The sequence below is a fragment of the Actinosynnema pretiosum genome (assembly GCF_024171695.1).
In the GTDB taxonomy this organism is placed as follows: Bacteria; Actinomycetota; Actinomycetes; order Mycobacteriales; family Pseudonocardiaceae; genus Actinosynnema; species Actinosynnema pretiosum.
Map to the genome: position 1 here is coordinate 57,672 of NZ_JAMTCF010000017.1, position 115,343 is coordinate 173,014.

89 protein-coding genes, 1 pseudogene and 1 riboswitch (2 of these 91 cut by a window edge) are annotated in these 115,343 nt (G+C 73.7%); of the genes and pseudogenes, 55 read left to right on the plus strand and 35 right to left on the minus strand.

Annotated elements, in window-relative coordinates; genetic code table 11:
• The 12 genes from hutH to LV78_RS29970 all read left to right on the plus strand — a co-directional run.
• Positions 1-695, plus strand: partial view of a histidine ammonia-lyase gene (hutH, locus tag LV78_RS29915; protein WP_253849236.1) — the 3' portion only. Its footprint begins 817 nt before the window's first position; 695 of the gene's 1,512 nt are visible here — the last part of the coding sequence; its start codon lies off the left edge, out of view; its stop codon occupies positions 693-695.
• The gene (gene hutU, locus LV78_RS29920) at positions 689-2,335 is read left to right on the plus strand and encodes a urocanate hydratase (RefSeq protein ID WP_253849238.1); all 1,647 of its coding nucleotides are present in this window, start codon (positions 689-691) and stop codon (positions 2,333-2,335) included. Before hutH ends, hutU begins: the two co-directional genes overlap by 7 nt.
• A complete protein-coding gene (locus LV78_RS29925) occupies positions 2,332-3,507 on the plus strand; it encodes an allantoate amidohydrolase (protein ID WP_253849241.1) in 1,176 nt (391 codons plus the stop codon). Before hutU ends, LV78_RS29925 begins: the two co-directional genes overlap by 4 nt.
• A gap of 176 nt (positions 3,508-3,683) precedes the next feature.
• Positions 3,684-4,955 carry a formimidoylglutamate deiminase gene (locus LV78_RS29930; protein ID WP_253849483.1) on the plus strand — a complete coding sequence of 424 codons (1,272 nt, stop codon included), beginning with the start codon at positions 3,684-3,686 and terminating at the stop codon, positions 4,953-4,955.
• Positions 4,956-5,001: 46 nt separating this feature from the next.
• The gene (hutI, locus tag LV78_RS29935) at positions 5,002-6,147 is read left to right on the plus strand and encodes an imidazolonepropionase (protein ID WP_253849484.1); all 1,146 of its coding nucleotides are present in this window, start codon (positions 5,002-5,004) and stop codon (positions 6,145-6,147) included.
• Positions 6,148-6,336: 189 nt separating this feature from the next.
• On the plus strand, positions 6,337-6,618 hold the full coding sequence (locus tag LV78_RS29940) for a hypothetical protein (RefSeq protein WP_253849243.1): 282 nt from the start codon (positions 6,337-6,339) through the stop codon (positions 6,616-6,618).
• Positions 6,615-7,208, plus strand: coding sequence for a DUF6879 family protein (locus tag LV78_RS29945; RefSeq protein WP_253849244.1), 594 nt, complete (start codon positions 6,615-6,617; stop codon positions 7,206-7,208). The genes LV78_RS29940 and LV78_RS29945 overlap by 4 nt, the downstream gene beginning before the upstream one ends.
• The gene (locus LV78_RS29950) at positions 7,205-9,571 is read left to right on the plus strand and encodes an ATP-binding protein (RefSeq protein ID WP_253849246.1); all 2,367 of its coding nucleotides are present in this window, start codon (positions 7,205-7,207) and stop codon (positions 9,569-9,571) included. Before LV78_RS29945 ends, LV78_RS29950 begins: the two co-directional genes overlap by 4 nt.
• Before the next feature lie 219 nt (positions 9,572-9,790).
• Positions 9,791-10,534, plus strand: a complete 744-nt coding sequence (locus LV78_RS29955; protein WP_253849248.1) for a hypothetical protein — start codon at positions 9,791-9,793, stop codon at positions 10,532-10,534.
• Positions 10,527-11,567, plus strand: coding sequence for an ImmA/IrrE family metallo-endopeptidase (locus LV78_RS29960; protein WP_253849250.1), 1,041 nt, complete (start codon positions 10,527-10,529; stop codon positions 11,565-11,567). The genes LV78_RS29955 and LV78_RS29960 overlap by 8 nt, the downstream gene beginning before the upstream one ends.
• 44 nt (positions 11,568-11,611) lie before the next feature.
• Positions 11,612-12,604, plus strand: a complete 993-nt coding sequence (locus tag LV78_RS29965; RefSeq protein WP_253849253.1) for an aldo/keto reductase — start codon at positions 11,612-11,614, stop codon at positions 12,602-12,604.
• A 207-nt stretch (positions 12,605-12,811) separates the two neighbouring features.
• The gene (locus LV78_RS29970) at positions 12,812-13,417 is read left to right on the plus strand and encodes a DUF4232 domain-containing protein (RefSeq protein ID WP_253849254.1); all 606 of its coding nucleotides are present in this window, start codon (positions 12,812-12,814) and stop codon (positions 13,415-13,417) included.
• A 101-nt stretch (positions 13,418-13,518) separates the two neighbouring features.
• Here the strand turns inward: LV78_RS29970 and LV78_RS29975 are convergent, their stop codons facing one another.
• The 8 genes from LV78_RS29975 to ald form a co-directional block, all read right to left on the minus strand.
• Entirely contained in the window at positions 13,519-13,701 is a 183-nt protein-coding gene (locus LV78_RS29975) for a DUF6104 family protein (protein ID WP_253849257.1), read from the minus strand.
• 6 nt (positions 13,702-13,707) lie between these two features.
• Positions 13,708-17,382 carry a multifunctional oxoglutarate decarboxylase/oxoglutarate dehydrogenase thiamine pyrophosphate-binding subunit/dihydrolipoyllysine-residue succinyltransferase subunit gene (locus LV78_RS29980; protein WP_253849485.1) on the minus strand — a complete coding sequence of 1,225 codons (3,675 nt, stop codon included), beginning with the start codon at positions 17,380-17,382 and terminating at the stop codon, positions 13,708-13,710.
• Positions 17,383-18,586: 1,204 nt separating this feature from the next.
• Positions 18,587-22,891, minus strand: a complete 4,305-nt coding sequence (locus LV78_RS29985) for an ABC transporter transmembrane domain-containing protein (RefSeq protein ID WP_372495007.1) — start codon at positions 22,889-22,891, stop codon at positions 18,587-18,589.
• A gap of 122 nt (positions 22,892-23,013) precedes the next feature.
• Entirely contained in the window at positions 23,014-23,889 is an 876-nt protein-coding gene (locus LV78_RS29990) for an ABC-2 transporter permease (RefSeq protein ID WP_253849262.1), read from the minus strand.
• Positions 23,889-25,262, minus strand: a complete 1,374-nt coding sequence (locus LV78_RS29995; RefSeq protein WP_253849264.1) for an ABC transporter ATP-binding protein — start codon at positions 25,260-25,262, stop codon at positions 23,889-23,891. Before LV78_RS29995 ends, LV78_RS29990 begins: the two co-directional genes overlap by 1 nt.
• A gap of 52 nt (positions 25,263-25,314) precedes the next feature.
• Complete coding sequence (locus tag LV78_RS30000) at positions 25,315-25,746, minus strand: hypothetical protein (protein ID WP_253849266.1); 432 nt, start codon at positions 25,744-25,746, stop codon at positions 25,315-25,317.
• On the minus strand, positions 25,743-26,147 hold the full coding sequence (locus LV78_RS30005) for a hypothetical protein (RefSeq protein WP_253849267.1): 405 nt from the start codon (positions 26,145-26,147) through the stop codon (positions 25,743-25,745). Before LV78_RS30005 ends, LV78_RS30000 begins: the two co-directional genes overlap by 4 nt.
• A gap of 351 nt (positions 26,148-26,498) precedes the next feature.
• Positions 26,499-27,605, minus strand: a complete 1,107-nt coding sequence (gene ald / locus LV78_RS30010; RefSeq protein ID WP_253849270.1) for an alanine dehydrogenase — start codon at positions 27,603-27,605, stop codon at positions 26,499-26,501.
• Between the two features lie 187 nt (positions 27,606-27,792).
• A riboswitch (glycine riboswitch) is annotated at positions 27,793-27,885 on the plus strand.
• A gap of 131 nt (positions 27,886-28,016) precedes the next feature.
• On the opposite strand from ald, the gene gcvH reads away from it, so the two are divergent.
• Both gcvH and LV78_RS30020 read left to right on the plus strand, forming a co-directional pair.
• Entirely contained in the window at positions 28,017-28,400 is a 384-nt protein-coding gene (gcvH, locus tag LV78_RS30015) for a glycine cleavage system protein GcvH (protein WP_015804935.1), read from the plus strand.
• A 3-nt stretch (positions 28,401-28,403) separates the two neighbouring features.
• Positions 28,404-29,771 (plus strand): L-serine ammonia-lyase, encoded by a 1,368-nt coding sequence (locus tag LV78_RS30020; RefSeq protein WP_253849272.1) that lies wholly within the window; start codon positions 28,404-28,406, stop codon positions 29,769-29,771.
• A gap of 503 nt (positions 29,772-30,274) precedes the next feature.
• Here the strand turns inward: LV78_RS30020 and LV78_RS30025 are convergent.
• The gene (locus LV78_RS30025) at positions 30,275-31,495 is read right to left on the minus strand and encodes a helix-turn-helix domain-containing protein (RefSeq protein WP_504923067.1); all 1,221 of its coding nucleotides are present in this window, start codon (positions 31,493-31,495) and stop codon (positions 30,275-30,277) included.
• A gap of 124 nt (positions 31,496-31,619) precedes the next feature.
• On the opposite strand from LV78_RS30025, the gene LV78_RS30035 reads away from it, so the two are divergent.
• Positions 31,620-31,853, plus strand: coding sequence for a hypothetical protein (locus LV78_RS30035; RefSeq protein ID WP_015805041.1), 234 nt, complete (start codon positions 31,620-31,622; stop codon positions 31,851-31,853).
• Positions 31,854-31,966: 113 nt separating this feature from the next.
• Here LV78_RS30035 and LV78_RS30040 read toward each other — a convergent pair whose 3' ends face one another.
• Positions 31,967-32,350 carry a GntR family transcriptional regulator gene (locus LV78_RS30040; RefSeq protein ID WP_253849274.1) on the minus strand — a complete coding sequence of 128 codons (384 nt, stop codon included), beginning with the start codon at positions 32,348-32,350 and terminating at the stop codon, positions 31,967-31,969.
• Positions 32,351-32,499: 149 nt separating this feature from the next.
• Between LV78_RS30040 and LV78_RS30045 the strand changes: the two genes are divergently transcribed.
• The 6 genes from LV78_RS30045 to LV78_RS30070 all read left to right on the plus strand — a co-directional run bounded on the left by LV78_RS30045 (position 32,500) and on the right by LV78_RS30070 (position 38,144).
• A complete protein-coding gene (locus tag LV78_RS30045) occupies positions 32,500-32,931 on the plus strand; it encodes a hypothetical protein (protein WP_253849276.1) in 432 nt (143 codons plus the stop codon).
• Positions 32,932-32,943: 12 nt separating this feature from the next.
• A complete protein-coding gene (locus LV78_RS30050; RefSeq protein WP_015805044.1) occupies positions 32,944-33,249 on the plus strand; it encodes an AMED_5909 family protein in 306 nt (101 codons plus the stop codon).
• Between the two features lie 297 nt (positions 33,250-33,546).
• Positions 33,547-35,022 carry an FtsK/SpoIIIE domain-containing protein gene (locus LV78_RS30055; RefSeq protein WP_253849278.1) on the plus strand — a complete coding sequence of 492 codons (1,476 nt, stop codon included), beginning with the start codon at positions 33,547-33,549 and terminating at the stop codon, positions 35,020-35,022.
• Positions 35,019-36,686, plus strand: a complete 1,668-nt coding sequence (locus LV78_RS30060) for a replication initiator (RefSeq protein WP_253849279.1) — start codon at positions 35,019-35,021, stop codon at positions 36,684-36,686. The genes LV78_RS30055 and LV78_RS30060 overlap by 4 nt, the downstream gene beginning before the upstream one ends.
• 23 nt (positions 36,687-36,709) lie before the next feature.
• Positions 36,710-36,898, plus strand: a complete 189-nt coding sequence (locus LV78_RS30065) for a helix-turn-helix domain-containing protein (RefSeq protein WP_253849281.1) — start codon at positions 36,710-36,712, stop codon at positions 36,896-36,898.
• A gap of 10 nt (positions 36,899-36,908) precedes the next feature.
• On the plus strand, positions 36,909-38,144 hold the full coding sequence (locus LV78_RS30070; RefSeq protein ID WP_253849283.1) for a tyrosine-type recombinase/integrase: 1,236 nt from the start codon (positions 36,909-36,911) through the stop codon (positions 38,142-38,144).
• 218 nt (positions 38,145-38,362) lie between these two features.
• On the opposite strand, the gene LV78_RS30075 is transcribed toward LV78_RS30070, so the two are convergent.
• The 3 genes from LV78_RS30075 to LV78_RS30085 form a co-directional block, all read right to left on the minus strand.
• A complete protein-coding gene (locus tag LV78_RS30075) occupies positions 38,363-38,854 on the minus strand; it encodes a glutathione peroxidase (protein WP_015804933.1) in 492 nt (163 codons plus the stop codon).
• Positions 38,855-39,067: 213 nt separating this feature from the next.
• Positions 39,068-39,487, minus strand: a complete 420-nt coding sequence (locus LV78_RS30080) for a subtilase-type protease inhibitor (protein ID WP_253849285.1) — start codon at positions 39,485-39,487, stop codon at positions 39,068-39,070.
• Positions 39,488-40,524: 1,037 nt separating this feature from the next.
• Positions 40,525-41,523, minus strand: a complete 999-nt coding sequence (locus LV78_RS30085) for a Gfo/Idh/MocA family oxidoreductase (RefSeq protein ID WP_253849287.1) — start codon at positions 41,521-41,523, stop codon at positions 40,525-40,527.
• Positions 41,524-41,635: 112 nt separating this feature from the next.
• On the opposite strand from LV78_RS30085, the gene LV78_RS30090 reads away from it, so the two are divergent.
• Both LV78_RS30090 and metX read left to right on the plus strand, forming a co-directional pair.
• Positions 41,636-42,925 (plus strand): bifunctional o-acetylhomoserine/o-acetylserine sulfhydrylase, encoded by a 1,290-nt coding sequence (locus tag LV78_RS30090; RefSeq protein WP_253849289.1) that lies wholly within the window; start codon positions 41,636-41,638, stop codon positions 42,923-42,925.
• Positions 42,922-43,953, plus strand: a complete 1,032-nt coding sequence (gene metX, locus LV78_RS30095) for a homoserine O-acetyltransferase MetX (protein WP_253849291.1) — start codon at positions 42,922-42,924, stop codon at positions 43,951-43,953. Before LV78_RS30090 ends, metX begins: the two co-directional genes overlap by 4 nt.
• Here metX and LV78_RS30100 read toward each other — a convergent pair.
• Together LV78_RS30100 and LV78_RS30105 are read right to left on the minus strand one after the other, a co-directional pair.
• Positions 43,937-45,571: a cellulose binding domain-containing protein gene (locus tag LV78_RS30100; protein WP_253849293.1), complete on the minus strand. Its 1,635-nt coding sequence runs from the start codon at positions 45,569-45,571 to the stop codon at positions 43,937-43,939. The two genes, metX and LV78_RS30100, sit on opposite strands and share 17 nt — an antisense overlap.
• Positions 45,572-45,743: 172 nt before the next feature.
• Positions 45,744-46,244, minus strand: coding sequence for a hypothetical protein (locus LV78_RS30105; RefSeq protein WP_253849295.1), 501 nt, complete (start codon positions 46,242-46,244; stop codon positions 45,744-45,746).
• A 157-nt stretch (positions 46,245-46,401) separates the two neighbouring features.
• On the opposite strand from LV78_RS30105, the gene LV78_RS30110 reads away from it, so the two are divergent.
• From LV78_RS30110 to LV78_RS42090, 4 genes and pseudogenes are all read left to right on the plus strand, one after another.
• Positions 46,402-47,550, plus strand: a complete 1,149-nt coding sequence (locus LV78_RS30110; protein ID WP_253849297.1) for a sensor histidine kinase — start codon at positions 46,402-46,404, stop codon at positions 47,548-47,550.
• Positions 47,551-47,636: 86 nt separating this feature from the next.
• Complete coding sequence (locus LV78_RS30115) at positions 47,637-48,284, plus strand: response regulator (protein ID WP_253849487.1); 648 nt, start codon at positions 47,637-47,639, stop codon at positions 48,282-48,284.
• Positions 48,285-48,336: 52 nt separating this feature from the next.
• The gene (locus tag LV78_RS30120; RefSeq protein WP_253849299.1) at positions 48,337-49,041 is read left to right on the plus strand and encodes an alpha/beta hydrolase; all 705 of its coding nucleotides are present in this window, start codon (positions 48,337-48,339) and stop codon (positions 49,039-49,041) included.
• Between the two features lie 653 nt (positions 49,042-49,694).
• Positions 49,695-50,459, plus strand: a pseudogene (locus tag LV78_RS42090) (acyltransferase family protein); the annotation flags it as partial.
• A 48-nt stretch (positions 50,460-50,507) separates the two neighbouring features.
• Here LV78_RS42090 and LV78_RS30125 read toward each other — a convergent pair.
• Positions 50,508-52,682: a phospholipase A2 gene (locus LV78_RS30125; protein ID WP_253849301.1), complete on the minus strand. Its 2,175-nt coding sequence runs from the start codon at positions 52,680-52,682 to the stop codon at positions 50,508-50,510.
• Positions 52,683-53,117: 435 nt separating this feature from the next.
• Positions 53,118-53,717, minus strand: a complete 600-nt coding sequence (locus tag LV78_RS30130) for an SACE_7040 family transcriptional regulator (protein WP_253849303.1) — start codon at positions 53,715-53,717, stop codon at positions 53,118-53,120.
• 355 nt (positions 53,718-54,072) lie between these two features.
• On the opposite strand from LV78_RS30130, the gene LV78_RS30135 reads away from it, so the two are divergent.
• Genes LV78_RS30135 through LV78_RS30150 form a run of 4 tightly spaced genes read left to right on the plus strand, consistent with a single transcriptional unit; the run spans position 54,073 to position 59,081 of the window.
• Positions 54,073-55,674, plus strand: a complete 1,602-nt coding sequence (locus tag LV78_RS30135) for a carboxyl transferase domain-containing protein (RefSeq protein WP_253849305.1) — start codon at positions 54,073-54,075, stop codon at positions 55,672-55,674.
• Positions 55,674-57,605, plus strand: coding sequence for an acetyl/propionyl/methylcrotonyl-CoA carboxylase subunit alpha (locus tag LV78_RS30140; RefSeq protein ID WP_253849307.1), 1,932 nt, complete (start codon positions 55,674-55,676; stop codon positions 57,603-57,605). Before LV78_RS30135 ends, LV78_RS30140 begins: the two co-directional genes overlap by 1 nt.
• A 5-nt stretch (positions 57,606-57,610) precedes the next feature.
• Entirely contained in the window at positions 57,611-58,762 is a 1,152-nt protein-coding gene (locus tag LV78_RS30145; protein WP_253849310.1) for an acyl-CoA dehydrogenase family protein, read from the plus strand.
• A 10-nt stretch (positions 58,763-58,772) separates the two neighbouring features.
• Positions 58,773-59,081: a hypothetical protein gene (locus tag LV78_RS30150; RefSeq protein WP_253849312.1), complete on the plus strand. Its 309-nt coding sequence runs from the start codon at positions 58,773-58,775 to the stop codon at positions 59,079-59,081.
• A gap of 48 nt (positions 59,082-59,129) precedes the next feature.
• On the opposite strand, the gene LV78_RS30155 is transcribed toward LV78_RS30150, so the two are convergent.
• From LV78_RS30155 to LV78_RS30170, 4 genes are all read right to left on the minus strand, one after another.
• Positions 59,130-59,891: a crotonase/enoyl-CoA hydratase family protein gene (locus LV78_RS30155; protein WP_041837145.1), complete on the minus strand. Its 762-nt coding sequence runs from the start codon at positions 59,889-59,891 to the stop codon at positions 59,130-59,132.
• Positions 59,888-61,477 (minus strand): acyl-CoA dehydrogenase family protein, encoded by a 1,590-nt coding sequence (locus LV78_RS30160; RefSeq protein ID WP_253849315.1) that lies wholly within the window; start codon positions 61,475-61,477, stop codon positions 59,888-59,890. Before LV78_RS30160 ends, LV78_RS30155 begins: the two co-directional genes overlap by 4 nt.
• 221 nt (positions 61,478-61,698) lie before the next feature.
• Complete coding sequence (locus tag LV78_RS30165) at positions 61,699-62,550, minus strand: S1C family serine protease (RefSeq protein WP_253849317.1); 852 nt, start codon at positions 62,548-62,550, stop codon at positions 61,699-61,701.
• 111 nt (positions 62,551-62,661) lie between these two features.
• Positions 62,662-64,869 (minus strand): putative bifunctional diguanylate cyclase/phosphodiesterase, encoded by a 2,208-nt coding sequence (locus LV78_RS30170; protein ID WP_253849319.1) that lies wholly within the window; start codon positions 64,867-64,869, stop codon positions 62,662-62,664.
• Positions 64,870-65,427: 558 nt separating this feature from the next.
• On the opposite strand from LV78_RS30170, the gene LV78_RS30175 reads away from it, so the two are divergent.
• Positions 65,428-67,287, plus strand: a complete 1,860-nt coding sequence (locus tag LV78_RS30175; protein WP_253849321.1) for an FAD/NAD(P)-binding protein — start codon at positions 65,428-65,430, stop codon at positions 67,285-67,287.
• Positions 67,288-67,654: 367 nt separating this feature from the next.
• Here the strand turns inward: LV78_RS30175 and LV78_RS30180 are convergent, their stop codons facing one another.
• Positions 67,655-70,396, minus strand: a complete 2,742-nt coding sequence (locus LV78_RS30180; protein WP_253849323.1) for an AfsR/SARP family transcriptional regulator — start codon at positions 70,394-70,396, stop codon at positions 67,655-67,657.
• 153 nt (positions 70,397-70,549) lie between these two features.
• Here LV78_RS30180 and LV78_RS30185 point away from each other — a divergent pair, with 153 nt between their 5' ends.
• The 4 genes from LV78_RS30185 to LV78_RS30200 all read left to right on the plus strand — a co-directional run bounded on the left by LV78_RS30185 (position 70,550) and on the right by LV78_RS30200 (position 74,298).
• Complete coding sequence (locus LV78_RS30185; protein WP_253849325.1) at positions 70,550-70,999, plus strand: hypothetical protein; 450 nt, start codon at positions 70,550-70,552, stop codon at positions 70,997-70,999.
• 13 nt (positions 71,000-71,012) lie between these two features.
• Complete coding sequence (locus tag LV78_RS41135; protein WP_301307607.1) at positions 71,013-72,767, plus strand: PPE domain-containing protein; 1,755 nt, start codon at positions 71,013-71,015, stop codon at positions 72,765-72,767.
• Positions 72,764-73,534: an ESX secretion-associated protein EspG gene (locus tag LV78_RS30195; protein WP_253849327.1), complete on the plus strand. Its 771-nt coding sequence runs from the start codon at positions 72,764-72,766 to the stop codon at positions 73,532-73,534. The genes LV78_RS41135 and LV78_RS30195 overlap by 4 nt, the downstream gene beginning before the upstream one ends.
• 287 nt (positions 73,535-73,821) lie before the next feature.
• On the plus strand, positions 73,822-74,298 hold the full coding sequence (locus tag LV78_RS30200; RefSeq protein WP_253849329.1) for a flavin reductase family protein: 477 nt from the start codon (positions 73,822-73,824) through the stop codon (positions 74,296-74,298).
• Positions 74,299-74,318: 20 nt separating this feature from the next.
• On the opposite strand, the gene LV78_RS30205 is transcribed toward LV78_RS30200, so the two are convergent.
• A complete protein-coding gene (locus LV78_RS30205; protein WP_253849330.1) occupies positions 74,319-75,056 on the minus strand; it encodes an NADPH-dependent F420 reductase in 738 nt (245 codons plus the stop codon).
• Between the two features lie 121 nt (positions 75,057-75,177).
• Here LV78_RS30205 and LV78_RS30210 point away from each other — a divergent pair, with 121 nt between their 5' ends.
• A complete protein-coding gene (locus LV78_RS30210; protein ID WP_253849332.1) occupies positions 75,178-76,017 on the plus strand; it encodes a LysR family transcriptional regulator in 840 nt (279 codons plus the stop codon).
• A 57-nt stretch (positions 76,018-76,074) separates the two neighbouring features.
• On the opposite strand, the gene LV78_RS30215 is transcribed toward LV78_RS30210, so the two are convergent.
• The 7 genes from LV78_RS30215 to LV78_RS30245 form a co-directional block, all read right to left on the minus strand.
• Positions 76,075-77,730, minus strand: a complete 1,656-nt coding sequence (locus LV78_RS30215) for an FAD-binding dehydrogenase (RefSeq protein WP_253849334.1) — start codon at positions 77,728-77,730, stop codon at positions 76,075-76,077.
• Positions 77,731-77,915: 185 nt separating this feature from the next.
• A complete protein-coding gene (locus LV78_RS30220; RefSeq protein WP_253849337.1) occupies positions 77,916-81,155 on the minus strand; it encodes a S8 family serine peptidase in 3,240 nt (1,079 codons plus the stop codon).
• Between the two features lie 720 nt (positions 81,156-81,875).
• Positions 81,876-82,442: a hypothetical protein gene (locus tag LV78_RS30225; RefSeq protein WP_253849339.1), complete on the minus strand. Its 567-nt coding sequence runs from the start codon at positions 82,440-82,442 to the stop codon at positions 81,876-81,878.
• Complete coding sequence (locus LV78_RS30230) at positions 82,439-83,626, minus strand: mechanosensitive ion channel family protein (RefSeq protein ID WP_253849341.1); 1,188 nt, start codon at positions 83,624-83,626, stop codon at positions 82,439-82,441. The genes LV78_RS30225 and LV78_RS30230 overlap by 4 nt, the downstream gene beginning before the upstream one ends.
• A 143-nt stretch (positions 83,627-83,769) precedes the next feature.
• Positions 83,770-85,494 (minus strand): DUF4153 domain-containing protein, encoded by a 1,725-nt coding sequence (locus LV78_RS30235; protein ID WP_253849344.1) that lies wholly within the window; start codon positions 85,492-85,494, stop codon positions 83,770-83,772.
• Positions 85,495-85,555: 61 nt separating this feature from the next.
• On the minus strand, positions 85,556-86,587 hold the full coding sequence (locus tag LV78_RS30240; protein ID WP_253849346.1) for a HAMP domain-containing sensor histidine kinase: 1,032 nt from the start codon (positions 86,585-86,587) through the stop codon (positions 85,556-85,558).
• Positions 86,584-87,258 carry a response regulator transcription factor gene (locus tag LV78_RS30245; protein WP_253849348.1) on the minus strand — a complete coding sequence of 225 codons (675 nt, stop codon included), beginning with the start codon at positions 87,256-87,258 and terminating at the stop codon, positions 86,584-86,586. The genes LV78_RS30240 and LV78_RS30245 overlap by 4 nt, the downstream gene beginning before the upstream one ends.
• Before the next feature lie 154 nt (positions 87,259-87,412).
• Here LV78_RS30245 and recD2 point away from each other — a divergent pair, with 154 nt between their 5' ends.
• Positions 87,413-89,590 (plus strand): SF1B family DNA helicase RecD2, encoded by a 2,178-nt coding sequence (gene recD2, locus LV78_RS30250; protein ID WP_253849351.1) that lies wholly within the window; start codon positions 87,413-87,415, stop codon positions 89,588-89,590.
• A gap of 160 nt (positions 89,591-89,750) precedes the next feature.
• Here recD2 and LV78_RS30255 read toward each other — a convergent pair whose 3' ends face one another.
• The gene (locus LV78_RS30255; RefSeq protein WP_253849353.1) at positions 89,751-91,361 is read right to left on the minus strand and encodes a glycosyl hydrolase family 18 protein; all 1,611 of its coding nucleotides are present in this window, start codon (positions 91,359-91,361) and stop codon (positions 89,751-89,753) included.
• Positions 91,362-91,636: 275 nt separating this feature from the next.
• Here LV78_RS30255 and LV78_RS30260 point away from each other — a divergent pair, with 275 nt between their 5' ends.
• The 3 genes from LV78_RS30260 to LV78_RS30270 all read left to right on the plus strand — a co-directional run bounded on the left by LV78_RS30260 (position 91,637) and on the right by LV78_RS30270 (position 94,799).
• Positions 91,637-92,779, plus strand: a complete 1,143-nt coding sequence (locus tag LV78_RS30260) for a serine hydrolase domain-containing protein (protein WP_253849355.1) — start codon at positions 91,637-91,639, stop codon at positions 92,777-92,779.
• A 204-nt stretch (positions 92,780-92,983) separates the two neighbouring features.
• Entirely contained in the window at positions 92,984-94,036 is a 1,053-nt protein-coding gene (locus LV78_RS30265) for an ROK family transcriptional regulator (RefSeq protein WP_253849357.1), read from the plus strand.
• Between the two features lie 43 nt (positions 94,037-94,079).
• A complete protein-coding gene (locus tag LV78_RS30270) occupies positions 94,080-94,799 on the plus strand; it encodes a PP2C family protein-serine/threonine phosphatase (RefSeq protein WP_015804892.1) in 720 nt (239 codons plus the stop codon).
• Positions 94,800-94,805: 6 nt separating this feature from the next.
• On the opposite strand, the gene LV78_RS30275 is transcribed toward LV78_RS30270, so the two are convergent.
• Together LV78_RS30275 and LV78_RS30280 are read right to left on the minus strand one after the other, a co-directional pair.
• Complete coding sequence (locus LV78_RS30275) at positions 94,806-95,783, minus strand: ArsR/SmtB family transcription factor (RefSeq protein ID WP_253849359.1); 978 nt, start codon at positions 95,781-95,783, stop codon at positions 94,806-94,808.
• A 326-nt stretch (positions 95,784-96,109) separates the two neighbouring features.
• Entirely contained in the window at positions 96,110-96,679 is a 570-nt protein-coding gene (locus LV78_RS30280) for a TetR/AcrR family transcriptional regulator (RefSeq protein ID WP_253849361.1), read from the minus strand.
• Positions 96,680-96,781: 102 nt separating this feature from the next.
• On the opposite strand from LV78_RS30280, the gene LV78_RS30285 reads away from it, so the two are divergent.
• Together LV78_RS30285 and LV78_RS41820 are read left to right on the plus strand one after the other, a co-directional pair.
• On the plus strand, positions 96,782-97,744 hold the full coding sequence (locus tag LV78_RS30285) for an NAD(P)-dependent alcohol dehydrogenase (protein WP_253849363.1): 963 nt from the start codon (positions 96,782-96,784) through the stop codon (positions 97,742-97,744).
• Positions 97,745-97,794: 50 nt separating this feature from the next.
• Positions 97,795-99,072 (plus strand): isocitrate lyase/PEP mutase family protein, encoded by a 1,278-nt coding sequence (locus LV78_RS41820; RefSeq protein WP_308208775.1) that lies wholly within the window; start codon positions 97,795-97,797, stop codon positions 99,070-99,072.
• Here LV78_RS41820 and LV78_RS30295 read toward each other — a convergent pair.
• A complete protein-coding gene (locus LV78_RS30295) occupies positions 99,060-99,812 on the minus strand; it encodes a Rossmann-fold NAD(P)-binding domain-containing protein (RefSeq protein ID WP_253849365.1) in 753 nt (250 codons plus the stop codon). The genes LV78_RS41820 and LV78_RS30295 overlap by 13 nt on opposite strands.
• Positions 99,813-99,865: 53 nt before the next feature.
• Between LV78_RS30295 and LV78_RS30300 the strand changes: the two genes are divergently transcribed.
• The 10 genes from LV78_RS30300 to LV78_RS30345 all read left to right on the plus strand — a co-directional run bounded on the left by LV78_RS30300 (position 99,866) and on the right by LV78_RS30345 (position 111,786).
• A complete protein-coding gene (locus LV78_RS30300; protein ID WP_253849367.1) occupies positions 99,866-100,570 on the plus strand; it encodes a helix-turn-helix domain-containing protein in 705 nt (234 codons plus the stop codon).
• 139 nt (positions 100,571-100,709) lie between these two features.
• Positions 100,710-101,132, plus strand: coding sequence for a YciI family protein (locus LV78_RS30305; protein WP_253849369.1), 423 nt, complete (start codon positions 100,710-100,712; stop codon positions 101,130-101,132).
• 65 nt (positions 101,133-101,197) lie between these two features.
• Positions 101,198-102,421 (plus strand): RNA polymerase sigma factor, encoded by a 1,224-nt coding sequence (locus tag LV78_RS30310; RefSeq protein ID WP_253849371.1) that lies wholly within the window; start codon positions 101,198-101,200, stop codon positions 102,419-102,421.
• Between the two features lie 162 nt (positions 102,422-102,583).
• The gene (locus LV78_RS30315) at positions 102,584-103,369 is read left to right on the plus strand and encodes a putative protein N(5)-glutamine methyltransferase (protein WP_253849373.1); all 786 of its coding nucleotides are present in this window, start codon (positions 102,584-102,586) and stop codon (positions 103,367-103,369) included.
• Between the two features lie 299 nt (positions 103,370-103,668).
• Positions 103,669-104,727 (plus strand): FAD-dependent oxidoreductase, encoded by a 1,059-nt coding sequence (locus LV78_RS30320; protein WP_253849375.1) that lies wholly within the window; start codon positions 103,669-103,671, stop codon positions 104,725-104,727.
• An 86-nt stretch (positions 104,728-104,813) separates the two neighbouring features.
• Positions 104,814-105,884: an LLM class flavin-dependent oxidoreductase gene (locus LV78_RS30325; protein ID WP_253849377.1), complete on the plus strand. Its 1,071-nt coding sequence runs from the start codon at positions 104,814-104,816 to the stop codon at positions 105,882-105,884.
• Complete coding sequence (locus tag LV78_RS30330; protein ID WP_253849379.1) at positions 105,884-107,170, plus strand: NtaA/DmoA family FMN-dependent monooxygenase; 1,287 nt, start codon at positions 105,884-105,886, stop codon at positions 107,168-107,170. The genes LV78_RS30325 and LV78_RS30330 overlap by 1 nt, the downstream gene beginning before the upstream one ends.
• Positions 107,171-107,230: 60 nt before the next feature.
• The gene (locus tag LV78_RS30335; RefSeq protein ID WP_253849381.1) at positions 107,231-108,076 is read left to right on the plus strand and encodes a hypothetical protein; all 846 of its coding nucleotides are present in this window, start codon (positions 107,231-107,233) and stop codon (positions 108,074-108,076) included.
• Between the two features lie 181 nt (positions 108,077-108,257).
• Positions 108,258-109,241, plus strand: a complete 984-nt coding sequence (locus LV78_RS30340; RefSeq protein ID WP_253849383.1) for an AAA family ATPase — start codon at positions 108,258-108,260, stop codon at positions 109,239-109,241.
• A gap of 13 nt (positions 109,242-109,254) precedes the next feature.
• A complete protein-coding gene (locus LV78_RS30345; protein ID WP_253849385.1) occupies positions 109,255-111,786 on the plus strand; it encodes a S8 family peptidase in 2,532 nt (843 codons plus the stop codon).
• Between the two features lie 16 nt (positions 111,787-111,802).
• On the opposite strand, the gene LV78_RS30350 is transcribed toward LV78_RS30345, so the two are convergent.
• On the minus strand, positions 111,803-113,020 hold the full coding sequence (locus tag LV78_RS30350) for an ROK family transcriptional regulator (RefSeq protein ID WP_253849387.1): 1,218 nt from the start codon (positions 113,018-113,020) through the stop codon (positions 111,803-111,805).
• A gap of 178 nt (positions 113,021-113,198) precedes the next feature.
• Between LV78_RS30350 and LV78_RS30355 the strand changes: the two genes are divergently transcribed.
• Together LV78_RS30355 and LV78_RS30360 are read left to right on the plus strand one after the other, a co-directional pair.
• Positions 113,199-114,881, plus strand: a complete 1,683-nt coding sequence (locus LV78_RS30355) for an ABC transporter substrate-binding protein (RefSeq protein ID WP_253849389.1) — start codon at positions 113,199-113,201, stop codon at positions 114,879-114,881.
• A 4-nt stretch (positions 114,882-114,885) separates the two neighbouring features.
• Positions 114,886-115,343 carry the beginning of an ABC transporter permease gene (locus LV78_RS30360; RefSeq protein WP_253849390.1) on the plus strand. 532 nt of this gene lie beyond the right edge of the window, so only the first 458 of its 990 coding nucleotides appear in the window; the start codon lies at positions 114,886-114,888; its stop codon lies off the right edge, out of view.

Consider the following 115,343-nt stretch of genomic DNA (forward strand, 5'->3'; position numbering starts at 1 on the left):
GCCCGGACTGCAACCGGGTCCAGGACGCCTACTCGCTGCGCTGCTCCCCGCAGGTGCACGGCGCCGCCCGCGACACCGTCGCGCACGCCGAGACCGTCGCCGACCGCGAGCTGGCCTCCGCCGTGGACAACCCGGTGGTGCTCGCGGACGGCCGGGTCGAGTCCAACGGCAACTTCCACGGCGCGCCGATCGCCTACGTGCTGGACTTCCTGGCCATCCCGGTCGCCGACGTCGCCTCCATCGCCGAGCGCCGCACCGACCGGATGCTCGACGTGAACCGCTCGCACGGCCTGCCGCCGTTCCTGGCCGACGACCCCGGCGTCGACTCCGGGCACATGATCGCCCAGTACACGCAGGCCGCGATCGTGTCCGAGCTCAAGCGGCTGGCCGTGCCCGCCTCGGTGGACTCGATCCCCAGCTCCGCCATGCAGGAGGACCACGTGTCCATGGGCTGGTCGGCCGCGCGCAAGCTGCGCAAGGCCGTGGACGGCCTGCGGACCGTGCTCGCCATCGAGTACCTGACCGCCGCGCGGGCGCTCGACCTGCGCGCCCCGCTCAAGCCCGCCCCCGCCACGGCCGCCGCCGTCGCGAGGCTGCGCGAGGTCGTGCCCGGTCCCGGCCCGGACCGGCACCTCGCGCCCGAGATCGCCGCAGCCGAGAACATCATCAGGAACGGAGCGCCCCAGTCGTGGTGACCGCAGCCAGAGGGACCGACCTGACCGCGCGCAGCTGGCCGACCGAGGCCGCGCTGCGCATGTTCCACAACAACCTCGACCCGGACGTGGCCGAGCGCCCCGAGGACCTGGTGGTCTACGGCGGCACCGGCAAGGCCGCCCGCGACTGGCCGAGCTTCCACGCCATCAGCCGCGAGCTGGAGCAGCTGGCCGACGACGAGACGCTGCTGGTGCAGTCCGGCCGACCGGTGGGCGTGCTGCGCACCCACGAGTGGGCGCCGCGCGTGCTCATCGCCAACTCGAACCTGGTGCCCGACTGGGCCGACTGGCCCGAGTTCCGCCGCCTGGAGGCGGCCGGGCTGACCATGTACGGGCAGATGACCGCCGGTTCGTGGATCTACATCGGCACCCAGGGCATCCTGCAGGGCACCTACGAGACGTTCGCCGCCGTCGCGGCCAAGCGGTTCGGCGGCACCCTGCGCGGCACGCTCACCGTCACGGCGGGCCTCGGCGGCATGGGCGGCGCGCAGCCGCTCGCGGTCACCATGAACGAGGGCGTCGCGCTGTGCGTGGAGGTCGACCCGGCGCGGGCGCGCAGGCGCGTGGAGACCCGCTACCTGGACGAGGTCGCCGACGACCTGGACGACGCCGTCGCCCGCGCGCTCGCCGCGAAGGCCGAGGGGCGCGCGCTGTCCGTGGGGGTGGTCGGCAACGCCGCCGAGGTGCTGCCGGAGCTGCTGCGCCGGGGCGTCGCGGTGGACGTGGTCACCGACCAGACCTCCGCGCACGACCCGCTGATGTACCTGCCGGTCGGGGTCGGCGTGGACGAGTGGCACGAGTACGCCGCCGCCAAGCCGGAGGAGTTCACCGACCGGGCCCGCGCGTCGATGGCCGCGCACGTGGAGGCCATGCTCGGGTTCCAGGCGGCGGGCGCCGAGGTGTTCGACTACGGCAACTCGATCCGGGGCGAGGCGAAGCTCGGCGGCTGCGAGCGGGCGTTCGACTTCCCCGGCTTCGTGCCCGCCTACATCCGGCCGCTGTTCTGCGAGGGCAAGGGCCCGTTCCGCTGGGCCGCGCTGTCCGGCGACCCGGCCGACATCGCCAAGACCGACGCCGCGATCCTGGAGCTGTTCCCGGAGAACGAGCAGCTCGCCCGGTGGATCAAGCTCGCCGGTGAGCGGGTGGAGTTCCAGGGGCTCCCCGCCCGGATCTGCTGGCTCGGCTACGGCGAGCGGCACCGCGCCGGGCTGAGGTTCAACGAGATGGTGGCGTCCGGCGAGCTGTCCGCGCCGATCGTCATCGGCCGCGACCACCTGGACTGCGGGTCGGTGGCCTCGCCGTACCGGGAGACCGAGGCGATGGCCGACGGCTCCGACGCGATCGCCGACTGGCCGCTGCTGAACGCGCTGGTCAACACCGCCTCCGGGGCCACCTGGGTGTCGATCCACCACGGCGGCGGCGTCGGGATCGGGCGGTCGATCCACGCCGGGCAGGTCACCGTCGCGGACGGCACCGAGCTGGCCGCCGCGAAGATCGAGCGGGTGCTCACCAACGACCCCGGCATGGGCGTGCTGCGGCACGTGGACGCCGGGTACGACCGGGCGTCCGAGGTCGCGCGCGAGCGCGGGGTGCGGGTGCCGATGGCCGGGGGCGCGGAGTGACCTCGCTGGCCGACCTCGCCGACGTCGGCCGGGACGCCCGGCGCGGCGGGTACTCGCGGCACGGGTTCGACCGGGTCGAGCTGGAGCTGCGCGAGTGGTTCACCGCCGAGGCGACCGCGCGCGGGCTGGACGTGCGCGCGGACCGCAACGGGAACCTGTGGGCGTGGTGGGGGCGGCCCGGTCCCGGCGCGGTGGTCACCGGCAGCCACCTGGACTCGGTGCCCGGCGGCGGGGCGTTCGACGGGCCGCTCGGCGTGGTGTCCGCGCTCCAGGCCGTCGACCTGCTGCGGTCGCGGGGCTTCCGGCCCGCGCGACCGCTGGCGGTGGCGGTGTTCGTGGAGGAGGAGGGCGGCCGGTTCGGCGTCGCGTGCCTGGGCACCCGGCTGATGACCGGCGCGATCAGCCCCGAGCGGGCCGCCGCGCTCGTCGACGCGGACGGGGTCAGCTTCGGCGACGCCGCCCGCGCGGCCGGGTTCGAGCCCTCGGCGATGGGGCGGGACGACGCGGCGCTCGCGTCCATCGGGGCGTTCGTGGAGCTGCACGTCGAGCAGGGGCGCGGGCTGACCGTGCCGGTCGGGGTCGCCAGCTCGATCCTGGCGCACGGGCGGTGGCGGTTCACCTTCACCGGCGAGGGCAACCACGCCGGGGCGACCCTGGTGGAGGACCGGCGCGACCCGGTGCTGCCCGCGTCGGCGACCGTGCTGGCCGCCCGTGCGGCGGCGCGCGGGGGAGCGCGGGCGACGGTGGGGCGGATCGTGCCGAACCCCGGTGGCACCAACGTGATCGCGTCCTCGGTGGACCTGTGGCTGGACGCGCGGGCCTCGGACGACGTGACCACGCGGGCCGTGGTCGCCGAGATCGTGGAGGCGGCCGAGCGGGCGGCGGCGGACGAGGGGTGCGCGGTGCGGGTCACCGAGGAGTCCTACGGGGACACCGTGCACTTCGACGCCGGGCTGCGCGACGACCTGTCGGCGGTGCTCGGCGGGGTCCCCGCGCTGCCGACCGGCGCCGGGCACGACGCGGGGGTCCTGGCCGGGCACGTGCCGACGGCGATGCTGTTCGTCCGCAACCCGACCGGGGTGAGCCACGCGCCGGAGGAGTTCGCGGAGGACGCGGACTGCGCGGCCGGGGTGGTGGCGCTGGCGGCGGCGCTGGAGCACCTGGCCGGGTGAGGTCGTGGGGCCTCGGTCCGCCGGAGGGGCGCGGACCGGGGTTCCCCGGCTGTGGATCTTGGCTGGCCGCGTCGTCGCGGCCATGCTGGGGGCGGGCTCCGCGGTGGTGCGGGCCGGGCGAAAGCCGAACCGGGTGAGCGGCAGGAGGCCGATGTGCGGTGGTTGGTGATCTCGCGGTGAAGAGCTTCTGGTGCGAGCGGGCCGTCCTGCCCGGCGGGGTCGCGGCGCGGGTGCTGCTGCGGGTGTCCGACGGGATCATCCGGGAGGTCCGCGAGGTCGACACCATCCCGCTGGGGTCCCAGCGGTTGCACGGGGTGGTGCTGCCGGGGTTCGCCAACGCGCACTCGCACGCGTTCCACCGGGGGCTGCGCGGGCGCACGCACGGCGGTGGCGGCACGTTCTGGACCTGGCGCGAGCGGATGTACGAGCTGGCCGGTGAGCTGACGCCGCGCTCCTACCGGCGGCTCGCCACGGCCGTGTACGCCGAGATGGTGGTCGCCGGGTACACCGCCGTGGCCGAGTTCCACTACCTGCACGCGGGCGGCAACGAGATGGCCGAGGCGCTGCGGGCGGCGGCTCGGGCGGCGGGCATCCGGTTGACCCTGCTGGACACCGCCTACCTGGCCGGGGGGATCGGGAAGCCGGTCGCCGGGGTGCAGGAGCGGTTCAGCGACGGCAGCGCGGCGGCGTGGGCGCGGCGGTCCGGCGAGCTGGCGCCCGACGACAACACGGTCGTCGGGACGGCGATCCACTCGGTGCGCGCGGTGCCGCGCGAGGAGCTGGCCGCCGTCGCGGGCGCGTTCCCGGACCGGCCGCTGCACGTGCACCTGTCGGAGCAGCCCGACGAGAACCGGGAGTGCCTGGAGGCGTACGGCCTCACCCCGACCGCGCTGCTGGCCGAGGCGGGCGCGCTGGGCGAGCGCACCACCGCCGTGCACGCCACCCACCTGACCGATGAGGACATCGCGCTGCTCGGCGGCAGCGGGACCGGGGTGTGCCTGTGCCCGACCACCGAGGCCGACCTGGCGGACGGCATCGGGCCCGCGCGGGAGCTGGCCGACGCCGGGGTGCGGCTGTCGCTGGGCAGCGACCAGAACGCGGTGGTGGACCCGCTGCTGGAGGCGCGCGGGCTGGAGCACGGGGAGCGGCTGCGGTCCGGGCGGCGGGGGCGGTTCTCGCCCGCCGAGCTGGTGGCGGCGCTGACCGGGCACCACGCGCTCGGCAGGCCGGAGGCGGGGCGGATCGAGGTGGGGGCGCCCGCCGACCTGGTGGCGCTGCGGGCGGACTCGCCGCGCACGGCCGGGGCGGAGCCGGAGCAGCTGGTGCTGGCGGCGACGGCGGCGGACGTGGCGGCGGTCGTGGTCGGCGGGCGGGTCGTGGCGCGCGACGGCGTGCACGAGGAGCTGGGTGACGTGGGCGGGTTGTACCGGGAGGTGCTGCGGCGGTGAGGGCGTTGTCGACGGCGTGCGGGGGGCTGCGGTGAGCGGGACGGCGGTGAGCACGCTGGTCACCGGGATCGGCGAGCTGACCACGAACGACCCCGAGCTGGGGCGGCTGCGCGACGCGGCGCTGGTGCTCGACGGCGACCGGGTGGCCTGGGTCGGTCCCGCGTCCGGGGCGCCGGACGCGGACGAGCGGGTGGACGTGTGCGGCCGGGCGGTGCTGCCGGGGTGGGTGGACAGCCACACGCACCTGGTGTTCGCCGGGGACCGGACCGAGGAGTTCGAGTCCAGGATGGCCGGGCGGCCCTACGCGGCCGGTGGCATCGCGACCACGGTCGCCGCCACGCGGGCCGCGTCGGACGCCGAGCTGGAGGAGGGGCTGCGGCGGCACGTGGCCGAGGCGGTCGCCCAGGGCACGACGTGCCTGGAGACCAAGACCGGGTACGGGCTGACCGTCGAGGAGGAGCTGCGGGCCGCCCGGCTGGCCGCGCGGTGGGTGGACGAGGTGACGTTCCTCGGGGCGCACCTGGTGCCGCCGGGGGCCGACGCGGGCGAGTACCTGGAGCTGGTCGCCGGGGAGATGCTGGACGCGGTGGCGCCGCACGTGCGGTGGGCGGACGTGTTCTGCGAGGAGGGCGCGTTCGACGAGGCCGGGTCGCGGCGCGTCCTGGAGGCCGCCCGGTCGCGCGGCCTCGGCCTGCGGGTGCACGGCAACCAGCTCGGCGAGGGACCGGGGGTGCGCCTGGCGGTCGAGCTGGGGGCGGCGAGCGTGGACCACTGCACGCACCTGTCAGGGGCGGACGTGGAGGCGCTGGCCGGGTCGGGCACGGTGGCGACCCTGCTGCCCGCGTGCGACCTGTCCACCAGGCAGCCGCTGCCGCCCGCGCGGGCGCTGCTGGACGCGGGCGCGGAGGTGGCGCTGGCGAGCAACTGCAACCCCGGCACGTCGTACACCACGTCGATGGCGTTCGCGGTGACGACGGCGGTGCTCCAGATGCGGCTGACCGTGGAGGAGGCGGTGAGCGCCGCGACGGCGGGGGGCGCGCGGGCGCTGCGGCGGACGGACGTGGGGCACCTGGGGGTGGGCGCGCGGGCGGACGCGCACGTGCTGAACGCCCCGTCGATCACCCACCTGGCTTACCGGCCGGGGGTGCCGCTCACGTGGGCGGTGTGGCGGCGGGGGGTTCGGGAGCGGTGAAGGAGTGATTCCTGGATATTCCGTTATCACTCCATAAGGTGAATATTCTTTACTGAAATTGCACCCTTTCTGACCTGCTCGGACCAATTGTTCCGAGGTCGCCGAACGTGCCCGCCGAAGTGCGGTGTACACCCCTGCTATTCCTCTATAGCTTCACGATGTACCGCACCGTGCTGCTCAGGGGGAACGATGGCATTGGACTGGAACCCGGATCCTGCGGCGACCTTCAGCCGCAGGCTCGTCAGGACGCTGGCCCAGCTCGGTGGTGGTGGCGACGCCGTCCCGTGCAACGAGACCCGCGCCTGCCCCGACATGTGGGAGCTCGACAACGGCGACCTCGCCGTCATCGGCCGCGACTGCACCGAGGCGTACGAGGGCCGGCTGCCGGAGGGGGTCGGCGTCGGCGACGGGGAGCGGCTGGTCGTCGTGCCGGGGGCCGTCGCGCGCACGTTCAAGGCGGTGCTGTCGTGAGCGCCTACACCGGGGTCCCGCTCACGCTCGACGAGTACTTCGACGGCTTCGACCGCCACCACGGCGTGGAGGGCGTCGGCGAGCTGTGGAAGATCGAGCGCACCCAGGTCTTCCAGGAGGAGGGCAACGCCAGCTGCGCCGCCTTCCTCGCCGGTGACCGCGCCCGCTCGCTCGCCCTGATCGCCGAGCGCCTGCCCGACCTGGAGCGGCAGCACCGGGTCGCCGCCGTCCACGGCATGGTCGTCGGCCGGGTCAGGGTGGTCGAGGAGCCGCTGGACCCGTACGTGCTGTGGGAGCTGACCTCGCAGGTCCAGCGCGCCGCCCTCGGCGAGCAGATCACGGTGGTCGACGCGGCCGACCTCGCGGAGCTGGAGGCGGACGGACCGCTGCCCGACCTGGTCGGCTTCGACGACGCGGTCGTCTACTTCATCCACTACACCCCGGACGGCGTCCCCACCGGGGCCACCGCCGCCACCGACCACCAGGTGGCCCACTGGCGGCAGGTGTACCGGTCGCTGCACGACGCCGCCGAGCCGGTCGCCGACTACCACGCCCGCCGCGTCGCGCCGGAACTCCCAGAGGCGCCGTGACCGACGAAGCGGGCGACTTCGCGCGCAACGAGTTCGGCGGCTTCGCCGACGACGTCGTGCAGGCGGGCGCGGTCAACGGGGGCGTGCACTTCCACGGTGCGCGCCCCCGCGCCGCCTGGCCGCCGCCCCGCCAGCTCCCGGCTGACGTGCGCGGCTACGTGAACCGCAACGAGGAGCTCCAGCGCCTCAACGGCTTCCTGAACGACCACCTCGGCGCGGGTGGTCCCGGCGTCAGCCTGTGCGTGGTCACCGGCACCGCCGGGGTCGGCAAGACCTCGCTCGCCGTGCACTGGGCGCACCGGGTGTCCGCCGCCTTCCCGGACGGTCAGCTGTACATCAACCTGCGCGGCTACGACCCCGGCCCGCCGGTCACCCCCGCGCACGCGCTCGACCACTTCCTGCGCTCGGCGCGCGACCCCGGCGAGCCGGTGCCCGCCGACCTGGAGGGCAGGGCCGCCGCCTACCGCTCGATGCTGGCGGGCCGCCGCGTGCTCGTGCTGCTGGACAACGCCTCCGACGTCGCCCAGGTCCGCCCGCTGCTGCCGGGCACGGCGGGCTGCCTGGTCGTGATCACCAGCAGGAACCGGCTCGCCGGTCTGGTCGCCCGCGACGGCGCGCACCGGCTGGTGCTGGACGTGCTCAGCGAGTCGCAGGCCGTGGAGCTGCTGCACGGCGTCACCGACAACTACCGCCCGCCCGACGACCCGGCCCAGCTGGTCGAGCTGGCCGGGCTGTGCGCGCGACTGCCGCTGGCCCTGCGCATCGCGGGGGAGCGCGCCGGGCGCCGCCCCCACTTGCCGCTGCGCCAGCTCATCGAGGAACTGCGCGACGAGTCCTCGCTGTGGGACGCCCTCACCTCCGACGCCGACGAGGACGGCGTGCGCACCGTGTTCGCCTGGTCCTACCGGGCGCTCACCCCGGACGCGGGCAGGCTGTTCCGCCGCCTCGGCCTGCACACCGGGGCCGAGTTCGGGGCGGGCGCGGCGGCGGCGCTGGTGGGCGCGGACGTCCGCGCCACCCGCAGGCTGCTGGACGACCTCGTCGGCGCGCACCTGGTCGAGCAGATCGGGCCCGACCGGTACCAGTTCCACGACCTGCTCCGGGCCTACGCCACCGACCAGGCCAGGGTGGACGAGACCCCGGAGAGCGCCAGGGCCGCGCTGCGCGATCTGCTGCTGTGGTACCTGCGCGCCGCCGCGGCGGCCTGCGCCCTGATCTCCTCGCACGCGTCCACCGCCGCGCTGCCGCAGTTCCCCGAGGGACCGGGCGCCGAGCCGCCCGCGTTCGCCGACCAGGGCGACGCGCTGCGCTGGTTGGAGGTCGAGCACGCCAACCTCGTCGTCGCCGTCCGGCACGCCGACCAGGGCGGGATGCCCGACCTGGCCTGGCTGCTGCACGTCGTGCTCCGCCCGTTCCACGCCAGGAGCAACCGGTTCGACGAGTGGCTGGAGACCGGCGACATCGCCCTGCGCGCCGTGCGCGGCCTCGGCGATCGGGCCGGTGAGGCCGAGGTGCTGGAGAGCCTGGGCAAGGCCAACGTCCAGCGCGGGTGGGCCGTCGAGGGGGCCGAGCGGCACCGCGAGTCGCTCGCCATCCGGCGCGAGCTGGGCGACCGGCGGGGCCAGATGGTGTCCGCCAACGCCCTCGGGCTGGCCCTGCTGCGCGAGCACCGGCTGTCCGAGGCGCTGGCCGCGTTCGAGCAGGCCCGCGCCACCGCGATCGAGCTGGACGACGTGCGCTGGATCGGCCTGACCACCACCAACGCCGCCGAGGCCCGCTGCGACCTGGGCGACTTCGAGGCCGGGCGGGACCTGCTGACCCAGGCCGCCGAGGTGTTCCGCGAGCTGGGCGACCGGATCTGGGAGGCCGAGGCCCGGCACGGGCGCAGCCGCGCGCACCGGGAGCTGGGCGACCTGGAGGCCGCGCAGCGGGACGTCCGCGCGGCGCTGGCCGTGGCGCGGGACGACGACCACCCGGTCGCCGAGGCGTTCTGGCTCATCGAGTCCGGGCGGGTGGAGGTGGCCGCCGGGCGGCCGGAGCGGGCGCTGGTGGAGTACCAGCGGTCGGCGGCCATGCACCGCAAGGTCGGCGACCGGGAGCGGGAGGCGGTCGCGCTCGACGCCACCGGGGAGGCGTACGCGCGGCTCGGGCGGGTCGAGGACGCCGAGCGGTTCCACCGGGGCGCGGTGGTGGTGCTGCGGGAGCTGGGGAACCGGTGGCAGCTCGCGGTGGCGCTGGTGAACCTGGCCGCCGTCGTGGACGACCCGGCCGAGGCGCTGGCGGAGGCCGGGGCGCTCGCGGCCGGGTTCCCCGACCCGGAGGCCCGCGCGCTGCGGGAGCGGGCGGCGCGGCTGGCCCGGTGAGCCGGCCGGTGGAACTGGTCCGGTGCGGCGGCCTCCCGTCGAGCCCGGTCCCGCTGTGGCCGACGACGCGGTGCGACGGCCCCCGGAGCGGGTACCGGAACCTTCGGGGGCCGGGGAGCGCTAGCCCGTTCGTGCGACGCGCGCGGGCCGGGGAGCGTCCCCGGACGTGGGTGATCCGTGTGGGAAAGTGAAGTCCCACCGGTTGACGGGAGGACCGCGGTGAAGGACTTCGAGCCGTCCGAGTGGGCGCTCGCTCAGTTCGGCGACCAGGCGAAGGCCGTGATCACCAGCGTGGTGGTCGGGCTGCACCGGGCGCAGCAGGCGGCCTGGCGGGTGCAGGCGGCGGCCACCGCCGAGGGCATCCGCAACAAGCGCGCGTACGGCAGCATGTGGGACTCCCGGTACAACCTGGTCGTCCAGCAGTTCGACCTCGCCCACCTGCCCGGCTACCGGCCGTTCCACCCGCGCGGCGCCCCCTACAAGCTCGCGCTCGTCAACGACCGGGTGCTCATCCCGTTCCGGCACTCGACCTCGCTGGCCAAGTCGATCCACCGGGCCAAGATCCGCGCCGACGTGCCGCTGCGGGTGTCCAGGGGGCTGGGCGTCGAGGCGTCGCCGACGCTGTTCGACCTGCCCGAGCCGGAGGCCGAGCCGTCGCTGCAGGACGCCGCGATCGCCGCGCACCAGGCCAACCTGACCGTGGTCTACGTCGGGTTCGTGGCCAACGCGGACGCCGACCGGGTGCTGGAGGCCTGGTGGGGCGAGGCGATCGCGCTGGAGGACAACGGGCGGATCATGTGGTCGCCGGAGAAGCTGCCGGTGGACGCGGTCGAGCCGGGGGACTACGAGCAGGACGAGGCGCCCGGCGCGCTCCCCGGCACGGGCGGTCCGGACCCCGCCGCCGACGGGGGCAAGCCGCCGGTGCTCCGGCTGGTCAGGGGCGCCGGTCCGGCAGGTGCCTGAGCTCGTCCCGACCCGCCTGACCCAGGCCCGCCACCTCGCGGGCCTGACCAGGCGCGGCCTCGCCGACCGGGTCGGGGTCACGCCGACGGCGGTCGGCCAGTACGAGCAGGGCGCCCACCGCCCGCGCCCCGAGCTGCTCGCCGCGCTGGCCGCCGCGCTCGACGTGCCGCCCCGGTTCCTGACTGGCGCCCGCCCGCACACCCGCCTGGACCCGGCGTCCGCGCACTTCCGCAGCCTCCGCGCCACCCGGTCCTACCAGCGCGCGAAGGCCGTGGCGCACACCGAGCAGACCTGGGAGCTCGCATCCGCGCTGGAGCGTCGCGCCCCGCTGCCCGCCGTCGACCTGCCCGCGCTGCCCGGCGACCCGGTCACCTCGGCCAGGGCGCTGCGCGCGGCGTGGCGGCTGGGCACCGGGCCGATCCGGGACCTGGTGCGGCGCATGGAGGAGCGCGGCGTGCTGGTGCAGTGCCCGCCCCGCGACGCGGACCTGGAGACCGTGGACGCGTTCTCCACCGCCGCGCTGCCCCGCCCGGTCGTGGTGCTCACCCCGAACCGCGCCGACGACGTCCACCGCCACCGCTTCAGCGCCGCCCACGAGCTGGGCCACCTGGTGCTGCACGGCGACCGCGCCCCCGGTGGCGCGGCGGGCGAGCGGGAGGCCGACGTGTTCGCCGCCGAGTTCCTCGCGCCCGCCGACCGCATCCGCCCCGAGCTGCCGCGCCGGGGCGACCCGCGCGCGCTCGCCGAGCTGCGCCGCACGTGGGGCGTGTCGGCGACGTGCCTGCTGCGCCGCTGCCACGAGCTGGGCCTGCTGTCCGACTCGGCGGCGGGCCGGGCCCACCTGCGGCTGCGGACGTGCCCGGAGTTCGAGCCGAGCCCGCTGGCCGGGCACCCCGGCGAGCAGCCGTCCGCGCTGCGCCGCGCGTTCGAGGCGGGCTGCGGCCCCGGTGGTCCCGCGCGGGCCGTCGCCGCCCTGGCGGCCGAGCTGGCCTGGCGACCGGCGCGCGTGCGGGAGCTGCTGGCCCTGCCGTGACCCCCGGCGCGGACCAAGATCCACCGGGTGCGATGTTGTGCCGCATGGACTACACCCACCTGGGGCGCTCCGGCCTCTCGGTGTCCCGGCTCTGCCTGGGCACCATGAACTTCGGCCCGGTCACGTCCGAAGCGGACAGCCACGCCATCATGGACCGCGCCCTGGAGCGCGGGATCAACCTCTTCGACACGGCCGACGTCTACGGCTGGAAGACCGGCGAGGGCGTCACCGAGCAGATCATCGGCCGGTGGTTCGCGCAGGGCGGCGGCAGGCGGGACAAGACCGTCATCGCCACCAAGGCGCACAACAGCATGGGCGACTGGCCGAACGAGACCTACCTGTCCGCGCTGCACATCCGCAAGGCGTGCGACGCTTCGCTGCGGCGGTTGAACACGGACTACATCGACCTGTACCAGATGCACCACGTGGACCGGTCGACGCCGTGGGAGGAGATCTGGGAGGCGTTCAGCGTCCTGCGGCAGCAGGGCAAGGTCGTGTACTTCGGGTCGTCCAACTTCGCCGGGTGGCACATCGCGCAGGCGCAGGAGGCGGCGCGCTCGCGCGGGTTCCTGGGGCTGGTCAGCGAGCAGTCGGTGTACAACCTGGCGAACCGGTTCGCGGAGCTGGAGGTGCTGCCCTCGGCGCGGCACTACGGCCTCGGCGTGATCCCGTGGTCGCCGCTGGCGGGCGGGGTGCTCGGCGGGGTGCTGCGCAAGCGCCGCGAGGGCACGGCGAACCGGGGCGTGGACGACTACGCGAAGGGCGACCTGGCGAAGCTGGAGAAGTCGGTCGAGGCGTACGAGGCGCTGTGCGACGAGCTGGGCGAGCACCCGGCGCACGTGGGCCTGGCGTGGCTGCTGCACCAGGAGGGCGTGACGGCGCCCCTCGTCGGGCCGCGCACGGTCGAGCAGCTGGAGGGGTCGCTGCGGGCGGTGGAGATCGAGCTGGGCGCGGAGGTGCTGGCGAGGCTGGACGAGCTGTTCCCGGCGCCGGGCCCGAACGGCAGCAAGCCCGCGCCGGAGGCGTACGCCTGGTGAGGGCGGCGTGGTGGGCCGTCGTCGGGCGGTCCACCACGGTGCGCCACCGCTGGCCGGGGCGGGGCGCTGTTCCGGCCGCGAGAGCGCTGCCCACGGCCGTGTCAGGTAATCGCCCGCGCCTTGGATGGACGGGCACCCGGCGTTTGCCACCCACCGGGTGAACGGGTACCCGGTGGCCGCAACCGATGTCGACGAGGGGAACGCGGAATGCGCCGCACCACCCGCACCACCGCCATGGTCAGCCTGCTCGCCGCCTGCGCCGCCGTCACGGCGTGCGCGTCGTCCACCAGCGGCAGCGCGTCGCCCGGCAGCGGATCGGGTGGGGACCCGATCTCCACCGAGCCCGCCGCGTCGTCGAGCCAGGTGAGCCAGACGCCGACCGGGCAGGCGCCGACCGGGCAGGCGGGTGACGGGCAGGCCGCCGCGGCGGAGTGCGCCAGCCTCACCCCGTCCGCCGGGCAGCCGCAGGGCGACACGCAGAAGAAGCTCCCGCTGGTCATGACCAACACCGGCGACACCGCCTGCACCCTGTCCGGCTTCCCCGGCGTGCAGCTCGTCGGCGCGGACGGCCACACCTGGGACCTCACCCGGTCCAGCGACACCACGCCCGAGGTCACCCTCCAGCCCGGCGGCACGGCCACCAGCTACCTGTCGTTCCTGCCCGCCAGCGCCGACCCGTGGGACGTGAAGACCGTCCGGGTGACCCCGCCGAACACGACGGCCACCGCCGACCTGCCGTGGACCTTCGGCCCCGTCACCCTCCAGGACGGCGCCACCCGCCCCGGCACCTACATCGGGCCCGTCAACGGCTGACCAACCCGCGCGAGGGCCCCGCAGGGCCCGTGAACGCCAGGAGGGGCACCCGCCACGAAGGCGGGTGCCCCTCCCGTCAAGCAGTCACAGCACCGGGAACGCTAGTCCTCCGGGTCGTCCTCGTCGTCGCGCGCCAGGTACGTCGCCAGCCGCTCGACCGCCGTCTCGAACTCCGGGTTCGCGTCCACGAACCCGCGCAGCTTGTCCGCCAGCCAGGCGAGGGAGACCTCTTCCTCGCCCCGCCTGGTCTCCAGCTCCTCGATGCCCCGGTCGGTGAAGTACACGGCGGCCTACTCGAAGGCCTTCGTGATGATCTCGCGCTGCTCGACCTCGTGCACCTTCGACGACCCGGCCGACGGGGCGGCCATGCGGCGGCGGGACACGCGGGTCAGGCGGTAGCGCTCCGGCAGCAGCTCCGGCAGGTGCAGGCCGTAGAACGTCCACGCGCCCTGGTTCGCGGGCTCCTCCTGGACCCAGCGCACGTCGGTCGCGTTCGGGTAGGCCTCCAGCGCCTCGTTCAGCTTCCGCTTCGGCACCGGGTACAGCTGCTCGACGCGCACGATCGCGGTGTCCTTCGCGCCCCGCTTCTCGCGCTCGGCCACCAGCTCGTAGTAGATCTTGCCGCTGCACAGCAGGACCTTGGTGACGGCCGAGTTGTCCTCGATCGCCACGTCGTCGATGACCGACTTGAAGCGCTCCTCGACGAAGTCCTCCACCGGGCTGACGGCGGCCTTCAGGCGCAGCATCGACTTGGGGGTGAACACCACCAGCGGCCGGTTCACGCCGTCGAGGGCGTGCCTGCGCAGCAGGTGGAAGTAGTTCGCGGGCGTGGACGGCACCGCGATCGTCATCGAGCCCTCCGCGCACAGCTGGAGGAACCGCTCGATGCGCCCCGACGTGTGGTCGGGACCCTGGCCCTCGTGGCCGTGCGGCAGCAGCAGCACGACGTCCGAGACCTGGCCCCACTTCGCCTCACCGGACGAGATGAACTCGTCGATGATCGGCTGCGCGCCGTTGACGAAGTCGCCGAACTGCGCCTCCCACAGCACCAGCGCGTCCGGGTTCGCCACCGAGTAGCCGTACTCGAAGCCGAGCGCCGCGAACTCCGACAGCACCGAGTCGTACACCATGAACTTGCCCTGGTCGTCGGCCAGGTTCTGGATCGGGGTGTACTCCTGACCGGTCTTGCGGTCGATCAGGGTGGCGTGCCGCTGGGTGAACGTGCCGCGCCGCGAGTCCTGCCCGGCGAGGCGGACCGTGCGGCCCTCGTGCACCAGCGAGCCGAACGCCAGCAGCTCCGCGTACGCCCAGTCGATGCCGCCCTCGCGGGCCATCTTGGCGCGCCGCTCCAGCACCGGCTTGACGCGCGGGTGCGGGGTGAAGCCCTCCGGCAGCTCCACGTGCGCGTCCGCGATGCGCTCCAGCACCTCGCGCGGCACCCCGGTCGGCAGCTTCGCCGGGACCTGCTGCTCCTCCTCCACCGAGGGGGACGCCTTGATCGGGTGCTTCTCCAGCTCGCGCACCTCGTTGAAGACGTGCTCCAGCTGCGAGGAGAAGTCCTGGAGGGCCTTCTCGGCCTCCTCCACGGAGATGTCGCCGCGACCGATCAGCGCCTCGGTGTAGGTCTTGCGCACCGAGCGCTTGGTGTCGATCACGTCGTACATCGCGGGCTGCGTCATCGACGGGTCGTCGCCCTCGTTGTGCCCGCGACGGCGGTAGCACACCATGTCGATGACGACGTCCTTGTTGAACGCCTGGCGGTAGTCGACCGCCAGCTTCGCCACCCAGTAGCAGGCCTCGGGGTCGTCGCCGTTCACGTGGAACACCGGCGCGCCGATCATCTTCGCGACGTCCGTCGAGTACTTCGACGAGCGCGAGTTCTCCGGCGCGGTGGTGAAGCCGACCTGGTTGTTGACGATCACGTGGACCGTGCCGCCGGTGCGGTAGCCGCGCACGAGCGCCAGGTTCAGCGTCTCGGCGACCACGCCCTGACCGGCGAACGCCGCGTCGCCGTGCATGGCGACGGGCAGCACCGGGAAGCTCTCGCCGCCCATGTCCAGGATGTCCTGCTTGGCGCGGACGATGCCCTCCAGCACCGGGTCCACGGCCTCCAGGTGCGACGGGTTCGCGGTCAGCGACACCTTCGTCTCGCCGTCGCCGAACATCCGGAAGTACTTGCCCTCGGCGCCCAGGTGGTACTTGACGTCGCCGGAGCCGTGCGCCTGGCCGGGGTCGAGGTTGCCCTCGAACTCGCGGAAGATCTGCGAGATCGGCTTGCCCACGATGTTGGCCAGGACGTTCAGGCGACCGCGGTGCGGCATCCCGATGACGACCTCGTCCAGCTCGTGCTCGGCGGCCTTGTCCAGCACCGCGTCGAGCAGCGGGATGACGGTCTCGCCGCCCTCCAGCGAGAAGCGCTTCTGGCCGACGTACTTGGTCTGCAGGAAGGTCTCGAACGCCTCGGCGGCGTTGAGCTTCGACAGGATGTACTTCTGCACGGTGGCCGGGGGCTTCTCGTGCGGGACCTCGACGCGCTCCTGGATCCAGAGGCGCTCCTCCGGGTCGAGGATGTGCATGTACTCCACGCCGACGGTGCGGCAGTAGGAGTTGCGCAGCACGCCCAGGATGTCGCGCAGGCGCATCCGCTCCTTGCCCGCGAACCCGCCGACCGGGAACTCCCGGTCCAGGTCCCACAGGGTCAGGCCGTGCGACAGGACGTCGAGGTCCTGGTGCTTGCGCTGGCGGTAGTTCAGCGGGTCCGTGTCGGCCATCAGGTGGCCGCGCGTGCGGTACGCGTCGATCAGCTCGATGACGCGGGCGGTCTTGTCGACCGCGCCCTCGGGGATGTCGGCGACCCAGCGGATCGGCTCGTACGGCAGGCGCAGCGACGTGAAGACGTCGTCGTAGAAGCCGTCCTCGCCCAGCAGGAGCTGGTGGACGCGCTTGAGGAACTCGCCCGACTCCGCGCCCTGGATGATGCGGTGGTCGTACGTGGAGGTCAGCGTGATGATCTTGCTGACGCCCATGTCGGTCAGGGCCTGCTCGCTGGTGCCCTGGAAGTGCGCGGGGTACTCCATCGCGCCGACGCCGACGATCGTGCCCTGGCCCGCCGTCAGGCGCGGAACCGAGTGGTTCGTGCCGATCGTGCCGGGGTTGGTCAGCGAGATCGTGGTGCCGGAGAAGTCCTCGGCGGTCAGCGCGCCGCCTCGGGCCTTGCGGATCAGGTCCTCGTAGGCCTGCCAGAACTGCGTGAACGTCATGTTCTCGCAGCCCTTGACCGAGGCGACGACCAGCGTGCGGTTGCCGTCCTTGCCGGGCAGGTCGATCGCGAGGCCGAAGTTCACGTGCTCCGGCGTGACCACGTGCGGCTTGTTGTTGATCTCGGCGTAGTGCCGGTTCATGTTCGGGAACGCCTGGAGCGCCCTGACCACCGCGTAGCCGATCAGGTGCGTGAAGGAGACCTTCCCGCCCCGCGTGCGCTTGAGGTGGTTGTTGATCACGATCCGGTTGTCGGCCAGCAGCTTCGCCGGGACGGCGCGCACGCTGGTCGCCGTCGGAACCGTCAGCGACAGCTCCATGTTCTTGGCGATCGCCGCCGCCGCGCCGCGCAGCTGCTTCTGCTCGGGCCCCTTCGCCTGCTGCACCGGCGCGGCCTTGGCGGCCTGCGCGGGAGCGGGCTTGGTCGCCGGGGCGGCAGCGGGCTTGGCGGGCGCCGCGGCCTTCGGCTTCGGGGCGCTCGACGGCGCGGGTGCGGTGGGCGTCGTGGCGGCGGGCGCGGTGCTCGCGGCCTGCTTGGCCGCCGCGGGCGCGCCCGACGACGCGGCCTTCCCGGTGTCAGCCTGGGTGGCCGCCGTGGGGGCGGCGGTCGTGGTGGACCCGTTGCGCTGCGTCGACTTGTAGTCGGCGAAGAAGTCGTGCCACGCGGGGTCTACCGACGACGGATCGGCGAGGAACTGCTCGTACATCTCCTCGACCAACCACTCGTTGGGGCCGAACTGTGAAGCAGGACTGCTGGACACGGCTGGCGCTCGCCTCTATCCATCTCGCTCTTGGTGGTGACTCACTCATGGGTCAGGCTAGTCCCCCGTCTGGTGCAGTTCCCACACAGGAGGGGACGTGCAAGGAGTGCTCGGTCACAGGATCGATCAGGATCGTCTCCGCGTTGCGGCTCTTGAGCAACCCTTGACGTGACTCGTCGGGCTTTTTTGGGGCTCGGGTCCCCAGTGGTGCGCTGAGCTGCGGTGTTGCGCTGGGCGCATCGTGCGGTCGGGGTCGGTTCGGGGCAGGTCGGGGGCGGTCGCCCGACTCCCAGTAGAGCGCAGGCGGCGCGTCGCGTGGGGCGGGAAACCGACCAACCTCAACCGGCCGGGTGGACTAGTTGATCCGTGTGGGTGCCCGTTTTGGGGCGGGGTGAAGCGCGCGGGAGCCGATCGGTTCGGGTGGGTGGTGGGGTTCCTGCTTTCGGGGGGATGGGACTTGGTCCTGGTGACGGAACGTGTTGGGGCACTTGGCGAAGTGCCCCGCTGATCGGCCGTCCCCTGGGTGGTGAGGTGGTGGTGGGCGGTGGAGGGCTTCGGGCGTCCGGAGTCGTGTGGGTAGGGGTTCGGGAGGCCCCGGTGATCGTGCGGACGGTGGGGCGCGGTTGCTGCGGGGGAGGGGTTCGCGCTGCTCGAAGCGCACGTCACAGCGCTGCGCCCGGCCGAAGCGCACGTCACAGCGACACGCCCGGAGGTTCGGGGGTGTGAGGTGGGCGTGTGCGCCGCGGCGGGTGGAATCGGGGGGAGGGTGTTTGTTGACTGTCTACAAAACGTGCGTTCGGGGAAGACGGGCGTGCCGGGGCGGGAGCGCTCCGGCACACCCCGTCGCGGGGGTGGGTGACGTGGCGTCACGGGTGGGCGGGGTGGGGGAGGTCGGGAGGGGCGACCGTAACGGTGTCCTGCAACGGGGGTGGGGACGGCGGGCCGGGAGCCGGTAGGCGGGCCGGAGCGGCGGGCCGCGTCGGTGGGCCGGGGTGGCGGCCTGAGATGGCCTGCCGGGCGTTTCGGCCCCGGCAAGCGCGCCCACGCACACCCACCCATGCGCGCTGGTCCACGTCCACGTCCACGAACGCTGGCGCCCGCGCCCTATCTGCGTTCGTGCGGTGAACCGCGCTCGTCGTCCGGTTGGCGGTCAGGCCCCGTGGGCATCACCCGCTCTGGCGGTCGCACCCTCGCCGACCGCATCCCGCGCAGCCCCGTCCTGGCCCTCGCCATCCGCGTCTTCGCGACCCGCGCCCTCACCGCTCATGCCCTCCGGCGCGCCGTGCGCCCACAGGCGCGCGTACTGCCCGCCCAGCGCCAGCAGCTCCGCGTGCGTCCCCTCCTCGGCCACCCGCCCGCCCGACAGGACCACGATGCGGTCCGCCCGCGCCGCCGTCGCGAGGCGGTGGGCCACCACGAACGTCGTCCGGCTGCCCGACAGGTGGTCGCTCGCCGCCAGCACCGCCGACTCGGTCGCCGGGTCCAGCGCGGCCGTCGCCTCGTCCAGCAGCAGCACGTCCGGGCGCACCAGCTCGGCCCGCGCCAGCGCCACCAGCTGCCGCTGCCCGGCCGACAACCCCTGCCCGCGCTCGCCCACCTGCTGCCTGAACCCGTCGGGCAGGGCCGCGACCACCGGCAGCGCCCCCACCGCCCGCACCGCGCCCTCGACCTCGGCGGGCGTCGCGGTCGGCCTGCCGTACGCGACGTTCTCCGCCACGTCCCCGCCGAACAGGTGCGCCTCCTGCGGCACCACGCCGAGCCGCCGTCGGAACGCGCCCAGGTCGTACTCGCGCACGTCCATGCCGTCCACCAGCACCTGCCCGCCGGTCACGTCGTAGAACCGCGCCACCAGCTTCACCAGCGTCGACTTGCCCGCCCCGGTCTCCCCGACCAGCGCCACCGTCTCGCCCGCCCGCACCCGCAGCGACACCCCGTCCAGCGCGGGCTCCTCCGCCCCCGCGTACCGGAACACCACGTCCCGCAGCTCCACCTCGCCGCGCAACCGCTCCACCGGAGCCGGGTCGGCGGCGGGCGGCACGGTGGTCGGGGTGCGCAGCAGGTCGCCGATCCGCGTCAGGCCGACCCGCGCCTGCTGGTAGCCGTCGAACACCCCGGACAGCTGGAACAGCGGCGAGAAGAACAGCCCCAGGTACAGCACGAACGCCAGCAGCACGCCCGGCGACAGGCTCCCGTCCGCCACCCGGTGCGCGCCCACCACCAGCACCGCCGCCTGCGCCACCCCGGACAGCAGCGCCAGGAACGGGAAGTACGTGGCGATGTACCGCTGCGCCCTGATCCTGGCCCGCCGGTACGCGTCGCTGCGCGCGGCGAACGCCTCCGCCGACCGCTCCTCCCGCGTGTACGCCTGCGCGACCCGCAGCCCCGACACGTTCTCCTGCAGGTCCGCGTTCACCGCGCTGACCCGCTCCCGCGCCTCCGCGTACGCCCGCGACGACACCCGCTGGAACAGCACCGTCGCCACCGCCAGCACCGGCAGCACGGACAGCGCCACCAGCGCCAACCCCGGATCGGTCACCACCAGCGCCACCGCGATGCCGCCCACGGTCAGCACGCTGATCACGAACGTGGTCAACCCGGTCTGCAGGAAGCTCGACAGCGCGTCCACGTCGGTGGTCATCCTGGTCATGATCCGACCGGCCATCTCGCGCTCGTAGTAGTCGAGCCCGAGCCGCTGCAGGTGCGCGTAGCTGCGCACCCGCAGCAGGTACAGCAGCCGCTCGCCGACCCGGGCGGTCAGCACCGTGCCGATCCGCGTCGAGAACCAGCCCACCGCGACCAGCAGCAGCCCGACCAGCGACACCACCCACAGCGCCCCCTGCTCACCGCCGCCGACACCTCGGTCGACGCCGATCCGCACCAGGTTCGGCAGCGCGATCGCGAGCGCGGTGTCCACCAGCAGCAGCGCGCCGACGGCCACCATCGACCAGCGCACCGGGCGCAGCAGCCTGAGCAGCCGGAACCCCGGATCGGGCGCGCTCGGGTCCTCGCCCGGCAACCGGGGCTCCTCGGTGGCGGGCGGCAACGACCGCACCCGCTCCACCAGCTCCGGGGTCGGCGGCGCGCCACCGGCCAGCGCCGACGGGCCGGGCCCGCGCCTGCCACCGGACGGCGCGGCGACGGACCGGTTCTCCGCGCGCAGCACCAGCTCGTCGTCGGCCACCTCGGGCCACAGCGCGGGCGTCACCCCGGACGCCCCGACCACCTCGGCCGGGGCGGAAGGCGGAGTGGACGGCGGAGTGGACGGCGCTGCGGACAGCGGAGCAGGTGACGCGCCGGATGGCGTGGTGGACGACGAGGTGGGCGCGGACGCCCGCTCCGAGACCGGAGCGGTGGCCGCTTCCGCAGACCGCTCGCCCTCGCCGACCGGCTGCTCGCCCTCGCTGACCGGCCGCATGGCCGCGCCGGGCCGCTCGCCCTCGCCGATCGGCCGCGCGGGCGCGCCGGACCGCTCGACGGCGCGACCGGCCGCGTCCTGGGACCGGCTCGCGGCGGCTCCGCTGTGCTCGGCCGGGTCCGCGCCCGGCCAGGGCGCGCTCACCCCGCCGTTCCGCCCCGCCGCGCTCAAAGCCCGGTCGGCCCCGCCCGCGCCGTTCACGCCGTTCCGGCCCGCCATTGAACCGGCTGCCCCTGGAGCGGCGGTTCCAGCACCGGCCTCCGCCGATCCGACTCCCGCCGACCCAGCCGCCACCCCCGCAACCCGCTCGATCGCCTCACCCGGCCCCGCCAGCAGCTCCCGGTACAGCTCGCAGCGCCCCCACAGCTCCGCGTGCGTCCCCACGTCCACCACGCGCCCCGCGTCCAGCACCGCGATCCGGTCCGCCAGCGCCAGCGACGACCTCCGGTGCGCCACCAGCAGCGTCGTCCGCGTCGCCGTCACCGACGCCAGCGTCCGGTGGATCGCCGCCTCGGTCGCCGTGTCCACCGCCGACGTCGCGTCGTCCAGCACCAGCACCCTCGGGTCCGACAGCAGCGCCCGCGCCAGCGCCACCCGCTGCCGCTGCCCGCCCGACAGCGTCAGCCCGCGCTCCCCGACCACCGCCCCGTACCCGCCGGGCAGCGCCGAGATGAACCCGTGCGCCTCCGCCGCCCGCGCCGCCGCCTCGACCTCCGCGTCGGTGGCGTCCGGCCGCCCGTACGCGATGTTCGCCCGCACCGTGTCCGAGAACAGGAACGCCTCCTCGAACACCACCCCCACGGTCGTCCGCAGCGACCCCAGCCGCAGCCCGCGCACGTCGACCCCGCCGACCGACACCGATCCCTCGTGCACGTCGTAGAACCGGGGCAGCAGCAGCGACACCGTCGACTTGCCCGACCCGGCCGTGCCGACCAGCGCCAGCGTCTCGCCCGGCGCGACCTCCAGCGACACCCCGGACAGCACCGGCTCGCTGCGCGCGTACCCGAACACCACCCCGTCCAGCCGCACCCCGACCGGCCCGTCCGGCACGTCCACCGCGTCCGGCGCGTCCACCACGGCGGGCTGCGAGTCGACCAGCTCGTACACCCGCTCCACGCCCGCCCGCGCCAGCTGCGCGGTCACCATCAGGCTCGCCAGCAGCCGCGTCGGCCCGATCAGCGCGGCCACGTAGCTCGCGAACGCCAGGAACGTCCCCAGCGACACCTCGCCGCGCAGCGCCAGCCACCCGCCCGCCGCCAGCACCGCCACCTGGCCCGCGTACGGCAGCGCGTTCAGCGTCGCCGTCGGCCGCGCCGTCAGCCGCGCCGCCCGCATCCGCTCCGCGAACAGCACCCGCGCCCGCCGCTCCAGCGCCGCGACCTCCCGCGACTCCTGCCCGAAGCCCTTGACCACGCGCACCCCGGTCACGGTCTCCTCGACCTGCTGCGCCACGTCCGCCGCCCGCTGCTGCGCCGACCAGGTCGCCGGGAACAGGGTCAGCCTGGTCCGCGCGGCCACCACCCCCACGGCGGGCACGATCACCAGCGCGATCAGGGTCAGCGCGGGCGAGAGCCAGCACATCGCCACCAGCGAGGCCAGCGCGAACGCGACCGTGCCGAACGCCAGCGGCGTCATCGACAGCAGGCTCTGCACCAGCTGCAGGTCGGTGATCGACCGCGACACCACCTGCCCGGTCCGCAGCACGTCCTGCTTCTGCCCGTCCAGCCGCTGCACCGACGAGAACACCGCCTGCCGCAGGTCGTGCTGCACGTCCACGGCCAGCCGCCCGCCCAGGTACCGCCGGACGAACGCCGTGCCGAACGTCAGCAGCTCCACCCCGACCAGCACCGAGGCCAGCAGCGCGAGCCGGTCGGTCCGCCCGGCCACCGCGTCGTCCACCGCGACCTTCAGCAGCAGCGGCCCGGCCGCCTGCAGACCCACGCCGACCACGGCGGCCAGCACCGACCACACCACGAGGGAGCGGTGCTGCCAGCACGCCGAGGCGAGTCTGCGGATCCAACCGGGGGAGTTCGTCACGATCTCCACACTAGGTCGGGGCCCCGACAGATCGGCGGGCCGCTTCCCGCCACCGGAAGGCGACAGGGCCGCCTCCCGGAGGGAGACGGCCCTGAGCTGCGCGAACGCGGTGAAGCTTTACCCGATCAGGTGATGTCCTTCTTCTGCGTCACGGCCCAGCCGCCCGCGAAGAACAGCGCCGTCCAGCCGAGGAACACCAGCGTGCTGAGCCACCAGTCCAGCGCGCCCGCCGCGCCCGCGGCGCCCATCAGGACCTCCTTGAGGCCGTCCGGGACCACGCCCACGTTGCCCATGAACACGTCGGCCGCCACACCGCCGGTGATGCCGTTGGCGGCGCCGTTCGGCAGGAAGGCGATCACGCCCGACAGGTCCTGGACCTGGAGCACCAGCTGCAGGGCGTTCTCGATCACCAGCATGTAGAGCACCAGCACCACGGTCGTGCCGACGGTGCTGTTCAGCAGCGCGCCGACGCCGACGCCGAACATGGTCATCAGCATCGTGGACAGCACGCCGACCGCGCACAGCGCGAACCAGCCACCGGCCTCGGGAAGCTGACCGGAGTCGGCGGTCAGCGAGATGCCGATGCTGACCGTGGTCACGATGATCAGGCCGTAGATCGCGCCCCAGGCCAGGTAGACGACCAGCTTCGCGGTCATCGCCGACACCCGGTTCGGGGCGGTGAGGAACGTGGTGGTGATCGTCTTGCGGTTGAACTCGCCCGCCACCGCGAGCCCGCCGAAGATCATCGGGAAGATCGTGGCGATGTTGATGCTGCGGGTGATGCCGAACACCGACAGCTTCCACTCGTCGGCGGACACGCCCAGCAGCCCGCCGAGCAGCACGTCGCCGTCCTCGGACGTGAGCGCCTCGCCGATGCTCTGGAGCAGCGCCCCGGTGCCCAGCGACCAGCCCAGCGCCAGCAGCACCGTCGGGATCATCAGGCCCCACCACAGGCCCGTGGTGGTGGTCTTGCGGAACTCCGCGCTGATCAAACCGCCCATCACGCACCGCCCCCGAGACCGCTCTGACCCTGCTGACCCTGCTGGTTGCCGCCGGGCGGCGGCGCGTACGGCGAGTCAGGGGGTGGCGGCGCCTGCTGGTCCGGCGCGGCCGGGAACTGGCCCGACGTCGGCTGCTGGTAGGCCTGCTGCTGGTACGCCTGCTGCTGCGGGTCGTACCCCGGCTGCGGCTGCTGCTGGTAGGCCTGCTGCTGCGGGTCGTAGCCCGGCTGGCCCTGGTAGCCCTGCGGCGGCTGCTGCGGGTACCCCTGCGGGGCCTGCTGCTGGTACGCCTGCTGCGGGTCGTAGCCCGGCTGGCCCTGGTAGCCCTGCTGGGGCTGCTGCGGGTAGCCCGGCTGGGCCGGGTAGCCGGGGGGCGGGGTGTGGTAGCCGGTCTGCTGCGGCTGCTGCTGCTGGTAGGCCTGGGCGAAGCCGGGCGGCGGAGCCTGGTAGCCCGGCATCGGCGCGCCCGTGTACTGGCCGCTGGTCAGCTGGAAGAACAGCCGTTCCAGGTCGACCTTCTCCTCCTGGATGCCGTACACCGACACGCCCGCCTTCAGCGCGACGTCCGCGATGTGCTTCGGCTCGGCCCCGCTGACCGCGATCCGGCCGTCCGGGGTCTGCTCGATCGCCGACAGCCCGTCCGCCTGCAGCGCCGCGACCAGCTGCGCCGGGTCGGACGGCTGCACCAGCACGCGGTTCTGCTGCGAGCCGCGCAGCTGGTCCAGCGACCCGTAGTACATGGTCTGGCCCCGGCTGACGATCACCACCTGGTCGACCGTCTGCTCGACCTCGGCCAGCAGGTGGCTGGAGATCAGCACCGTGCGACCGCTGCGCGCGTACGACTGGAGGAACTGGCGCAGCCAGGCGATGCCCTCGGGGTCGAGGCCGTTCGCGGGCTCGTCCAGCACCAGGATCTGCGGGTCGCCGAGCAGCGCGGTGGCCAGGGCCAGCCGCTGCTTCATGCCCAGCGAGAAGCCGCCCGCCTTGCGGTCGGCCGCCGCGCCCAGCCCGACGAGCTGGAGCACCTGGTCGGCCCGCTGGTCGGGCACGCCCATCGCCGCCGCGTACACGCGCAGGTGGTTGCGCGCCGTCCGCGACGGGTGGACGCCCTGCGCCTCCAGCACCGCGCCCACCACGCGGCCGGGGTTCCCCAGCTCGGTGAAGGGCCGCCCGTTGATCAGCGCGGTGCCCGCCGTGGGCGACACCAGGCCGAGCAACATGCGCAAGGTCGTAGTCTTTCCGGCCCCGTTGGGGCCGAGGAAGCCGGTCACCGAACCCGGTTCCACCGTGAAGCTCAAGTTCTGCACCGCCGCGACCGGACCGAACTGCTTGGTCAAGCCCTGCACCACGATGCGGCCACTGCCGTCGTGCACGCCGTCCCTCCCCGAAATGTGCTGCTCGGGGGCCCATCCTGCCCTAGACGGGTCAGTCGGGGAGGGCGTGTCGCGGTTTCGACACCACCGCGGGGATCTCCTGGGTGACCTCCTCGGCGCGTTCGGGGGCGGGTTCGGGGGTGCTCCCCGGTTCCGTGAACGCGGTCTGGCGGGTGAACGGGTTGCGCAGCGGCTTGCGCCGCTCGCGGTGCTGGACGCCGTCCCCGATCAGGTGCTGGTGGGCCATCGTCCAGACCTGGCACGGCCACTTCTTGTGCCGCAGCACGCCGGGGCACGCGCGGCAGCGGCCGTCCGGATCGGGCTGGTGAACGGTGAGCAGCAGCCTCCAGCCGTCGGCGAGGCGGTGGATCTCGGCGCGGGCGAGCGGCACCAGCGAGTCCGCCTCGCCGCGCTCGGCGGCCTCGTCCAGCAGGGCCAGTCGGCGCAGGACGGCGGCGCGCAGCGACTCGTCCACGGCGCTCACGCCCCCTTCGTGGTCGGGATCGTTCGCCCGAGCGGGTGGACTTCCCGGAACGGGGGAGAGGGGGGTGGTCCACCGGGCGCAGTGGCGGAGATCACGGTCGGCGCGGAGCGCGCGCCCGGCGCGTCGGCGCGGTGGGGCGGCGGCGTGTCGAGCGCGGGGCCGGTCGCCGCGCCCAGGACTGGGCGGGGACGCGGGAGGGGGCGCGGGCGCCGCCTGCTGGGGCGCGCGTCGAGTCCCGCGCCGGTCTCGGCTCCGGTCGAGGGGCCGGTCATCGCGCTGATCGCCGGGCTGATCACCGGGCCCGCCCCGGCGCCGATCACCGCGCCCGGCGCTGCGCCGGAGGTGGTGCCGGTGGGGGTGCCGGGGGTGGTGCGCGCGGTCCGGCCGCGGGGTCGTGTCACGGGTGCTCCGATCCGGGTCGGCGGTGCTGGGTGCCGGGGACCGGGGCGCGTGTCCACGCGACGCCGCACGACCCCGTCCTGACCATCGGTCGCGGGCGCGCGAGTGCTTACCCGTGAACACCGGATTCACTCGTTTGCTTGAGCATTCCGGCATACCTCGTGCGGATCGACCCGCGTGTCACTTCGGTGGGGTGCTGGGCAGCGGGGGCCGTTGCCGGCTAAGATGGTGGCGCGGCCCGCTCCCAGTGACCCCCAGGCTGGTTGAGCGGGTCGCCTCTTCTTGGCTCCACGCGAAGGGGCGCCCACCGGATGCCGGTGGGCGCCCCTTCGCCGTTCCGCCCGCCTGGCCGGTCAGACCGGGTGGGGCGCGTGCTCCAGGTCGTGCGCGAGCGCCACCGGGCCGTTGGTCAGCGCGCCCCGGTGGGTGTTCAGGCCCAGCGCCAGCGCGTGGTCCGCGCGCAGCGCCTCCCGCCAGCCCCGGTCGGCGAGCGCCGCCGCGTACGGCAGGGTCACGTTGGTCAGCGCGTACGTCGAGGTGCGCGGCACCGCGCCCGGCATGTTCGCGACGCAGTAGAACACCGCGTCGTGCACCGGGTAGGTCGGGTCGGCGTGCGTGGTCGGCCGCGAGTCGGCGAAGCAGCCGCCCTGGTCGATCGCGATGTCCACCAGCACCGACCCCGGCCGCATCCGCGCCACCAGCTCGTTGTCCACCAGCTTCGGCGCCCGCGCGCCGGGCACCAGCACCGCGCCGATCACCAGGTCCGCCTCCAGCACGGCCTGCTCCACCGAGTACCGGGTCGACGCCACCGTGCGCAGCCGGTTCCCGAAGCGCGCGTCGATCTGCCGCAGCCGGTCCACGCTGGTGTCCAGCACCTCCACGTCCGCGCCCATGCCGACCGCGATCGTCGCCGCGCTCAGCCCGGCCACGCCACCGCCGATCACCACCACCCGAGCCGGGTGCACGCCGGGCACCCCGCCGGGCAGCACCCCGCGCCCGCCGGACGGCCTCATCAGCGCGAACGCCCCCACCTGCGGCGCCAGCCTGCCCGCCACCTCGGACATGGGGGCCAGCAGCGGCAGCGCGCCGCCCGCCGTCTGCACCGTCTCGTAGGCGATCGCGGTCGTGCCCGAGGCCAGCAGCGCCTCGGTCAGCGGCCGGTCCGCCGCCAGGTGCAGGTAGGTGAACAGCACCTGGTCCTCCCGCAGCCGGGGGTACTCCTCGGCCACCGGTTCCTTCACCTTCAGCACCAGCTCGCCCTCGGCCCACACGTCGTCGGCCGAGGCGAGCACCTTGGCGCCCGCCGACAGGTACTCGTCGTCCGGGATCGCGGACCCCAGGCCCGCGCCCGCCTCGACGAACACCTCGTGGCCGCGCGCGGACAGCTCGTGGGCGCCAGCCGGGGTGAGGGCGACGCGGTACTCGTGGTTCTTGACCTCGCGGGGGACTGCGATGCGCACGGTGGCCTCCTTCGCTGCGGTGATTGCCTAAAGGTCGGGTACCCGCCGCGGGGTGTCATCGTGCTCGCGGCACGAACACGGCCCCTGGCGGTTGTGCTCGCGGACCAATCGTTGACACCCCTCCGGGTGGCCACCTAGCGTTCGGGCCTCAACTGAACATCGGCCGCGGCGTCCCTGGCGGGGCGCCGGATCACCGGCGGGAGAGTCCTCGGGAACGACCGGGGCGCCGAAGGAGCAAGTACCCCGCACACTCTCAGGCAACGGGAACCGCCGGGGTGAGGCCGCTCTGGAAAGCGCACCCCGAAGGGGGAAGCGCACCCACGGTGCAAGCCGCTCGCGCGGCGAAGCTCTCAGGTACCAGGACAGAGTGGGGGATCAACCCACCACCGGTCCCACGACAGGAGCGCCGCCGTGCCCGCATTCCCCGAGAACCTGCTGTACACCGCCGACCACGAGTGGGTCGACTGGACGCCCGGCACCCAGGAGCCGGTGTCGGTCGGCATCACCTCGTACGCCGCCGAGTCGCTCGGCGACATCGTGTTCGTGCAGCTGCCCGAGGTGGGCGAGCGCGTCACGTCCGGGCAGGTGTGCGGCGAGCTGGAGTCGACCAAGTCGGTCAGCGACCTGTACGCGCCGGTCAGCGGCGAGGTCGTGGAGGTCAACACCGGCGCGGTGGAGGACCCCGCGCTGGTCAACGGCGACCCGTACGGCGGCGGGTGGCTGTTCAAGGTCCGGGTCGAGAGCGCCGAGGGGCTGCTCACGGCCGCGAAGTACGCCGAGCTGACCGGGGACTGACCGGTGGCGATCAGCGTCTTCGACCTGTTCTCCGTCGGCATCGGGCCCTCCAGCTCCCACACGGTGGGCCCGATGCGGGCGGCGGCCACGTTCGCGGAGCGGGTGCGCGGGGTGTCCGGGGAGGTGCACCGGGTGCGGGTCGAGCTGTTCGGCTCGCTCGGCGCCACCGGGCACGGGCACGGCAGCCCCAAGGCCGTGCTGCTCGGGCTGGAGGGCAACAAGCCGGAGGAGGTCGACCCGGTCGTCGCGGAGGCGCGGGTGGCCGAGATCAGGGCGGCGGGCGCGCTGCGGCTCGGCGGTGGCGCGGAGATCGCGTTCCGCGAGCCCGACGACCTGGTGATGCACCGCCGCAAGTCGCTGCCGCTGCACCCGAACGGGATGGTGTTCGAGGCGTTCGACGCGGCCGGGGCGAGCCTGGACCGGGCCGAGTACTACTCGGTCGGGGGCGGGTTCGTGGTCGACGAGCACGCGTCGGGCGCGGACCGCATCAAGCCCGACACGACCCCGCTGGCCCACCCGTTCCGCACCGGCGACGAGCTGCTCGACCTGACCGCGTCCACCGGGCTGCGGATCAGCGAGGTGATGCTGGCGAACGAGCTGGCGTGGCGCAGCGAGGACGAGGTGCGGCGGGGGCTGCTGCACATCTGGCAGGTGATGCAGGACTGCGTCGAGCGCGGCTGCACCGAGCAGGGCGTGCTGCCGGGCGGGTTGAAGGTGCGGCGGCGGGCGGCGGAGATGAGGCGGTCGCTGCGCGACGAGCACTACGCCACGGACCCGCTGCGGGTGATGGACTGGGTGACCCTGTTCGCGCTGGCGGTGAACGAGGAGAACGCGGCGGGCGGTCGCGTGGTGACCGCGCCGACGAACGGGGCGGCCGGGATCGTGCCCGCGGTGCTGCACTACTACGCCCGGTTCGTGCCGGGGGCGTCGGACGACGGCGTGGTGCGGTTCCTGCTGACGGCGGGGGCGGTGGGGGTGCTGTTCAAGGAGAACGCGTCGATCTCCGGGGCCGAGGTGGGGTGCCAGGGCGAGGTCGGGTCGGCGTGCTCGATGGCGGCGGCCGGGTTGGCGGAGGTGCTCGGGGGGACCGCGACGCAGGTGGAGAACGCCGCGGAGATCGCGATGGAGCACAACCTCGGGTTGACGTGCGACCCGATCGGGGGGTTGGTGCAGATCCCGTGCATCGAGCGGAACGCGCTGGCGTCGATCAAGGCGATCACGGCGGCTCGGATGGCGCTGCGGGGGGACGGGTCGCACTTCGTGTCGTTGGACAAGGTCATCAAGACCATGCGGGACACGGGGAAGGACATGAAGGTGAAGTACAAGGAGACGGCGCGGGGTGGGCTCGCGGTGAACGTCATCGAGTGCTGATAAACGGGGGCTGACCAGCGGATACGGTTGCCATCGTTGCTCGGTGGTTCTCGTGCCTGCCTGACACCTCACGGCCTGGAGACGGCCTGGGACCCGGTTCTTTGCCCAGCAATAGGCCCCCACCCCGGAACCCACGGGATGGGGGCCTATTGCTGTGCCGGTGGGGGCATCTCGTTGGCAAGGCGGCGGAGCCGTCGCGGCAGCGATCGCCATGACCAGCGCTGCCCGGTCTTGAACCACCGCGATCGGCCCGAGCCTGGGCGCTGGGAGCGTGTGTGGGTCTGCGCGTCCCCTGCTGCGTGCCGCCGCACCCGGCCCCCTGCGTCGACCTCGCGCCCGGCCGTCGGGCGGAGCGAAGCGGGAGCCCGGCGGGCCGGAGTGCGTGGGGCGGCGCAACGGAGGGTCGGACCAGCCAGCGCGCCGCCGTAGGCGGCGCGCCTTGATCCCATACAGCGCAATTCTTCAACGCACCACGCCACCACGGCGCGGACGCGCACCAGGGGTTAACGGCTGGGCAACGTCGCCCTGAACGCGGCCAACTCGTCTTCCAGTGGACGCGCCCCAGGATCGCCCGCCATCACGTGGTGCAGGCGTTCGGTCAGCTCATCGGCCAGCATGGACAGGTGGGTCACGGACTTGCGCTCTGCGGAGAACGCCTGCCGTGCCCACAACGCGGCGCCCTCCACGTCACCCGACTCCAGCGCGGCGACCGCCAACGTCAACCGGGCCTCACTGGCACGCATCGGGCTCCGCTCGCTGCCATCCGGCTTCCTGGACAGCCTCAGCACCTCGTGCGCGTGCTCGGACGCCCTGCCGTGCTCACCGACCAGGCGGTAGCAGTCCATCGCGTAGAAGTCCCACTTCGCCGGGTCGATCACAAAGTGGTTCTCCGGACGGCTCGGGTTCTCGTGCTCGCCTAGCAACCGGTGACCCTCGTCAAGGATCCTCGACACCTCGGCTTTGTTGCCCATCCGCGCCTGGGCCTTGGCGGCCTGGGCGGCCAGCTGCACCACCACCGACGAGTTCGGCGCGGCCTTGCTCCCGGCCTCGGTGTACTCCGACACCGACCGGTAGCGGTCCTGGGTGAGCGCGAACCAGGCACTCATCTCGAACGACCACGCCACGATCTCGCCGTGACCCGACTCCCTCCCCAACTGGGAAGCCGCGATCCGGGCGCTCTCCGCATGGCGCGGCAACCCGAGGTCGTAGTCAACGCACCCGATCAGCAGGGTGAGCCACCCCGCGATCACCATGAGGTCGCGGTGCTCGCGGAGCGTGCTGGGGCCGCTCAACAGCCTGCCGACGTACTCCAGCTGCGCTTGGGCGTCACGGCGCAGGTCTTCCGCGTTCCGCCACGCGTACTCGCAGCACAGCTCCTCGGTGATGGCCGTGAGCTGGTCGATCGTCTCTCCGCCGACATCCGTCCTGTGGATCTGACGCATGATGTCGCTGATTGCCCAAGGGGTCTTGTCCGTCGCGTTCACCGGCGCTCCACTACCGTTCGACGTGGACATCAGGTGAGCTGCGACCAGCGCACCGTCTGCCCGTACGAGCTGGTCAAGGCGGGCAATGGTGCTCTCGTCAGGCGTGAACCTGTTCCCCTCCGCGCGGCTGACCTGGCTCTGGCTCCACGCGGCTGCTCTCGCTAGGTCGGCCTGGCTGAACCCCGCTGCCAGGCGGAGCCTGCGCAACGCTTCACCGAAGGTCTCCACCTGCACTCCCACCCATGCTTATGCGCATGTCATGCGCACATCGTGCATCCCGTCGTCCAACTCCACCCTAACGCCGATAGTCCTGGTGACGGGTCGTTTGACCTGGCACGTCACGGCTCAGGATGAGGAGGCGGGGATGGATGTGGTGGTGCACCCCAGGTTCGGGGACGGCGCGCGGGTCGACAAGGACGGCGCTGGACGCCCGCGACTCGTTTTAGACCTCGGCACCGGCGAAGTGATCTTCGAGCTCAACGGAGAGCCGGGATGCGTCGAGCTGGCCGCGCTGTTCGCCGACCGCGTCGCCGATCAAGCGCTGCTGTTCGCCGCTCGCTGCCGTGACCTGCTCGACCAGAGCCAGACGACGCACTGAGGACTTCGGGGAGGCTGCTGTGGAGGTGGACGGCATAGGTGGTGCCGCTGAAGGCACGTGGGAGGACGTCCGGGTGCGGATGGATCGCCTGGGCGCCAAGGTCGATGGGCTGACTAGTCGGCTGTCCGACGTGGAAGCTCGTCTGCGCGATCAAGGCGTTCCTCCACAGCGGCGAGGCGGTCCGCGATCTGGTCCACGGCGCGCTCAAGGCGGTGCAGGGTCGTGAGGACGTCGGCGGCTGCCGGGGGCGCTTCCTCGGCGGACGGGGTGCGGAGCACGAACACGCCCTTGCCCTGCCGGGAGATCACCAGCCCCTCGGTGGTGAGCACCTTGATGGCCTCGCGCACGGTCATCACCGCGATCCCCGCGCGCTTGGCCAGCTCGCCCATCGTGGGGAGCTGGTCCCCCGGCTTGTAGTCCCCGGCCGCGATCGCGCGGCGCAGGTCGTCGGCCAGCCGCAGGTAGGCGGGGCGGCTGTCTGCGGCCTCGGTGCTCATGAGGGCAACTCTATCGACAGATACAGGTGATATGTAGATCACCTGATCGGGCTAACGTTCTCAGGAGACTCATACAGGTCATACAGCTAATATGGATGTGTAGCCCCCAGGTTCGGGGCAGAGGTCAACTAGCGGATGAGGTATCCAAGATGGCTATTGCACCTGGTCACAGGTTTCCGATCACCTTCGACGAGCTGTTCCCGCAGGGCTTCTTCGTGCTGAAGGTCGAGCGGGCCAAGGAGTTCGCGGAGGGCAAGGCACCGCGTGACGCGGTCGACAAGCTCTCCGGCCTGCCGGTCTGGACCGTGCAGGGGACCGACCCCTCAGCGCGCGGCAAGAACACCGGCATGGTCGTGAAGATCGCTTCGGAGTACCAGCCGGTACCGCCCGAGGTGCTGCCCGGAACGCCGTTCCGTCCGGCCGTGTTCGTCGGGCTGAAGGTCTCGCCCTATGTCCGTGACGGCTGGGTCAACTACACGGTCTGGGCTGACGAGATGGTCTCGCCGCAGGACGCCGCGAGGTCGCGCAGGTCCCCGAGCAAGTCGGACTCGACGGCGGGCGCGCCGCCTGCTGCCGCCTAGGGGATGGTGATCATGAGTGGTGCACGTGGACCCGAGCGGGCGCGCAGGGACGACTGGGAAGCCGTGACGCTGGCGACCACCTTGAAGCAGGTCCAGCAAGCCCTGTGGCGGGTCACCCCGGTTCCGGACGCGAGCGAGAAGGCACTTCGCGCGTTCTACACCCGCGCTGCGGCTGAGTACCGGCGCGTGGCGCGAACCGATCCCGACCACCGGCACGAGGCGCTAGCCCACGCGCAGGTGGAGACGAACCACCTCGAACGGCTGACGGAAAAGCCGGTCAGCGGTCGTGACCTGCTCGCCCAGGACGAGGGGGAGTAACAGCCGGACCGACCGGTGCTGTGCACGCGCGTGGGGCTCGTCCCCGTCGTGCTGATGGCGCGCGCCCTGATCACAACTGAACACGTTCTCCGCCGGTGGTGTGGGTCGCGGGGAGGCAGACCAAGTCTTGGCGGGCCAGGCTGCTTCCCTGCGACTCACATGACCGGTTTCTCCTGCACTTGTTGCCGCACAAGGGATTCCAGTCATGCAGAGGGTATCCGTCCGTGGGGGCACCGCGTCAAGCGAACGCGCTGCCCTGTTCGTGTGCAAGTCCCCGCTGAGCGGGGGTGGGTTCTGATGGCGCGCTGGGTCGACCCCGCTCCGTTCGAGGGCGTCCGGCCTCGGGTGCCGTGGTGGATGTTGGTGCCGGGCAAGCTCAAGGTGATCGCCTTCGTGGCCGCCCTCGGGTGGCTCGTGCCGGTCGTCCTCGTGCGCCTGGCGCTCGTGGTGCTGCGCTACCCGGTGGCCGTGCTGGTGCCGGTCGCGGTGGTCTGGTGCTCGTCGTCCTACGGGCTGCCGCCGCTGGTCCTGGGCGTGCTCGCACTGGCTGCGGCCCTGGTCATCTGGTTCGGCCTCGACCGGGCCTCGTTCCTGCGGCTGGTGTGGTTCCGGCTGGTCACCGAGTGGCGGCGGGCCACCGTCTACGCCCCGCGCTGGCGCACCACCATGCGGCTGGCTGAGCTGGCCAAGGAGAGCCGGGGGCGCGAGTACCTGCCCCGGCTGCGGCGGGTGCGCTCGGAGGGCTGGCGGGACCGGGTGCGGGTCCGGATGGTCCCCGCGCAGTCCTCCGACGCCTGGGAGCTGCGCCGTGACGGCCTGGCGCACTCGTTCAACTCCCGGTCGTGCCGGGTCCGGGTGCTCAAGCCGCGCACGATCGAACTCGACTTCGTGCACTCCGACCCGCTCGCCCGGCCGGTTCCGGTCCCGGCGCTGGCTCAGGACGCTGACGCGGTGGACCTCAAGCGGGTCGTGGTCGGCCGCACCGAGACCGGTCGTCCGTGGCGGATTCGCTTGCAGGGCAACCAGATCCTCGGCGTCGGTGTGCCCGGCGCGGGTAAGGGATCGCTCCTCTGGTCGTTGGTGTGGAACCTCGCCCCGGCAGTGCGCGGCGGCCTGGTGCGCCTGTACGGCATCGACCCCAAGGGCGGGATGGAACTGGGGCAGTGCCCCGACGCCTTCACCCGCCTGGTGTTCGACAACGGCCGCGAGGCTGTCGAGCTGCTGGAGGAACTGGCGGCGGAGGTCAAGGAGCGCGCCGCTCGGTACCGGGGCGTCCGGCGGCTGTGGGCCCGGTCCAGCGATGAGCCGTTCACGGTCCTGGTGGTCGACGAGCTGGCGGACCTGATCGCCTACCAGGCTGACAAGGGCCTGCGGGAACGGGCGCTGCGCGCCTTGCAGACCGTCACCTCTCAGGGCCGCGCCCCTGGTTACGCCGTCGTCGGCCTGGTGCAGGACCCGCGCAAGGAGGTCGTGGCCTTCCGGCACCTGTTCGGCACACGGGTTGCGCTGCGCCTGGACGAGGCGGTCCAGGTGGACATGGTCCTAGGCGATGGTGCCCGGCAACGCGGTGCGGCTGCCCATGAGATCAGCGAGAGCACGCCGGGCGTGGCCTGGGTGAAGACGGACGGCAAGGGACAGCCGGAGCGCGCCCGCGCCTTCCACGTCACCGACGCCGACCTTGTCGAGCTGGCGCTCTACCTGACCGCCACCGATGCCACCGTGCACAACTTCCCCGCCCGTCCCGGCGACACGACCGGAGGTGCTGCGGCATGAGCGAGTCCACCAACCCCGTCGTCCCGGCCGTGCCCCTCGACGTGGCGGGCATGACCTCGGCCGAACGCGCCCGGATGCCGCTGTTCCTGGACGTGGTCAAGGCGGCGGCCGAACAGCACGGCGTGTGCACCCGTCCCATCCTGCGCGAGGTGGTCGACCTCGACTCCGGGGAAGTGCGCATCGTCGGCGTCCGCTGCAACTCCACGCAGGCGTCCAAGTGCGCGGCCTGCGCCGACCGCAACCGCCGCTCCCGCATGGCCCAGTGCCGCGAGGGCTGGCACCTCGACGCTGAGCCTGTGGCGGAGCGCCACGCCCCGAACGACGATCAGGTGGGACTGGTGACCTACCGGGCCGACCTCACCGCCGAGTACCGGCGGGCTGCCGCCGAGGGCGACCACGACCAGGTTGAGGACCTGCGCGAGGGCATCCGGGAAGCCGATGCCGACCTGCGCGCGGAGGGCGTCCGCGGGAACCTTCCCAGCGTCGAACGCGACCCCCGACCGGCGCCCGCGCGTTCCACCCGGCGACGCCAGGACACGCCGAACCTGCCCCGCCGGAAGGTCTCCAAGCACACCGTGGGGCGGGAGTTCGCGGGCAAGTACCGGCCCTCGACCTTCATCACCCTGACCCTGGACACCTACGGCCCGGTCACCTCCGAAGGTGCCCCGGCCGACCCCGGCGCGTACGACTACCGGCGGGCCGCTCGGGACGCGGTCCACTTCGCCTCCCTGGTCGACCGCTGGTGGCAGAACCTCCGGCGGGTCGTCGGGTTCGACGCCCAGTACTTCGGCACGGTCGAACCGCAGCGCCGCATCACCCCGCACGCGCACTTCGCCGTGCGCGGCTCGATCCCGCACAAGGTCGTCCGCCAGGTGACCGCCGCGACTTACCTCCAGGTCTGGTGGCCCGACCACGATCAGGTGCGGTACGCGGGCGACCGGCTCCCGGTCTGGGACACCCGCCAGGCGGGTTTCGTGGACCCCGAAACCGAGCGCCTGCTGACCCCGTGGGCCGACGCGGTGGCCGATCTGGATGAACCGGCCCACGTTGCCCGGTTCGGCCCGCAGGTGCACTCCAAGGGCATCCTCGGCGGCACCGAGGAATCCGGGCGGCACATCGGCTACCTGACCAAGTACCTCACCAAGTCGATCACCGAAGTGGTGGACGCGGACACCACGCCGCGCCTGGCCGACCACGCCGACCGCCTGGCGGCCGAACTCGCCCTCACCCCGTGCTCGGAGCGCTGCGCGGTCTGGCTGCTCTACGGGGTCCAGCCCAAGGGCGTCTCCTCCCGCACCACCCCCGGCCACTGCAAGGGCAAGGCCCACCGCCGCGACACCCTCGGCCTGCCCGGTCGCCGGGTGCTGGTCTCGCGCCGCTGGTCCGGCAAGACCCTGTCCGAGCACAAGGCGGACCGGGCCGCGTTCGTCCGGGAAGCCTTGGCCGCCGCTGGCATCGCCAAGCCCGACGACACCACCGCCCGGCTCCAGTGGGGGCCGGTCCAGCCGGGGGACCCGCACGCCCCGTCACGGGCCGAACTGCTCATGCACATGATCGCCCAGCGGTTGGCTTGGCAAGCCGAGTACCAGCGGGCGCAAGCGGTCCTCACGCACCTGCCACCTCCACGGCCCGGTGTTTCAGCAACTTCGCCGGTAGCGGCCTGAACAGGGGGAATGGCATGAGTGCGATGCGTGAGATAGATCCGCTGTGGACGGTGGAGGACGTCGCCGCGTACCTCCGGGTGCCGGTGAAGACGCTCTACCAGTGGAAGTGGCGCGGTGAGGGGCCGCCCGTCCGGAAGATCGGGAAGCACCTGCGGTACGTGCCTGATCAGGTGCGCGCGTGGGTTGACGGCCCGTCCGGTCGAGCGGCTTAGGGGGGCGGCCGTGGGACACGTCGAAGATCGCTGGTGGAAGACCGTTACCGACCCGGAGACGGGCAAGGACAAGCGGGTCAAGACGGCCCTGTACGGACGGGGGTTGCGGTACCGGGTCCGCTACCACGATCTGGAGGAGAGGGAACGGGGCAAGAGCTTCCCGGACCGCGCCAAGAAGGCGGCGGAGGACTTCCTTCTCAAGGTCGAGTCGACCAAGCAGAGCGGCGACTACCGTGACCCGGAGGCCGGTCGCGTCACGCTGAGGGCCTACGGCGACGAGTGGTTTCGCGGCATGGCCTTCTCCGGCGGGACGCGGAACTCCGTGCGGAGTCGGCTGGACAGCTTGATCTATCCCAAGCTGGGCGAAGTCCAGTTGGGGGCGCTGCTGCCCCGGCACATCCGCGACTGGTTGGGGTGGCTGACCTCGAAGAAGATCGCCAACAGCACGCGCGCCGTGTGCTTCGTCCACCTCTCCGCGATCCTGGACGCTGCGGTGGACGACAAGCGGATCACCTCGAACCCGTGCCGGGTCAAGAGCGTTCCCCGGCCGCAACCGGACAAGCGGAAGATCGTCCCGTGGACGCCGGAGAAGGTCGCAGCGGTGGAGGTCGAGCTGCCGGAGCGCTACCGGCTCACGGTCGCCCTGGCGGCTGGTTGCGGGCTCAGGCAGGGGGAGGTGTTCGGGCTCTCCGACGCGGACATCGACCGTGGGGCGAACTCGCTCAACATCGTTCGGCAAGTGACGGTGGTCGACAACCGGCTCGTGTTCGCGCCTCCGAAAGGTGGGAAAGAGCGCTCGTTGCCGCTGGCGGGGTCAGTGCTGCGGGAGATCGACGCGCACGCGGAGAAGTTTCAGCCGGTCGTGGTCACGCTGCCGTGGAAGGAACCGGACGGCCCGCCTGAGACTGCCCGTCTGATCTTGAGCACGGAGACGGGCGGGGCGCTGTACCGGTCCGACTTCAACCGGCTGCACTGGCGGCCTGCCCTCGACCGGGCGGGAATGGGGCGGACCAAGCGTCAGGACGGGATGCACGCGCTGCGGCACTTCTTCGCCTCGGTCCTGCTCGACGGTGGGGAGTCGATCAAAGCGCTTGCGGAGTGGCTGGGACACGCCGATCCCGCCTTCACGATGCGCGTCTACACGCACCTGCTTCCCTCCAGCAATGACCGGACCCGGCGGGCGGTGGACAGGGCCATGCGGGCGGTGAGGGGTGAGACAGGCCCTGACGGCCTGGACACGGCCTAGAACCGGGGAGAGCTGGCTTGAGGCTGGTCAGCGGGATGTCTCCCTGAAGGTGAAGTACAAGGAGACGGCTCGGGGCGGGTTGGCCGTGAACGTCATCGAGTGCTGAGCGGCTGTCCCGAAGCTGTCCCGAAGTGACGTGGCCCGCGCACCGATCCGGTGCGCGGGCCACGTCGTCGTTCAGCTCCCGACGTCAGGTGCCAGGCGTCAGGCGTTCGGCGTCAGGCGTTCGGCAGAGCCGCCTCGACCGCGCGCACGACCGCCTCGTCCTCCGGTTCGGTCCGGGGGCGGAAGCGGGCCAGGACCTCGCCGTCGGGGGACAGCAGGAACTTCTCGAAGTTCCACTGCACGTCGCCCGCCGCGCCGTCCGCGTCCGCGCTCTCCACCAGGGCCTCGTACACCGGGTGCCGGTTCGCGCCGTTGACCTCGACCTTCTCGAACATCGGGAACGTCACGCCGTACGTCGCCGAGCAGAACGTGGCGATCTCCTCCGCCGTGCCCGGCTCCTGGCCGCCGAACTGGTTGCACGGGAAGCCCACCACGGAGAAGCCCTGCGGGGCGTACTTCGCGTGCAGCCGCTCCAGCGCCGAGTACTGCGGGGTCAGCCCGCACTTGGAGGCGACGTTGACCACCAGCAGCGCCTTGCCCCGCAGCGAACCGAGGCTGCTCGGCTCGCCCGTCAGGGTGTTCACCGCGATGTCGTGGATGCTCATGGCGCACAGGCTACGGGTGCGTGATCGGGGCGTTCGGGTGACGCGGCGGGCTCGGGGTTTCCCTTGCGTTTCACGGATGTGAAGGACTGTTGACAAGGCAAACCCGCGCTCCCTACGGTCAGAGGCGCGGGCCCGGCCCGCCACAGACCCCCGGCGGGGGCCACGACTTCGGCGGCGGTGTCGTGGGTCCCGCCGGGCCTTTTCGTCTCAGGCTCAGTCCTTGTCGAACGAGAAGACGGACTTGGTCACCGAGCCCATCACGCACGGGTTCGAGTACTCGCCGGAGAACGAGCGCGTCTGACCGCGCCACACGCCCAGCACGGACACCTTGATCGGGTTGTACTCCATCGTGCAGACCTGGTTCGAGTCGCGCATCCGACCGACGTGGCCGTTCACCTCGGCCAGGGCCAGGCACGCCTGCCAGGCTCTCTGGTGCGTGCCGCTGGGCGGGTCGCAGCGCAGGAGCGCCTGGTCGTGGGTCCCGCCGGAGTCGACCTTGGTGAGGACCAGGACGGTGGGTTGGTAGAGGGGGAGGATGCCTGGGCCCTGGGCGGGGGCGGCTGCGGCCTGGGCCGGGAGGGCGAGCACGGGCGCCAGGGCGGCGGCGGCCACCAGGAGTGGAATAGGTGTCATGGGATTCACATTGCGCGGTGATGCTCCGGCACTCCAGCCTGCTCACCGCATCGTGTGACCCGGGTGGGTTGATTGGTTGAGGTTGGCGCGTCAATAGCTGTCTTGTGGGGGGTATTGTTTGAGTACGGCCTGGTGAGCTGTGGTGTTCGTGGTTGACGTGCGGTCGGGGTGGATGACGGGTGCGGACGCTGCGGCCCAGCTCGGGGTGACCCCGGAGCGGGTGCGCGAGATCGCCGTTGCCGGACGCCTGGAGGGCTTGCGGTTGGGGCCGCGCAGCACGTTGGTCAGCGCGGAATCCGTGGCGCGCAGGGTGGCCGGGGCGCTTGGGGCCGGTCGGCCGCTGTCGGCTCGGGGGGACTGGAGCGTGCTGCTGCTCGCTTCCGGGATCACCCCGCCGTGGACCGTGCCCAGTCGGTACCGGAGGTTTGCGCGGCGACAGCTCCGGGAGTGGTCGAAGCTCGTGGCACGGCGGAGTCGGTTGGGATTCGCCCAACCCCAACGCGGTGCTGCGCGTTGTGCTGCCGTTGCCCTGGGGGGAGTTGTTCGTGGACGGTGTGGTGCCGAAGGCTGTTGCGGCGGCGGATCTGCTCGACCTCGGGGATGAGCGGTCGCGCTGGGCGGCTGGGCTTGGTTCAGAAGGGGCGCGGCGTGCAAGGGGGAAGAGCTGAAGGCGAGAGCTGAAGAGACAAGGGCGAAGAGCTGAAGAGCTCGCCTCGCCGGCGGGGCAGGCCTCCAAAAACGAGGGGGACGGGCTCTGCCGGCCGGTGACCGTTGGTCTTGTGGTGCGGTTTACGGCGAAGGACTGCGGTGGTTGGGGTCCCTCGTCTCCGTTTGGCCTCCTTTCAGGCAAGCACAGGCGTCAAGACGCCGTTTGACCAGGCAGTCTGCCGCGCAGTGCGGCGGCGTCTTGACACCTGTGCTCGGGCTTCGCCAGGCCAAACGGAGACGAGGGACGCGGGAACGGGGAGCTGCGGGCTCGCTGCGCTCGCCCCGCAGCCCGCGAGTGCGTGGCCGTCCTGTGAGTGGTCTGCCGGTGTTCAGAGAGTTACCACCCGGCCCGTCCGCGCCGACTCGAACGCCGCCTCCACGACCGCCAACCCCGCGATCGCGTCCTCCACCGGCACCGGGGCCTCGCCCCTCGCCACGGCCGCGTAGAACTCCTGGTACGCCCCCGGCTCCAGGTCCACCGGCTCGCCGCCCAAGGTCGCCGTGCCCGTGTCGTGGCCCCAGCCCGGACCGCCCGGCAGCTCGCCCGCCCGCAGGGCCGCCTCCTGCGGGTCCATGCCGTGCTTCACGAACGACGAGCGCGACCCCAGCACCCGGAACCTCGGGCCCTGGTCGTTCGCCAGTGCCGACGTCCACAGGTGGGACACCTCGCCGCCCTCGTGGGTCAGGGCCAGGAAAGCGTCGTCGTGGGCGCCGGCCTCCGGGCGCAGGGCGCGCACCTCCGCGTACACCGCCCTCGGCCTGCCGAAGAGGGCCAGCGCCTGGTCCACCAGGTGCGTGCCCAGGTCGTACACGATGCTCCCCAGCGCCTCCGGGTCCGCCGTCTCCTTCCAGCCCGGCTTCACCTCCGGCCTCCAGCGCTCGAACCTCGACTCGAAGCGGTGGACCTGGCCCAGGGAGCCGTTGCGCACCAAGGACGTCACCGTTCGGAAGTCGCCGTCCCAGCGGCGGTTGTGGAACGGGGCCAGCAGCAGGCCCCGTGACGTCGCCAGGTCGGCCAGGGACCTGGCCTCCGCCGCCGTCGCCGCGAAGGGCTTGTCCACCACCACGTTCAGGCCGTGCTCCAGGGCCGTCCTGGCGTGCGGCGCGTGCAACCGGTTCGGGGTGGTCACCACCACCAGGTCGAAGTCCGCCGCCCGCGACCACAGCTCGTCCGCCGAACCCAGCACCTCCACGCCGGGGTACCGCGATGCCACCTCACCCGTTCGGGAGGTGACGACGGCTGACAGGGTCAGATCATCGGCGGTAGACAGGAACGGTGCGTGGAAAGCGGTTCCGCCTAGGCCGAAACCGAGCAGTGCGGTGCGCATTCCGCCGAGCGTAGAACACCCCGCGGCTCCCACCTGGTGGACGGGCCTGCGTCGTGGTCCCGGCCGCCCTACGTTCGCTGGAAAACCGTCGCCAGCAGGGAGAACGAGCGCTATGGCCTGGTCCTTCGAGACCCAGCAGGTGCACGCGGGCGCCTCGCCCGACCCGACCACAGGGGCCCGCGCCACGCCGATCTACCAGACCACCTCGTTCGCCTTCCGCGACAGCGCCCACGGCGCCGCCCTGTTCAGCCTCGCCGAACCCGGCAACATCTACACCCGCATCAACAACCCCACCCAGGACGTCCTCGAGCAGCGCGTCGCCGCCCTGGAGGGCGGGATCGCCGCCGTCGCGTTCGCGTCCGGGCAGGCCGCCGAGACGGCCACGATCCTCAACCTCGCGCGCTCGGGCGACCACCTCGTCTCCAGCGCCTCCCTCTACGGCGGCACCTACAACCTGCTCCACCACACCCTGCCCAAGCTCGGCATCACCACCACCTTCGTCGACGACCCCGACGACCTCGACGCCTGGCGCGCCGCGATCCGGCCGAACACCAAGCTGCTCTTCGCCGAGACCCTCGCCAACCCGCGCAGCAACGTCCTCGACATCACCGCCGTCGCCGACGTCGCGCACGCCGCGGGCGTCCCGCTGGTCGTCGACAACACCGTTCCCACGCCCTACCTGCTGCGCCCCCTGGAGCACGGCGCGGACATCGTGCTGCACTCCGCCACCAAGTTCCTCGGCGGCCACGGCACCGCCGTCGCGGGCGTCGTCGTGGACGGCGGCAGGTTCGACTTCGGCGACGCCGCCAGGTTCCCCGACTTCAGCGAACCCGACCCCAGCTACCACGGCCTGCGGTACTGGCCCGCGCTCGGGCACGGCGCCTTCGCCGCCAAGCTGCGCGTGCAGGGCCTGCGCGACACCGGGGCCGCCATCGCGCCGCTCACCAGCTTCCTGGTCCTGCAGGGCATCGAGACGCTCTCGCTGCGCATGGAGCGGCACGTGGCCAACGCGCAGGCCATCGCCGAGTGGCTCGACGGGCGCGACGAGGTCGAGCGGGTGCACTACGCGGGGCTGCCCTCCAGCCCGTGGCACGCGCTCGCCCGGCGGTACCTCCCGGCGGGCGCGGGCGCGATCGTCTCGTTCGAGCTGGCGGGCGGGGTCGACGCGGGGCGGGCGTTCGTGGACGGGCTGGAGCTGTTCAGCCAGCTCGCCAACATCGGCGACGTGCGCAGCCTGGTCATCCACCCGGCGTCCACCACGCACAGCCAGCTCACCGCCGAGCAGCAGGTCACCAGCGGCGTCACGCCGGGGCTGGTGCGGCTGTCGGTGGGCGTCGAGGCGGTCTCGGACCTGCAGGCCGACCTGGAGGCCGGGTTCCGGGCGGCGAAGTCCGCGCGGTGACGGGGTGGCGCGACGGCGATCCGGCCGGGAACCGGCGGTGGTACCGGGGTGTGCTGCCGGGACTGCGGTTCCGGCTCGCCTACGAGACCTGGGGCGCGCTGGACGAGGACCGGTCCAACGCGGTGCTCGTGCTGCACGCCCTCACCGGTGACAGCCACGTCGCCGGACCCGAGGGCCCCGGCCACCCGACCTCGGGCTGGTGGGACGCCCTGGTGGGTCCTGGCCGGGCGCTGGACACCGACCGGTGGTTCGTCGTCGCGCCCAACGCGCTGGGCGGCTGCCAGGGCAGCACCGGGCCGTGGGACACCGCGCCGGACGGCAGGCCGTGGGGCGACCGGTTCCCCGCCATCGGCATCCGGGACCAGGTGGCCGCCGAGCTGGGGCTGGCCGACGCGCTCGGCATCGCCTCGTGGGCGGCGGTCGTCGGCGGGTCCATGGGCGGGATGCGGGCGCTGGAGTGGGCGGTGACCGCGCCGGACATGGTGCGGTCGCTGCTGGTGCTCGCCGCGCCCGCCGCGTCCGCCGCCGACCAGATCGCGCTCGCCTCGGCGCAGCTGCACGCCCTGCGGCTGCACCCGGAGGAGGGGATGGCGGTGGCCAGGCGGATCGCCCACCACGGGTACCGCACCGCCGCCGAGCTCAACGCCCGGTTCGGGCGGGGCGTGCAGGGGGACGGGCGGTTCGCCGTCGAGTCCTACCTGGACCACCAGGCGGACAAGCTGGCCAGGAGGTTCGACCCCGGCAGCTACCGGGTGCTGACCGAGGCGATGAACGGCCACGACGTGGGCCGGGGGCGGGGCGGGGTGCGCGCGGCGCTGAGCGCGGTGACCGCGCGCACCCTCGTCGCCGGGATCGACACCGACCGGCTCTACCCGCTGGAGCAGCAGCGCGAGCTGGCCGAGGCGATCCCCGCAGCGGGCGACCTGCGCGTCGTGGCCTCGCCGTACGGCCACGACGGGTTCCTCGTGGAGGAGGAGCAGGTCGCCGCGCTGCTGGGGGAACTGCTGCGGGTCAGAAGCCCGCGGTGATGCGGGTGAACTCCAGGTCGGCCTGCGAGATGCCCGAGCAGCTGGCCGACACCTGGCCGTCGCAGCCGCCTCGGTCCCGGTTGACCGCCCAGAACGCGAGGCGGCCGAGGCCGTTGTTCTTCGACCAGTCGCGGATCTTGGTCCAGTCCGCGGCGGTGGTCAGCTCCTTCTGGTCGGACAGGCCGTTCATGCCCGAGATGCCGATGTGCTCGTAGGCGTCGGCGTCGCTGTACCCGAAGGTCGACTTCACCTTGTTCTTCAGCCCGGTGGCCGCGCTGATGGTGTCGGTCGCGATGTTGGAGCTGCCGAAGTCGAACGGCATGATCGTGAAGACGTCGATCTTGGCGTCCAGCGCGCCCGCCCGCTCGATGAGGCGGTTGCCCCAGAAGTTCGGGCCGGTGGTGCCGGTGCCGAACGTGACGATGGTCTGCACGTTCGGGTTCTTCTGCTTGACGATCTTCAGCGCGGACAGCACGCGGTCCTGCACGACCTCGTTCTCGAACTCGTCGGAGTTCTCGATGTCGATGTCGATCGCCTTGAGCTGGTAGGCGTCGATGACCTTCTGGTACGCGCCCGCCAGCGCCTCGGGGGTCGAGCAGTTCGGGCCGAGCTTGTTGCCGCTCCAGCCGCCGAACGACGGCACGATGTCACCGCCAGCCGCGCGGATCGCCTTGATCGTGGTCTCGTCCACGCCGCCGGTCAGCGGCCGGGTGCCGTCCCAGGACGGGTTGCAGCCGCCCGAGGACAGGATGAACGCCATCGTGAACCACTTGACGCCGGTCTGCTGCATCACGGTGGTCGCGGACTGCGGGTTGCCCCAGCCCAGGAACAGGTACGGGGCACCGCGCCCGCCCGCCGGGGACGGCTGCGGGTCCGGGCTCGGCTCGGGGTCCGGCGTCGGCTCGGGCGAGGGCTCCGGGGTGGTGCCCGCCTTCTTCGCCGTCTTCGCGGTCAGCGCCGCGCTCTTGGCCGAGGCGTTGCCCGCCGCGTCCCGCGCCACGACGCTGAACTGGTACGAGGTGTCGGCGGTCAGGCCGGACACGGTCGCGGTGGGGCTCGCGACGGTGGTGGCCTTGTCGCCGCCCTTGTAGACGTCGTACGCGACCACGCCGACGTCGTCGGTCGACGCGTTCCAGGCCAGCGTGACCGAGTCCGCCGTGGTGGCGGTGGCCTTCAGGCCGCCGGGGACGCTCGGCGCGGCCTTGTCACCGGGGTTGCCGGTGCCGGTGCCCGCGCAGGGGTTGCCGTTGATCGTGCAGTTCGTCGGGGCGCCGCCGCCCGCGCCGATGAAGCCGAACGCCACCGAGGAGCCCGCGCCGACCGCCGCGTTCCAGTCCCGGTTGGTCGCCGTGTAGCGGTCGCCGTTCCGGGTGACCTGCGCGTCCCAGAAGGAGCCGACCGTGGTGCCCGAGGGCAGGTCGAACTCGATCTTCCAGTTGTTCGAGGCCGACGACCCGCTGTTGGCGACGGTGAACTTCGCCTCGAAGCCGCTGCCCCAGTCCTGGGTCTTGGCGAAGGTCGCCGTCAGGTTGGTCGCCGCGCTCGCGGACGGGATCAGCGCGTAGGAACCCGCCGCGAGAGCCGCGACGGCGAGCAGCACGCCCGTTCTGGTTTTCATGTTCCGCTTTTCTCCTCGGCGCGTTTATGAGCAGGGAATCACGCCCGCGGAGAAGAATGGACCTCGATAGCGCGCGCCGTCAAGGAAATGCGCATTTTTAAATTGACTTTAAATCTTCCTTTTGTGTTCCACATCATTCTCGCGCCGGGCGGGGCGGCGTTTCGGGCGCCGCTCACTCCTCCAGCGAGGTCGCGATCCAGTCCGACACTGGGAGGTCGCGGGTCTGGCACTCCAGCGCCAGCTTCACCGTCCAGCGCAGCGCCTGGAGCACCACCGTGGCCAGCTCCTGCGGCGCGCCGTTCGCCAGCGCGATCTCGATCTGCTCGGCGGCGGCCTCCTGGTCGCCGTGCACCTCGGCGAGCAGCGCGCGGATCGCCGTGCGCACCGGCGGGTCCGCGTCGTCGATCGGCACCTCCTGGCCCGCCTCGTCGAACACCTGCATCTTCACCGGCGTCGCCCCGCCCGAGCCCAGCGCCGACACCATTCCGCTGCACTCGGAGAACAGCAGCAGCACCAGCTCCCTGATGTCCTCGTCGCCCTCGGGCGACCCGCTCAGGTAGCCGGTGACGAGGTCGACCGCCACAGCGTCCTCGCCCACCTTTGTGGCGGCCAGGGCCTCCCCGGCCACGGCGTGCAGGCGCGCCCAGCGATCCGGATCTTGCTGCGGGTGCATTCGGCCAGCTTCCGTCGGGGTCCGCGGTCAGGAGTAATGCCTACCCCGTGCGCTTCGGGTGTCGCAACGCCTTGCCCGAGGAGCGGGCGGGTGATACCCCGGTACGACGCTCTCCGGAGCGATGTGCCGGGCCCGTCGGGGCACCTAGCATCGCCGGGTGATCCGCTCCGCGTTCCGCGCCCTGCTCCAGGTGCTCCTCCTGCCGGACCGGACGCGGGTCCCGGTCGGGCGGCTGCGCGGCCCGCTGCGGGCGCTGCTGCTGATCGGCGCCTTCGCGCTGGCCACCGTGAGCAGCTCGGACTACACCACCCACCAGGAACCGGACGGCTGGTGGGTGGTCCTGTTCGCGGCCGCGGTGATCCCGATCGCCCTGCTCTGCTTCTCCTCGCCGCTGGCCGCCTGGCGGGCCTCGCTGGTCGGGATCGTCGCGGTCCGGCTGGTCACCGGATCGGGGCCGGAGATCCTCGGCGTCGGCGAGTGGCTGTGGTTCCCGCTGCCGATGATCGCCGTCGGGCTGGTCTTCGCCCGGCCGGTGGTGCTCGCGGTGGCCTTCGTCACGGCGCTGGTGCTGGCCGCGCTGGCGCTCTCGGTCAACGACGACTTCGGCGGCCACTACCCGGCCACGGTGCTGGTCCTGCTGCTGCTCCTGCTCGCCGCCTACGCCGTCGGCGGGCGCGGGCGGGCCGAGCGGCGCTTCCACGCGGAGCGGGACGAGAAGGCCGCGCTGGTCGAGCGGGCCCGCATCGCGCGGGAGATGCACGACGTGGTCGCCCACCACATGTCCCTGGTGGTGGTGCGCTGCGAGACCGCGCCCTACCGGCTGCCGGGGCTGCCCGAGGCGGCGGCCGGGGAGTTCGCCGAGCTGGGCGAGGTGGCCCGCGCCGCCATCACCGACATGCAGCGGCTGCTCGGCGTGCTGCGCGCCGAGGGGCAGCACGCCGACCTGGCCCCGCAGCCGGGGCTCGCCGACATCGCCGACCTGGTCCCCGGCGCGCGGGTGGTGGGCGCGCGGGTGCCGGAGGCGGTCGGGCTGACGGCGTACCGGGTGGTGCAGGAGGCGCTGACCAACGCCCGGCGGCACGCGCCGGGGTGCGAGGTGGACGTGCGGGTGGCGCTGCGGCGCGGCGCGCTCGTGGTGCGGGTGCGCAACACCGGGGGTGGGGCGTCGCTGGGCGGGGGGAGCGGGTTGGGGCTGGTGGGGATGCGGGAGCGGGTCGCGGTGCACGGGGGGACGGTGGACGCGGGGCCGTCGGGCGACGGGGGGTTCGAGGTGCTGGCGCGGATTCCGGTGGGGGAGGGGCGGTGAGCGGCGGGCCGGTGGGCGGCGGGCAGGCGGGCGGTGCGGTGGGGGACGGCGCGGGGGAGCGTGGCGCGGTGGTGAGCGGGGTGGCGGTGATCCGGGTGCTGGTGGTCGACGACCAGGAGATGGTGCGGGAGGGGTTCTCGGCGCTGCTCGACGCCCAGCCCGACATCACCGTCGTCGGCGCGGCCGGGGACGGGGCCGAGGGGGTGGCCAAGGTGCGCGCGCTGCGGCCGGACGTGGTGCTGATGGACGTGCGGATGCCCGGCGTGGACGGCATCGAGGCCACCGGGATGCTCGTCGACGACCCGGCCCGCGTGCTCGTGCTGACCACCTTCGACCTGGACGACTACGTGTACGAGGCGCTGCGCGCCGGGGCCAGCGGGTTCCTGCTCAAGCACGCGCCCGCCCGCGAGCTGCTGGACGCGGTGCGGGTGGTCGCGCGCGGCGACGCGCTGCTCGCGCCGTCCATCACCAAGCGGCTGATCGAGGACTTCGTGCGGGCCAGGCCCGCGCGGGCGGTGCGGCCACCGGCGCTGACGGCGCTGACCGACCGGGAGACCGAGGTGCTGCTGATGGTCGCGCGCGGGCTGTCCAACGCCGAGATCGCGCGCGGGCTGAACGTGGCCGAGCAGACCGTCAAGACGCACGTGAGCCGGGTGCTGATGAAGCTCGGGCTGCGCGACCGCGCCCAGGCGGTGATCGCGGCCTACGAGTCGGGGCTGGTGGTACCGGGGTAGCCCGACTCCGGGGTGACGATCCGGGGCCCGTCACCTCCCTAGCTTCGCCGCCATGGGGAAGTCGATCGCGGCGCTGGCCGCGTTGCTGGTGCTGGTCGCGCCGGGTGGCGGGGGTCGCCCGGTGCACCGGGTGGAGGTGCTCGGGGACCTGGCGTCCGCCGCGCACGTGGCGGTGGTGGTGCCCGGTTCGGACGTGGACGAGCGCCGCTTCGAGGGCACGGTGGGCGCGATGGCCCGCGCCGTGCGGGCCGAGGCGGACCGGCCGGACCTGGCGGTCGTGGCCTGGCTCGGGTACGAGACGCCGTCAGGGGTGGGCGTGGACGCCGCGTCGGGCAGGCTGGCTCGCACCGGGGCCCGCGCGCTGGCCGACTACGCCATCACCCTGCCCGGCCGGGTCCACCTGCTGTGCCACAGCTACGGCACCGTCGTGTGCGGCCTCGCCGCGCGGGAGCTGGCCGAGCGGGGCGTCCCGGTCGCCGACGTGGCGCTCACCGGCAGCCCCGGCGTGCGGGCGGGTGCGGCGGCGGAGCTGGGCGCGGGCACGCGGGTGTGGGCGGCCAGGGCGGACGGCGACTGGATCGGCCGGGTGCCGAACGCGCGGCTGCTCGACCTCGGCCACGGCCCCGACCCCGCCGACCCGGCCTTCGGCGCGCGGCCGTTCCCGACCGGCGGCGTCACCGGGCACGACGGGTACTACGCGCCGGGGACCGGGTCCCTGCGCGCCCTCGCCCGCATCGCGGTGGGGGAGCGGCCGTGAGCGCGACCCCGCGCCGCGCGGCGGGGCGGAACGACCGACCGCCGCGCGCCGAGTCCGCGCCCCGGCCCGGCTCGTGCGGCTGCTCCGCCCGGCCCGGCGCCGAGCGGCGGTGCGGGACTGGGGACTGCCGCACCGCGACCCCGTCCCCCGGCCCGGCCGGCGCGAACCAGCGCACCGGCTCCGTGCTGCCGCCCTCGGGTGGGCAGGCGGTCCCGCGTCCTGGCACGGCCGGTTCGGCTCCGCCTCCTGGCCGCGTGCTGCCGCCCTCGACCGGGCAAGTGCCGTCGTTCCTCGACCCGGCCGGTGCGGGTCCACGTCCCGGCTCCGTGCTGCCGCCCTCGACCGGGCAGGGACCCCCGTCCCCCGGTCGGGCTGGCGCGATCCCGCGTCCCGGCCCAGCGTTGCCGCCCCCGAGTGGGCAGGCACCCCCGTGCCCAGGCCTGGCCGGTGCTGCCCCGCGTCCCGGCCCCGCGCTGCCGCCCCCGATCGGGCAGGCGCCCCCGTCCACCGGCCCGGCCGGTGCGGGTCCGCGTCCCGCCCCCGTGCCGCAGCCCCCGCCCACCGACCAGGCAGGTGGTCCCGTGACCCGCGACCCGTTCGTCGACGCAGTCCGCGCCATCGCGATCACCGGCGTGGTGCTCGGCCACTGGCTGGTGACCGCGCTGGTGCTCACCGAGCACGGCGTGGTGCTGGACAGCCCGCTGCGCTGGATGCCCGAGCTCGCCCCGGTGACCTGGGTGCTCCAGACCCTGGGGCTGTTCTTCTTCGCTGGCGGGTTCGCCGCCGCCCGCTCGCGGGTGCCCTGGTGGGCTCGGGCGCGTCGGGTGCTGCCGTCGGTCGGCGCGCTGCTCGGGGTGTGGGCGCTGGTCCTGCTGGGGCTGTCGCTGCGCGGGCTGCCGCAGGAGACCGTGCTGGTCGTCGGGTGGCTGGTGGTGGGGCCGCTGTGGTTCCTCGGCGTGCACCTGGCGCTGCTGGCCTGCACGCCGCTGCTGCGCCGCCTCGGCGCGCCGGGGCTCCTCGTCACCGTGCTGCTCTCCGCGCTCGACCTCGGCTGGATCAACGTGCTGCTGGTGTGGAGCGCGCCGTGGCAGCTCGGGCTGCTGCTGCGCGGCGGCCCCACCACGAAGCCCGACCCGCGCGCCTGGCGGCTTCGGGGAGCTGCCCTGCTGGTCGGCGGCGCGACCGCGTTCGCCCTGCTGGTCCGGTTCGGCGGCTACCCGGCCAGCGCGGTCGGGGTCACCGGCGGCGAGTCGTCCAACCTCTTCCCGCCCTCACCGGCCGCGCTGGCGCTGGCCTTCGCGCAGATCGGCCTCGTGCTGCTGGTCCGCCCGAGGTTCCCGGCCAGGTGGATCAACGACCGGGCGCTGCCGATCTACCTCGCCCACCAGAGCGCGCTGCTCGCCATCGCCCTGGTGGGCGCGGTGCTCGGACCCGTCCCCGGCCTGCTGACCGAGCCCGGCTCACCGTCATGGGTGGTGCAGCGCCTCGCGTGGCTGCCAGTGCTCTGGTGCGCGCTGCTGGTCCTGCTTCGCGGCGCAGGCCAGCAGCGCCACCACGATCGTCGCGCCGTGCAGCGCGAGCACCGAGCTGGTCGGCTCCAGCGCCAGCATCGGCGGGACGCAGGCCAGGGCGGTCAGCAGCCACGGGCGGCGGTCGTGGCAGGCGCCGGAGCGGGCCACGTGCACCAGGTACCAGCCCAGGAGCAGGTGGATGAGGTTCTGCAGCGCGTCGACCTGGAGCCCGCCGAGGCTGCCCGCCTGCCCGGCGAAGCCGGTCACCACGAACCCGACCACGCCCAGCGCGCCGTAGCCGACGCCGAGGGTGACCGCGAGCCTGGTGCGGTGCGTCTCCCTGGTCCGGCACAGCGGGAGGGCCTGGTGGCGCTCGAAGCGGTGGAACGCCCGCAGCAGCGGCAGCAGGAGCAGCACGAGCAGCGCGGGCCAGCGGGGACCGCCGGAGGTGAGCAGCCAGGTGACCGCGCTGCTCGGGGAGTCCAGCAGGCCCAGTGAGCCGACGACGGCGGCCAGCGCGGTCAGGTAGCCCAGGTACAGGGTCATGGGGGTGGTGCGCGCGAAGTGCACCACCCGCCACGGCGTGCCGCCCGCCAGCCACGCGGTCGCCCGCTCGCGCAGCAGCATCACCAGGCACAGCTGGCCCAGCGCCAGCACCAGCAGGAGCACGGTGGGCGAGCCGGAGCCCTCGTCGCCGGGCAGCGCGACCGCCGTGCCCGCGTAGCCGCCCAGCACCAGCAGCGCGCCCAGCGCGGGCACGGACACCAGGGCCAGGCCCGCGTAGGCGGCCCGGCGGACCCTGGCCAGCGAGCCGTCCGCGTAGCAGAAGCCGAGCTGCTGGAGCAGCAGCGCGCCCAGCACCAGGTTGGCGTAGCCGCCGGTGCGCCACTCGTGGGCGACCCGGACCGCGTCCACCGCCGTCATCAGGGCGACCAGCGCGAACGGGGTGAGCAGGCGGGCCCTGCGGTGCAGCGCGGCCATGAGCGGGGTGGCGGCGACCGCGACCAGGTAGACGCCGACGAACCACAGCGGCTGGGCGATCAGCCTGCCGAACAGCTCGACGCCGTCCTCGGGCACGTCCAGCAGTTGCAGCGGCAGCGGCAGGACCAGCCAGGCCAGCACGAACGCCAGCACCGGGCGCAGCAGCCAGGTCAGGCGGCCGGTCAGGTAGCGGCCGTACCCGCCGTGGTCGGCGCGCACGGCCTGCCAGGCCAGCAGGTTGGCGTGGCCGCCCGCGAAGAAGAACACCGGGACGGCCTGGAGCACCCAGGCGGCCACCCACAGCCACTGGGCGCCGAAACCGGCCCAGCGGGAGAGGGTGAGCAGGGACTGGCCCGCGACGACCAGGGCGAGGCTGGCCAGGCGCAGGAAGGTGGCGTACCGGTCGGGGCTCGCCGGGAGCGGCGCCGGGTGGGCGGGCGCGGGCTCGGGGGCGTCGGCCCTGCGGCGGGCGCGGGCGCCGGGGACGCGCGCCAGCAGCAGCAGCACGACGACGGCGCTGCCGAAGCCCCAGGCGAGCACCGGCTCGTGGCCGGGCGCGCTCCAGCGCTGCCGCCACGAGTTGAACTCCAGGCCCGCCGCGTACACCGAGGCCACCGCGTGGCACTGCGACTCGGAGCCGCGCGGGTTGGCCCGGCAGCGGTCGTGCATGTCCAGTTCCAGGCGGGTGTCCAGCTCGCGGCGCGCGGCCTGCGGGAGGGGCTGGCCCTTGATCTCCGCGTAGCGCAGCAGGTCGTAGCCGAGGTCGTGGGACTTGCAGGACAGGTCGAAGTCCCAGGTCGTGGCGCCCGCCGGGCCGGAGCAGTCGCCGGACGGGTCCGCCGCGCGCAGCGTGCCGTCGTCGGCGCGGACCGCGCTCGGGCTGCGGCCCATCACCGCGTTGAAGTCGGCCGGGAACGCCGTCAGCGGGTCCACCCCGCTCGGGTGGCGCAGCGCGTCCACGGCCGCCGCGGCGACCGCGCCGTCCCCGGTCAGCGGCGCGTCCTTGGCCGCGGTGGCCGGGCGCGACGCGACCACACCGCAGACGAGGACCGCCAGGGTGACCAGGACGAAGCGGGACCAGGCGGGCAACCGGGCGAACAGGTCGAGCCCCGACCGGCCCCGCGCGGGGCGTTCGGCTGCTGCGCTCATTGGGCGGAGAGATTACGGAACGAAAACGACGAGGCCAAGGGGTCGCTTCGGGTGAACCCCGGATTCGTTGTGCGCGCGAAGGGTCGGAACGGGATCACCACGGTGCGCGGACCTCCTCGTTTGCCGTGCGCGAACCACGCCCGAAAGGGTTCGGACGCGCGCTGACCTGCACAGGAGCCCGTACCGCGCGGGGCGTGCGCACCCAGGGTGAACTATTCGGTCACCGGGTGGAACGGCAGGCGCGGGCGGGAACTTGAGAACATTGGCACACCGGGGATCGGCGTGGGAATCGACCCCTGCGACAAGCCGTTCACCAGTCGTCATCGCGGAGAGTGCGCATTGATCAGGTGAGGGTGAAGGCCATTGTCAGGGTTAACGGCGCGCGGTCCCGGAAAAGGGCGGGAGTTCGGGCGGGCGGGCCTGCGCGGGGGCGGTTCAGGCGGCCGGGTCGGTCCGCAGCACGCCGGACGAGGTGATCGACGCCAGCGCCATGCGGGTCAGCAGGGCGGCCATCTGCTCGCGGTCGAGGTGCGCGCTGTGCGGGGTCGAGTTGATCAGGCCGAAGACCGCGTGCGCGGCGGCCCGCGCGGTCGGCTCGTCCACCCCGCGCACGCCGTCCTGGATGACCCGCACCCACACCTCGACGTAGCCGCGCTGGAGCGCCCGCACCCGCCTGCGGTCCGGGTCGGTGAGGTTGGCCAGGTTGCGGATGTGCACCGTGATCAGCGCCGGGTCGTCCAGCGCGAAGTCCACGTGCCAGCCGACCAGCGCGCGCAGCGCGGTCTCCGGGTCGGCGGCGGCCTCCACCCTGGCCCGGCCGCCGTCGAGCAGGCGTTCGCTGATCGCGGTCAGCATCTCGCCGAGCATCGCGTCCTTGCTGCGGAAGTGCCGGTAGAGGGCGGGCCCGGAGATGCCGACCGCGGCGCCGATGTCGTCGATCCCCACGCCGTGGAAACCGTGGCGGGCGAACAGCTCGGCCGCCGCCGAGAGGATCTGCTCGCGTCGGGTCTGCTTCGCCGTCCCGGTCGGGTTCACGGCGTCATCCTAATCGAGCGCGCGGACGTGGGTAAACGTTCGTTAACGGAGTTGTTCGCCACTTGGGAACCGGAAAAGGCGATATCCGCGCGGGAAACCGATCGCGACTCGCATTACTCGTGGGTAACACCGGTCGGTAACCCCGGACCCCCGAACCGGGGGTGATCTTGGCTGGTCGCGCCGCGCGGGCGGCCCCGGCCGAGGTCAGCCGCGCGCCGGGTGCCCCGAAAGGGCTTCGGGTTCACCCGATGCCCCCTGGTGTGGCATTGCCGGAATCGCCGGGGTGGTGGACGGTTGGCGTTAACCGTCGCTAACATCGGACGAGGTTAACGACCGCTAACCGCGAGGGGAGTCCATGGCAGCCCCCGTCCTGCGCAGCACCGCCGACCGGGCGTCCGACGCGTTCCGGCGCGGCGTCGAGGCGCACACCGCGCTGACCGCCGACCTGCGCGCCCGGCTCGCCGCCGCCGCGACCGGCGGCCCCGAGAAGGCCCGCGCCCGGCACGTCGAGCGGGGCAAGCTGCTGCCGCGCGACCGGGTCGACGCGCTGCTCGACCCCGGCTCCCCGTTCCTGGAGCTGTCCCCGCTCGCCGCGAACGGCCTGTACGACGACGAGGCCCCCGGCGCGGGCGTCGTCACCGGCGTCGGCCGCGTCGAGGGCCGCGAGTGCGTGGTCGTCGCCAACGACGCCACCGTCAAGGGCGGCACCTACTACCCGCTGACCGTCAAGAAGCACCTGCGCGCCCAGGAGGTGGCGCTGCACAACCACCTGCCGTGCGCCTACCTGGTCGACTCCGGCGGCGCGTTCCTGCCCCGCCAGGACGAGGTGTTCCCCGACCGCGAGCACTTCGGCCGGATCTTCTTCAACCAGGCCACGATGTCCGCGCGCGGCATCCCGCAGATCGCCGCCGTCCTCGGCTCCTGCACGGCGGGCGGCGCGTACGTGCCCGCCATGAGCGACGAGGCGGTGATCGTCCGGGGCCAGGGCACGATCTTCCTGGGTGGCCCGCCGCTGGTGAAGGCCGCCACCGGCGAGGTCGTCACCGCCGAGGAGCTCGGCGGCGGCGAGCTGCACTCGCGGGTCTCCGGCGTCACCGACCACCTCGCCGAGGACGACGCGCACGCGCTCGCGATCGTCCGCTCCATCGTCGGCACGCTCGGCCCGCGCGCCCCCCGCCCGTGGGAGGTCGCGCCCACCGAGGAGCCCGCGCACGACCCGGCCGACCTGTACGGGGTCGTCCCGGTGGACAGCCGCACCCCGTACGACGTGCGCGAGGTCATCGCCAGGGTGGTCGACGGCAGCCGGTTCCAGGAGTTCAAGCGCGAGTACGGGCAGACCCTGGTCACCGGGTTCGCCCGCGTCCACGGCCACCCCGTCGGGATCGTGGCCAACAACGGCGTCCTGTTCGGCGAGTCCGCGCTCAAGGGCGCGCACTTCATCCAGCTGTGCGACCAGCGCGGCGTGCCGCTGGTGTTCCTGCAGAACATCAGCGGGTTCATGGTCGGCCGCGAGTACGAGGCGGGCGGCATCGCCAAGCACGGCGCGAAGATGGTCACCGCCGTGGCCTGCGCCCGCGTCCCGAAGTTCACCGTCGTCATCGGCGGCTCGTTCGGCGCGGGCAACTACTCGATGTGCGGGCGGGCCTACTCGCCCCGCTTCCTGTGGATGTGGCCCAACGCGCGCATCTCCGTCATGGGCGGCGAGCAGGCCGCGTCCGTGCTCGCCACCGTCCGGCGCGACCAGCGGCCCGACTGGTCGGCCGAGGACGAGGAGGCCTTCAAGGCCCCGATCCGCGCCCAGTACGAGGACCAGGGCAACCCCTACTACTCGACCGCCCGGCTGTGGGACGACGGCGTGATCGACCCGCTGGACACCCGCGCCGTGCTCGGCCTGGCGCTGTCCGCGGCGGCGAACGCCCCGCTCGACCCCGTCGGCTACGGCGTCTTCCGGATGTGATGCGCGTGTTCGACACCGTCCTGGTCGCCAACCGAGGCGAGATCGCCGTCCGGGTCGTCCGGGCGCTGCGCCGCGCGGGCATCCGGTCCGTCGCGGTGTTCAGCGACGCCGACGCGGACGCGCTGCACGTGCGGCTGGCCGACACCGCCGTGCGCATCGGGCCCGCCGCCGCCCGCGAGAGCTACCTCGACGCCGGGCGGATCGTCGCCGCCGCGCTGGAGACCGGCGCGCGGGCCGTGCACCCCGGCTACGGGTTCCTCGCCGAGAACGCCGGGTTCGCCCGCGCCTGCGCCGAGGCGGGCCTGGTGTTCATCGGGCCGCCGGTCCGGGCCATCGAGGTGATGGGCGACAAGATCCAGGCCAAGCTGACCGCCGCCGCCGCGGGCGTCCCGGTGGTGCCGGGGCGCGCCGAACCCGGCATGGGGGACGACGAGCTGGTCGCCGCCGCCACCGAGATCGGGTTCCCGGTGCTGGTCAAGCCCTCCGCCGGTGGTGGCGGCAAGGGGATGCGGCTGGTCCGCGAGGCCGCCGGGCTGCGCGAGGCGGTCGAGTCCGCCCGGCGCGAGGCGCGCGCGTCCTTCGGGGACGACGCGCTGCTCGTCGAGCGGTACGTGACCGACCCCCGGCACGTCGAGATCCAGGTGCTCGCCGACGCGCACGGCACGACCGTGCACCTGGGCGAGCGCGAGTGCAGCCTCCAGCGCAGGCACCAGAAGGTGATCGAGGAAGCCCCGTCGCCGCTGCTCGACGCCGCCGCGCGCGAGGCCATGGGGCGCTCGGCGGTGCTGGCCGCCGAGTCGGTCGGCTACGTCGGCGCGGGCACCGTCGAGTTCATCGTCGACGGCGCGACCGGCGAGCACTTCTTCCTGGAGATGAACACCCGGCTCCAGGTCGAGCACCCGGTCACCGAGCTGGTCACCGGCGTCGACCTGGTCGAGCAGCAGCTGCGGGTCGCCGCCGGGGAACCGCTCGGGTTCACCTCGGTCGAGCTGCGCGGGCACGCCGTGGAGGCGCGGGTGTACGCCGAGGACCCGGCGCGCGGGTTCCTGCCCACCGGCGGGCGGGTGCTGCTGCTGCGCGAGCCGGACGGGGTCCGGGTGGACTCGGCGCTGCGCGAGGGGCTGGTGGTCGGCAGCGACTACGACCCCATGCTGGCCAAGGTGATCGCGCACGGCGCCACCCGCGCCGAGGCGCTGCGCAGGCTCGACGCCGCGCTGTCGCGCACCGCCGTGCTCGGGGTGACCACGAACGTGCCGTTCCTGCGGGCGCTGCTGGCCCACCCGGACGTGCGCGCCGGGCGGCTGGACACCGGGCTGGTGGAGCGCTCGCTCGACGCGCTGGTGCCCGGCGGGACGCCGGACGACGTGCTCGTCGCGGCGGGCTGCGACCGGTTCCTCGCGCTGGGCGGCGACGACCCGTGGGAGCGGCTCACCGGCTGGCGGGTCGGCGAGCGCGCCTGGGCGCGGTGGGTGCTCGACGGCGCCGAGGTGCGGGTGCGCGGCGTCGTGCCCGACGTGGAGGTGCGCGTCGGCGACGCCGACCCGGTGCGGGTGACCGCGCGGCGCGAGGGCGACGAGCTGGTCGTCGGCGCGCGCCGGTACGCGGTGGCCCGCGACGGGGACGCGCTGTGGCTCGGCCGCGACGGCGGGGCCTGGCAGGTCGTGGAGACCGCCCCCGACGTGGCCGCCGCGCGCGGGGCCTCGTCCGGCGGACCGGTCACCAGCCCCATGCCGGGGACGGTGCTGCTGGTGCGCGCGGCCGAGGGCGAGGCCGTCGTCGCCGGGCAGGCGCTGTTCGTGGTCGAGGCGATGAAGATGGAGCACACCGTCACCGCGCCGGTCGACGGGGTGCTCACCGGGGTACGGGTCCGGCCCGGCGACCAGGTCGCGCTGGACGAGCAGTTGGCCGCAGTTCTGCCACCCGAGGAGTGAGGGCGTTGTTGGACTTCCGGCTGGACGAGGAGCACGAGGCGCTGCGCGCCACCGTGGAGCGGTTCGCCCGCGACGAGGTGGCGCCCGTCATCGGCGGGTTCTACGAGCGCGAGGAGTTCCCGTACGACATCGTCGCGAAGATGGGGCGGATGGGCCTGTTCGGGCTGCCCGTCCCCGAGGAGCACGGCGGCATGGGCGGCGACTACTTCGCGCTCTGCCTCGCGCTGGAGGAGCTGGGGCGGGTCGACTCGTCCGTCGCGATCACCCTGGAGGCCGGGGTGTCGCTGGCGGTCATGCCGCTGCTGCGGTTCGGCACCGACGAGCAGAAGGCGCGCTGGCTGCCCGCGCTGGCCGCCGGTGAGGCGCTGGGGGCGTTCGGCCTGACCGAGCCCGGCGGCGGTTCCGACGCGGGCGCGCTGCGCACCACCGCGCGCCTGGAGGACGGCCAGTGGGTGCTCAACGGCACCAAGGCGTTCATCACCAACTCGGGCACCACGATCACGTCCCTGGTGACCGTGGCCGCCGTGACCGGCCGCAAGCCGGACGGCCGCCCGGAGATCTCCACGATCATCGTGCCCGCCGGGACGCCGGGGCTGGCGGTGGGGAGCAAGTACTCCAAGGTCGGGTGGAACGCCTCCGACACGCACGAGCTGTCGTTCCAGGACTGCCGGGTCCCCGAGGCGAACCTGCTCGGCGAGCGCGGGCGCGGGTACGCCCAGTTCCTGCGCACCCTCGACGAGGGCCGGGTGGCGATCGCCGCGCTCGGCGTCGGGCTGGCGCAGGGGTGCGTGGACGAGTGCGTGCGCTACGCCAAGGAGCGCGAGGCGTTCGGCTCGCCGATCGGGCGGTACCAGGCGATCCAGTTCAAGATCGCCGACATGGAGGTGCGGGCGCACACCGCGCGGCTGGCGTACTACCAGGCGGCGTCGAAGATGCTGCGCGGCGAGCCGTTCAAGCGGGAGGCGGCGATCGCGAAGCTCGTGTCGTCCGAGGCGGCGATGGACAACGCGCGCGAGGGGGCGCAGGTGTTCGGCGGGTACGGGTTCATGAACGAGTACCCGGTGGGGCGGTTCTACCGGGACGCGAAGATCCTGGAGATCGGGGAGGGGACGAGCGAGGTGCAGCGGATGCTGATCGCTCGGGAGCTGGGGTTGTAGCGTTCGGCCCGTGACCGAGGACGAGTTCGCGATCCGGTTGACGCGCGACGAGGCGCTGGTGCTCTCCGACTGGCTCCACCGCGCCCTGGGCACGCCGGAGTTCGACGCCCTGGTGGACCGGGACCCCGCCGCGTGGGTTCCGGTGCACCGGATCTCGGGTGCGCTGGAGACCTCGCTGCCCGAGGTCTTCGCGCCCGACTACGACGCCCGGCTGGCCGCCGCGCGCGAGCGGCTGCTGGTCGACCCGGTCGAGCAGCGCAGGCGGTTCCTGGAGCGGGAGTGGGGGCGCGGGCCGGAGGCGGGCGCAGGCCCCGCCTGAGCCGCGGCGCGGTGGTTCGCGCCGCGGCGAGGAGCGGCCGTGACCCCGCTACTCCGGGAACCGCCCGTGCCTGCCCCACCCCTCCGCGAACCGCCGCAACCCCGGCCCCGCGTCCTGCAGCGACACCAGCCCGTGCGCCAGCTCGTTCTCCAGCGCCGCCTCCTCCGCCAGCTCCTCCTGCTCCAGCAGCGACAACCGGTCGTGCCGCAGGCACGTCTGCGGGAACGCCGCGAGCTGCGCCGCCAGCTCCCGCGCCGCCTGGAGCGCCGTCCCGGTCGGCGCCACCCGGTTCACCAGGCCGATCGCCAGCGCCTCCTCCGCGCGCACCGCCCGACCGGTCAGCACCAGGTCCATCGCCCGGCTCGCGCCGATCAGCCTCGGCAGCCGCACCGTTCCGCCGTCCACCAGCGGGATGCCCCACCGCCTGCTGAACACGCCGAACACCGCGCTCCCGTCCGCCACCCGCAGGTCGCACCACAGCGCCAGCTCCAGCCCGCCCGCCACCGCGTGCCCCGACACCGCCGCGATCACCGGCTTCGACAGCCGCAACCGGGTCGGGCCCATCGGGCCGGTGGTGCTGCGCGGGTCGTTGCCCAGGTCGGTGCCGATCGCGCCCAGGTCCGCCCCGGCGCAGAACACCCCGCCCTCGCCGTGCAGCACCGCCACCGCCGCGCCGGGGTCCGCGTCGAACTCGCGGAACACCTCGGCCAGCGTGTGCGCGGTCGGCCCGTCCACCGCGTTGCGCACGCCCGGCCGGTTCAGCAGCACCGTCCACACCGGACCCGAGCGCTCCACCCGCACCGCGCTCACCGCCCCGGCACCGCCCGCTCCACGATCGCCTTCGCGTCCACCCCGGCGGGCAGGGTGCCGAACGCGACGCCCCAGTCGCCCGCCAGCCGGGACGCGCAGAACGCGTCCGCCACCGCCGGGTGGCCGTGCCGCACCAGCAGCGAGCCCTGGAGCACCAGCGCCATCCGCTCCACCAGCCGCCGCGCGCGGGACTCCGGGTCGGGCTCGACCAGCATCGCCTTCAGCTCCCGCACCGCCGCGTCCAGCCGCCGGTCCGCGCCCGCCGCCGCGTCCAGCTCGGCGGTGAACTCGGCCACCGCGTCCGGCTCCCGCGCGAGCGCGCGCAGCACGTCCAGCGCCGCCACGTTGCCCGAGCCCTCCCACACCGACATCAGCGGCGACTCGCGGAACAGCCTCGGCATCCCGGACTCCTCCACGTAACCGTTGCCGCCCAAGCACTCCAGCGCCTCCGCCGCGTGCGCCGGACCGCGCTTGCACACCCAGTACTTGGCCACCGCCAACCCCAGCCGACCGCGCGACCCGGCCAGCCACAGCCCGACGGTGGTCGCCGCCTCCGACTCCACCGCCAGGTCCGCCAGCACCGCGCGCATCACCGGCTGGTCCACCAGCGCCGCCCCGAACGCCCTGCGGTGCGCGGCGTGGTGCGCGGCCTGCACCAGGCCCGCGCGCATCCCGGCCGCCGACCCGAGCACGCAGTCCAGCCGGGTCGCGTTGACCATCTCGATGATCGTGCGCACCCCGCGCCCCGGCTCGCCGACCAGCCAGCCGACCGCGCCGTCGTACTCCAGCTCGGCCGAGGCGTTCGACCGGTTCCCCAGCTTGTCCTTCAAGCGCTGCAAGGAGATCGCGTTGCGCGTCCCGTCCGGCAGCACCCTGGGCAGCAGGAAGCAGGACAGCCCCTCGTCGGCCTGCGCGAGCGTCAGGAACACGTCCGACATGGGCGCCGAGGTGAACCACTTGTGGCCGGTCAGCACGTGGTGGTCGCCCGCGCGGACGGCGCGGGTGGTGTTGGCGCGCACGTCGGAGCCGCCCTGCTTCTCCGTCATGGACATGCCCGCGACCAGCCCGCGCTTGGTCTCCGGCGCCCGCAGGCCGAAGTCGTACTCGGGGGAGGCCAGCAGCGGCTCGAACCGGGCGGCCAGCTCGGGGGAGCGGCGCAGCGCCGGGACGGCGGCGTAGGTCATCGACACCGGGCAGCCGTGCCCGGCCTCGACCTGCGACCAGGTGTGGAACTTCGCCGCGCGGGCCACGTGCGCCCCCGGCCGGTCGTCGCGCCACGGCGCGGCGTGCAGCCCCCGGCCGATCGCGGTGGCCATCAGCTCGTGCCACGCCGGGTGGAACTCGACCTCGTCGACCCGGTGGCCCCAGCGGTCGTGGGTGCGCAGGACCGGCGGGTGCTCGTTGGCGAGCCTGCCCAGCTCCTGGAAGCGCGCGCTGCCCGCGAGGACGCCCAGCTCGCGCAGCTCCGCCTCGGCCCAGCCCGCGCCGCCGAGGCGCAGGGCGGTCAGCAGGGCCGGGTCGTCGGCCACGTCGTGGCCGGTCAGCGGGGGGACCTGGTTGAGCACCTCGTGTGTGACGTGCGCCATGGCGGCGACGTTACTACCGGCGGGTAACTCTGGGAACCGATCGGCAGAGGAGGGCTGCGGGAGTCCCGTGGGGGCGCGCTCGGCTGCGGACGCCATGCCGCAGGCCGCCACTCCGCAGTCCCGGCCACCACCCGACCCGCGGAAGCGAAGGGGGGTCGCGCGGGCCCTACCCCGGCGCGACCCCCGGACCGTCCCGACCACCCCGGAGCCGGGACGGGGCCTCAGCCCAGGTCGCCGATGAGCGAGCGCACCTGGTTCGACGGGATCGAGAAGCCGATGCCCACGCTGCCCGCCTCGCCGCTGTCCGACGCGGGCGAGTAGATCGCCGAGTTGATCCCGACCACCTCGCCCGCCGCGTTCACCAGCGGACCGCCCGAGTTGCCGGGGTTGATCGACGCGTCGGTCTGGATCGCCCGGTAGCTCACGCTGCGCCTGCCGGTGCCCGGCACCGACACGGTGCGGTCCAGCGCGCTCACGATGCCCGAGGTGACCGTGCCCTGCAGGCCCTCCGGCGAGCCGATCGCCACGACCTGGTCGCCGACCCGCACCGAGTCCGAGTCGGCGAACACCGCCGCCGTCAGCCCGGACACGCCCTCCGCCTGGAGGACCGCGAGATCGCTGTCGGCGTCGGCGCCCAGCACCTTCGCCTGCACCGTGCGACCGTCGTCCAGGGTGACCGAGACCTGCTGCGCGCCCGCCACGACGTGGTTGTTGGTCAGCACGCGCCCGTCCGAGGACAGCACCACCCCGGACCCGACGCCCCGCGACTGCGCGGTCGCCACGTTGACCTGGGCCACGCTCGGCAGGACCTTCTCCGCGATCGCCGACACGTCCGGCGACACGCCCTTCGTCGACACCACCGGCGTGCTCACCGCCGCGGTCGACGTGGCGGCGTCCGGGGCGCTCAGCGCGCCCACCACACCACCGGTCGTCCCGCCGACCAGCGCGGCCACCAGGGCCGCCATCGTCACGGCCGTGCCGGTCCGCCGCCAGAACCCCGGTGCGACGGCTGGCGCGGCAGGCTCGTCCAACGACCCCCGCGAGGAGGGGAAGTCCTGTCGTGTCTCGGTCATGGCACCACTGTCGGCCCGGAGCTTGTGAATTCCCTGAGCGCCCGCACAGGAGAAGCCAAGAAACCGCGCCCCGTGACCGGTGTCACCGCCCGTGGCGCGTCCGGGCCCGGCTCACCGGTCGTCCGGGTCCAGCCCCAGCAGCTCCGCCACGTCGTCCTCGGTCAGCGGCTCCGCGTTGAACAGCACGCCCTGCCCCGCGCTCACGCCCAGCTCCCGCAGCCGCCGCGCCTCGTCCGAGGTGCTCACGTGCACCGCGTGCAGCTCCAGCCCCAGCTTCCGGCTCCACGACAGCAGCGCCACCGCCGCCGCCCGGTCCACCAGGTTCGCCCCCTCTGCCAGCCCGCGCACCGGCGGCCCGCCGAACTTCAGCGCCGACAGCGGCAGCTGCCTGATCCGGTCCACCGCCACGTTCCCGCCGCCCAGCTGGTCCAGCGCGAGCAGGACCCCGTGCGAGGCCAGGATGTTCAGCTCCTCCACCTGCTCCTCGGTCAGCGCCGACGGCAACCTCTCCGGCAGCTCGAACCGCAGCTTGCGCGGCGGCAGCCCGGTGTCCCGCAGCACCTGCCGCACCCACGCCACCAGCTCCGGCTCCTGGCACTGCCGCACGCTCAGGTCCACCGACAGCACCGGCGCGGCCTCGCCCAGCGCCGCGAACCACCGCCCGGCCCGCGCGCACGCCCGCTCCAGCGCCCACCGCTCCAACCGCAGCCCCATGCCGGTGCGCTCCAGCAGCGGCCCCAACCGCCGCAGGTCCACCAGCCCGCGCTTGGCGTGGTCCCAGCGCAGCACCGCCTCGACCGCCACCACCGACCGGTCGGCCAGCGCGTGCACCGGCTCGTAGTCCACCCGGAAGTCGCCCTGCTCGGTCCCGCCCGCCACCGACGCCGCCAGCGCCGCCGAATCCCGCTCGCGCGCGTCCCGGTCCGGGTCGTACAGCGCCCACCCGGCCTTGCCGGAGCCCTTGGCCCAGTCCAGCGCCACGCCCGCCCTGCGCAGCAGCTCCCCGTCCGGCAGGCCGGGCCCCGTGCGGGCGACCACGCCCACGCTGGCCGAGATCCCGATGCCCCGCTCCTCCCACCACACCGGCTCGGCCAGCTCGCGCAGCGCCCGCTCGACCAGGTCCAGCACCGGAGGCAGGTCCGAGCCGGTCACCAGCACGCCGAACTCGTCCCCGCCCACCCGCGCGATCCGCGCGCCACCGCCGAACACCGACCCCAGCGCGGACACCGCGGCCCGCAGCGCCCGGTCGCCCACCTCGTGCCCGAACGCCCCGTTGACCACCCGGAACCCGTCCAGGTCGAACAGCGCCACCACCAGCGACCCCGACCCCTGCGCGCCCTCCTCGCTCTCCAGCCAGCCGAGGAACTGGGCCCGGTTCGCCAGCCCGGTGAGCGGGTCGTTCAGGCTCTGCCGCACCAGTTGCAGCTGCAGCGCCCTGACCTCGTCCAGGTCCTCCACCACCGCCACGTAGCAGCGCACGTCCCCGTCGCGCCCGCGCACCGGCGTGATCGCGAGCTGCGCCGGGATCGCCTCGCCGTCCGCGCGCACCAGCCGCTTCTCGGTCTGCACCCCGTCGCGCTCGCCCGAGCGCAGCTGCCCGCCGAGCCTGCGCAGCGCGGGCAGGTCGTCCGGGTGCACCACCTCCCGCGCGCTCAACCCCGCGACGCGGTGCGGCGGGTAGCCCAGGATCGCGGGCAGCGCGGCGTTGTGGTCGACCACGCGGCCGTCCGGGGCGACCTCGGCGATGGCCAGCGCGGAGGTCCGCCACACGGCCCGGAACTTCGCCTCGCCCTCCTCGCGGACCTCGGCGGCGGCCCGCTCCGCCACGGCCTCGGCGAACCCGGCGGCGAGCGCGCCCAGCGCGACGGGCGCGCGGTCGGCGGCCGGGTGGTTCGCGCCGAACCGGTGGACCAGGTGCGGGCGCAGGTGCTCGGCCAGGAACGCCACGGTCCGCTGGAGCGCGCCGGGGTCGGACAGCCCGTGCCCGACCAGCGCCCGCCCGACCCGGCGGGCGGTCTCCTCGGGCTCGTGGTCGTCCACCGAGGACAGGGCGGCGGTCAGCCGCAGCAGAAAATCGTGGTGGGACTCGGCGGCCTCGCCCTCCGAGGCGAACGCGCCCGCGTCCCCGTCGTCCACCCCACCGCCCGCGCTCCCGTTCACCTCCGGCGCCCGGCCGTCCCGCAGACCCGGTCCCTCCGGCCGGAGCGCGGGTCCGGGGAGCACCTCGGCCCAGCGCTGCGCGAAGCCCTCGTGGGCGGCGGACGCCCCGAGGTCGGTGCGCGGCTCCGGGGCGTCTCCCGCCCCTCCGGCCGTCTTCATTCAGCCCCGGTGCTCAATCGCGTTACACATTCCTGATCGCGTTCACTCCAATGGAGGAATAAGCCGATGCGCATGCGGCATTGAGCTTACTGGGGGATGGGTGCGCAGGCGCAACACGAACGCGGCGACCGGACGGGCCGGGTGGACCGGACCCGGCGAAGTGGCCCGGTCCACCCAGGTAGCGGGGGTGGCGCCGGTTCGGGGAACCACCGGGACCACCGCGCGGCAAAGGACTCCGCGCTTTGTTGATCTTTCCGTTCTTCCCGGCGCCCGCACAAATCGCACGCGGCCCACCACCCGGCCCGGCTTCGGGACCGGTGGCGGTTCCCGCGGAAAAGCGCTGCGGGCACTGGAAAACCGCTTCGCCGCCCGGTTGCGGGGACGCGGTCGGCTCCGCCCAGTGCAGCAGCGCGCCCCTCGCCCGTCAACGTTCCGCGCCCGGCGTCCAGATGCCGGAAACCCTTGACCCGACACCGTTTCGCCGACCTATCCTCACCGCAGCCGCGTTGCGGGGCGCAGGCGTGCGAGGCAAGTCCGTTCCACGTGCGAAGGAGCCCCGTGACCGCAGCACCGCACCCCCCAGGCGCCCGCGCGACCGTCGTGGTCGTCGGCGGCGGCCCCCGCGCGTCCGGACTGCTCGAACGCCTGGGCGCCAACGCCCCCGAGCTGCTAGCCCGACCGCTGGAGGTCCACCTGGTCGACCCGCACCCGGTCGGGGCCGGGCGGGTCTGGCGGCACGAGCAGTCGCCGCTGCTGCGGATGAACTCGATGGCCGAGGACGTCACGGTGTTCACCGACGACAGCGTGGTGTGCGAGGGCCCGGTGCGAACCGGCCCGTCACTCGCCGAGTGGGCGGACCTGGTGCGCTCGGGGGAGATCGAGGTCCCCCTCGACGACGCCGTCCGCGCCGAACTAACCGCGATGCGCCCGACCTCGTTCCCGTCGCGACGGGTGCAGAGCGCCTACCTGTCCTGGTTCCACCGCCTGGCCGTCACCCGGCTGCCCGAGGGCAGCACGGTGGTCGAGCACGTGGGCGAGGCCGTCCGCCTCACCGGCGACCAGACCCAATCCGTCTGGCTCGAAGGCAAAGCAGAACCACTGGTGGCCGACGTGGTGGTCCTCGCACTCGGCCACCTGGACGCCGACCCCACCCCCCAGGAGTCCGCACTGGCCGCGCAGGCCAAGGCCGCCAACCTCCGCTACCTCCCCCCGGACTACACCGCCGACACCGACCTCTCCACCGTCCCGGAGGCCGAGGACGTACTGGTCCGAGGCCTGGGCCTGGCGTTCATCGACCTGGCCGTCCTGCTCGCGCAAGGCAGGGGAGGCCGCTTCGCGCGGGAGAACGGCGTGCTGCGCTACCACCCGAGCGGCCGGGAACCGAGACTCCTGGCAGGCTCACGCCGAGGCGTCCCCTACCACTCGAAGACCGGCTACCGCCTCCAAGGCGCTCCTCCGGAACCACCCCGCTTCCTCAACGTGCCAGCCCTCCTGGACCGCCCCGGCGAAATCGACTTCCGCCACGACGTCTGGCCCCTGATCGCCAAGGACGTCGCACTGGGCTTCTACCGCGAACTGTTCACCGCCCACCCCGACCGAGTCCGCCGCCCCTGGCCCGACTTCTCCAAGGCCTTCGCCGAACTCGACTGGCACTCACCCGCCATGCGCACCCTGGAGGCGGAGTCGATCCCGTCCACCGAGGACCGCCTGGACTTCGAGACCTTGGACCGCCCCCTGCGCGGCCTGGTCCTGGCCGGTCCCGAAGAACTCCAGTCACACCTGCGCACGCACATCACCGCCGACGTGACCCGACGCGCCGACCCGACCCACAGCGCCGACCTGGGCGCGTTCCTGGCCCTGCTGGGCGTCTACGGCGCCCTACCCCCGCTGTTCGCCTCAGGCCGCCTGGTGAACGAGGACGGCTGTTGGCACGGCTTCTTCAGCTTCCTGGCGAGCGGCCCACCACCGGACCGCCTGGAGGAACTCCTGGCCCTGTCCGAAGCCGGGGTGGTCCGCTTCCTGGGCGGAGAACTGGAGGTGCAGGTGGAGAACGACGAGTTCGTAGCCCGCTCCCCGAACACCCCAGGCACCGAGACCCGCGCCAAAACCCTGATCGAGGCCCGCCTCCCCGACCACACCCTCCCCAGAACCCGCAGCCCCCTGCTGCGCCGCTTGGTGGCAGCGGGCGAGGTCCTGGACGTGGCAGGCCTGGTCCGCGTAGACCCAACCGACAGCGCCCTGCTCGACCACAACGGCCACCCACACCCCAGACGCTTCGCGGTGGGCCCCTACACGAACAACAAGGCACACGCCGCATTCGCCAGACCAAAAACGAACGCGCCAGGCTTCAGACAAAACGACGCGGTGGCACGAGCAGCCCTCAAAGCCCTGGCTTCCACCCCAACGCCCCCCAGTTGATCCGCACCACACCAACGGACCGCAAGCCAATCGCACTCGCGGGCTGCGGGGCGAGCGCAGCGAGCCCAAGCAGCCCCACTCCCGCGTCCCTCTTCTCCGTGTGGCCTGGCGAAGCCCGAGCGCAGGTGTCAAGACGCCGCCGCACCGCGCGGCAGACTGCCTGGTCAAACGGCGTCTTGACGCCTGTGCTTGCCTGAAAGGAGGCCACACGGAGAAGAGGGACCCGGACCACCGCAGGGGTACAACCGCACCACCAACCCAACCGCCACCAGCCGGCAGAGCCCGTGTCCCCTCTTTTTTGGAGGTCTGCCCCGCCGGCGAGGCGCGCCCTTAAAGCCCTTGCCCCTCCCCCAAACCTCCCCCTCCCCTAAATCCCCCCAGGCCCATCCACCTTCCCGCTCAACTCCTCCCCCTCCGTCAACCGCAAATCCCGATACCGCCGCAAAGCCTCAGACCAGTGCGGAACCGCCTGCTCCGCCATCCCCAACCGCTCCAGCACATCCCCGATGGCCCGGTGGCACAAAGCCTCCTGGTACCGATCCCCAATAGCCTCGGCCAACGCCAACCCGGCCCGATAGGACTCCAAAGCCTCCTCAGGCCGCCCCAACTCCTGCAACACCGCCCCCACCGTGTGCAGCGTCGCCGTGTGCGCCTTGGTCGGCGAGTCCCCGCTGAACAACCCCAGCGCCTCCACCGCGTGCCCCAGCGCCAGCTCCGGTTCCCCCCGAGCCAGCAGCACGTTCGCCAGGTTGTTCAACCCGCTGGCCCGAGACCGCGCGTCCCCGACCTCCCGCGCGATCTCGACCGTCTCCCTGATCCGCTCCTCGGCCTCCGCCAACCGCCCCGCCGCCATCAGGCAGTACCCCAGGTTCGCCAGCGCGGCCAGCTCCAGGTGCCGGTCCCCGATCGCCAGCGCCGCCGACTCCCCGCACGCCGCCACCGCCTCGTCGATCCGCCCCAAATCCGCCAGCGTCGACCCCAGCCGCAGCAGGAACGTCGCCTCCGCGTGCTTGTCGCCGAGCGCCCGCGCCGCCGTCAGCCCGATCCCGCACAGCGCCAGCCGGTCCAGCCGGTTCCCGCGCCGGAAGTGGAACGCGTCCAGGCACAGCGCCAGCTGCCACGTCCGCTCCCGCAACCCCGAGGTGACCGCGATGTCCAGCGCCAGCCCGAGGTTCGCCTCCTCCATCGTGAACCAGCCCAGCGCGGCCTCGTGCGAGCGCAGCTCCGGCGCGCTCGCGGGCTGGTAGCTCAGCGGCTCGAACGGCTGCACGTGGTCCGACAGGTGCCCGCGCGCCAGGTCCGCCACGTGCAGGTAGTAGTCCAGCAGCCGGTGCGCCGCCTCGGTGTTCTCCTCCTCCGGCTCGGTCGCCGCGAGGTGGTGGGTGAACAGCCGCACCAGGTCGTGCCGCGAGTACCGGTCCGGCATGGACTCGTGCAGCAGGTTCGCGTACGCCAGCGTCCGCAGGTGGGTGCGCGCGCTGCCCACGCCGATGTCCATCAGCGCCGCCGCCGTGTAGCTGTCCAGGTCCGTGCCGGGGTGCAGCCCCAGCCGCCGCAGCAGCCGCGCCGCGGCCTCCGGCAGCTCCCGGTAGCTCACCGCCAGCGCCGCGTGCACGCCCGTGCCCGCCTCCAGCGACAGCCCCGACAACCGCCCCTGCTCGTCGCGCAGCTCGTCCACCAGCGACTGGATCGTCCACCTCGGCCTGGACGCCAGCCGCGCGCCCGCGATCCGCAGCGCCAGCGGCAGCCGGTCGCACAGCTCGACCAGCTCCGCCACCGCCTCCGGCTCCTGCTCGATCCGGTGCCTGCCCAGCGCCGCCGCCAGCAGGTCCTCCGCCGTGCCCTCCTCCAGCTGCGGCACCTGCAACGACGTCGCGCCCTCGGTCACCACCAGGTCGTCCAGCAGCAACCGGCTGGTCACCAGCACCATGCACCGCGCCGACCCCGGCAGCAGCGGCCGGACCTGCTCCGCCGACCTGGCGTTGTCCAGCACCACCAGCACCCGCCTGCCCGCCACCAGCGACCGGAACTGGGCGGCCTGCTCCTCCAGGTCCACCGCGATCTGCGAGTCGTCCACGCCGAGCGCCCTCAGGAACCCGACCAGCGCGGTGCGCGGGTCCAGCGGCTCGGTCTCGTCGAAGCCGCGCAGGTTCACGAACAGCTGGCCGTCCGGGAAGTCCGCCGCCACCCGGTGCGCCCAGTGCAGCGCCAGCGCCGTCTTGCCCACCCCGGCCGGGCCGACCAGCAGCCCGATCGCCGAGTCCTGCCCGCCGAGGTCCGCCTCCAGGGTCGCCAGCTCGCAGGCCCGCCCGACGAACCCCCGGTGCTCCCTCGGCAGCTGCGCGGGCGCGCTGACCTGCGGCGCGGACACCGGCCGGGTCGCGACGACCCCGCCGTCCAGCACCGCCTGGTACGCCTCGCGCAGCTCAGGCCCCGGATCGACGCCCAGCTCCTCGGCCAGCTGCTCGCGGGTGCGGTGGAACAGCTCCATCGCCTCGGCCTGCCGCCCCGCGCCGTGCAGCGCGAGCACCAGCCTGGCCACCAGCGGCTCCCGCAGCGGGTGGTCGGCGACCGCGCCGGTCAGCGCCGCCACCGCCTCCTCGGCCCGGTCCAACCGGAACAGCCGGGTCGCCAGCTCCTGCACGGCCACCGTGCGCAGCTCCTCCAGCCGCGCCGACACCGACTCCCGCAGCACCTCGCTCGCCACGTCCGCCAGCACCGGCCCGCGCCACAGCCGCAGCGCCCGCGCCAGGTCCTCGGCCGCCCGCTCGTCGTCCGCGTCCCGCGAACCGGCGACCAGGTCCTCGAACCGGAACACGTCCACGGCGGACCGCTCGGCGGTCAGCAGGTAACCCGGCGAGCGGGTGACCAGCGCCACACCGCCCGACAGCACCTTCCGGAGTTGGGCGATATGTCCCTGAAGGGCCGCTTTGGCCTGGGGGGGCGGTGAGCCGTCCCACACCACGGACAGCAGGCGGTCCCCGGACACCACCCGGTTCAGCTCCAGGGCCAGCGCCGCGAGCACCGTCCTGCGCTTGGCCGCGCCGAGGTGGACCGCGTCCCCACCTGCGGAGACGAGTTCAACCGGGCCGAGCAGGTTCACCCGCATCTGCAGACCTTTCGGCTTCGTCACGGTGCGGCGAAAAGTTTCCCACACACGCATCGCCGACCTATCCACTCGCATTGGTGGCGCGTTGGGTTTGCGTTGGCGACGCCTGGCACGTTGGGTTCCGTCCTGCAGACTGCCTTCGCGAGGGAAACGATGTACATCGACGAAGCGGGAACCGACAACCAGGCCCAGCAGCCGGTTGCGCCGAAGAAGCGCGTCCCCTTGGGCGAAGAGGTCGTGGCGCTCAACGAGACCGTGAACTCCGGCAAGGTCTCGCTCGACCCCGTCGTGGGCGAGGAGCTGCGCAAGATGCTCCTGGAGCAGATCGACCAGGTCGACTCCTGGCTGGAGCGCGCGGGCAGGCTCTCCCGCCCCGCGCCGCTGGGCACCAACCCGGTCAGCGAGCGGATGAAGTCGAAGTTCGAGGAGCGGGCCGAGGGCGACCCCTACTCCTTCGCCTCCGTCATGACCTCCTACCGCGAGGTGCTCCAGCAGACGCACGACTCCGTGCAGAGCGCCATCCGCAACTTCCAGGCCATCGACGAGGAGCACCGCGACGAGCTGCGGCGGCTCAGCGGCGCGGCCAACCTGAACAGCAACTGAGAGGACGAGGCTCGTGGAGCAGGAAGCGGCGGACCTGGTTCTGACCGACACCCAGAACTGGGCGTCCAGGTCGCACCGGGAGCTTTACGACTCGGTCCACACGAACAACGACCCCGGCCAGACCGGTGAGATCGGTTCGGAGTGGGGCCACTTCGGCACCGAGCTGACCGAGGCCGCCCGCGTGATCAACGAGCGGGTCGCGGCCAGCGAGAGCGGCTGGACCGGTGACTCGGCCGACGGCGCGCGCGCCGCGATCAGGCTGCTGTCGGACTGGGTGACCGAGACCGCGGAGACCGCCGTCACGGTGGGCACCAGGGTCCAGGAGCAGGCCCAGATCATGCAGAACGCCAGGACGAACATCCCCGAGCCGGTGGAGTTCAACTGGGACCAGGCCACCAACACGCTCAGCTCGGGCGGCCTGACCTGGCTCGCCTCGTCCTCGGTGGACGTGCAGGCGGCCAACGAGCACGCGCGGCTCCAGCACGAGCACGCCGTGAACGTGATGACGTCGATGGAGAACGACTCCCGCAACGTCGACCAGAACACCCCGAAGTTCAGCCCGCCGTTCAACCCGACCACCGGCGCCTACGAGGAGCCGCAGGTCGCGACCATCCGCACGGTGGACGCGCCCGGCCTCGGCGACGCCTCGGGCGCGCTGACGGCCGCGGGCGTGACCAACCAGGGCGGCCAGGTCTCCGGCTACAGCGGCCCGGCGGGCGCGGGCGGCGCCGGTGGCGGCGGCGCGGTGGCCACCGAGGGCTACAAGCCGGTCGGCGGCAGCGGGTACGAGGGCCCCGGCGGCTCGACCACCCAGGGCGGCAGCAGCGGCTACGCGCCAGCTGCGGCCAGCTACAACGGCCCGTCGGGCGGCACGACCAACCAGAGCTACGCGACCTCCACCCCGGCCGCCGCGTCCGCTCCCACGTACACGCCGCCCGCCAACTCGGGCTACACGCCGCAGGCGCCCACGCCCTCGTACGGCGGGTACACGCCGACCCCGCAGGGCGGCTACACCCCGCCGCAGTCGACGTACACGCCCCCTGGGACGACGAACACCTCGGGGACGACGTACTCGCCGCCGAAGACGACGAGCCCCGGTTACACGAACCCCACGAACAACCCCGGCTACACGCCGCCGAACTACCAGACCGGCGGCAACGGCAACGGCGGGTACCAGAACAACCCGACCAACCCCGGTTACACGAACCCGACCAACAACCCCGGCTACACCCCGCCGCGCACCGGTCCCAACGCGGGCACCGGCTACATCCCGCCGGGCGGGGCCAACACCAACCCCCGCTACACGCCGAACTTCGGCGGCGCGGGCGGCGGTGCGGGCGGCGCAGGCGGTGGCTTCGGCGGCGCCGGTGGCGCGGGCGGTGCGGCGGCGGGTCGCTTCGCCGGTGGCGCCGGTGGCGGCTTCGGCGGCGCGGGCGGTGGCTTCGGCGGCGCCGGTGGCGCGGGCGGTGTCGGCGCCGCGGGCACCCAGCTGGGCGCCGGCGGCTCGTCGGCCGCGTTCGCGGGCGGTCGCGGCGGCGCGCCCGGCGTGGGCTTCGGCCCCGGCGCGGCGGGTGGCGCGGGCGGTTCCGGCACGCCGATGGGCGGCGCCCCGATGGGCGGCGCCGGTGCGGGCGGCCAGGGCGCCGAGGACAAGGAACGCCGTTCCGCCGCGTACATCCGCGGTGAGGACATCTTCGAGGTGCCCGGCGAGAACCTGCCGCCGTCGGTGATCGGCGGGGCCAAGCCCAAGAAGGGCGGCCAGTCGTGATCGAGCCGGAGTACCTGCTCACGCCGCGTCAGCTCGACGTGGTGTGGCAGGACCTCGGGCTGGGCAGGCTGCCCTACCCGCTGGACGTGCCCAGCCTCGGCGCGACCGAGGACGAGCGGGCCCGGCTGCGCGAGCAGGTGCTCGCCGAGCTGGGCGGCCAGCCCGACCACCGGCTGGTCTCGCTGCTGCGGCTGCTGGCCGACCACCGCGTGTCGGTGGACGCCATCGCGCACATCAACCGCCCGATCCGCGCCGTCGCCGTCTCGGACGGCGACCGGGCGGCCCTCGCGATCATCGACGGCGACAACATCGGCCTGCTGGAGATCCGGCCGACGTCGCTGGCCAGGTCCATCGTCGAGGTGCTGCCCGACGGCGCGGCCGGTCCCGGCTCGTCGCTGTCGCTGCGGGTCGAGACCATGAGCGCGGCGGTCGCGATGCAGGGTCAGGCCGACGGCGACGAGGACGACCCGTGGGGCGACTCCGAGGTCGACGAGCGCACCGCGCTGCAGCGCGCGGGGCTGTCCCGCGAGGACGCCACCGCGCTGAGCGAGCTGGCGGCCAACCGCAAGGCGGGCGGGCAGTTCGGGGTGTCGCACGGCGGCGCGGGCGGTTACCGGGCGCAGCGGGCCGGGGTGACCATCACCTGGTTCGACACGCACCAGGGGCGGTACCTGATGGTCCGGGAGAACGGGTGGCTGAGCCTGGCGCCCACGGACAACGACCGGATCGCCAGCCGGATCGACTCGGTGCTGGCCGGGGTCGCCTGAGAAGCGTCGTGGAGTGAGCGGAGGGCCCCGTCGCGCTGGTGCGCGGCGGGGCCCTCTCGCGTTTTGCGCCTCTCGTCTCTGACCTCCCGCCTCCCGCCTCCCGCCTCCCGCCTCCCGCCTCCCACCTCCCACCTCCCACCTCACGGGGGTTCGGTCGCCGGGGCGTTCCCGCAGTCGCCCGGCCGGTCCGGGCGTTCCCGCCGGGTGGACGCGCTTGAAGCGCGGGCCGGGGGGTTGCATCCTCGGGAGCGGTGCCCGGCCGCTGCCCTCGGAGAGGTGGGAGTCTGATGATCGAGTCGTCGGTGGGTCTGCGCGGGGTGTTCCGCGACTTCCCGCAGGGCGTGGGCATCGTGACCGCGAACGGCGGCGACGGCCCGGTGGGCGTCACGGTCAGCTCGATCACCTCGGCCAGCCTCGACCCGCCCCTGGTGGTCGTGTGGATCGGCCAGGGCGCGTCCGCGTGGCCGGTGCTGCGCACCGCCCCGCTCTTCGCCCTGCACCTGCTGCACGCGGGCCAGACCGCCCTGTCCGACCTGTTCGCCCGCACCGGGGCCGACCGCTTCGGCGCGGGCACCCGCTGGGAGCCGGACGGCGACGGCGTCCCCCACCTGCTCGACGCCCCGGCCCGCCTCAGGTGCCGCACGTCCCGCCGGATCGCGGTGGGCGACCACGTGGCCCTGGTGGGGGAACCGCTGGCGATCGAGCACACGGCGGGCACCTCGCCGCTGGTGCGGTTCCAGGGGCGCTACACGTCCGTGGCGTAGCGGCTGCGGCGGCGCAGCGGCTACAGCTGGAACCCCGCACGCGGGCGCGTGGTCGACGAGGCCAGCTCGCGCACCCTGGACGCGGGCAGCGGCACGCCGTCCGCCGCCTGGAACCAGGCCACCACCTCCGCCACCGGCAGCCCCTCGGGCGGCAGACCGGTGTACGGCACGGCGTACAGCGGGGTGTTCGGCTCGCTGAGCCAGCTCTCGGCCAGCGAGCCCAGGTCGACCGCGTCGAACCCCAGCGCGTCCAGCAGGGCGGCGACCTCGGCCTTGGCCGCCGGGTCGTCCCCGGAGACCGGCAGCGCGGTGCGGTCGGGGGCGCCCTCCGGCCGGTGCAGCTGCAAGAGCTGCCGGGGACCGATGTTGTGCAGCGCCTTGACCACCCGCGCGCCCACCAGCACCCGCTGCACCAGCTCGCTGGAGGTCAGCTCGTCCCGGTCCAGCTCGGGGTTCTCCCAGCCCGCCTTGCGCGCGTAGTTCATCGGGTCGACCACGACCTTGCCCGCCAGCTCCGCCACCGGCAGCCGGTCCAGCGCGGTCAGCGGCACGGCGGCCACGACCACCTCGCCCGCCAGCGCCGCCTCCACCGGGGTCGCCGCGCTCGCCCGCCCGCCCAGTTCCGCCACCAGCCCGGCCAGGGACTCCGGGCCGCGCGAGTTGGCCAGCACGACGCGCAGCCCCGCGTCGACCGCGCGCCGCGCCACACCCGCCCCGACCATGCCGGAACCGATGACGCCCAGGGTGGTTGTGCTCACTGCCCGCTCCTCACCTGCGCCCCGACCACCGGGGCGCGCCTCCCATCAGACCCGCCGCGCACCGGGCGGACAACGAGCGGACCCGCCCCGCAGCGATCACGTCCCGTGATAGATCAGAGGGGTGGAACTGCGCGCGCTGCACTACTTCGTGACCGTCGCCGAGGAGCTGCACTTCGGCCGGGCCGCCGAGCGGCTGCGGATCGTGCAGCCCGCCGTGAGCCAGCAGGTCGCGCGGCTGGAGCGGGAGCTCGGGGCGCGGCTGCTCGACCGGACCTCCCGGCGGGTGCGGCTGACCCCGGCGGGCGAGCGCGTCCTCGTCGCCGCCCGCGAGGCGCTGGCCGCCGCCGCGCGGGTGCGGGTGGTGGCGGGGGAGCGGGGGGCGGTGGTGCGGATCGGGCTGGCGTCCTGCGTGGACGCGCGGGTCGACCGGGCGCTCGGGCGACTCGGCGACGTGGAGCCGGAGCTGGTGGACCTGCCGGTGTCCGCGCGCCTGGCGGCCGTGCGGGCGGGCGAGCTGGACGTGGCCCTGGTGCGCGGCGCCGCGCCGTCCGGGGGCGACGTGCGGGTGGCGCGCGCGTGGACCGAGCGGCTGCACGCCGTGGTGTCCCACGAGCACCCTGCGGCGGGCGCGATGTCGGTGAGCTTGGCCGACCTGTCCCCGGAGGGCCTGCGCCTGCCCGCGCGCGAGGTGGACCCGCCGCTGCACGACGCGATCCTGGCCGCCCTGCCGACCGCGCCGAGGCGCCCGCCGTCGGGGGACCTGATGAACGCCCTGTTCGAGGTCGGCCGCGACCCGGCGGGCTGGGCGCTCCTGCCGGAGGGGCAGGTGGCGAACGTCCGACCGGGCCGGATCGTCCCGGTGCCCCTCGACCCGCCGCTGGCGGTGGACGGGCACGTGGTGGCCTCGGCGGTGACGCCCGCGTCGTGCCTGGCGTCGTACGCGGCGGCGTTCGGGGACTGAGGCGCGCGCCCGGCTGAGGCGCGCGCCCACCGCCGGGCGCGCGCCCCTGAAAACCCGCTACCCCACCGCCTTCGCCGCCGCCCGCCCGGCGGTCCGCCCCGAGAACAGGCACCCGCCCAGGAACGTCCCCTCCAGCGCCCGGTACCCGTGCACCCCGCCCCCGCCGAACCCGGCCGCCTCACCGGCCGCGTACACCCCCTCCAGCACCGACCCGTCCTGCGCCAGCACCCGCCCCGACAGGTCCGTGTGCAGCCCGCCCAGGGTCTTGCGGGTCAGCACCGACAGCCGCACCGCGATCAGCGGCCCCGCCTTCGGGTCCAGCAGGGCGTGCGGCTCGACCACGCGCATCACCTTGTCGGTGAGGAACTTCCGCGCATCGCGCATCGCGTTCACCTGCATGTCCTTGCCCAGCCCCGACAGCACCTGCCGGTCCCGCTCCACCACCACCCGCTGCAGCTCGGCCGCGTCCACCAGGTCCTCGCCGACCAGCGCGTTCATCCCCGCCACGACCTCCGCGACGGTCCGCCCGGTGATGAACTCCGGCGACCGGTTCGCGAACACCTCCACCGGCGTCACCGCGCCCGGCAGCACGCGCTTGAGCAGCATCTTCACGTCCCGCCCCGTCAGGTCCGGGTTCTGCTCCGACCCCGACAGCGCGAACTCCTTGCCGATGATCCGCTGGTTCAGCAGGAACCACGAGTGCCCGTAGCCGGTCTTGACGATGTGCTCCAGCGCCCCCAGCGCGTCGAAGCCGGGGAACAGCGGGATCGGCAGCCGCTTGCCGGTGGCGTCCAGCCACAGCGGCGACGGGCCGGGCAGGATGCGGATGCCGTGCCTGCTCCACACCGGGCTGTGGTTGTCGATGCCCTCCGGGTAGTGCCACATGCGGTCCTCGTTGATGATCCGCCCGCCCGCGTCGTTCACCACCTGGAGCATCAGGCCGTCCACGTGGTCCGGCACGCCCGAGAGCATGTGCGCGGGCGGCGTCCCCATCCGCGCGGGCCAGTTGCGGCGCACCAGCTCGTGGTTGCCGCCGATCCCGCCCGACGTCACCACCACGGCCTGCGCGCGCAGCTCGAACGACCCGGCCACCTCGCGCGAGGACGGCGCCGCCCGCTCCACGGCGGACGGCACGAGCACCTCGCCGCTCACCCCGTCGACGACGCCGCCGGTGGTGGTCAGGCCGGTGACCCGGTGCCGGAAGCGGAACTCCAGCAGCCCGGCGGCCACGGCCTCGCGCACCCGCTTCTCGAACGGCTCGACGATGCCCGGCCCGGTGCCCCAGGTGACGTGGAAGCGCGGCACCGAGTTCCCGTGCCCGCCCGCCAGGTACCCGCCGCGCTCGGCCCACTGCACCAGCGGGAAGAACCGCACCCCCAGCCCGTGCAGCCAGGCCCGCTTCTCGCCGGAGGCGAAGTCCACGTAGGCCTCGGCCCACCGCTTCGGCCACTCGTCCTCGGGGCGGTCGAACGCCGCCGAGCCCAGCCAGTCCTGGAGCGCCAGCGCCGCCGAGTCGCGCACCCGCAGCCTGCGCTGCTCGGGGGTGTCCACCATGAACAGCCCGCCGAACGACCACCAGGCCTGCCCGCCGAGCGAGGCCTCGGGCTCCTGGTCGAGCAGCAGGACCTTGCGCCCGGCGTCCACCAGCTCCGAGGCCGCGACCAGCCCGGCCAGTCCCGCGCCGACGACGATGACATCCGCGTCATGTGCCATCGGGCGAGTCTAGAGGCGTCCGGCGGTGCGGCACGAGACCTGAATATTTTTCAGAACAGCCCCGTCCTGGCACGTCCGGGCCCCGCGACCCACCCCCTGGAACAACCCCTCTGGAACCACCCCTGGAAACACCGGAGCCCGCCCCCGCCGAAGCGGGGACGGGCTCCGGGAACCGGATCAGGCGGTCAGGCCACGTTCCGCACGACCACCACGCCGCTGCCGACGGACACGCCGTCGGACGTGCGCACGACCAGCTCGCCGCGCAGCTCGCGCCCGTCACCGGGCTTCGCGTTCGCGGTCACCGTGCCGGTCGCGGTCCACGTCGCACCGGCGGTGCGCACCGCGTCGGTGTCCGCCACGGCCACCGAGCCCAGGCTCGGCGCGGTGAACACGTCCAGGTAGTCGTACTCGGTGGTCCCGGCGGGCACCGCGTACCCGTCCACGACGACCCGCCACGCGCCGGGCGCGGGGTTCGCCACCGACACGGCCTCCTCCGAGTCCGCGTCCGCAGACTGCACGTACAGCACGCACGACCCGGAGGTGCAGTTGTAGAGCAGCAGGTCCAGGTCGGCGGTCACGTCGCTGGTCTTGCCGATCGACGCCCGCAGCTGCGTGGCGCCCGCGGGCACGACCAGGTCGTACTGCGCGGTGGTGCCGTCGGCGATGGTCGGCCGCGCCACCTTCGCGCTGCCCAGCGGCCCGCCGACCAGCTTGCCGGTGAACGTCGCCAGCGAGTTGGTCACCTGGTACTGGCGCTCCACCGGCGTCCCGGCCACGACGGACTCGATCACGTCCGGGTTCGGCGTGATCGCGGTGCCCAGCACCGAGGCGGTCACCGAGTACTTGGCCACGTCCGCGTCCGAGGTGCGCCGCGCCTCGACCACGATCTCCCACACGCCCGGCGTCGGGTTCGCGGCGGTGCGGCTGGTGGCCGTGCCACCGGCGCAACCCGCGCCCGCGTCGGGGTTGTAGCAGTTGGTCGACGAGGTGGTGTCGAACGGCACGCCGTACGGGTCGAAGCGCAGGAACCGCACCTGGCCCTTGCCGGGGTCGCCACCGGCGGTCATGTCGACCTTCAGCGCGCTGGCGCCCTCGGGCACCTTCACGAAGAAGCTCTGCGACTGGTTGCGCGGCAGGTCACCGGTCCTGGTGACCTGGTACGAGCCCTTGGCGGTGAACTCGTCGGCGGCGAAGACCGTGTTCAGGGTCATCGCGTCGACACCGGCCGTGGACGAGTTGTCGATCTCCAGCACGGCCGAGTGCACGCCGACCGACTTCGGCTTGACCTTCACGGCCAGCTGCACCGGCTTGTTCAGCGGCAGGGTGATCCTGGTGCCCGAGGAGAACGTGCCGTCGTTGCCCTTCCACGACAGGCCGAACTGCTGGTTCTTGTCCGGGCCCGTGGTGCGGGTCAGCGTGTAGGTGCGGGTGTACTCCTTGCCCACGACGACGCCCTCGCGGTCGTGGATGCCCACGCCGACGCCCGGCGTGGCCAGCAGGTCGTCCAGCGCCGTGTCGACCTCGACCGAGGTGGTCACGTTCTGGGTGTTGACGCCCCGGTTCAGCTCGGCCCAGGCGCGCTTGACGTCGAAGAGCCCGGCGCCCTGCTCGTAGGCCTGGAGCGAGGAGACCCACTTGGCGCCGGTCTTGATCGCGGTGCGCAGCTGCGCGGCGTTCGGGCGCCGGCCGTCGTGCGTGGCCTTGTACGCGCTCACCAGCAGCGCGGCGGCGCCGGTCGCCTGCGGGGCGGCCATCGAGGTGCCGTTCAGCATGGCGTAGCCCGCGGGCAGCTCGTAGGTGCCCGCGACGGGGCCGGAGGGCAGCCACTGCGGGGTCGTCGCGACGGCCGAGCCGGGCGCGACGACGTCCGGCTTGAAGCCGCCGTCCTCGCGCGGGCCGCGCGAGGAGAAGCCGTGCAGGCCCTCGGCCTGCTTGGTCACCGAGCCGTAGTTCGACAGCCAGGTCTGCTTGGTGATGTACGAGCCGACGCTGATCGAGTCGGTGGCCACCGACGGGTCGCCCACGGTGTTCGCGCCCGCGCCGCTGTTGCCCGCGGAGATGAACAGCTGCACGTTGTACTCGGCGATCGTGCGGTTGTAGAGCTCGGCCCGCGCGTTGTTGCCGTCGTTGAGCGGCGGGAGGCCGCCGATGGAGATGTTGACGACGTCGGCGCCGTTGCGCGCCGCGTACAGCACGCCGTCGATCAGGCCGCTGCTGGTGCAGGACGGGGTCGACAGGCAGACCTTGACCGCCATCAGCTTCGCGCCGGGCGCCGCGCCGACCATCTTGCCGCCGAACAGGTTGTTGGCGGAGGTGATGCCCGCGACGTGCGTGCCGTGCTGGGCGGCGGAGATGCCGATGTTCACGTACGGGGTGCCGCCGTTGTCGTACACCGACTTGTCGGTCTGCACGACGAACGCGATCTGCTCGACGGTGCCCGTAGCCGGGTTGTCGACGCCGAAGTGGCCGACGTCCTTCTTGTGCTTGTAGTCGATCATCGGCTTGTCGTCGGTGAAGTCGCCGTCACCCTTGACGTCGACCCGCACCTCGCGCGTCGAGACGTCCTGCAGCACGCCGAAGGCGTCGTTGCGGTCGCCGTCGCGGTTCAGGTCGCCGCCGGTCTCGCTGTTGCTCAGGCCCAGGTCGCCCGCGGTCTCGCGGAACAGGCCGAAGCTGTACGTCGCGCCCCTCGGCACCTTGTAGGTGACGCCGCCGACGGTGAAGTCGGAGGTGTAGCGGCCGGACATGCCGAGCCACGTGCCGTCGCCGGAGTTGGTGGCGTTGGCGTTGTACCAGTCGACGACCTTGGTCTCACCGGTCGTGGTGGTCTTGAGCGCCGGGTGGTCCAGGTCGATGCCGGTGTCCAGCACGGCGATCGTGGTCCCGCGACCGTCCCACTTGGAGTGCGCGTCCGTGAACTGCGCGGCCTGGGTGTCCTGGGTCGGCAGGTACGGGTTCTTCTTGGGCGTCTTCGCGTCCGGCGCCTTCTGCGGCAGCGGCGCGGCGGCCCCCTCGGGGCGCGGGTCGTCCAGCGCGACGAGCCCGTCGACGTCCACGGCGCGGACGGCGTCCAGCTTCGCGGCCTTCTCCGCCTTGTCGCGCGGCAGCGACACCTTGGCGTAGTCGATGTCGTGCTCGGTGGACTGCACGGTGCCGCCGAGCGCCTTGAGCTCGTTCACCGCCGAGTCCAGCTCGCCCTTCTCGGCGGCGACCAGCAGGGTCACCTCGGGCTGCCCGGCGCGCTCGGCCTCGGCGATGCGCTCGCGGTCGAGCGAGTCGAGCTGCTTGGACGCCTCGGGGGCGCCCTGCGGTGCTTCCTGCGCGAGCGCGGGAGTGGCGGCGAAGCCGATCCCAGAGGTGCCGAGCACGGCCGCGAGCAGAGCCGCCCCCGTGCGGTGCCGCCACCGTCTGCCTGAGTTGTTCACGGCGCAAACCCTTCGTGGGGAAAGATTGGCGCAAGCACATCGCTGGACGGGTGCCGAAACAATCAGACGAACGGCTCAAGCGCGGATTCCACATTGGACCAGCAGGCCTCTTGCGCGAGCGCGCCGGAAGTGCCGCAGAACCCCGTGGAGGGTGCGACGCCTTCAGACAAGAGCCGACCGGCGGGAATGTCAACCGGTGTCAAAGGTGAAAGCGGGAAATCGGCGCGGGGGTGCTAACGAAAGGCCTCGGGCGCCGATGCGGGCCGTCACCGGGCGAGCACGGGCGGTCGTGCTCGGGCGCGCTGCGGTGAACCCCGCCACAAGCGGGCATCGTCGGGCGGTCCCGTTCGTTGGGCCTACTGGTCGGCGCGGTGGACGTTGCGCCGCGCACCCCCGTTCCGCAGGGCACTCCCCCCTGGCCCGCGGATCCGCGCGGGGGTGTCGCGCGCTCCCGCCGAGGTCGACCGCCGTCGGCCGGACGGCGTCCCCCCACCGCTCGGCCGACGGCCCGGACAATGGCGGGCCCGGCGGGTCGAACGCGATCCGCCGGGCATTGACCCCGCCTTTGCCGGATTGCGCGCGTCCCGCGCTTCGAGGGGTGAGCCACGACGCATTCATGACGCCGCCGGGTCACCCGCATTGCCCGCGCATTTCCACCACCGGTCCGCCACCGGCTATCTCCCGGCATCCGGACGCGCCCGCGCTCGGCGGTCCGGACCATCACGGTTCCGGCAGCCGGTGCTCCACCGGCTGGTCCACGTCGACCCGCCGGACGCCCGCCAGCGCGGCGAACGCCTCGGCCCGCTCGACCGGCACGGCCAGCCGCGCGTACCCGACCGCCGCGTCCTCGGCCAGCACCCGCGCGCCCGCCGCCCGCGCCGCCGCGACCACCTCGGCCTCGCGCCCGCGCTCGGCCGCCACCAGCAGCTCGACCTCGCTCGCGCCCGCGCGCCGCGCCTCCCGCAGCGCCGCCCTGCCCTGCTCGCTCAGCTTCGACGTCTCTCCAGGCACCGGCGCCTCCGCGCTCGTCGTACCGGCCGCCGGAACGGTCGACCGCTGCGGGGACAACGTCCCGGACGTGCTCACCGTGCCCCGCTCCGAGGGCGGCGACGGCGGCGCGCTCGCGGCGCCACCGCCCGAGCAGCCCACGACCGCCGCCGCCACCGCGCCCAGCGCCAGCACCCCGAACCCCGAGCCGCTCCACCGCCGCACCCCGCACCCCCGCACCTCGCACCCCGCTTCCACGCCCGCGCACCCGGAGCCCTCGGCCCCGGCCCCGGCCGTCACGGCGAGGACGGAACCCCGACCCGCACCGGTTGCATCTCCTGCGTGCTCGTCGGCCCGCTGAACGCCTGCACCCGCTCCTCGCCGTCCGCGCTCTCCCCGAACACCCGGTTGTCCCCGTGGTTGTCCCCGTGCGGCTCGGCCGCCTCCGGCCGTCGCGGCGCCGTCTTCGGCATGTCCCGCACCCGCACCTGCGGCAGCGCGCCGGGGTGGTTCGCCCGCAGCCAGGTCACCAGGTGCTCGCGCACCACGCACCGCAGGTCCCACAGGCTCGGGGCGTCCTTGGCGGACACCAGCGCCCGCAGCTTCACGAACGACCGCAGCGCGTCCGTCACCTGGAGCACCGACACCCGCCCGTCCCACAGGTCGGTGCCCTCCAGCGCGTGCCGCAGCTCCTGCCGCATCTCCTCCACCGGCACGGTCCAGTCGACCTCCAGCTCGACCGTGCCGAGCAGCGCCGACTGGGTGCGCGTCCAGTTCTCGAACGGGGTCTTCAGGAAGTGCGAGGTCGGCAGGATCAGCCGCCGGTCGTCCCACAGGTGCACCACCACGTAGGTCAGGGTGATCTCCTCGACCCGGCCCCACTGCTCCTCCACGATCAGCACGTCGTCCAGCCGCAGCGCGTCGCTGAACGCGATCTGCATCCCGGCGAACACGTTGCCCAGCAACGACTGCGCGGCCAGCGCCGCGATCGCGCCGATCACACCGGCCGACGCCAGCAGCGACGCGCCCGCCGCCCGCGCGCCGGGGAAGGTCATCAGCACCGCCGCGACCGCCACCACCGACACCACGCCGACCGTGACCCGGCGCATCAGCCGCACCTGGGTGTGCACCCGGCGGGCGTGCCGGTTGTCGTCCACGTCGATGCGCACGCGGGACAGCGTCGCGTTCTCCAGCACCACCAGCAGCGCGGCCAGCAGCCACGCGCCGCTCAGGATCAGCGCGATCCCGACCGCGTGCAGCGCGGTGGGCCGCCACTCGCCGCTGGCCGTGACGCCGAGCGAGAGCTGCAGGGCCACCAGCGCGGCCACCACCTGGGCGGGCCGGTGCAGGTGCCGGGCCAGGTTGGCGAACAGCTCCGACTTCCGGCCGATCCTGGCGACCGTCCGGTGGACCAGCGCCACGGCGACCAGTGCGACCAGCACCGATCCGGCGAACGTGACGATCGTGACGACGGGGGCGGGCACGCGTGGCACCTCCTCTTCGCGGGTACGTTCCCGTGGGGCGTACCCGCGAGCCCGCCGGTCAAGACCCGAGTGCGGCGTTCGCCACTTCCGCTTGCCCTGAACCGCCCACGGGTGACAATCCGCCCGGCCGCCACCGGCAGCGGTCACCACCGGCAGCGGTCGGCGCCCCACGGCTCGTCGGCCCACCGGGCCCAGGCCAGGTTCCACTCGTTCCAGTGCTGCTTCCGGCCCGACCAGTGGCAGACCCGCAGCTCCTCGGGCAGCCGCGCCAGCGCCGGGGCGGCGTCCACGGACAGCGTCGCCAGGTAGGAGCGGTCGATCCGCCCGGTGGCCTCGTAGCGCGCCACGTTCGCCTCCGCGATCAGCAGTTCCGGGTCGGCGACCGCCAGCGCCAGCACCGCGCCCGCCGCCGTCGCCACCACCGCCCTCGGCAGCCAGGCCGCCGACAGCCGCACCCCGGCGGCCAGCACCGCCAGGCACACCAGGCCCAGCCACAGCTCGGCGGCCAGCGCCAGCACGCGCTGCTCGGTGAACCCGTAGGCCTGCTGGTAGAGCCACATGCGGTGCACGGCCGAGGCGACGATGACCAGGGTCAGCGCGCACAGCGCCCCCGGCAGGGCGCGCAGCCACAGCCGGTCCCGCGCGGTGGCGCGCGCGGCGAACCTGGACACCGCGCCGAGCACGCCCAGCGTGAGCAGGGTGACCACCAGCAGCTGGCCGAAACCGCCGCGCGCGTAGTCGGCGTACGTCAGGTCGGCGGTGACCTGCACGTGCCGGTCGCCGCCGAACAGGGTGCGCAGCTGCACCGCCACGAACGCGGCGAACAGCGCCACCAGCGCGCCCACCGGCAGCGCCCAGTCCCGCCGCGCCACGGCGGGCGCCGGTGCGAGTGGCGCGTCGAAGGTGTTCGGGACCGCGCGCAGCCGGTGCGCGGCCAGCACGCCCGCGCCCGCCGCCGCGCCCAGGACCGCGGTGACCCCGATCGGGGTGTCGGACCGGAGCACCGCGCCCAGCACCAGGTCGGCGAACGCCTCGTCCGCGCTCACCAGCAGCGGGAGGAACACCAGCAGCACCGCGCAGGTCAGCGCCACCGGCCGCAGCCAGCCGCCCGTCGCGCGCGCCGAGACGCCGCGCGCGCCCCAGGACAGCGCGGTCGGCGCGGTGGCGGGCACCGCGACCGAGGCCCACAGCAACCCCCTGGCCGTGCGACCGCCGGTGACCGCGATCGAGGCGGTGACCAGGCCGGTGACCAGGCACAGGGCGAACAGCCAGTCGGACGCGCGGAACGCGGCCACCGACGCGAGCAGCACCGACAGCGCCGCCCAACCGGGGCGGACCCGGCCGACCAGGGCGAGCACGGCGAAGGCGGCGACCGGCCAGCCGACGCCGTGGCTCTCGTACGGGACCACGACCGCCGCGACCACGCCCGCGACCAGCGCGGCGAGGACGGCCCGGCTCCGGCGGGACTCGTCCGGCGGGGTGGCGGGGGAGGGGGTCGCGGGGGTGGTGGCGGCGCGACCGGGTTCCGCCGCCGGGGCGGGGTCCTCGGGTGAGCCGCCGTCCGCAGGTCCGCTCCCGCTCTCCGGCTCAGGTTTCCCCTCGTTCCCCGGTTCAGCTCCGCCCTCCGGCTCAGGTCTCCCCTCGCTCTCGGGCTCAGCTCCCTCCTCGCTCTCGGGCTCAGCACCCCTCTCACGTCCGGGCTCAGCACCCCTTTCCCCTCCGGGCTCAGGTGCCTCGTCCGCGCTCGGCTCAGGTCCGCTGACCGTCACCGACCCGATCCGGTCGCCGTTCCCCGATCCGATCCGGTCGCCGTTCCCCGGCTCGGTCCGGTCGCCGTCCTCCGGCTCGTCCTCGGGTTTTTTGGGCATGGTCGAGTCCCCCTCCGTGCAGGTGTGGTGTGTGTGGTGGTGCGGGTGCGCGGTGGTCCGCTCAGCCGGTCGGCGGTCGCCCGGTCCGGGGCAGGGTCACCTCGATGCGGCAGCCGGGCGCGTCGACCACCCGGATCGAGCCGCCGTGCAGGTCGACCACCCACCGCGCGATGTCGAGCCCCAGCCCGGTCCCGCCGCCGCTGGCCCGCTCACCCCTGGTGAACCGCTCGAACACCCGCTCGCGGTCCGCCTCGGCGATGCCGGGCCCGTCGTCCTGGACCACGAGCGCGAACACCTCGCCGACCGAGCGGGCGGTGATCCGCACCTCGCCGCCGGGCGGGGCGTGCCGGGTGGCGTTGTCCAGCAGGTTCTGCACGACCTGGTGCAACCGGGCGCGGTCGGCGGTGACCACCGAGCCCGGTGGCGCGTCGACGGTGAACCGGGTCGACGGGGCGGCCACCGAGGCCTCGGCGACGGCGGAGCCGAGCAGTTCCGGGACGTCCACCTCGGACAGGTCGAGCCGGTGCGCGCCCGCGTCGATGCGGGACAGGTCGAGCAGCTCCGCGACCAGCCTGCCCAGCCGCTCGGTCTGGGCCAGCGCGGTGCGCATGGTGGTGGCGTCGGCCTGCTCGACCCCGTCCACCACGTTCTCCAGCACGGCCTGGAGCGCCGTGATGGGGGTGCGCAGCTCGTGGGAGACGTTCGCGATGAGCTCGCGGCGGCGCTGGTCGGCGTCCGCGATGTCCGCCGCCATCTCGTTGAAGGCGACCGCGAGCTGCCCCACCTCGTCCCGCCCGGTCGCCCGGACCCGGCGGCTGTAGTCGCCGCGCCGCATCGCGCCGACGGCCCAGGTCATCTCGCGCAGCGGGCGGGTCATGCCGTGGCCGACGAGCTGCGAGATGACCAGCGCGATGCCCAGCGCCCCGAACACCGTGGTCGGCGCGAGCCAGCCGATGCGGATGCGGAAGAACGCGAACGCGGCGGCCCACGACACCAGCACCACGGCGGCGATCTTCAACTTGATCGACCGCACCGGGTCCAGCGGCCGGGGAACCCGGTCCAGCAGCGCCCGAGCCCGTTCACGGCTGATCACCGAGGTACCTCCAGCGCGTAGCCGACGCTGTGCACGGTGCGGATGAGCCCGCCGCCGAGCTTGCGGCGCAACGCCTTGACGTGGCTGTCGACCGTCCGCGTGCTGGTCCCCTCGGGCCAGTCCCACACCTCGCTCAGCAACCGCTCACGGGACTGCACCGCGCGGGGCCGCTCGGCGAGGTGCACGAGCAGCTGGAACTCGGTGGGCGTCAGGTGCACCTCGACACCACCTCTGACCACCCGCCGCTCCCCGAGGTCGACCTCGACGTCCCCGAGCACGATCCGGTTGCTCCGGGACTCCCGCTCCCGGTCGACCCGCCGGAGCAGGGCGTGCACGCGGGCGGCGAGCTCGCGCAGCGAGAAGGGCTTGGTGAGGTAGTCGTCGGCCCCGACGGCGAGCCCGACGAGCAGATCCGTCTCCTCACCGCGAGCGGTCAGCATGAGCACCGGCACGGCCCGGTGGGCCTGAACCCGACGGCACACCTCAAGCCCGTCGAAGCCGGGAAGCATGACGTCGAGCACGACCAGGTCGGGCCCCTCGGCCAGCGCCCGCTCCACCCCGGAGGGCCCGTCGTGCGCGACGAGAACCTCGAACCCCTCGGCCCGGAGCCGGGCGGCGACCGAGTCGGCGATGGTCGGGTCGTCCTCGACCACCAGCACCCTGCGCGTCATGAGGGCGACTTTAGGGGCGGGGTGTGGAGGGGGGTGGGGGGAGTTGTGAAGGTTCTGTGGAGGGGGCGGTCACGTGCCTGCGTGGACGTGCGTGGCACCGCCGCTCTCGTCCGATCCCCACCCCACCCACCCCCGACCGGGCTACGCTGCCCCCGTGGCCGAGGGTGCTGTGCTGGAAGCCGTCCTGGAGCGGATCACCTTCGCCAACGAGGAGACCGGGTACACCGTCGCCCGCGTCGACACCGGGCGTGGCGCCGATCTGGTCACCGTCGTCGGGGCCCTCCTCGGCGCGCAGCCCGGCGAGTCCATCCGGATGCGCGGGCGCTGGGGATCGCACCCCCAGTACGGCAAGCAGTTCCACGTCGACGACTACACCACCGTCCTCCCCGCCACGATCCAGGGCATCCGCCGCTACCTCGGCTCCGGCCTGATCAAGGGCATCGGCCCCGTGCTCGCCGACCGGATCGTCACGCACTTCGGGGTCGACGCGCTCGACGTCATCGAGCAGCACCCCGAGCGCCTGATCGAGGTGCCCAAGCTCGGGCCCAAGCGGACCAGGATGATCGCCGCCGCGTGGGAGGAGCAGAAGGCCATCAAGGAGGTCATGGTCTTCCTGCAAGGGGTCGGGGTCTCCACGTCCCTCGCGGTGCGCATCTACAAGCAGTACACCGACCGCTCCATCGACGTCGTCCGCCAGGAGCCCTACCGGCTCGCCACCGACGTGTGGGGCATCGGCTTCCGCACCGCCGACGTCATCGCCAAGGCCGTCGGCATCCCGCACGACAGCCCCCAGCGCATCAAGGCCGGTCTCCAGTTCACGCTCTCCGAGGCCACCGGCGACGGCAACTGCTTCCTGCCCGAGAACGAGCTCATCGGCGACGCCATCCGCATCCTCCAGGTCGACGCGGGCCTGGTCATCGACTGCCTCGCCGAGCTCGTCGACGAGGAGGGGGTGGTCCGCGAGATCCAGCCGGACGGCGAAGCGGGCATCTACCTCATCCCCTTCCACCGCGCCGAGATCTCACTGGCGACCCAGCTGCGCCGACTCCTCACCACCGACGACGACCGCCTCCCCGCGTTCGCCTCCGTCGACTGGCACAAGGCGTTCCGCTGGCTCGGCGCCGAGCTGGAGGGCAAGCAGGAGGCCGCCGTGCGCCTGGCCCTCACCACCAAGGTCGCCGTCCTCACCGGCGGACCCGGCTGCGGCAAGAGCTTCACCGTGCGCTCGATCGTGCGGCTCGCCCTGGCCAAGGGCGCGAAGGTCGTCCTGGCCGCCCCGACGGGACGCGCCGCGAAGCGGCTGGCCGAGCTGACCGGGCACCAGGCGTCCACCGTGCACCGCCTGCTGGAGCTCAAGCCCGGCGGTGACGCCGCCTACGACCGCGACCGGCCCCTCGACGCCGACCTCGTGGTCGTGGACGAGGCGTCCATGCTGGACCTGCTGCTCGCCAACAAGCTCGTCAAGGCCGTCCCTCCCGGCGCGCACCTGCTGCTGGTCGGCGACGTGGACCAGCTGCCCTCGGTGGGCGCGGGCGAGGTGCTGCGGGACGTGCTGGCCACCGGCAGCCCGGTGCCGAACGTGCGCCTCACGCACGTCTTCCGCCAGGCCCAGCAGTCCGGCGTGGTCACCAACGCGCACCGGATCAACGCGGGCGAGCTCCCGGTGGTGCAGGGGCTCGCGGACTTCTTCCTGTTCCCGGTCGAGGACGCCGAGGAGGCGGCCGAGATGACCGTGGACGTGGTCGCGCGCCGCATCCCGCGCAAGTTCGGCCTCGACCCGCGCAAGGACGTGCAGGTCCTCGCGCCGATGCACCGGGGCGCGGCGGGCGCGGGCGGGCTCAACGCCGTGCTGCAGGAGGCGCTGACCCCCGCGCGCGATGGCCTGCCGGAGCGCAGGTTCGGCGGGCGGGTGTTCCGGGTCGGGGACAAGGTCACCCAGATCCGCAACAACTACGACAAGGGCGCGAACGGGGTCTTCAACGGCACGCTCGGGGTGGTCACCGGGATCGACTCGGTGGAGCAGAGGGTGACGGTCCGGACCGATGAGGACGAGGACGTGGATTATGAGTTCGGCGAGCTGGACGAGTTGACCCACGCCTACGCCATGACGATTCACCGTTCACAGGGCAGTGAGTACCCGTGCGTGGTCGTCCCAATCACCACGAGTGCCTGGATGATGCTCCAGCGGAACCTGCTGTACACGGCGGTGACCCGCGCGAAGAAGATCGTCGTGCTGGTCGGGTCGCGCAAGGCGATCGGGCAGGCGGTGCGCACGGTGGGCGCGGGGCGCAGGCACACCGCGCTCGACCACCGGCTCACCGGCGCGCTCTGATCACCCACCGCGACCGCCAGGACCGCGCCGCCGGAACCGCTGCGACCACCAGGACCGCGACCACCAGGACCGCGACCGCCGGAACCGGAACCCCCGCGACGCGGAGCGGCCCCCACCGGCACGGGAGTCCGGTGGGGGCCGCTCGGTCAAGCGGTCGTGACTACTTCAGGCCGTTGCTGATCGCGGTGATCAGCTCGCCGTTGGTGGTGTCGCCGTCCAGCGCCCAGAAGAACGCGCCGCCCAGGCCCTGGCCCTTGGCGTAGCTCATCTTCCCGCCGATGGTGGCCGGGGTGTCGTAGCTCCACCACTGGTTGCCGCAGTACGCGTAGGCGGTGCCGCCCACGGTCCCCGTGGCCGGGCACCTGGTCTTCAGGACCTTGTAGTCCTCGATGCCCTGCTCGTAGGTGCCGGGAGCCGGACCGGACGCGCTGCCGCCAGGAGCGGCCTGCGTGACGCCCGCCCAGCCGCGGCCGTAGAACCCGATGCCCAGCAGCAGCTTCGACGCCGGGACGCCCTTCGCCTTCAGCTTCTTGATCGCGGCGTCGGAGTGGAAGTCCGCCGTCGGGATGCCCGCGTAGCCGTTGAGCGGCGAGTGCGGGGCCGTGGGGCCGGTCGGGGCGAACGCGCCGAAGTAGTCGTAGGTCATGACGTTGTACCAGTCGAGGTACTGCGCCGCGCCCGCGTAGTCCGCCGCGTCGATCTTGCCGCCGTTCGTGCCGTCGGCCGTGATGGCCGCCGTCACCAGGTTGTTCGAGCCGAACCGGTTGCGCAGCGCCTGGGACAGGTTCTTGAACGCGGCGAAACCGCTGCTGTCGCAGGAGAGACCGCAGGCGTTCGGGTACTCCCAGTCGATGTCGATGCCGTCGAAGACGTCGGCCCACTTGGAGTTCTCGACCAGGTTGTAGCAGGACTCGGCGAAGGCCGCCGGGTTCTGCGCGGCCTGGCCGAAGCCGCCGGACCAGGTCCAGCCGCCGAACGACCACAGCACCTTGATGTGCGGGTAGGCCTTCTTCAGCTTGCGCAGCTGGTTGAAGTTGCCGCGCAGCGAGCCGTCCCAGGTGTCGGCCACGCCGTCGACGCTCTCCGCCGCGGTGAAGGCCTTCTCGGTGGCGGCGTCGCCGTCGCCCATGACGCACTGGCCGTTGGTCACGTTGCCGAACGCGTAGTTGATGTGCGTCAGCTTCGCGGCCGAGCCGCTGGTCACGATGTTCTTCACGTAGTACTTGCGGGCGTAGATGCCCCAGTCCGTGAAGTAGCCCAGGTTCTTCGCGCCGCCGGGCTGGGGCGGGTTCGACGTGGTCGTCGTCGGGCCACCGGTGGTGGTCGTCGTCGACGTGGTCGTGGTGGTGGTCGGGACGGTCCCGCCCGCGTCGCAGGACGCGCCGTTCAGCTTGCAGTTCGTGGGACCGGTGTAGGTGCCGGTGTACGAGACGTTGAAGCCGAAGCTGGCCGTGCCGCCCGCCGGGAGCGCCCCGTTCCAGGTGCCCTTGACGGTGGTGCGCTGACCGCTGGTGGTGTGGCTGCCGTCCCACAGCGAGGTGACGCGGTGGTTGGCGGGCAGGTCGAACTCGACCGTCCAGGAGCTCAGCGCGCTGCTGCTCCCGTTCTTGATCGTGTACTTGCCCTCGTAGCCGGTGCCCCAGTCACTGCCCTTGGTGAAGGTGGCGGAGACGCCGCCCGCGCCACTGGCCGAGGGGACGACCAGGAGGCCGACACCCAGGGCGGCGACGGCCGTGAACAAGGCCGTGAGATGCCATCTGGTCTTCGACATGTGCTCCTCGCAGGGAAACTCGGTGCAGGGTGAGGCAAACATGTGGTTCAGACCACTTGGTGGTCAAGGTCTAGACCACTTCATCACTCCAAAGGACTAGTGGTACTCCGGGAGGGCGCACCGTGGGAACCCCTGAAACCGCCTCGGGGTCGGCTACGACCTCCGGAGGAGGCCGGGGTCATCCCTCGGGGAGACGACGCGGGGCCGCCCGTGCCAGCAGGATCGTGGGCAGCTCCGCAGCATGGGGGCACGGACCCGACGAACCGGAGGACGCGTTGAGGCTCAAGAGGGGGACCGCGCTCGTCGCGGCGGCTTCGCTGGCACTGGTGGGGATCGCGGGGACGGCGACGGCCGCGCCGTCGCCGGAGGGGACCGCGGTGGGGGAGACCGCGGCGGGGGGCCGCATCGACCGGGCCGTGGTGCAGAAGGCCCTGGACGACATGGTCGCGCTGGGCGCGCAGGGCGTCCAGGTGCGGCTCACCGACGGGCGGCAGCAGCTCACCGCCCGCGCGGGCACCGCCGAGCGCGGCTCGGCCAGGCCCGTTCCGCTGAACGGCCGGTACCGGGTCGGCAGCATCACCAAGACGTTCGTGTCGGTCGTGGTGCTCCAGCTCGTCGGGGAGGGCAGGATCGGCCTTGACGAGCCGATCTCCCGCCACCTGCCCGGTCTGCTGCCCGACGGCGACCGGATCACCGTCCGGATGCTGCTCCAGCACACCAGCGGGCTCTACGACTACACGAACGACCTGTTCGCCGACATCGCCGACTTCGAGCGGCTGCGCTGGCGCACCTGGCAGCCCGCCGAGCTGGTCGCGCTGTCCACCGCGAAGCCGCTCGACTTCGAGCCCGGCAGCCGGTGGAGCTACTCCAACACCAACTACGTCGTGCTCGGCGAGCTGATCGCCAGGACCACCGGGAGGCCGTACGGCGAGGCCGTCGAGCGCCGCGTCCTCAAGCCGCTCGGCCTGCGCGACACCAGCGTGCCCGGCACCAGGGTCGACATCCCCGGCCCGCACGCCCACGGGTACCAGCGGTACACGCCCGAGGAGTTCGCCGACGCCACCCGGCTCAACCCCTCCATGGCGCACGCGGCCGGGGAGATCATCTCGACGACGGCGGACACCGACCGGTTCGTCGACGCCCTGCTCGACGGCAGGCTGCTCAAGCCCGCGCAGCAGGCCGAGATGCTCAGGACCACCGAGCTGAGCCCCAACTACGGCCTGGGCATCGAGCGGATGGACGTGCCCTGCGGGAAGGTCGCCAGCGGCCACAGCGGCGGCATCCCCGGCTACAGCTCGCTGATGATCAGCACCGACGACACCCGCCAGCGGCTGGAGCTGTCCGTCACCACCGGTCCTGACCTCCAGGGGCAGCCGAACGAGGCGCTGCACGCGCTGTTCACCGAGCTGTTCTGCTGAGCGCGCCACCCCCGCCGCGCCACCGGGACGACCGCCGTCCACCCCGGCGGCCCGGCGGGGGAGCCGATCGGGCGGCGGTCCGCGCGAACCGCCGCCCGATCCGGCGCGCGGGGCCCGTGCGGGATGCCGAATCCCCGTCCGGAGCAATCCCTCAACCCTAAAGCAACAGCATGGCGCAACTACCGCGCGTGCCAGAATGACCACGTGCCGAACTTGCGCTTCCTGCGCGGCTACAACGACGCGGTCGTGCTCGGACTGGCCAGGTCCGGCGCGGTGACCAGGGTCGAGCTGGCCGAGCGCAGCGGGCTCACCCCCCAGGCCGTCTCCAAGATCGTCAACCGGCTCATCGACGACGGCCTGCTCCTGGAGTCCGGCACCCGCAACGTCGGCGTCGGCAAGCCCCGCACCCTGCTGGCGCTCGCCGCCGACCGCAGGCTCGCCCTCGGCGCCCAGGTCGAGCGGGACGAGCTGCGGGTCGTGCTCACCGACCTCGCCGGGGACGTGGTCGGCCGCGCCGTCGCCCCGCTGCCCGCCGGGTTCGGGCCGGACGCGTTCGTCACCGAGCTGGCCGCGCTCGCCGACCGGCTGCGCACCCCCGACGTGGAGGAGCGCCTGCTGGGCCTGGGGATCGGGTTCGTCGGGCCGCTCGACCACCGCACCGGCACCGTGCTCGACCCGAACGGCCTGAGCGGGTGGAACGAGGTGCCGCTGCGCGACCTGGCCGAGAAGCGCCTCGGCCTGCCGGTCGTGGTGGACAAGGACACCAACGCGGCGATCGTGGCCGAGTCCTGGCGGCGCGGCGAGGAGCTGCGCGACGCGGTGCTGGTGTGGGTCGGCACCGGGCTCGGCGCGGGGCTGCTGCTCGACGGCCGGGTGCACCGGGGCGCGCGGACCAACGCGGGCGAGTTCGGGCACACCTCGGTCCAGCTCGACGGGCCGCCGTGCGTGTGCGGGCGGGCCGGGTGCGCCGAGGCGGTGCACAACGCGGCGGCCACGCGCGGTGACCTCGACGCGGCCACCACGGTGGTCGGGGTGGCGGTCGCGGGGCTCGTCCAGGTGCTCGACGTGGAGCGCGTGGTGCTCGCCGGGCGCGCCGTCCTGGCTCACCCCGAAGCGTATGCGGAGGGTGTCCGTTACCACTTGCCGAAACACGATTGGCTGGTAGTCGACGTCGAAGTGACCCCGTTGGGTGACGACTTGGTCGCTGCGGGTGCCGCGATGCTGGTCTTGAGCGAGTTCTACGGACGTCCGCGCTGACTCGCCGCACGTCCGCGCGGCGGCGGGTGATTCACTGTGCGGCATGTATGCGCTCCGCTACGCCGTCGGCACCGACACCGGTCAGCGCCGTGAGGCCAACGAAGACTCGGTGCACTGCGGCGAGCGCCTGTTCGCCGTCGCGGACGGCATGGGCGGCCACGCCTTCGGCGAGGTGGCCAGTTCGATCGCGGTCGCGGTGCTCGCCGACGTGGACGTCGACGCCGACGACCCGCTGACCGAGCTGGCGGCGGCCACCCGCGAGATCGCGGTGCGGCTGACCGACCTGGCCGAGGAGAACTTCGACATGCGCGGCATGGGGACCACCCTCACCGCGCTGCTGTGGGACGGCGAGGAGAAGCGCTTCGCCGTGTGCCACATCGGCGACTCCCGCGCCTACCTCTCGCGCGGCGGCGAGCTGACCCAGATCACCAGGGACCACACCGTGGTGCAGGCGATGGTCGACGACGGCCGGATGGCCGCCGAGCAGGCCGCCGCCCACCCCGGCCGGTCCATGCTGATGCGGGCGCTCCAGGCGGGGAGCGCGCACGACGCCGACCTGTTCTTCCACGAGGTCCAGCCCGGCGACCGGTACCTGATCTGCTCGGACGGCCTGAGCGACGTGGTGGCCGCCGGGGAGATCGGCAGGCTGCTGACGGCGGACGAGGACCGGGACGCGGTCATCGCCTCGCTGATCGCCGCCGCGAACGGCGAGGGCGGGCCGGACAACATCACCTGCATCGTGGTGGACGTCGAGGGCGCGTAGCCCGCGCTAGCGGCGACCCCGCCCGGCGGCCCCCGAGGTAGCGCGCGGGGCGCCGGAACGCGCCCCGGCGGCGCCGAGATCCAACCCGAACAGGTCGAACAGGGCACTTTCACCGGTGCGGGTGACCTGGAGCGCCCGGCCGCTGCCGACCGGGCGGACCCAGTCGCGCTCGCGCGCGTGCGCGCACAACCAGGCGCCCGCCGCCCCGGCGAGGTGGTCGCGCCGCTCGGTCCAGTCCAGGCAGGCCTTGGCGGCGGGGCGGTCGCGCGGCAGCACGGCGCCCAGGTCGGCGAGCAGGGCCCGGCCGCGGGCGGTGAGGACCAGCGCGCCCGTCGGCGGGGTGGGGGCGGCGATCGGCGGGGCGGCGCGCTCCCCGGCGCTCGCCGGGACGTGGGCGGTGAGCTGCGGCGCGTCGGCGGGGTGTGCCGAGGCGCGGGGCAGGTCGCGGGCGCCGTGACCACCGCGCGGAGCGACCCCGGCCCCGGTGTCGCGGCTCGCGGGAACCCGATCCGGGACGACTCGATCCGGGGCGTGGTCGGGGCCGGTGTCGCCGGTACCGCTGTCGCCGGGGCCGGTGTCCAGCAGCCCAGAGGTGATCATGGCGTCGGTGATGGCGACGCCGAGCGCGCCCGCGAGGTGGTCGTAGCAGGTCCGGGCGCGGGCGAGCGCCGCCGAGGCGACCGAGGCGCGCAACCCGCCGGTCGGCCGCGCCGGTCCGGCGTGCGCGAGCAGCACCTCCAGCAACCCGGCGACGGACGCGTCGGCGAGCCGCAGGTACCGCCACCGCCCCTGCCGCCGCTCGACCAGCAACCCACCGGCCACCAGCCGCGCCAGGTGCTCGCTCGCGGTGGACGCCGAGATCCCCGCCGCGCGCGCCAACTCCCCGGCCGTCCACGCCCGCCCGTCGAGCAGCGCGAGGCACATGGCGGCCCGACTCCGATCGGCGACCAACCCGGCCAGCGCCGCGACCCGATCCGCGCTCATCCCGCCCCCGCTCCCGCCACCCGCACCGGCTCCGACCGCCCTGCCCCGATCACCGGGCCCAGCCCCGAACGCTCGGCCCCACCGCCACCGTCACCGCTCGCCGCGCGTCCGCCCGACCTGCGTCCGTCCGCCCGACCCGCGTCCGCCCACCCGACCCGCGCTCGCCCGTCCGGCTCGCTGACCGGGGCCGGTGCCCGCCCACCTGACCCACGTCCGTCAGCCCGGCCCGCTGACCAAGTCTTTCGCGGCCCGCGTCCGCCAGGTGTGGCGCATCCCGCACTTTCCCCGGCCGCCCCGAACCACCGGTCACCGCCCGCGCGCCACCCTCACCGCCCGCCGCGCATCCCGTCGATCGCCAGCTCCAGCAGCCGCTCGGCCTGCCCGTCGTCCCCGCGCAGCTCGGTCACCAGCGAGATCCCGTTCACCATCGCCAGCACGTCGTCCCCCCGCACCCCGTCCCGCACCGCCCCGGCCTCCTGCGCCCGCCGCAGCAACCCCTCCAGCGCCGAGGTGATCCGCCCGCCGCAGCCGTCCTGCCGCCCGCAGTCCTCGGGTTCGGGCAGCAGCGCCGCGACCAGCCCCCGGCTGGTCGACGCGTACTCCACGAAGTCCCGCAGCCACGCCACCAGCGCGTCCCCCGGCGCCAGCCCGGCCGCGTGCTCGTCGGCCCGCGCGCACAGCGCCCCCATCCGGTCGCTGAACACCGCCTCCAGGAGCACCTGCCTGCCGGGGAAGTGCCGGTGCAGGGTCGCCGACCCGACCCCGGCCCGCCGCGCGATCTCCTCCAGCGACGCGCCCGCCCCGTCCCGCCGGAAGACCTCCTGCGCGGCGGCCACGATCCGGTCCACGTTCCGCTGGGCGTCGGCCCGCAGCCTGCGCCCCCCGACCTCGGCCACGAACCACCCCCGACCAGGCAAGTGGAGGACCTCCCCACTTCTGCGCTACGGTACCGGACAGCAAGTGGGGTACCACCCCGCTTAAGTCGACCAGGAGTCGCCGTGCGCGCAGCCAGGTACCACCGCTTCGGTCCCCCCGACGTCCTGCGCGTCGAGGACGTCCCCGACCCCGTCCCCGGCCCCGGCGAGGTGCTCGTCCGGGTCCGCGCCGCGAGCGTCGAGGGCGGCGAGCAGTCCTTCCGCTCCGGCAAGCTGCGCCTGTTCGTCAGGGGCCCCTTCCCGAAGGGCGTCGGCGCGGGCTTCACCGGCCACGTCGCCGCGCTCGGCGACGGCGTGCGCGGGTGGCGGACCGGCGACCCGGTGTGGGGCCTCGTGCCGCACATGACCGCGGGCTCGGTCGCCGAACTGCTCGTGGTGCCCCAGGAGCGCCTCGCCCGCGCGCCCGGCACCCTCGACCTCCTCGCCGCCGCCGCCCTCCCGGTCTCCGGCACCACCGCCATCACCGCCCTGCGGCACAAGGCCCACCTGGTCGCGGGCGAGCGGCTGCTCGTGCGCGGGGCGGCGGGCGGGGTCGGCAGCGCGCTGGTGCGGTTCGGCAAGTCGCTCGGCGCGCACGTCACCGCGCTCGCCTCCGCCCGCGACCTCGACTGGGTCACCGGCGAGCTGGGCGCCGACGAGGCGCTCGACCACCGCGCCACCCGCCCCGAGGACCTGGGCCGCTTCGACGTCGTGGTCGACGCGGTCGGCTCCGACCTGCCCGCCTACCGCAGGCTCCTCACCGGGACCGGCCGCATCGTCCCGCTCGCCTTCGACCACGACCGGGTGCTGCCCTCCCTGGCGTCCACCGCCCTGCGCGCCGCGCTCACCCCGCACCGGGTGAAGCTGTTCAGCAACAACCCGTCCGCCGAGCGCCTCGCCGAGCTGACCGCCGCCGCCGAGTCCGGTGCGCTGCGCCCGGACGTGGACACCGTGTTCGCGCTCGACGACGTCGCCGACGCGCACCGCGCGCTCGAAGCGGGCGGCGTCCGGGGCAAGTACCTGATCGAGGTGCGGCCCGCGCCCTGACCCGCCTCACTTCGGCGCGCGCCGAACCGTCCCGCCCCTACCGTCGCCGCATGGACCTGGACCTCCCCGTGCCCCCGGTGCCGCCCGCGACCAGGGGCGTCGCCTGGCTGCGGGCCACCGTCGCCCGCTTCAGCGAAGGCGAGGCGCACACCCGCCGCAGGGCGCTCGCCGAGCAGCTCCTGGCCGCCATCCCGCCGGAGTCCCTGCGCAGGCCCGGCGACCACGTGGCCACCCTCGCCGAAGCCCTCGGCGCACCCCGCGCGATCACCCGCGACGTGCGCGCCACCGCCGCCGCCTACCACCCGCACCTGCCCCCGTCCCCGGCCGCCGACGCCGCGGTGGCCCGCCTGGTGGCCGCCTTCGGCAACCGCTGGGACGAGCCCACCGCGGCCAGGATCGGCCTGCTGGTCCAGGCCACCACCTCCACCGACGCCCTGATCGCGGGCGCCACCCCGCCGGTGCCCGCGACCAGGCGGGTCCGGGACGGCCAGGTGATCGAGGTCCCCCTGGACGGCGCCCCGTTCGGCGCGGGCCGCCACGCCTGCCCCGGCCGGGCGCACGCCCTGGTCATGGCCGAGGGCGCGCGGGCGTTCCACCGCCTCCACCACGCCGACACCCCGCTGCTGCTGCCGAACGCCTGGGACTGCGCCTCCGCCGCCGCGCTCGCCGAGGCCGGGTTCGCCGCGATCGGCACCACCAGCCTCGGCGTCGCGGCGGCGGCCGGACTCCCGGACGCCGAGGGGCGCGCCAAGGCCCAGACGCTCGACCTGGCCAGGAGGATCACCCACCTGCCGGTCCCGATCACCGTCGACGTGGAGGCCGGGTTCGGCGCCGACCCCGCCGACCTCGCCGCCGAGCTGCACGCCACGGGCGTGGCGGGCATCAACGTCGAGGACGGCCGGGGCGACCACCTCGCCGACCCCGCCGAGCAGGCCGACCTGATCCGCCGCGCCAAGGCCGCCGCGCCCGCGCTGTTCGTCAACGCGCGGGTCGACTGCCACTGGCTCGGCATCGACCGCGACTCGGCCCTGGACCGCGCCCTGCGCTACGCCGACGCGGGCGCGGACGGCGTGTTCCTGCCGGGGCTGACCGACCCCGCCGGGATCGAGCGCGCCGTCGCCGCCCTGCCCGTCCCGCTGAACCTGCTGGCGCAGCTGGACCTGCGCACCCTCACCGACCTCGGCGTCAAGCGGGTCAGCACCGGGTCGCTGCTGTTCCGCGCGGCGCTGGGCGCGGCCGTCGCGACCGCCGAGGCGTTCCGCGACGGCCTGCCCACCCCACCCGCCCCCTCCTACGAGCGGGTGCAGGCGCTGGCTCAGCGCGGGTAGACCTCCCGCACCCAGGTGGCGAACGACCGGGCCGGACGCCCCAGCACCTCGGCGACCGTCCCGGTCACCACCTCGTTGCCGCCGCCGCGCACCAGCTCGACCCCCTCGGCGAGCACCCGCGCGTTCGCCTCGGGGAGCCCGGCGACCAGCCGTTCCAGCGGAACGTCCACAGTGGACCAGTTCCGGCCGGTGATCTCGTTGAGCACCACCACCTGCTCCGGCACGGTCAGCACCTCCGGCCCGGTCAGCACCAGCTCGCCCGAGCACTCGCCGAGCAGCGCGGCCACCGCCACCTCCGCCACGTCGCGCGGGTCGACCACCCCGGACCCGCCGTCCCCCATGGGATTCGGCACCGGGTCGCCGCCCCAGCGCAGGGCGTTGGACGCGAACGCGCTCGGCTTGAGCACCGCCCACTCCGGCCGCTCCCGCACCTGCGCCTCCGTCGGCAGGTGCGGCCGGGCCGCCCCCACCCGCCCGATCGCGGACAGCTTCACCACCCGCCGCACGTGCGGGGCCGCCGCCAGCACCGCCCGGTCGTGCGCGGGCACGTCCGGCCCGCCCGGCGACACCAGCAGCAGCGCGTCCACCCCCTCGGCCGCCGCGCGCAGCGACGCCGGGTCGCCGTAGTCGATGGGGAACGCCGAGGTGCGGGACGCCGCGCGGTGCTCGACGCCGCGCTCGGACAGCAGCCGGGACACCTCGCCGCCGATGGTGCCCGAGGCACCGGTGATCAGGATCATGCGGTCCAGCCTGGCCGGGCGACCGGTGCGGAATCTTGGAGAAAACGGCACCGTTGACCACGGACATGCGCCCGCTGGTCGACTCGCACGACGTGCTCACCCTCCGGCCGGGCACGGGGGTGTTCCTCCCGGACCCGGCGGTCACCGTGGTGCTGTGCACGGTCACCCGCGAGCCGTTCGTGCTCGGCCCCCGCACCACCGCCACCTACTTCGCGGGCAGCTCCGCCGTCCGGCACGTGCTGCGGCTGGCCCCGGCGGCGGCTGCCGTCCTCGGCTTCCCGGCGGCCGGCCTGGTGAACGGCTCGACCCCGCTGCGCGCGCTGTGGGGCGACGCCGCCGCGGACGCCGTCGCCGCCGACCCCGAGGCGTTCGCCGCGCTGGCCCGCGAGCGCGGGGTGGTCCGCGCCGAGCCCCGCCACGCCGCGCTGGTGACCGCCGCGGCGACCCAGCTGCGCCACCGCACCGTCGCGGACGCGGCGAAGGCGCTGCACCTGGGGGAGCGGCGCCTGCGGGACGTGTTCACCGCCGTGACCGGCCTGCCGCCCAAGCGGTACGCGGTGCTGGACCGGGTCCGCCGGGCGGCGCTGGAGCAGGGCGGCGACCGCACCTGGGCCGCGCGGGCCGCCGACCTCGGCTACCACGACCAGGCGCACCTGGCCGCCGACTTCCGCGCGGTCTTCCGCATCCCGCCCAGCGCCTTCGCGGCGGCCAGGTTCCCCGAACCGACCACCTGCCGCCCGCCCACCGAACTCCGCTGACCCCCGCTGACCAGCCACGACGAGCGCGCCCAGAAAACTTCCGAAAAAATCCCGGCACGTGTCGATCCGGGCCCCGCCCCGATCGTCGCCTTGGTGAGAGACCGGGAAGGACCCGGTCGAGACCGCAGGGGAGTCCCAGATGCGCTTCATGGTCCTGGTCAAGGCCACCGCCGACAGCGAAGCGGGCGTCATGCCCACCCCGGAGGAGCTGACCGCGATGGGCGCCTTCAACGAGGAGCTGGTCAAGGCGGGCATCCTGCTCGCGGGCGAGGGCCTGCACCCCAGCTCGAACGCCGTGCGGGTGAAGTTCTCCGGCGAGGGCACCACCGTCGTGGACGGCCCGTTCGCGGAGACCAAGGAGCTGCTCGCCGGCTTCTGGATCCTGGAGCTCCCGAGCTGGGACGAGGTCGTGGCCTGGGTCAGGCGCGTCCCGAACGTGACCGGCGCCGAGTCCGAGCTGGAGATCCGGCAGATCTTCAGCGACGACGACTTCGCCTACGCGGGCGAGGAGATCGTGGCCAAGGAGAAGGAGCTGCGCGCCCGCACCGAGAACCAGGGCTGAGCGCGGCGCGCGGGCGGGTCCGACCGGGCCCGCCCGCCGCGCACCCGGCCGGTTACCCTCGCCGGGTGAACGCCACCGACGCCCGCCGCGCCGTCGAGGCCGTCTGGCGGATCGAGTCCTCCCGGCTCATCGCCGGGCTCGCGGCCTTCACCAGGGACCTCGGCCTCGCCGAGGAGCTCGCCCAGGACGCCCTGGTCGCCGCGCTGGAGCGGTGGCCGGTCACCGGGATCCCGGACAACCCCGGCGCCTGGCTGACCACGACCGCCCGCAACCGGGCCGTCGACCTGGCCCGCAGGCGCGGCAACCACGACCGCAAGCTCGCCGAGCTGGGCCGCGACCTCACCGAGCCCGCCCCCGAGCACGACCCGGACGACGACCTGCTCACCCTGGTCTTCACCGCCTGCCACCCGGTGCTGTCCCCGGACGCCCGCGTCGCGCTGACCCTGCGCGTCCTGGGCGGGCTCACCACCGAGGAGATCGCCGGCGCGTTCCTGGTGCCGGAGCCGACCGCGGCGCAGCGGATCGTCCGGGCGAAGAAGGCGCTGGCCAAGGCCGGGGTGCGGTTCGAGCCGCCGCCGGACGAGCAGCGCGCCGAACGCCTCGGCTCGGTCCTGGACGTCCTCTACCTGATCTTCAACGAGGGCTACGCGGCCACCGGCGGCGCGCACCTGGTGCGGCCCGACCTGTGCGTGAACGCGCTGCGCCTGGGCCGGGTGCTGGTCTCGCTCGTGCCGCGCGAGCCGGAGGCGCACGGCCTGCTGGCGCTGATGGAGCTCCAGGCGTCCCGCATCCGCGCCCGCACCACCCCGGACGGCGCCCCGATCCGCCTCATGGACCAGGACCGCTCCCGCTGGGACCGGCTCCTGATCACCAGGGGCCTGGCCGGGCTGGAGCGGGCCGAGCGCCTCGGCGGCGGCCCGCGCACCGCGCAGGCCGCGATCGCCGCCTGCCACGCCCGCGCCGCCACCGCCGAGGACACCGACTGGGTGCGCGTGGTCGGCCTGTACGAGCTGCTCGCGCTGCGCACCCCGTCACCGGTGATCGCGCTCAACCACGCGGTGGCCTGCGGGATGGCGTTCGGCCCCGAGCTCGGGCTGGAGCTGGTGGACGACCTGCTGGGGGAGAAGGCGCTGGCCGGGTACCACCTGCTGCCCAGCGCGCGCGGCGACCTGCTGGCCCGCCTCGGCCGGACCGGGGAGGCCCGCGCCGAGTTCGAGCGCGCCGCCGCGCTGACCCGCAACGAGCCTGAGCGCGCCCAGCTCCTGGCGCGGGCGCGGGAGTGCGGCTGAGGCCGCCGCCCCCGCGCCCCACCGCCGCTGCCGGTACGCTGGCCGCAGACCGATCCGAGGAGGTGAGCCCCATCAACGCTGGTCAACGCGGGGCGCTCCCTCCTGGCGCGCGGTAGGGGCCGCAGCCGGAGCGCCCCGGCAACCACCCCGGAAAGGCGCCCCATGCACCCCACCCGCTTCACCGGACCCCTGCGCACCACCGTCGTGGACCGCCTGCGCGCGGCCGGGTGCGTGTTCGCCGAGGACGAGGCCGACCTCCTCCTCGACGCCGCCGCCGACCCCGCCGCCCTGGACGCCCTGGTCACCCGCCGCGCGGCGGGCGACCCCCTGGAGCACCTGCTCGGCTGGGCCGAGTTCTGCGGCCTGCGGATCACCGTCGCCCCCGGCGTGTTCGTCCCCCGCCGCCGCACCGAGCGCCTGGTTGACCTGGCCGCCGCCCTCGCCCCGCCCGCACCCGTCGTCCTCGATGTGTGCTGCGGCTCGGGGGCGCTCGGCGCGGCCCTCGCCCACCGGCTTCCCGGCGCGCGCGTCACCGCCGCCGACCTCGACCCGGCCGCCGCCGAGTGCGCCCGCCACAACCTGCCCGACCCGCACCGCGTCCACTGCGGCGACCTCTACGACCCGCTCCCCGCCGACCTGCGCGGCCGGGTCGACGTGCTGCTCGCCAACGCCCCGTACGTGCCCACCGGCGCGATCGGCCTCATGCCCCCCGAGGCCAGGGACCACGAGCCGCGCACCGCGCTCGACGGCGGCGCGGACGGGCTCGACGTGCTGCGCAGGGTCGCGGCGGGCGCGCCGGACTGGCTGGCCGAGCGCGGCGCGCTGCTGTTCGAGATCGGCGAGGCCCAGGCGGACGCCGCCGTCGCCGCCGTGCGCGCGGCGGGCCTCACCGCACGCGTCGAGCCCGACCCGGACGCGGGCGGCGCGTCCGTCGTCGCCACCCGCTGACCGAGCCACGCACCCGCGCGCCACACCCCGCCCGCTCGGCACCCACCCGCGCGCCACATCCCTCGCCCGTTCGCACCTACCCGCGCGCCACATCCCCGCCCGTTCGTACCCGCCCGCGCGTCACATCCCCGCCCGCCCGCTCACGCCCCTGTGCCCGGTGCGCCCACACAACCGCCCGCCCGTCCACCGCACCCCCGCCCGCCGCACCCCCGCCCGTCCCGCCCACCACCCCCGTCCTCCCCGATCCGAGGCGTGGGACCCGCTCGACAACCACCCCCCGCCCCGGCGATCCTCACCCCATGGTCGACGTGGACGTCGTGGTGGTCGGTGGCGGTGCGATGGGGTCCGCGGCGACCTGGCAACTGGCCCTGCGCGGGACCGACGTGCTCCTGCTGGAGCGCTTCGTCCCCGGTCACACCGAGGGCGCCTCGCACGGCGCGTCCCGGATCTTCCGCCTCGCCTACGCCGACCCGCTCTACGTCCGCCTCGCGGCCCGCGCCCTCCCGCTGTGGCGCGAACTGGGCCCCGAGGTCTTCCAGGAGACCGGCGGCGTCGACCACGGCGACCTCACCGGCATCCAGGCCGCCCTCACCGCCGAGGGCGTCCCCGCCACCCCGCTCGACCCGCGCGAGGCCACCGAGCGCTGGCCCGACCTGCGCTTCGACGGCCCGGTCCTGTTCCACCCCCGCGCGGGCAGGCTCAACGCCGACCTGACCGTCCACACCCTCCAGTCCGCCGCGAAGGCCCACGGCGCGACCGTCCACCACGGCGAACCCGCCCTGCGCCTGGAGCACGACGCGGACGGCGTCACCGTCACCACCGGGCGCGCCACCTACCGCGCCCGCCAGGCCGTCGTCGCGGTCGGCGCCTGGACCAGGCGGCTCCTCGAACCGCACCTGCCCCTGCCGCCCCTGCGCGTCACCGAGGAGCAGCCCGCCCACTTCGCCACCACCTCCGCGAACTGGCCGTCGTTCATCCACCACCGGGGCGCGGACACGGTCTACGGCCTGCTCACCCCCGGCGAGGGCGTCAAGGCCGGATTCCACGGCGGCGGCCCCGAGACCGACCCCGACCACCGCGACCGCACCCCCGAACCGACCCGCCTCGCCGCGCTCCGCGACTACGCCCGCGCCTGGCTCCCCGGCGCCGACCCCGACCGCGCCGCCCCGATCAGCTGCACCTACACCACCACCCCCACCTCGGACTTCGTCCTCGACCGCGCGGGCAACCTCACCGTCGCCGCGGGCTTCTCCGGCCACGGCTTCAAGTTCACCCCCGCGATCGGCGAGGTCCTGGCCGACCTGGTCCTCGCGGGCGCGCGCCCGAACACCCGGTTCGCGCTGCCTGTTCCCGACTGACCCCGGTTCCGCCGACCGCCCCGGCGCACGTCCCACCCACTGGTCGCCCCTGCCGGAAACCGTTGCCCTGAACCAGAATCCGGCGCATGGGAACCGAACTGCGCCTGGCGGTGGCACTGGACGGGACGGGGTGGCACCCGGACGGCGGTGACAGCCCCGACGCGGCCCCGCTGTCCGCCCGCCACTGGACCGACCTGGTGCTGGCGGCTGAGCGCGGCGGGATCGACCTCGTCACGTTCGAGGACACCCTCGGGCACCGGCCGAACCAGCTGGACGCGGTGCTCGTCGCGGCCCGCGTCGCCCCGCTGACCAGCCGCGTCGGCCTGATCCCGACCGCCATCACCACGCACACCGAGCCGTTCCACCTGTCCAAGGCCATCGCGACCCTGGACCACGTCAGCCTCGGCCGGGCGGGCGTGCGCCTGCGGGTCGACGCCGACCCCGCCACCGCCCGCCACTTCGGCCGCCGCGACCTGCCCCCGCTGCCCGCGTCCGGGCGTCCCGACGACGCGGTCGTGGCCGACCTGTTCGCCGAGGCCCGTGACTACGCCGAGGTGCTGCGCAGGCTGTGGGACAGCTGGGAGGACGACGCCGAGATCCGCGACGTCGCCACCGGCCGGTTCGTCGACCGGGACAAGCTCCACCACGTCGACTTCCGGGGCGGGCACTTCGCCGTGAAGGGCCCGTCGATCACCCCGCGCCCGCCGCAGGGCAACCCGCCGATCGCCGTGCTGGCCCACGACGAGGAGCGCCCCCACCGGCTGGCCCGCGAGTCCGCCGACCTGGTGTTCACCACCCCGCGCGACGCGGCCGACGTGCGCCGCACCGGCGCGGAGGTCGGGGGAGCGCGGCACTTCGCCGACGTCGTCGTCGCCTTCCACGACGACCGCGAGCTGACCTCCGACGCGCACGTGCACACCGGCGGTCCGGCCGAACTGGCCGACCTGGCGCAGGAGTGGCACGAGGCGGGCGCGTTCGGCCTGCGCCTGCGCCCCGCGCGGCTGCCGCGGGACCTGGCCGCCATCACCGGCGAGCTGGTGCCCGAGCTGCGCCGCAGGGGCCTCGTCCCCGCCGAGCCGGGCCCCGCGACCACCCTGCGCGGCCTGCTCGACCTGCCCCGTCCCGCCAACCGCTACGCAGCTCCCAGGGGTGCCTGATGGTGAAGCAGATCCGGCTGGCCGCCCACTTCCCCGGCGTCAACAACACCACCGTGTGGAGCGACCCGGCGGCGGGCAGCCACATCGACTTCGAGTCCTTCCGGCACTTCGCCCGCACCGCCGAGCGCGGCCGGTTCGACTTCCTGTTCCTGGCCGAGGGGCTGCGGCTGCGCGAGCAGGGCGGGCAGATCTACGACCTGGACGTCGTCGGCAGGCCCGACACGTTCACCGTGCTCGCCGCGCTCGCCGCCGTCACCGACCGGATCGGGCTCGCGGGCACCATCAACTCCACGTTCAACGAGCCCTACGAGGTGGCCCGCCAGTTCGCCACCCTGGACCACCTGTCCGACGGCAGGGCCGCGTGGAACGTGGTGACCTCGTGGGACGCGTTCACCGGTGAGAACTTCCGGCGCGGCGGGTTCCTGCCGAAGGAGCAGCGCTACGAGCGGGCCCGCAGCTTCCTGGACGCCGCCTCGGTGCTGTTCGACTCCTGGCGCGAAGGCGGCGCGTTCGCCGTGCGCGACGAGCACTTCGACGTCGAGGGCCGCTTCGGCCTGCCGCGCACGCCCCAGGGCAGGCCGGTGATCATCCAGGCCGGTGACTCCCCGGAGGGCAGGGACTTCGCCGCCGCCAAGGCCGACGCGATCTTCAGCAGGCACGCGGGAGCGGAGGCGGGCAAGGCGTTCTACGCCGACGTGAAGGGCCGCCTGCCCGCGCACGGCAGGGCCCCCGAGGACCTGGTGATCCTGCCCGCCGCGACGTTCGTGCTCGGCGACAGCGACGCCGAGGCGCGCGAGCGGGCGCGCGAGGTGCGGGCCCAGCAGGTCAGCCCGCAGACGGCGATCAAGCTGCTGGAGCACGTCTGGAACCGCGACCTGTCCGACCTGGACCCGGACGGCCCGCTGCCGCAGGACGACCCGGTGGTCGACGGAGGCACCATCGCACCGGGCCGGGCCAGCGTGCGCATGTACCGGGACCCGCTGGCGACCGCGCGGGAGTGGCGCGAGCTGTCGCGGGCGCGCGGGTTGTCGGTGCGGGAGCTGATGATCGAGGTGACCGCCGAGCAGACCTTCGTCGGATCGCCGGAGACCGTGGCGACGTCGATCAACGACCTGGTGCAGCAGGACGCGGCCGACGGCTTCGTGCTGGTCCCGCACATCACGCCCGGAGGGTTCGACGAGTTCGTCGACCGGGTAGTCCCGCTGCTCCAGGAGCGCGGGGTCTTCCGGTCGGAGTACGCGGGCACGACCCTGCGCGAGCACCTGGGGTTGAAGCCGCTGGGCTGAGCGGACCTGTTGCGCGGAAAGGGGAAACGCGCGAGGCGGGCGGCGGCTAATCTGATGATCATGGGTCTCACGTCCAAGTCGCCGCTCTACCCCAGCGGTCCGGTGGCCGACCTGGTCCAGCGGCGAATGCGGGCCGTTCCCTTTTTGGGCGGGGCCGCGATCCTCGGCCACCTGGGGTTGCTGATCCAGATGTTCTCGCTCTCCCTGCACGGCCGCGACACCGGGAGCACCTGGTTCCTGCTCGCGTTCGCGGTCGCACTGGTCGTCCCCGTGGTGCTGGGCGCCTGGCTGCGCGTCCGGGGCCACCGCCGCCCCGACCTCTGGGTCCCGGCCGCCCTGATCACGCTCGCGACGATCCTGCTGCTCGGCGTGCTCCCCGTCGCCGTGAGCGCCGTGAACGCGGTCGGCCTGGCGGAGGTCGGCGCGCACACCCTGCTCAGCGTCGTCGTCTCCCTGCTCTTCGTCCTGATCGTGGCCCACTCGCTGTCACAGTCCCTGACCGCGATGCCCGCCCCCGAACTGGGCTCGACCGGCTACCCCCTGACCGTGCCGCTGCGCACGACCCACGTGGAACCGAGGATCGACGGCGCGCTCCACCTGACCGACCGCGCCATCACCTGGTCCGCCCACCGCGCGAGCCGCTGGTGGGACCCGAGGCCGGGCGCGAAGGCGACGCTGCCCCTGGACCAGATCCACGACGTGACCCCGGCCGACCAGCCCACGCCGACGCCGCTCCTCACCCTCCCCGACGGCACGACCCTGGACACCACCCCCGGCCCGGTCGTGCGCGTCACCACCGTCACCGGCCAGGTCGTGGTGCTGCCGGTGTCCGACGCGGCGCTGTACGCGGACCTGATCCAGCGCAGGCGCCAGTACGTCCACTGGGCCGCGGCCTGGACGCGCTGAACCCCGATCCACCTGTTGATCACGTCGTGCGGTTGGTCCTGCCGGTGGCTCGGCGTCAGCCGCAGGTGACTTGATGCACGTCACTCCACTCTGAGTGTGTAACTTAATGTGTGACCAGCGGCGTTTTATTTTCAAGCTATATAGTTTCTGCTGTCGCGCAGGTTAAACAGGGGGTGATCGGATGGCTACCGCGGACCAGGTGAAAGCACTGGTCAAGAGCCACGCCGAAGGCGACGACACCCGCTTCTACTCCGTGGCGCTCCAGGTGGCCGCAGGCGCCGCGCGCAACGGTCACGGCCGTTTCGCCCAAGACCTGAAAGCTCTGGTGGACGGCCTGCGGAAGCGGTCGTCCGGATCGGCCCCCCGCGTCGGCCCGGTCGCGGTGGCGCGTCCCAGGGGTGAGCTGGCCCAGTTGCTCACCGTCAGCTACCCCGAGGCGCTGCTGAGCGACATGTCCCTGGACCCGCAGGTCCGGCAGCGCTTGGAGCGCGTGCTCCTGGAGCAGCGCCAAGCTGATCGGCTGCGCTCCCACGGCTTCCACCCGGTGCGCAAGCTCCTGCTCACCGGCGTTCCCGGCACCGGCAAGACCATGACCGCCCACGTGCTGGCGGGAGAGCTGAGGCTGCCGCTGTTCGTGATCAGGTTGGACGGCCTGATCACGAAGTTCATGGGGGAGACCGCGGCGAAGCTGCGACTCGTCTTCGACGCGCTGGCCGAGACCAGGGGCGTCTACCTCTTCGACGAGGTCGACGCGCTCGCGGGTGAGCGCGCGCACGGGAATGACGTGGGCGAGATCCGGCGGGTGCTCAACTCATTCCTGCAATTCCTGGAGGCGCACCACTCGGACAGCCTCCTGGTGGCTGCGACAAACCACCCGCAACTACTCGATCGGGCGATCTTTCGCCGCTTCGACGCGGTGATCGAATATTCTCTGCCCGACGCTGCGGTGGCGCGCGAGGTCATCGAGAACCGCCTCGCCACCGTGGACATGGCCGACCTGATCTGGGGAGAGATCGGCGAGGCCGCCGCAGGACTGAGCCAGGGGGAGATCACCGCCGCTGCCGAACTCGCCGCCAAGGACGCGATCCTGGTCGGGAGCGGAACGGTCACCACCGCCACCCTGCGCGACGCCCTGAGGCTCAGGAGGTCGAGGAGCGCGGACTAGGCGAGGTGCGGGGTTGGGGCAGCGGGACAGGAACCACCTGATCGTCACCGGACGCTGCACGACCGACAACTACGCGCCCATCAGGGGCGGGGGCTCCAGCGAGAAGCCGCCCAAACCGGGAAACCGCCGCGCGCACGGGACCGCCATCCGCGCCGGTCTTGACAAGGCCGAGCGCGAGGCGCGGGTCCACCGCGAGCGCGTCTCCATCGACGTTCCAGGGGCCGTTCCCGGCGCCTACGTGGAGTTCGAGAGCTTTCCGGGCATCGAACTCGCCCTGGAGAGCCTGGACTCGCAGGCGTCCGGGCCGCGTCCTGAGTTGCGCGCCGTGCGGCTCGAGGGGACCGAAGACGACCAGGTGCAGGTCGCCACGGTTTTCGTCCCCGAAGGCGCCATGGTCCGCTTCCTCAAGCGCGTGGACGCCTACCTCGCCGCAGCGGAGGAGGACGAGCCCGCGCACCGCAACCTGCTCGACCGCATCAGCGAGGTCCGGCGGGCCTCGGTGGAAGCGCTGTGGACCGATCCCGGCGCGTTGTTCCCCCGCGAGGAAGGTCCGGTGTGGTGGGAGCTCTGGTTGCGCCGCCGCGACGGTGACGAGCTGGCCAGACTGGCGACGTGCGCGGCGGAGCTCGGCTTCCAGGTCAAAGAACGCGCCTTGGGCTTCGACAGCAGACTGGTGGTGCTGGTCGAAGCCACGGTCGAGCAGTTGGGGACGGCGCTAGCGGTGCTGGACGACATCGCCGAGCTGCGGAGCCCTCGCTACCGGGCGGAGTTCCTGGACGGACTGACAGCCTTCGAGCAGGGGGAGTTCGTCGAGGAACTGGCTGATCGGGTCATACCCGCTCCAGCGGGTTCCCCGGTCGTGTGCGTGATCGACACCGGTGTCCACCGGAACCACCCCCTGCTGGAGCGCTCACTGGCGGAGCAGGACTGCCACGCCGCCGACCCCGCTTGGCAGGCGGTCACCGACGACGGCGGGCACGGCACCAAGATGGCCGGACTCGCCCTCTACGGAGACCTGGGCGCGGCGATCGAAACCGGCTCCCCGATCGAGCTGGAGCACCGGTTGGAGTCCTTGAAGCTCCTGCCGCCCAGGGGAGCCAACGACCCGGAGCTCTACGGATCGATCACCGCAGGCGGGATCTCGGCGGTGGAGGTCGGCGCGCCAGGGCTGTCCCGCGCCTACGCGATGGCCATCACCACCGAATCCGCCCGGATCGACGACTCCCTGAGAGGCAGGCCCACTTCGTGGTCCGCCTCCTTGGACGCGCTGATCGTCGGTCGGGACATCGACCAGTCGGTGGGCAAGTTCGAACTGCTGGAGCCCGCGAACCCGGACGCGTGCCGCTTGATCGTCGTCTCGGCCGGGAACGTCAGGCCGGAGTACGGCCATGACCACCTGACCAGGAGCGACGTCGAGCCGATCGAGGACCCGGCGCAGTCCTGGAACGCCTTGACCGTCGGTGCTTTCACCGACGTCGACAGCCTGCAGAACCCGTCTGCGGGCTACGAGGGCTGGAGCCCGCTGGTCAAGCGGGGCGAGCTGTCCCCGTTCAGCCGAACCTCCGTGACCTTCGGCGACAAGTGGCCCATCAAGCCCGACGTGGTGCTGGAAGGGGGCAACCTCGCGGAATCCCCCGGCGGGACCGAGCGGCACCCGCTCGGGGAGCTGGCGCTGCTCACCACCGCCGCGCCGCCCCGGCTGGGAACGCCGGGCAGCGGTCGTCAGCTGACCACGGTGAACGCGACCAGCGCCGCCACCGCGCAAGCGGCGCACCTCGCCGCGCAGATCATGGCCGCCTACCCCCACCACTGGCCGGAGACGGTGCGGGCGCTGATCGTCCACTCGGCCGAGTGGACGCCCGTGATGCGCGGCCACCTGGACAACGAGCGCCGCAAGCGGGACAAGCGCACCCTGCTGCGCCGCTACGGGATGGGGGTGCCGAGCCTGGCGAGGGCCACCCGGAGCGCGAGCGACGCGCTGACCCTCGTCGTGGAGGAGACGATCACCCCGTTCCGGGCCAAGAAGCTCGCGGACATCCACTTCCACGACCTTCCCTGGCCCGGTGACACCCTGCTCGACCTGGGAGGCGCGGAGGTGCGGCTCAGGGTGACCCTCTCGTACTACGTCGAGCCCAACCCGGCCGATCGTGGTTGGAAGGGGCGCTACCGCTACGCCTCGCACGGTTTGCGGTTCGACGTGCGCAGGTCGAACGAGTCGCGCGACGAGTTCACCAAGCGCGTCAACGCGCAAGCCCTGGCCGAAGGCGAGGAGCGGCCGGACTCGGTGAAGGAAACCGGGGAGTGGGTCATCGGTGCGGACAGCCGCAGCCTGGGCTCCCTCCACTCCGACATCTGGACCGGAACCGCCTCCGACCTCGCCCAGCGCGGGATCATCGCGGTCTACCCGGTCGGCGGCTGGTGGAAGAACGACCCAGGGGAGCGCCAAGCCCGCTACGCCCTCGTCGTCTCCATCGAGACCCCCGGCGTGGACACCGACATCTACACCCCGGTCGCCCAGCAGCTCCAGATCCCGATCACCACCTGACCCGCCGTCCCGCCCCTCACACCCCAGGCGCCAGCGCCGCGGGCTCCGCCGCCGCCAGGTTCTCCGGCAACCGCAACCCCTGCGTCAACGGCACCAGCTCCGCCTGGAGCACCAGCGCCGCCGCGCCGATCGCGGGCGCCGTCGACGCCGAGCGCGACAGCCGCACGTCCACCCCGCCGCTCCCGCGCCCCACCACCGCCCGCCCCAGCTCCTCCCGGATCACCGGCAGGTACACCGACCCCGCGACCGCGAACCCCGGCCCGGTCAGCACCAGCACCTCCAGGTCCATCAGGTTCGCCAGCGACCGCGCCGCCACCGCCACGCACCGCGCCGACCGCTCCAGCAGCCCCAGCGCCGCGCCCTCGCCCCGCCGGGCCGCGCGCGCCACGGCCGCGAAGTCCGCCGCCACCGACCCGCCCTTGAGCTCCCGCGCCAGCGACGGCAGCTCCCCGGCCTCCGCCACCACCGCCGCGGGCCCCGCCATGACCTCCAGGCACCCGCGCCCGCCGCACCAGCACACCGGCCCCAGCGCGTCCACGCTCACGTGCCCGATCTCGCCCGCGTCGCCGCCGTTGCCCCGGTAGGTGATCCCGCCGATCACCAGCCCGGCCCCGAGCCGCGTCCCCATGCACAGCGCCGCCGACGTCGCCGTCCCGCCGATCCCGCCGGACCAGTGCTCGCCCAGCGCGGCGGCCGTCGCGTCGTTGTCCACCGCCACCGGCAGCCCGACCGCGCGTCCCAGCTCGCCCACCAGGCCCTCGACGTCCGCCCCCGGCGCCCCCGGCGCGCCCGGCGACACGACCCCGACCCCGAGCACCAGCTCGCGCTCGATCCCCACGCCCTCCACCAGCGCCGACACCGAGTCCGCGACCTGCCCGACGACGGCGGCCGGGTCGGCCACGCCCGGTCGCAGGATGCGCGCCACGACCGCGCCGCCGAGGTTGGTCAGCACGTACGTGTTGCCCGCGTGGTCCAGGTGCACGCCGACCGCGTACCGCGCCGAGTGGTTCAGCTGGAGCAGCACCCGCCGCTTGCCGCCGGTGGACTCGGCCCGCCCGGTCTCCACGACGAGCCCCTCGTCGATCAGCTTGCGGACCACCGTGGAGATGGTCGCCCCGGTGAACCCGGTCGCCCCGATCAACCCGACCCGGCTGATCACGCCCGCCGCCCTGATCACGTCCAGGACGGTCGCCTTGCTGCTCGCGTGCGGTGTGGCCCGCGCCGGTCCGCTCATGCCCCCCACCCCACCAAACCTGCCGAAGACCCGCCCGAAGGCTACCAACGAACCACCGCCCGGTGACCGTCCCGCGACGCCCAGGTATTGACTTCGTTTCTTCAATGACTAAACAATCCTGCCCAAGCCGGGCGGCTCGCGCCACCTAGCGCGCCGCAAGCCACGAAAGGAATCAACGATGTTCCTGAAGGCACAGCGCTCACGCAGGCGGCTGGCGGCGGTGGTCCTCGCCGCGGCGTTGGCAGCGGCAGGCTGCGGCGGTTCCGGGGGCGGCGGCGGGACGGCCGCCGACACCCTCGTCGTCTACACCGGTCAGGCGGGTGACTGGCAGCTCAACTTCAACCCGTACTCGCCCACCCGCATCGAGGGCCTCGGCACGATCTTCGAGCCGCTGTTCTTCTACAACGTCACCGGCTCCACCGACCCCGTGAAGCGCCTCGGCGAGAGCTTCGAGTGGAACGCCGACGGCACCGTCCTCTCCATCACCACCCGCTCCGGCGCCACCTGGACGGACGGGAAGCCGTTCACCGCCAAGGACGTCGTCTTCACCCTGGACATGGTCGCCAAGACCCCGACCATGAACAGCGTCGGCTACAAGGGCAAGGCCGCCGCGATCGACGACACGCACCTCACGGTCACCTTCGACGAGCCCTCGTACCTGGTCGGCCCGCAGGTCCTCGGCCGCACCTGGATCGTCCCCGAGCACCTGTGGGGCCAGCTCTCCGACCCGGCCACCGACGTGATCGCGTCCCCGGTCGGCACCGGCCCGTTCCAGCTCGACGAGTTCAAGGCGCAGGCCTTCACCCTCAAGGCCAACGAGGGCTACCACAGCGGCGCGCCCGCGGTGAAGAAGATCCGCTACCTCTCGCTGTCCGGCAACCAGGCCGGGGCCGACGCGCTCAAGGCGGGCCAGGTCGACTGGCAGACCGGCCCCGTCCCGGACATCGCGAACGTCGAGAAGAACTACCCCGGCTACAAGGCCAACACCACCCCGATGAACCAGGCCGCGCTGCTGACCTGCTCCAACGCCGCCCTGGGCTGCGAGGGCCCGCAGACCGACCCTGCGGTGCGCAAGGCCGTCTACTACGCGCTCAACCGCACCCAGGTGAACTCGCTCGCGTTCGAGAACACCGCCAGCGAGATCTCCCCCGGATTCGCCCTCCTCGGCCGCGACGACGACGTCATCTCCGGCAAGCTCGCCGAGCGCACCGCCCCCATGCAGCCCGACACCGCCAAGGCCGGGCAGCTCCTCGAAGGCGCGGGCTACGCCAAGGGCGGCGACGGCTTCTACGCCAAGGACGGCCAGCAGCTCGCCCTCAACGTCAAGGTCGTCGCGGGCTGGACCGACTACATCACCGCGCTCGACACGATGACCCAGCAGCTCCAGCAGGCGGGCATCAAGCTCAACGTGCAGCAGTCGTCCTGGAACGAGTGGGCCGACGCGCGCGGCCAGGGCAAGTACCAGCTGATCATCGACTCGCTCTACCAGGGCCCGGCCGCCGACCCGTTCTACCTCTACAGCTACTTCTTCGCGACCTCCTCCACCGCGCCGGTCGGCCAGACCGCGACCCCGAACTTCGCCCGCGTCTCCGACCCGGCCATCGACGCCGCGATCGACGCCCTCAAGGCCATCGACCCGAAGGACACCGCCGCGCGCCAGCCGCACCTGGACGCCATCCAGACCCGGATCGAGGAGACCGTCCCCTACATCCCGCTGCTGACCGTCGGGACCACCAGCGAGTACAACGCGAAGAAGTTCACCGGCTGGCCCGACGAGTCCAACCCGTACGCGTTCTTCGCCGTCTGGTCCGCGCCGGACAACTCCGAGATCTACCGGACCCTCAAGCCCGCCGGTCAGTGACGCGATGCGGTACTACGCGCGAAAACTGGGGTTCTACCTGGTCGCCCTCTGGGCGGCGCTCACCCTGAACTTCTTCATCCCCCGGCTCATGCCGGGCAACCCCGTCGACACCCTCATGGCCAAGCTCGCCCAGCGCGGCGGCCAGGTCGACGCCGAGGCCCGCCGCGCCTACGCGCTGCTGCTCGGCGGCGACAGCGAGGGAACCCTGCTGGAGCAGTACTTCGCGTACCTGGGCAACCTGGCGCGCGGCGAGCTGGGCGTGTCCGTCAGCGCGTTCCCCACGCCCGTGTCGGAGGTCATCTCCGGCGCGCTGCCGTGGACGGTCGTGCTGGTCGGCGTGGCCACGGTGCTGTCGTTCCTGCTCGGCATCGGGCTCGGCGCGTTCGTCGGCTGGCGGCGCGGCACCTGGCTGGACTCGCTCGTCCCGGCCACCACGCTGCTCGCGGCCGTGCCGTACTTCTG

Coding starts and splice junctions, on each gene's coding strand:
- LV78_RS29940 (WP_253849243.1), top strand. CDS start 6,337: ATGGCATTGGACTGGAACCCGGATCCTGCGGCGACCTTCAGCCGCAGG.
- LV78_RS29965 (WP_253849253.1), top strand. CDS start 11,612: ATGGACTACACCCACCTGGGGCGCTCCGGCCTCTCGGTGTCCCGGCTC.
- LV78_RS29970 (WP_253849254.1), top strand. CDS start 12,812: ATGCGCCGCACCACCCGCACCACCGCCATGGTCAGCCTGCTCGCCGCC.
- LV78_RS29980 (WP_253849485.1), bottom strand. CDS start 17,382: ATGTACGAGCAGTTCCTCGCCGATCCGTCGTCGGTAGACCCCGCGTGG.
- LV78_RS29990 (WP_253849262.1), bottom strand. CDS start 23,889: ATGGGCGGTTTGATCAGCGCGGAGTTCCGCAAGACCACCACCACGGGC.
- LV78_RS30035 (WP_015805041.1), top strand. CDS start 31,620: ATGGATGTGGTGGTGCACCCCAGGTTCGGGGACGGCGCGCGGGTCGAC.
- LV78_RS30040 (WP_253849274.1), bottom strand. CDS start 32,350: ATGAGCACCGAGGCCGCAGACAGCCGCCCCGCCTACCTGCGGCTGGCC.
- LV78_RS30045 (WP_253849276.1), top strand. CDS start 32,500: ATGGCTATTGCACCTGGTCACAGGTTTCCGATCACCTTCGACGAGCTG.
- LV78_RS30050 (WP_015805044.1), top strand. CDS start 32,944: ATGAGTGGTGCACGTGGACCCGAGCGGGCGCGCAGGGACGACTGGGAA.
- LV78_RS30055 (WP_253849278.1), top strand. CDS start 33,547: ATGGCGCGCTGGGTCGACCCCGCTCCGTTCGAGGGCGTCCGGCCTCGG.
- LV78_RS30060 (WP_253849279.1), top strand. CDS start 35,019: ATGAGCGAGTCCACCAACCCCGTCGTCCCGGCCGTGCCCCTCGACGTG.
- LV78_RS30065 (WP_253849281.1), top strand. CDS start 36,710: ATGCGTGAGATAGATCCGCTGTGGACGGTGGAGGACGTCGCCGCGTAC.
- LV78_RS30075 (WP_015804933.1), bottom strand. CDS start 38,854: ATGAGCATCCACGACATCGCGGTGAACACCCTGACGGGCGAGCCGAGC.
- LV78_RS30080 (WP_253849285.1), bottom strand. CDS start 39,487: ATGACACCTATTCCACTCCTGGTGGCCGCCGCCGCCCTGGCGCCCGTG.
- LV78_RS30085 (WP_253849287.1), bottom strand. CDS start 41,523: ATGCGCACCGCACTGCTCGGTTTCGGCCTAGGCGGAACCGCTTTCCAC.
- LV78_RS30090 (WP_253849289.1), top strand. CDS start 41,636: ATGGCCTGGTCCTTCGAGACCCAGCAGGTGCACGCGGGCGCCTCGCCC.
- LV78_RS30100 (WP_253849293.1), bottom strand. CDS start 45,571: ATGAAAACCAGAACGGGCGTGCTGCTCGCCGTCGCGGCTCTCGCGGCG.
- LV78_RS30105 (WP_253849295.1), bottom strand. CDS start 46,244: ATGCACCCGCAGCAAGATCCGGATCGCTGGGCGCGCCTGCACGCCGTG.
- LV78_RS30120 (WP_253849299.1), top strand. CDS start 48,337: ATGGGGAAGTCGATCGCGGCGCTGGCCGCGTTGCTGGTGCTGGTCGCG.
- LV78_RS30125 (WP_253849301.1), bottom strand. CDS start 52,682: ATGAGCGCAGCAGCCGAACGCCCCGCGCGGGGCCGGTCGGGGCTCGAC.
- LV78_RS30135 (WP_253849305.1), top strand. CDS start 54,073: ATGGCAGCCCCCGTCCTGCGCAGCACCGCCGACCGGGCGTCCGACGCG.
- LV78_RS30140 (WP_253849307.1), top strand. CDS start 55,674: ATGCGCGTGTTCGACACCGTCCTGGTCGCCAACCGAGGCGAGATCGCC.
- LV78_RS30160 (WP_253849315.1), bottom strand. CDS start 61,477: ATGGCGCACGTCACACACGAGGTGCTCAACCAGGTCCCCCCGCTGACC.
- LV78_RS30165 (WP_253849317.1), bottom strand. CDS start 62,550: ATGACCGAGACACGACAGGACTTCCCCTCCTCGCGGGGGTCGTTGGAC.
- LV78_RS30170 (WP_253849319.1), bottom strand. CDS start 64,869: ATGAAGACGGCCGGAGGGGCGGGAGACGCCCCGGAGCCGCGCACCGAC.
- LV78_RS30180 (WP_253849323.1), bottom strand. CDS start 70,396: ATGCGGGTGAACCTGCTCGGCCCGGTTGAACTCGTCTCCGCAGGTGGG.
- LV78_RS30185 (WP_253849325.1), top strand. CDS start 70,550: ATGTACATCGACGAAGCGGGAACCGACAACCAGGCCCAGCAGCCGGTT.
- LV78_RS30200 (WP_253849329.1), top strand. CDS start 73,822: ATGATCGAGTCGTCGGTGGGTCTGCGCGGGGTGTTCCGCGACTTCCCG.
- LV78_RS30215 (WP_253849334.1), bottom strand. CDS start 77,730: ATGGCACATGACGCGGATGTCATCGTCGTCGGCGCGGGACTGGCCGGG.
- LV78_RS30235 (WP_253849344.1), bottom strand. CDS start 85,494: ATGCCCAAAAAACCCGAGGACGAGCCGGAGGACGGCGACCGGACCGAG.
- LV78_RS30245 (WP_253849348.1), bottom strand. CDS start 87,258: ATGACGCGCAGGGTGCTGGTGGTCGAGGACGACCCGACCATCGCCGAC.
- LV78_RS30255 (WP_253849353.1), bottom strand. CDS start 91,361: ATGTCGAAGACCAGATGGCATCTCACGGCCTTGTTCACGGCCGTCGCC.
- LV78_RS30270 (WP_015804892.1), top strand. CDS start 94,080: ATGTATGCGCTCCGCTACGCCGTCGGCACCGACACCGGTCAGCGCCGT.
- LV78_RS30275 (WP_253849359.1), bottom strand. CDS start 95,783: ATGAGCGCGGATCGGGTCGCGGCGCTGGCCGGGTTGGTCGCCGATCGG.
- LV78_RS41820 (WP_308208775.1), top strand. CDS start 97,795: ATGGACCTGGACCTCCCCGTGCCCCCGGTGCCGCCCGCGACCAGGGGC.
- LV78_RS30295 (WP_253849365.1), bottom strand. CDS start 99,812: ATGATCCTGATCACCGGTGCCTCGGGCACCATCGGCGGCGAGGTGTCC.
- LV78_RS30305 (WP_253849369.1), top strand. CDS start 100,710: ATGCGCTTCATGGTCCTGGTCAAGGCCACCGCCGACAGCGAAGCGGGC.
- LV78_RS30315 (WP_253849373.1), top strand. CDS start 102,584: ATGCACCCCACCCGCTTCACCGGACCCCTGCGCACCACCGTCGTGGAC.
- LV78_RS30320 (WP_253849375.1), top strand. CDS start 103,669: ATGGTCGACGTGGACGTCGTGGTGGTCGGTGGCGGTGCGATGGGGTCC.
- LV78_RS30325 (WP_253849377.1), top strand. CDS start 104,814: ATGGGAACCGAACTGCGCCTGGCGGTGGCACTGGACGGGACGGGGTGG.
- LV78_RS30330 (WP_253849379.1), top strand. CDS start 105,884: ATGGTGAAGCAGATCCGGCTGGCCGCCCACTTCCCCGGCGTCAACAAC.
- LV78_RS30335 (WP_253849381.1), top strand. CDS start 107,231: ATGGGTCTCACGTCCAAGTCGCCGCTCTACCCCAGCGGTCCGGTGGCC.
- LV78_RS30340 (WP_253849383.1), top strand. CDS start 108,258: ATGGCTACCGCGGACCAGGTGAAAGCACTGGTCAAGAGCCACGCCGAA.
- LV78_RS30350 (WP_253849387.1), bottom strand. CDS start 113,020: ATGAGCGGACCGGCGCGGGCCACACCGCACGCGAGCAGCAAGGCGACC.
- LV78_RS30355 (WP_253849389.1), top strand. CDS start 113,199: ATGTTCCTGAAGGCACAGCGCTCACGCAGGCGGCTGGCGGCGGTGGTC.